We start from the raw sequence: 114826 nt of genomic DNA, 5'->3' as shown, positions 1-114826 counted from the left end.
CAGCGTGCCTATCAGCGACGGTCGCAGCGCGCAGCGCAGCTCGGGGTCGAACAGGTGCAGACCCGCGGGCGCACGACGGGTGCCGGACGTGTCCGCACCCGGATCCCGTTCGTCGCCACCATCATCGGGCTCCTGGGCGTGGGCATGGCCGTGACGCTGTTGCTGACCACCCGGGCGACCGAAGACTCCTACGAGCTCAGCGCGGCGCGGTCCCTCAACGAGGAGCTCGCCCAGAAGCGGGCGGTGCTCCAGCGCGACGTCGCCACGGCCGAGTCGGCTCCCGCGCTCGCGGTCGCCGCGGCGGAACTGGGGATGATCCCCACCGGGCAGGTCGCGCGGATCGTCGTCGCTCCGGACGGTTCGGTGCAGGTGGTGGGCGATCCGGTTCCGGCCCAGGGTGCCCCGCCGGTCCCGCTGGATCCGCCCGCCCGAGAGGACGCCCGCGTCCAGACCCCGCTGGCCGGCAGCGCCGGGGCGGAGACCCCGCGGCCGCTCGGTGACGTGAGCGAGGAACCCCGGCCGCGCACCGACACCGAGGGCACGCGTCGGGCCGCGCCATCGGCCGACGGCCGCCCGGTGGGCGAGGAACCGGCACCGGCTCCCGTGCCGGTACCCGCGGCGGAAGCTCCCGCGGCCGCCACGCCGGATGTCGAGGGTGCCGCACCTGTACCGCCCGCGGCAGGACAATCGGTACCCGTGAGCGAACTGCCGCAATCCGAAGCGCCCCGTGAAGCGGCGCCCGAAGCACCAGTCCAGGCCGTGCCGACGGAACCCGAGGGCGGGCCTCGGTGAACAACCGCTCCACCCCTCGGCGTGCACCGCAGCGACGTTCCACCCCGGCGACGCGCGGCGGCCGCGCTCGAATGCCCGCGCCGCGCGATCGCAAGCAGCGCGACCGGACGAGTTTCGCGTTCCGCAACAAGTGGGGCCGGATCGGCATGTTCGGCATTCTGGGCGTAGCCGTCGCCCAGTTGTTGTCCGTGCAGCTCGTCCAGGCCCCCACACTGTCCGCCGAAGCCGCCAGCCAGCGCACCACCCGACTCGTCGAACCCGCGACCCGCGGCACCATCGCCGATCGCAACGGGGAACCGCTCGCGTACACCATGGAAGCGAAGGCGCTGACCTTCCAACCCGTGCGGGTGCGCAAGGAACTCGAGGAGGAACGCGCGAAGGACCCGTCCCGGCCCGAGGTCTCCGAATATCTCGAGGGCATCGCGTCGGCGGTCCACGAGGCGCTCGGCGCCGCGGCGCCGGAGAAGGACGTGCTCGAGATGCTCGAGAGCGACGAGACCTTCGTCTACCTCGCCCGCGGCGTCGATCCGGGGGTCGCGGCGGAGATCGTCGACGAGTACGACAAGGTCGGCACCGAGCGTCAGGACATCCGTCTGTATCCGGGCGGATCGCTCGCCGCCAATCTCGTCGGCGCGACCGGCTGGGACGGACACGGCCTGATCGGGCTCGAAGCGTCGATGGACGCCGTGCTGGCGGGTACCGACGGTTCGTCCACCTACGACCGTGGATCCGACGGCGCCGTCATCCCGGGCAGCTGGCGCGACCGTCAGCCCGCCGTCGACGGTTCCTCCGTCGAGCTCACGATCGACAACGACCTGCAGTACCACGTGCAGCAGGAGGTCCAGCGCGCGAAGGACCTGTCCGGGGCGAAGAACGCCTCCGCTGTGGTGCTCGACGCGCACACCGGCGAAGTGCTCGCCATGTCGAACGACAGCACCTTCGACCCGTCGATCGGTGTCGCGAACAACCCGCCCGACGCCGAACAGGGCAACCTCGCGGTCAGTTCGCCGTTCGAACCCGGGTCCGTGAACAAGATCATCACCGCGGCCGCGGCGATCGAGGACGGTCTGACCCGCCCCGACGAGGTCCTGCAGGTCCCCGGCACGATCACCATGGCCGGCGCGACCGTCAAGGACGCCTGGGATCACGGGGTCGTGCCGTATACCACGACGGGTGTGTTCGGGAAGTCGTCGAACGTCGGCACGCTCATGCTCGCCGAGCGGATCGGTGAGGACCGCTTCGCCGAGATGCTGCGACTGTTCGGTCTCGGCCAGCGCACCGATGTCGGCCTGCCCGGCGAATCCGCGGGTCTGCTGCCCAGCCGTGAGCAGTGGTCGGGTGGCACCTTCGCGAACCTGCCCATCGGCCAGGGTCTGTCGATGACCCTGCTGCAGATGACCGCGATCTACCAGACCATCGCGAACGACGGGGAACGTGTCCCGCCGCGGGTCGTGCGCGCGACCATCGCGCCGGACGGCACGCGCACCGAGACGCCCCGTCCCGATCCGGTGCGGGTGGTGAGCCCGCAGACCGCCGCGACGGTGCGCGACATGTTCCGTTCCGTCGTCCAGTCCGATACCGGCAACCAGCAGGGCACCGGTGCGGGCGCCGCCATCGAGGGCTATCAGATCTCGGGCAAGACGGGTACCGCCCAGCAGATCGACCAGAACTGCAAGTGTTACTCGAACTCCGACTACTGGATCACCTTCGCCGGCATCGCTCCGTCCGACGATCCGCGCTATGTCGTGGGCATCATGCTCGACGCCCCGACCCGCAGCTCCGACGGCAGCGGGGGCCAATCGGCCGCGCCGCTGTTCCGCAACATCGCGTCGTGGTTGCTGCAGCGCGACGGCGTGCCGCTGTCGGCCGAACCGGAGAGCAAGTTGATCCTCCAGGTCGACTGACGAGGTGACCGTGGCGCCTCGGTAGGCTGACAGGTCGGTAACGTGACACGACGGTCGTCGCCGAGAGCGGATCGGGAACGAACCCGGAAACATCCGTCGGAGTGCCTGCAGACGAGCTGCAGCGAAGCGAGAGGAAACTGGTGCCTGTGCCATCGAGTCCGGATCCGGCTCCTCCGGAGGAGGGGCGGAGACCCGAGCACCCACCGATGACGCAGATCTCGGTTCTCGCCGACGCCATCGGGGCGCGCGTCGAGATCGTCAATGCAGCCGCCGGAGAGGATGCGGCCCGCGCGGCCGCGATCACCGGCATCGACCTGCGCGCCCAGGGCATCCGCCCCGGCGACGTCTTCGCCGCGCTGCCCGGCGCGCGCGCCCACGGCGCCTCCTACGCGGGCACCGCGCTCGAACGCGGAGCGGTCGCCGTGCTGACCGACGAGGCCGGTCGCGACCTCGTCGCCGAGGCCACCTCCGATTCGGTCGCGGTCCTCGTCCATCCCGAACCGCGTGTCGCGCTGGGGGCGGCGTCGGCCACCGTCTACGGACACCCCTCCCGGAGCATGCAGGTCATCGGCATCACGGGCACGTCCGGTAAGACCACGACGTCCTATCTCGTCGAGGCAGGCCTCGTCGCGGCCGGACGCGTCGTCGGTCTCGTCGGGACCGTGGAGACCCGGATCGAAGGCATTCGCGTGCCGAGCACCCTCACGACACCCGAGGCGCCGCAGCTGCACGCCCTGTTCGCCGTCATGCGCGAACGCGGTGTCGACACGGTCGTGATGGAGGTTTCCAGCCATGCCCTCGCGCTCGGTCGCGTGGACGCCACCGAGTTCGCCGTCGGCGGGTTCACCAACCTGTCCCAGGACCATCTCGACTTCCACAAGGACCTCGACGACTACTTCGGCGCGAAGGCCCGGCTGTTCGCCGAGGACTCGCCGGTCCGGGCCCGCCGCGCGGTGGTGTGCACCGACGACGTGTGGGGACGTCGCATGGCCGAGGTCGCGCGCGCGGGCCGCGACGACGCGACCGCAGTCCGCACGGTCACCACAGGTGGCGACGGTGACGCTGCCGGCGCCGCGGCCGATTGGACGGTCACCGACGAGGTCCCCGAAGAGACGGGAGTGCAGCAGTTCACCCTGACCGGTCCGGACGGGATCGCCCGCCGCGCCACCGTCGGCCTGCCGGGCCGCTACAACGTCACCAACGCCGCTCTCGCTGTAGCGCTTTGCGCCGAGGTGGGCGCCGACATCGACGCCGCGATCCGCGGTATCGCCGATGTCGCGGTGCCCGGCCGGGTCGAACGGGTCGAGCGCGGTCAGGACTTCCTCGCCGTCGTCGACTACGCCCACAAGCCCGCGGCGCTCGAAGCGGTCATCGGAACCCTGCGCGCCGCGACCGAGGGACGCATCGCCGTCGTCGTCGGTGCGGGCGGCGACCGCGACCGGACGAAGCGGCCGATCATGGGCGAGGTCGCGGCGCGGGCCGCCGATCTGGTGGTCGTGACCGACGACAACCCACGAACCGAGAGCCCCGCCGCCATCCGCGCGGCCGTCCTCGACGGTGCACACTCCGTCCCGGCGGCCGAACGCGGCGAGATCCTCGAGATCGGCGATCGCGCCGCGGCGATCGACGCCGCGGTCGCGTGGGCCCGCCCGGGCGACGTCGTCCTCGTCGCCGGCAAGGGCCACGAGACGGGGCAGGAGATCGACGGAGTGAAGCACCCCTTCGACGACCGCGAGGTCCTCGGCGCAGCTCTCGACAAGTACCGGACCGCAGGACCCGACGGTGACCATCCGCCTGCTGCGGGCGGTTCGCATCACGGAGGCAAGGCATGATCCCGATGACACTGGCTCGGATCGCGGAGGTCGTCGGGGGCACCCTGCACGACGTCGACGATCCGTCCGCCGAGGTGACCGGTTCCGTCGAGTTCGACTCGCGACGGATCGGTCCCGGTGGCCTGTTCCTGGCGTTGCCCGGTGCGCGCTCGGACGGCCACGATCACGCCGCGGCCGCCGTCGCCGCCGGTGCGGTGGCGGTCCTGGCCGCACGGCCGGTGGGTGTGCCCGCGATCGTCGTGCCGCCGATTCTGCCGACCGAGACCAACGCCCTCGCGCTCGAACACGACAGCGACGGATCCGGCGCGGCCGTGCTCGCCGGCCTCGCGAAGCTCGCCCGCACCGTGGTGGACACGCTCACCGGCGCCGGCCTCACCGTCGTCGGTGTCACCGGTTCGGCGGGCAAGACGTCCACGAAGGACATGATCGCCGCCGTGCTCGCGCCGCTCGGTGAGGTCGTCGCCCCGCCCGGATCGTTCAACAACGAACTCGGCCACCCGTGGACCGCCCTGCGCGCCACCGCATCCACTCGCTTCCTCGTCCTCGAGAAGTCGGCACGCGGCCCCGGGCACATCGCGGCCCTGGCCCGCATCGCCCCGCCGCGGATCGGCGTCGTGCTCAACGTCGGTACCGCACACCTCGGCGAGTTCGGCTCGCAGGAGGTCATCGCCGAGACGAAGGGCGAACTCGTCGAGGCGCTGCCCAGCGCCGCCGAGGGGGGAGTGGCGATCCTCAACGCCGACGACACCCTCGTGTCGAAGATGGCGACCCGCACCACCGGTCGTGTGGTGACCGTCGGGACCGGGTCCGGTGCCGCCTATCGCGCCGAGGACATCCACCTCGACGACCAGGCGCGTGCCTCCTTCACCGCCGTCGTCCCCGGCGCCGACGGACAGGAGCGGCGCGTGCCCGTGCGGCTCGCCGTGCACGGCGAACACCAGATCGGCAACGCTTTGTCGGCGATCGCCGTCGCCGTGGAGTGCGGTGCGACGGTCGAGCAGGCCGCCGAGGCGCTCGCGACGGCGGGTCCCGTCTCGGCGCACCGCATGGCGGTGCAGACCCGATCCGACGGGGTGACCGTCATCGACGACGCCTACAACGCCAATCCCGATTCCATGCGCGCAGCCGTGAAGGCCCTGGTCACCATGGCGCGGTCCGGTCCGGATCGCCGGCGCACCTTCGCGGTGCTGGGGGAGATGGCCGAGCTCGGGGACGACGCCGTCGTCGCCCACGACGCCATCGGACGCCTCGCCGTGCGCCTCGACGTCACCCGCATCATCGCCGTCGGTGCCACGCGGCCGGTCCGGGGTCTGTTCCAGGGCGCCGTGATGGAAGGATCGTGGGGTGAGGAAGCGAGCCACGTACCCGATGCCGACGCCGCGATCGCGTTGTTGCGCGACGAACTGCAACCGGGCGACATCGTGCTCGTGAAGGCATCGCAGTCCGTGGGACTGTGGACCGTCGCCGAGGCCGTCCTCGCGGACGACCCCGGTGCCGGAGACAACGACGCTGCTGTGGGGACGGAGGACGCCCGGTGAGACAGATCCTGTTCGCGGCGGGCATCGCGCTCGCAGTCTCGATCCTGCTCACCCCCCTCCTGATCAAGATGTTCTCCCGGCAGGGCTTCGGGCAGGAGATCCGGGTCGAGGGCCCGCAGAGCCACCAGTCCAAGCGCGGCACCCCCACCATGGGCGGCGTCGCGATCCTCGCCGGTCTGTGGGCCGGTTACTGGGGGTCGCATCTCATCGGTACGGGATACGACGCGGAAGGTCCCACGGCCTCGGGTCTGCTCGTGCTCGGCCTGACGACGGCGCTCGGCGGCGTCGGCTTCCTCGACGACTTCATCAAGATTCGCAAGCAGCGCAATCTCGGTCTGAACAAGACGGCCAAGCTGGTCGGCCAGCTGGTCGTCGCGGTGGGCTTCGGCATCCTCGCGCTGCAGTTCCGCAATGCGGACGGTCTCACCCCGGCCAGCACCGATCTGTCCTACGTGCGCGATATCGCCACGGTCTCGATGGGCTCGATCGTGTTCATCCTGTTCGTCTATCTGCTGGTCAGCGCATGGTCGAACGCGGTGAACCTCACCGACGGTCTCGACGGTCTCGCTGCGGGTTCGATGGCGCTGGTGCTCGGCGCCTACGTCATCATCACCTTCTGGCAGTACCGCAACGCGTGCGCCGTGGAGCCGACCGCCGGGTGCTACGACGTCCGTGATCCGCTCGATCTCGCGTTGCTGTGCGCCGCCGGCGCCGCCGCCTGCATCGGCTTCCTGTGGTGGAACGCCGCACCGGCCAAGATCTTCATGGGCGACACGGGCTCGCTCGCCCTCGGCGGCATGCTGGCCGGTCTGTCCATCACGACCCGCACCGAGCTGCTCATGGTGGTCATCGGCGCGCTGTTCGTCGCGGAGGCCGCCTCGGTGGTCATCCAGGTCGCGGTCTTCCGGTCCAGCCGCAGGCGGGTGTTCCGGATGGCACCTTTCCACCATCACTTCGAACTCGGCGGATGGGCCGAGACCACGGTGATCATCCGGTTCTGGTTGCTCGCCGCCATCGCCTCGGCGATCGGTCTGGCCCTCTTCTACAGCGAATACCTCGCGGCGATCGGGGACTGACCGTGAACGACGAACTCGAACGGCTCAGAGGACGGGCGGTGCTCGTCGCCGGGGCAGGGGTGTCCGGCCGCGCGACGATCGAACCCCTTACCGATCTCGGCGCCCACGTCACCGTCACCGACCGCAACGAGCGGGCACTGGCCGAGTGCGCGGCGCTCGGCGCCCGGACGGTCGACCTCGACAGTCTCGTCGACGACCCCGCTGCGCTGCGCGAGTTCGCCCTGGTGGTCACGAGTCCCGGATTCCCGCCCGACGCCCCGCTGCTCTCGCGCGCGGCCGGCGCGGCGATCCCCATCTGGGGCGACATCGAACTGTCCTGGCGCATCGACCGCGCCGAGGTCTACGGACCGGCCCGTCGGTGGCTGGCCGTCACCGGGACGAACGGCAAGACCACTACGACCATGATGCTGCACGCGATCCTCGAGGCCTCCGGCCTCGGCAGCGTCGCGTGCGGCAACATCGGTCTTCCCGTGCTCGACGCCCTGCGCCGCGACGAACCGCGGGCCGACGTACTCGCCGTCGAGTTGTCGTCCTTCCAGCTGCACTGGGCGCCCTCGGTTCGGCCCGAGGCCGGCGTCGTGCTCAACATCGCCGAGGACCATCTCGACTGGCACGGCGGCATCGAGAACTACATCGAGGCCAAACTCGGTGCGCTCACCGGCGCCGTCGGGGTCATCGGTCTCGACGACCCGATCGCCGGTGGTCTCGGCGACCGGTCCCGTGCCGTGGTCACCGTGGGCTTCACCCTGGGCTATCCCCAGGAAGGCGAACTCGGGATCAGCGGCGAACTGCTCGTCGACCGGGCGTTCGCCGATTCCGCCGTGCTCGCCCGGGTGGACGACGTGACGCCGCCCGGCCCCGCCGGACTGTCCGACGCACTCGCGGCCGCAGCCCTCGCCCGGGCCATCGACGTGCCCGCCTCGGCGGTGCACGACGGCCTGCGACGGCACCGCGTCGGTCCGCACCGCGCCGCGCCGGTCGGGCAGGTCGACGGCGTCGAGTACATCGACGATTCGAAGGCGACCAATCCGCACGCGGCCCGTAGTTCGCTGCTCGCCCGCGACCGCGTGGTGTGGATCGCCGGTGGTCTGCTCAAGGGCGCCCGCGTGGACGACCTGGTCGCCGAGGTTGCGCCGCGACTGTCCGGAGCCGTGCTGCTCGGCCGCGACGCCGGCGACATCGCCGACGCGCTGGCGCGACACGCCCCGCAGGTCCCGGTCGTCGTCGTGGACACGGGCGACGATGAAGCGATGACCGATGCGACGAGCGAGACCGACACGTCTTCGGTGAGGAGGGCCGTGGCACGGGGCGCCGACGGTCCTGCCGCGATGCGCGTGGTGGTCCGGGAGGCGGCCGCACTCGCCTCGCCGGGGGAGACGGTGCTGCTCGCCCCGGCCGCGGCATCGCTCGACATGTTCGCCGATTACGCGGAGCGCGGCCGGAGTTTCGCGTCCGCGGTCGAGGAACTCCGCGGGGGCGGGACGCAACCGTGACCCCTCGGGCAGGAGCGACCCGAGCAGGGGCGAACACCGACGAGCCGGTGGTCGGAGTACGCGGCCGGTTCGGGGCCTGGATGGCGCGACCGCTCGCGTCCTTCCATCTCGTGGTGACGATCGCCGTCCTGCTCACCGTGCTCGGCCTCGTCATGGTGCTGTCGTCGTCGAGCGTCGGCGCGGTGGCCGCGGCGGGATCGGCCTACGGATTGTTCACCTCCCAGGCGATCTTCGCCGTCCTGGGCATGGTGATCTTCTACATCGCGCTGCAGATCCCGGTCCGGGTGATGCGACGCTTCGCCTTCCCGGCGTTCGCGTTCTCGGTCGTGCTGCTCGTGCTCGTGCTCATACCGGGCATCGGTACGGTCTCGCAGGGCACCCGGGGGTGGTTCGTCATCGCCGGTATCTCGTTGCAGCCGGCGGAGATCGCCAAGATCACCCTTGCCGTGTGGGGTGCGCACCTGCTCGCCTCCCGGCGTGGGGAGAACTCGACGCTGCGCGAGATGCTCGTCCCGCTCGTCCCGGCCGCCCTGCTCGTGACCGGCCTGATCGTGCTCCAGCCCGACCTCGGCACCACCGTCTCGATCGTGATCATCGTGATCGCCCTGTTGTGGTTCGCGGGACTGCCGCTCAAGGTGTTCCTCGGGATCGTCGGCACGGCCGCCACACTCGCGGTGATCCTGGCCTTGACGGCCGGCTATCGCTCGCAGCGTGTGCGGGCCTTCTTCAACCCCGGCGACGACCCGCAGGGTGCCGGTTACCAGGCGCGACAGGCGAAGTTCTCCCTCGCGGACGGCGGCCTGTGGGGTCGCGGGCTCGGTCAGAGCCGCGCGAAGTGGAGTTATCTGCCCAACGCCCACAACGACTTCATCTTCGCGATCATCGGTGAGGAACTGGGCTTCCTCGGTGGAGTGGCCGTCATCGGCCTGTTCGGTCTGTTCGCCTATGTCGGACTGCGGATCGCGATGCGCTCGGCCGACCCCTTCCTGCGCCTGTTCACTGCGACGGCGACGACGTGGATCATCGGCCAGGCCTTCATCAACATCGGCTACGTCGTGGGACTGCTGCCCGTGACCGGCCTGCAGTTGCCGCTCGTGTCGGCCGGTGGTACCTCGACGGCCACCACCCTGCTGATGTTCGGCCTGATCGCCAACGCAGCCAGACACGAACCCGAGGCCATCGCCGCGCTGCACGCGGGTCAGGACGGCCGGTTCGCGCGGCTGCTGCGCCTGCGCAAGCCGGAGGCCTACCGGGCCGGTCGCTCCTCGGCGGCGCGTACGGTCGCAGCACGACAGCCGCGAGCGCGGGCCGCGGCGCCCGAGCGCAGTGCCCGCCCCGCGTCGAAAGGTGGGGGATCGCGCAAGCGGCAGTCCCCCGCACCGAACGAGCGGCAACGGGGAGCCGCGACGGACCGCCGGACATCGGCAGGCCGGACTGAACCCCGGGAGGGGACCGGCCGGGCCCGGCGTGCACAACCTGCACGCGAACCGGCTCGCGGCCGGCAGCAGACGAACCGCACGACACGCGGATCGAACGGACGAAGCGGAGAGAGAGGGAACCGTAGGTGAGTGGGGAGAGGCCGGCACTGTCGGTGGTGGTGGCCGGAGGCGGCACGGCCGGTCATATCGAACCGGCACTCGCGGTGGCCGACGCCGTTCGCGCACTCGTGCCTGACGCGCGGATCACCGCGATCGGCACCGAACGGGGACTCGAGACGACGCTGGTGCCGCGCCGCGGATATCCCCTCGAACTCATCCCGCCGGTGCCGCTGCCCCGCAAGCCGACGGTGGACCTGCTGAGACTTCCCGGCCGGGTGGTCTCGTCGGTGCGCCGTACCAGGCAGATCCTCGACGAGGTCGGCGCCGACGTCGTCGTCGGTTTCGGCGGGTACGTCGCGTTGCCCGCCTATCTCGCGGCCGGAGCCGGTCCGCTGCGTCGACGCCGGCGCATCCCGGTCGTCGTCCACGAGGCCAATGCCAGTGCGGGCATCGCCAATCGCATCGGTGCCCTGCGGGCCGAGCGCGTGCTCGCCGCCGTCCCGCGCTCGGGAATCGTCCGGCGCGGTGACGCGCAGATCGTGGGGATCCCGGTCCGCTCGTCGATCACCGGTCTCGACCGCGCCGGGCTGCGCGCGGAGGCACGCCGGCACTTCGGTCTGCCCGACGACGTACCCGTGCTGCTCGTCTTCGGTGGGTCGCAGGGTGCACGCTCGCTGAACGAGGCCGTGTCCGGCGCGTCCTCGGCACTCGCGGAGGCCGGCATCGCGGTGCTGCACGCGCACGGACCGAAGAACACCGTGGACATCCCCGCCCATGTCGGTCACGCCCGCGCCCCGTACGTCACCGTGCCCTATCTCGAACGGATGGACCTCGCGTACTCCGCCGCCGATGCGGTGGTCTGCCGGTCCGGGGCCATGACGGTCGCGGAGGTCTCGGCGGTGGGTCTGCCCGCCGTGTACGTGCCGCTCCCGCACGGGAATGGTGAACAGGAGCTCAACGCCCGCCCCGTCGTCGAGGCCGGCGGTGGCAGGATCGTCGCCGACGGCGACCTGACTTCGGACTATGTCGCCACGGAAGTGGTGTCGCTGCTCGGCGACGAGCGGAGACTCGTGGAGATGGGGCGCAGCGCCGCGGCCGCTGGTCACCGCAGCGCCGCAGACGAGATGGCGCGCATAGTGCTCGAGGTTGCCGGAGTGGAACCGAACAGGAGTGAACGATGAGTGCGCAGTTACCCGCCGAACTCGAGCGGGTGCACATGGTCGGTATCGGCGGTGCCGGGATGTCGGGCATCGCCCGGATCCTGCTCGCCCGTGGGGGACAGGTATCGGGTTCCGACGCGAAGGAGAGCCGCGGTGTGCTCGCGCTGCGGGCCCGCGGCGCGCAGGTCCGCATCGGCCACGCCGCCGAGGCTCTCGACCTGCTGGAGGGTGGTCCTACCGCCCTGGTCACAACGTTCGCGGCTATCCCGAAGGACAATCCCGAACTGGTCGCCGCCCGCGAGCGGGGCATCCCGATCCTGTTGCGACCCGCGGTCCTCGCCTCGCTGATGCGAGGGAACCGCACCTTCCTGGTCTCCGGCACCCACGGCAAGACCTCCACGACGTCGATGCTCGTCGTCGCGCTGCAGCACTGCGGCCTCGATCCGTCCTTCGCGGTGGGCGGTGAACTCAACGAATCCGGGACCAACGCCCACCACGGCAGCGGGGACGTCTTCGTCGCCGAAGCCGACGAGAGCGACGGCTCGCTGCTGCAGTACGACCCGAACACCGTGATCGTCACGAACATCGAGGCCGATCACCTCGACTACTTCGGCACGCCGGAGGCGTACACGGCGGTCTTCGACGAGTTCGTCGCCCGCATCGCCCCCGGCGGCCTGCTCGTCGTCTGCCTCGACGACCCCGGCTCGGCGGCCCTCGCCGAGCGCGTCGTCGCCCTCGGCCGCGACGACCTGCGGGTGCAGGGTTACGGCACCGCCGACGTCATCGGCACCGTGGGCGACCACCGCGGCGTTCCCGTCGGGGTGCGGCTGCTCGGCTGGGAGGCCAAGGATGTCGGCGGCGTCGCCGAGTTCCACCTCGCGGGTGAGGATTCGCCGCGCACCGTGCGACTGTCCGTCCCCGGCCGGCACATGGCGCTCAATGCTCTCGCCGCGCTGCTCGCCGCGCTCGAAGCCGGAGCGCAGGTCGACGAGGCGATGGAAGGCCTCGCCGGTTTCGGTGGTGTGCACCGGCGGTTCCAGTACACCGGCCGCGAACACGGTGTGCGGGTGTTCGACGACTACGCCCACCATCCCACCGAGGTCCGCGCGGTCCTTGCGGCCGCGGCCGAACTCGTGGCGGGAGAGCCGCTGCGCTACACCGAGACGGGCACCGAACGGCCCCGCGTGATCGTCGTCTTCCAGCCGCATCTCTACTCGCGCACCGAGGCGTTCGCCACCGAGTTCGGGCAGGCTCTCGACCTCGCCGACGAGGTCGTGGTGCTCGACGTCTACGGCGCCCGGGAGGAACCGATCCCGGGTGTGAGCGGTGCGCTGGTCGCGCGGGCGGTGAGCAAGCCTGTGCACTACCAGCCGAATCTGTCCGCGGTGCCGCGGCAGGTCGCGCGTCTGACCCGGCCGGGTGATGTCGTGATCACGATGGGTGCCGGTGACGTCACGATGCTGGGCCGGCAGATCCTCGACGCGCTCCACAGCAAACCGGGTCGCTTCCGTCCGGCCGGGGCGGCTCCCGAGCCCGGCGGATTCCGCGCACCCGGCGGTTCCGGACCGGGACCGATCAGCTCGTGACGCCCGCCGCCGTCTCGTCGCGCCGCCGTCGCGGACGACCGTCACGCGAACCGCGTGAGCCCGATGAAGCCCGCGAACGCAGCACTGCCCGCCGCCCGTCCGGGCGGTCGGTGCGCCTGCGGACGGTACTGCTAGGGGCGGCTGTCGTCGCGGTGTTCCTCGGCGCCATCGCGGTGGCGTGGCTGTCGCCGTTGCTGTCCGTGCGGGTGATCGAGGTGGACGGGATCGAGGTCGTCACCTACGACGAGGTGGTCGACGCGCTCGCGGTCGCCGAGGGCACGCCGCTGCTCCGGGTCGACACGGCCGCGGCGGCCCAGCGGGTCGCGACGATTCCGCGTGCGGCGTCGGCCCGGGTCCAGCGGGTCTATCCCTCCACCGTCCGGGTGACAGTGACCGAGCGCGAGGCGATGGTCTTCTTCGACGCCCCCGACGGCACCCACTCTGTCGACATCGAGGGAGTGGACTTCGCGGTCGAGCCGCCTCCGATGTTCACTCCCCGTCTCGTCACTCCGACGCCGGGCACCGGCGATCCCGCGACCCGCGCCGCCGTGGAGGTGCTCGACAAGTTACCGCCCGACCTGCGCGTGCAGGTGGAGACGGTCGAAGCGCCCTCCCCGTCCGACATCTCGATCGTCCTCACCGACGGGCGTGTCGTGGTGTGGGGTGGAACCGATCGTTCCGAGCGGAAGGCGGCGGTCGTCGGCCCGCTGCTGACACAGCCGGGGGAGCGATTCGACGTGGCGAGTCCCGACCTGCCGACGGTGAGGTGAGGGATCGACGAAATTCGTCCGGCGTGTCCGGCGCGTCTACTGGCTAATCTCGGTACCCGTGCCATAGCGTTTCGGACAGTCGCGTTACTTGACATAACCTTCAAGCTGTGGTTGAGGGTTTGTCGGGGCAGCGCGCTGCGGAGCCGTCCGCCCGACCGGCGGACGTGACCGACATCGAGTCAGACCCAGACCCAGCACCACCCGGACACCATGCACCACCCGGAACTTCAGGAAGGCGAGAGCACATGACGCCCCCGCACAACTACCTCGCCGTAATCAAGGTCGTCGGTATCGGCGGTGGCGGCGTGAACGCGGTCAACCGCATGATCGAGCAGGGACTCAAGGGAGTCGAGTTCATTGCCGTCAACACCGACGCGCAAGCCCTGCTCATGTCGGATGCCGACGTCAAGCTCGACGTCGGCCGCGAACTGACCCGCGGACTCGGCGCCGGCGCAGACCCGGAGGTCGGCCGCAAGGCCGCCGAGGATCACAAGGACGAGATCGAAGAAGTACTCAAGGGCGCCGACATGGTCTTCGTGACCGCAGGCGAGGGTGGTGGAACCGGTACCGGCGGCGCTCCCGTCGTCGCGAGCATCGCCCGCAAGCTCGGCGCGCTCACCGTCGGTGTCGTCACGCGTCCGTTCTCGTTCGAGGGCAAGCGCCGCGGCAGTCAGGCCGACACCGGCATCCAGACGCTGCGCGAGTCCTGCGACACGCTCATCGTCATCCCCAACGACCGGCTCCTCCAGCTCGGCGACGCCGCCGTCAGTCTCATGGACGCCTTCCGCTCCGCCGACGAGGTGCTCCTCAATGGTGTCCAGGGCATCACCGACCTCATCACCACACCGGGTCTGATCAACGTCGACTTCGCCGACGTGAAGGGCGTCATGTCGGGTGCCGGCTCCGCGTTGATGGGCATCGGCTCGTCGCGCGGCGAGGGGCGTGCGATCAAGGCCGCGGAGGCCGCTATCAACTCGCCGCTGCTCGAGGCGTCGATGGAAGGCGCGCGCGGCGTGCTGCTGTCGATCGCCGGCGGATCCGATCTCGGCCTGTTCGAGATCAACGAGGCTGCCTCGCTCGTGCAGGAGGCCGCGCACATCGACGCCAACATCATCTTCGGCACGGTCATCGACGACTCGCTCGGCGACGAGGTCCGCGTGACCGTCATCGCCGCGGGCTTCGAGGGCGGAACGCCTGCCCGCCGTCCCGTCGAGGTCGGCCAGCAGCAGCAGGGGCAGGCGCAACAGCAGCCTCCGCAGCAGCAGCAGCAGCCGGCCGGTCGGCCCGGTGCAATCGGCGTCGCGCGCGCCGGCGAACTCGGCCGTCCCGAGCGCGAGACCGTCGAAACCACCCCCGTGCGCGAGCAGCCCCCCGTCGGCAGCCAGCCGCCGGCCGGAGGCGGCAACGCACCCCGCAGCGTGGACATCGACGACGACGGTGACGACGACGTCGACGTGCCGATCTTCATGCGCCGTTGACGGCTCCGCACCGCCTGCTGCGCGCCCGCCGGGTCGTGACCACACGAGCCGGCGGGGTGTCCGCAGCTCCGTACGACAGTTTCAACCTCGCCGATCACGTCGGTGACGACCCGGCCGCAGTCGCTGCCAACCGGCGGCGGCTCGCGTCCGTCATCGGGTTGCCGCCCGAGCGGTTCGTCTGGATGGAACAGATCCACAGCCGCAACGTCACCGTGGTCGACGCGCCGGTGTCCGAACCCGTTCCCGCCACCGATGCGCTCGTCACCCGCGAGACCGGGCTCGCGCTCGTGACCCTCAGCGCCGACTGCGTGTCGATCCTGCTGTCCGACGAGGTGGCCGGGGTGGTCGCCGCGGTGCACGCCGGCCGGGTGGGGGCGCGCATCGGGATCCTCCCGCGCGTGCTCGACGTCATGGTCGATCTCGGCGCCCGCCCCGATCGCATCGGTGCGCTGCTCGGACCGGCCGCGAGTGGCCGGCAGTACGAGGTGCCCGCGGCGATGAGGGCCGATGTCGAGGCACACCTGCCCGGCAGCGCGACCCGCACGAACCGCGGTACTCCCGGACTCGACCTGCGTGCCGGACTGCGCCGCCAGCTCGCCGATCACGGCGTGACCGCCGTGGTGGAGGATCCGCGCTGCACGATCGAGGACACCTCGCTGTTCAGCCACCGGCGTTCGGCACCCACGGGGCGGTTCGCCTCGGTCGTCTGGCTCGAGGAGGCCGGCGAGGAGGGAACGGCGTGAGCCCCCCCACCTCCGAGGAGCGGCGCGACGAACTCGCCGGACGTCTCGCCGCCGTACGCGAGCGGCTCGACGCCGCGGCGCGCGCCGCCGGACGCGATCCGTCGGACGTCGCGTTGCTGACTGTCACCAAGTTCTTTCCCGCCTCCGACGCCGTGCTCCTCCACGAGCTGGGATGCGAACGCTTCGGCGAGTCCCGCGAGCAGGAGGCGAGCGCGAAGATCGCCGTGTTCCGGGAGAGCGTCGACGCGCCGGTCGAGTGGCACATGATCGGTCGGGTGCAGCGCAACAAGGCCCGTGCCGTCGCCCGTTGGGCGCACACGGTGCACTCGGTCGACAGTCTCCGTCTCGTGCAGGCCTTCGAGAAGGGGGCGCGGGCCGCCCTCGACACCGGCGAACGCACCGTACCGCTGCGGGCACTGCTGCAGGTCAGCCTCGACGGCGACCGGGAGCGCGGCGGCGTGGTCGCCGAGGATCTTCCCGCCCTCGCCGAGGCGGTCGCCGCGTCCGAGGTCCTCGAACTCGGAGGCTTGATGGGAGTGCCGCCGCTCGGGTGGGAGCCCGAGCGGGCATTCGAGCAGCTTCACGCCATGCATGCACGGTTGCTGCAGGACCACCCGGCGGCGGTGGAGCTGTCCGCGGGCATGTCGGGTGACCTCGAGCACGCGGTTCGATGGGGTTCGACGTGCGTGCGTGTCGGAACGGCGGTCTTGGGGTATCGACCGTTAGCCTGAATGACATCCGCCGCGCGAGGGAAAGGCGATCGATGAGCACACTCCACAAGTTCAAGGCGTACTTCGGGATGGTGCCGCTCGAGGATTACGAGGACGAGTACCTCGACGATCCGGCGAGTGGCCGCCGCGACCGTGATCGCGACTACGGCGAGGCCACTTATGGCGGCTACGCGCCGTCGCATCGCGACGAGTACGCCCCGTCGCACCGCGAGGAACCGGTTCGCGAGTTCGAGCACGACGAGTTCGACCGGTACGAGCCGGCACCGCGTCCGCGGGTCGAACCCATCACCGCTCGCAGTCCCCGTCCGGCGCCCACCCCGGCCCGCGCGGTTCCCAGCCGTGCACCACTGACGGCGGAGAGCCGGCTCGAGCGCGCCGAGCCCCGGCGTGGTGCGCTCTTCGACGAGGGAGGTCCGTTGTCCAAGATCACCACGTTGCGCCCCCGCGACTACAGCGAGGCGCGCACGATCGGTGAGCGTTTCCGCGACGGAACGCCGGTCATCATGGACCTCGTCGAGATGAGCAACGCCGACGCCAAGCGACTCGTCGACTTCGCGGCCGGGCTCGCCTTCGCGCTGCGCGGTTCGTTCGACAAGGTGGCCACGAAGGTCTTCCTGCTCTCGCCCGCCGACATCGACGTCTCCGCCGAGGAACGGCGGCGTATCGCCGAGACCGGCTTCTACAACCAGCAGTAGTCGACGCGCGCTGCGCGGGCGTGCACCCGGCACGTCCGTCGCGGCATGCCCGTCGCCGTCCCTCGAGCGTTCCGACACGCCCGGCCATGATGCAGATCACTGCAGGCCGGGCGTTTCGGTTTTGATCGACCCGTCATCGTCGGGCATTGTGGGCAGGTGGCCGTTTTCGAGGTGCTGTGGTTCCTGCTGTTCATCTTCTGGCTTCTGCTGATCGGACGGATCATCGTCGAGTTCATCAGAACCTTCGCGCGGGAGTGGAAGCCGTCCGGCTTCGTGGTCGTCGTTCTCGAGGCGATCTTCACGGTCACGGATCCGCCGGTGAAGCTGCTGCGGAGACTGATTCCGCCGCTCAATCTCGGTGGTGTACGGCTCGATCTGTCCATCATGGTCTTGCTGTTCATCGTGTATTTCCTCATGGCATTCCTGCCCAGGGGCGGCGCAGCATGATGCCTGCGTCGGACGTCGGGTCGAGCCGTCCCGGAGCTGCCGTGTGCCACAATGGAGTGCCATATACAGTGGGTTTTGATACGCGTAACGCACTGTCGATTACTCAGAACGCCTGCTTGACCGCTTACTCGACGCGTGAAGGGATCCTTCCATGCCGCTGACACCAGCTGATGTGCACAATGTCGCGTTCAGCAAGCCTCCGATCGGGAAGCGTGGTTACAACGAGGACGAGGTCGACGCCTTCCTCGATCTCGTCGAGCAGGAGTTGACGAACCTCATCGAGGAGAACGCCGACCTGCGTCAGCGGGTCGCCGAACTCGACCAGGAGCTTGCCGAAGCCAAGAAGGCGCCGCGCAGCGCGTCGTCGTCCGCGCCGGCGGCCCCGTCCAAACCCGAACCCGCGCGTGTCGTCGAGACACCCAAGCCGGAACCCGCCCCGGCGCCGGCTCCGGCACCCGTCCCGGTCGCCGCTGCGCCGTCGAGCGGCGACGCGAGCATGCAGGCCGCCAAGGTCCTCGGGCTCGCGCAGGAGATGGCCGACCGCCTCACAGGCGACGCCAAGGCCGAGGCCGAGGAGCTCGTGCGCAACGCTCGGACCAACTCCGAGCAGCTCGTCTCCGACGCCCGCACCCGCAGCGAGGCGATGATCGCCGACGCGCGGCAGAAGTCCGACGCGATGCTCGCCGATGCCCGCACCCGTTCGGAGACCCAGCTGCGTCAGGCCAAGGAGAAGGCCGACGCGCTGCAGGCGGACGCGGAGAAGAAGCACACCGAGATCATGGCCACGATCAACCAGCAGCGTTCGGTGCTGGAGGAGCGCATCGAGCGGCTCAAGACGTTCGAGCGTGAATACCGGGTGCGCCTGAAGTCCTATCTGGAGTCGCAGCTCGAAGAGCTCGAGCAGCGCGGTTCCGCCGTTCCGGTGGACGGTGGACAGGAAGTGTTCAACCAGTCCAACTCGTCGTCGTCGTTCGGATCGTCGTCCTTCGCGAAGGGCAACAGCTGACCGACGGTCTCTCCGGCTGGTGCTGTACGGCCTGGTGCTGTACCTCGGTAGAGGAGGAGCGTCGTGCTCGTCGTCACGCTGGTACTCGCAGCTGTCGGATTCGGTCTTCTCGTGATCGCGTTGATGACCGGTTCGGTGCTCTGGGCATGGGGTTGTATCGCGGTGTGCGTCGTGGGAGCGGTGCTCCTGCTGGCGAGCACGCTCGGCGGACGGAGTTCGGCCGAAGGTGAGTGGGCCGATCCCCGTTCCGTCGGGCAGGCCGGAGCCTCGGGCGGACGTCCCGGTCGGCGTGCATCGCGCCGGCGTCGCGGCGACCGGAATTCTTCGGATCGCTGAAGCGTCCTACAATATGCATCACCGAGCGTGAAGCTCGATCCCGCGATCGCGGGCGGCGTCGATCCGGCCATCACCGGGGAGCCTCCGGAAGAACGGCGACCTTGCCGGTCGCCCAGTAGAACCGGACGGGTGGGCCCGTCACAGCCCGAACGAGTGGCCGTCCCCCGGGACGAGCAAGCGGGGTGGTACCGCGGTGGCCGTGCACGCGCACGGCGATCGTCCCCGTGCCGAGACGTATCCAGGCACGGAGGAGCCACGCTGTGACCGAGAACCACGCTGCACCGGATCCCACCGCAGCAACCGCCGGCAGTACTGCCGGATATCCGCGCGTCGACTACGACCTGCCGCGCGATTCGGGTGTCGACTTCCCGGCGCTCGAAGAATGTGTGCTCGCACAATGGGCCTCCGACGGCACCTTCGAGGCCTCGCTGCGCAACCGCGACGGCGCCGACGAGTTCGTCTTCTACGACGGCCCGCCCTTCGCGAACGGACTCCCGCACTACGGGCACCTGCTCACCGGCTACGTCAAGGACGTCGTCCCGCGTTTCCAGACCATGCTCGGCAAGAAGGTCGACCGTCGCTTCGGCTGGGACTGCCACGGCCTGCCCGCCGAGCTCGAGGCGGAGAAGCAGCTCGGCATCAAGGACAAGTCCGAGATCGACTCGATGGGCGTGGCCGAGTTCAACGCCTACTGCAAGCAGTCGGTGCTGCGCTATACCGGTGAGTGGCGCGACTACGTCACCCGCCAGGCACGCTGGGTCGACTTCGACAACGACTACAAGACCCTCGACCTCGACTTCATGGAGTCGGTCATGTGGGCGTTCAAGTCGCTGTACGAGAAGGGCCTGATCTACCAGGGCTTCCGCGTGCTGCCCTACAGTTGGTACGAGCAGACGCCGCTGTCGAACCAGGAGACCCGTCTCGACGACGCCTACAAGATGCGTCAGGACCCGGCGGTCACCGTCGACATGGTGCTGCGCGCCCCCGGCTCCGAACTCGACGGCGCGTGCGCGCTCATCTGGACCACCACGCCGTGGACCCTGCCGTCCAACCTCGCGATCGCGGTGCACCCCGAGATCGAGTATGTCGCCGTGCGCGGGGCCGACGACAAGACCTACCTGCTCGCGCAGGATCGTCTCGGCCACTACGCCCGCGAACTCGGCGAGGAGCCCGAGGTGCTCGGCCGTTACCGCGGCACCGACCTCGTCGGTCTCGCCTACGAGCCGCCCTTCGACTTCTTCACCGGCCGCGAGAACGCCCACCGGGTGATCGCCGCCGACTACGTCACCACCGAGTCCGGCACCGGAATCGTCCACCTCGCACCGGCTTTCGGTGAAGAGGACATGGAGTACTGCCAGCGCAACGGCATCGAGCTCGTCCAGCCGCTCGATCCGGGCGGCAAGTTCACCTCGATGGTGCCGCCGTACGAGGGTCTGCAGGTCTTCGACGCCAACCCGGCCATCATCAAGGACCTCAAGGCCGCCGGAAAGCTTGTGCGGCACGAGACCATCGAGCACTCCTACCCGCACTCGTGGCGGTCGGGTCAGCCGTTGATCTACATGGCGGTGCCGTCGTGGTTCGTCGCCGTCACCCGTTTCCGCGACCGCATGGTCGAGCTCAACCAGCAGATCACGTGGGTGCCCGAGCACATCCGCGACGGTCAGTTCGGCAAGTGGCTCGAAGGTGCCCGCGACTGGAACATCAGCCGTAACCGCTACTGGGGCAGCCCGATCCCGGTATGGATCTCGGACGACCCGGAGTACCCGCGTGTCGACGTCTACGGTTCGCTCGACGAACTCGAACGCGACTTCGGCGTGCGGCCCACCGACCTGCACCGGCCGATGATCGACGAACTCACCCGGCCGAATCCCGACGACCCGACCGGGAAGTCGACCATGCGTCGCGTCCCCGAGGTCCTCGACTGCTGGTTCGAGTCCGGCTCGATGCCGTTCGCCCAGGTGCACTATCCCTTCGAGAACCGCGACTGGTTCGACACGCACTACCCGGGCGACTTCATCGTCGAGTACAACGGCCAGACCCGCGGCTGGTTCTACACGCTTCACGTCCTGGCCACCGCGTTGTTCGACCGTCCCGCCTTCAAATGCGTTGCCGCCCACGGCATCGTTCTCGGCGATGACGGCCTCAAGATGAGCAAGTCGAAGGGCAACTATCCCGACGTCAACGAGGTCTTCGCCCGCGACGGTTCCGACGCGATGCGCTGGTTCCTCATGTCCTCGCCGATCCTGCGCGGCGGCAACCTCGTCGTCACCGAACAGGGTATTCGCGAGGGCGTGCGGCAGGCGCTGCTGCCGCTGTGGAACGCGTGGAGCTTCCTCCAGCTGTACGCGTCGAAGCCGGGCACCTGGCGGACCGATTCGACAAACGTGCTCGACCGGTACATCCTCGCCAAGCTCGCGCAGACCCGCGACGTCATCACCGAGGCACTCGAGACCGTAGACATCGCCGGGGCGTGCGACGAGCTGCGCACCTTCTGCGACGCGCTGACCAACTGGTACGTGCGCCGCTCGCGGAACCGGTTCTGGGACGAGGACACCGACGCGATCGACACCCTCCACACGGTGCTCGAGGTCGTCACGCGCCTGGCCGCGCCGCTGCTGCCGATGGCGTCCGAGGTGATCTGGCGGGGTCTGACCGGTGGTCGGTCGGTGCACCTGGCGGACTGGCCGGCGGCCGACGACCTGCCCTCGGATCCCGCGCTCGTCGCGGCGATGGACGAGGTGCGCGGGGTGTGCTCGACCGTGCTGTCGCTGCGCAAGGCCCAGAAGCTGCGCGTGCGGCTGCCGCTGCCCGAGGTGACGGTGGCGACGCCTGGTTCGTCGCATCTCGATCCGTTCGTCGATCTCATCAAGGACGAGGTCAACGTCAAGCGGGTCGTGACCACCGACGACGTCGAGGCCCACGGCCGGTTCGAGGTGGTCGTCAACGCGCGTGCCGCCGGTCCGCGTCTCGGCAAGGACGTGCAGACGGTCATCAAGGCCGTCAAGGCGGGAGACTGGACGCAGGCGGAGGACGGCACGGTCACCGCGGCCGGCATCGCCCTGCTGCCCGAGGAGTACACCAGCCGTCTGGTCGCGGCCGAGCCGGAATCCACCGCCGCGCTGCCGGGTGGCAACGGCCTGGTGGTCCTCGACACGGCCGTCACCGAGGAACTCGAGGCCGAGGGCTGGGCCAAGGACCGCATCCGCGAGTTCCAGGACGCGCGCCGCAACCTCGGCCTGGAGGTCTCCGACCGCATCTCGGTGCGGTTCGAGGTTCCCGCCGAACGCGCCGAATGGGCTGCCCGCCACCGGGATCTGATCGCCGGCGAGATCCTCGCCACGACCTTCGAACTCGGTGCCCCCGAGGGCGAGGCGATCGAACTCGGCGAGGGAACCCGCGCGTCCATCGTCAAGGCGTGACCGGGCCGGTGCTTCCGGGAGGATCGAGCGTCCTTCCGGAAGCACCGGTCTGCGGCCTCCCGCCGGACGTGTGGGTGCGGCGCACTAGTCTCGACACGTGCCCGCTTCCGTGAGTCGGCGCTGGGTGTTGCACCTGGATCTCGACGCGTTCTTCGCGTCCGCCGAGCAGTTGACCCGGCCGACCCTGCGGGGCCGGCCGGTCCTCGTCGGTGGGCTCGGTGCCCGCGGGGTGGTGGCCGGCGCGAGCTACGAGGCTCGCGTCTACGGTGCGCGCTCGGCCATGCCGATGAGCCGGGCACGGCGCCTCGTCGGACCGGCGGCGGTCGTGCTGCCTCCGCGCGGAATCCTGTACCGCGAACTGAGCGGACTCGTCTTCGACACCCTGCGCGCCCGGATCCCCATTCTCGAGACCCTCTCGCTCGACGAGGCGTTCGCCGAGCCTCTCGAACTGGCCGGCGCCGACGCCGACGAGGTCGAACGCTTCTGTGCGGAGCTACGCGAACACGTCAGGGAGAAGACGGGTCTCGTCGCCTCCATCGGAGCAGGATCGGGTAAGCAGATCGCGAAGATCGGGTCCGGTCTCGCGAAACCGGACGGGCTGCTCGTCGTCCGGCCCGAAGGCGAGCTTCCGTTGCTGCACAGCCTGCCGGTGCGCAAGCTGTGGGGGATCGGTCCGGTGGCCGAGGACCGGTTGCGGCGACTCGGTATCGAGACCATCGGCGATCTCGCGGCGCTGCCCGTCGCCGAGGCCGCGTCGATCCTCGGCGGCACCATCGGACCGGGATTGCACCGGCTGGCCAACGGATTCGACGACCGGCCCGTCGCCGAACGCGCCGAGGCGAAACAGGTCAGCGCCGAGACCACCTTTCCCACGGACATCGTCGCGATGCCCGGACTGCGGCGGGCGATCGCCGCGTCCGCGACCGCCGCGCACACACGCCTGCGCAAGGACGGGCGTGCCGCCCGCACGGTGGTGCTCAAGCTGCGCAAGGCCGACATGTCGGTGCTCACCCGGTCGTCGACCCTGCCCTACGCCACCGAGGACGTGCAGGTGCTCACCGCCGCCGCCCAGCGCCTCGCGCTCGATCCCCTCGAGATCGGCCCCGTCCGGCTCGTCGGGGTGGGTTATGCGGGTCTGTCCGCGATCGCGCAGGACACCCTGTTCCCCGAACTCGACCGGACGACGACCGAGGAGATCGGACCGGCCGAGGAGGACGACGAGGAGCGCGTCGTGGCGAGCGGGCCGGCCACCCGGTGGACGCCGGGCGCCGACGTCTGCCATCCCGAATTCGGGCACGGATGGGTGCAGGGCGCGGGCCACGGCGTGGTCACCGTCCGCTTCGAGACACGCAGCACGGGTCCGGGACCAGCGCGGACGCTCGACGAGGACGATCCCGACCTCACCGTCGCCGACCCGCTCGCGAGCCTGAACTGAAACATGTTCCCGGCGCCCTCATGGTCTTCTTACTACCGCCGGGTACTCTTGCGGGCGATCCGCTGCCGGATGACCGAGCACGACGAACACATCGTGCACGACCGAACGAGAAGGACGAGAAGTTGAAGCTTCGCAAGATCACCGTCGCCACCGTGGCGCTCGCCGCCGCCCTCACGATGTCCGCCTGCAGCTCGGACGACGGCGGTAGCTCCTCCGAGACGACCGCGAAGACCAGCACGACCACGACCGCCGCGGCTCCGGCCGTCGACTACCCGCCGGTGCCCACCGTCGAGGAGCTCAACGCCGACCTCGCGCGCGCCTTCGACCTGAGCGTCCCGGCCGCCGAGAAGACCGACCTGGTTCAGGGTGCCGAGGAGGATCCCGAGCTGATCAACATGGTCGCCCAGGCGGCCAACGACGCCGGTGTGCAGGTCAACGTCGTCGACGTGACCGACAACGAGAACGGCACGATCACCGCCGGTGTCGAGATGGCGCTCGCGGGCAGCGACCAGCCGTCCTTCGGCACGGTCGACTTCGTCGCCGAGGACGACACCTGGAAGGTGTCGAAGGACTACGCGTGCTCCATCGTCATCAACATGGCGCAGCTGCAGTCCCCGGCCTGCGTGTGATGTAGTACTCGTCCCGAACGAACCGACGGCCGGCGCGGATCATCCGCGCCGGCCGTCGGTGTTCGTCCGTCTCCCGGACTACTGATCCGAGGTGTTCCAGCCCACCCGGTCGACCTGCGACTGCGACAGGCGCGTTCCGCCGTCCGGCTCGACGTAGGTCTGATCGCCGCGCACCGTCAGTTCCCCGCCGACGGGCAGGGGGAGCGACGCGTCGATCGTCATCGACCCCTCACCGGCCATCGTGTACTGCTCGATGTCGAGACGGCCCTGCCCGTTCGGCAGCACCCAGGTGGACTCGCGCGGTGTCTGTTCAACCTTCACGTCGACCGTGATGCGGTCGTCCTCCCGCTCGACGAGCGTCGCCGTCCCGACCTGGTCGAGGGTGATGCCCGCGCTCATCACCTGCTGGTGGATCTCCCACACCGCGCCCACCCCGACGGCTTCCTCCGGGAACGAGACGATGCGATAGACGGCCTGGTAGAAGGCCTGCTCGATCGCCGACCGTGCGATATTCGCCGCATCGGGAGTGGGCTCGAGGCGCAGCGCACTGATCGCGCCGGTGGGGCCGATCGTCAGTCCGGCTCCGGAACCCTCGGCATCGGACAGTGCCGATCCGAGCGTCTCGTCCGGCGACGTCGCCGATCCGACGGTGATGTCGACCACGGTGCTCGGGTCCTCGTCGGAGACCGCCCGCTCGACCGTCGCCGAGAGCGGAAGGGTCAGCTCGGGAGTGGAGAAGTCCTGCTGCGGGTCGTCGCCGACGCGCTGGAAGACCTCGGACCGGGTGGTGAGGACGACGCCCTGCTGCACCCCGGCCTCCGGTACGAGCCGCACCACCGATCGGGGTTCGGCACCGGGGTCGAGCACTGTCGTGGTCACCGCCGACACCGGCACCGTCACCTCCGTCGATGTCGCCGCCGTGACGGCGGGCGCGCCGTCCGAAGGACCACCGCAACCGGCGACGAGAGCGGAGAGGGACAGCACAGCCGCGAGGGCACACGGCCCCGAGCGGGGGAATCTGGACAGCGCAGGCACGCCACCCAGGGTAGCCACGACGGGAGGGGGAACCGCCGCGGTCGTCCGGTAGGGGATGATGGAGCGGTGACGAACGAAGCTTCCCGACCCGACCGCGACGCGGAGACGCCGGTTCCCGGTCGTGCCGACGAGCCGTCCCCCTCCGTCGGCCGCCGCATGCTGCGGCCGCTGCTGCTCGTGGCGCTCGTCGTCTACGTCGCGGATCTGGTGACGAAGGTGCTCGCCGTCCACTACATCGACCCAGCCGATCCGATCTCGATCGTCGGCGACACGGTCACCCTGACACTCGTCCGCAATCCCGGTGCCGCGTTCTCCATGGCCACGGGCATGACCTGGTTGCTCACGCTGGTCGCGATCGCCGTCGTCGTCGGCGTCGTGAAGATCGGCCGGACCCTGAGATCGAGGTGGTGGGCGCTCGGCCTCGCCCTCGTCCTCGGGGGAGCGCTCGGCAATCTCACCGACCGTCTGTTCCGCTCGCCCGGACCGCTGCAGGGCCACGTCGTCGACTTCGTGTCGGTCGGATGGTGGCCGGTGTTCAACGTCGCCGACTCGGCCATCGTGTGCGGAGCGATCCTGCTCGTGGCCCTGACCGTCTTCGGCGTCGAACCCGACGGCGGTGCCTCGAAGGGCCGGGACGCAGCGCCGGGTGCGGACGAAACGAGAAAGGAATCACACCAGTGAGGGAAACCCGCGCGATGCCCGTACCCGACGGGCTCGACGGGATGCGTGTCGATGCAGGCCTCGCGCGCCTGCTCGGTCTGTCCCGGACCGTGGTCGCCACGCTCACCGAGGAGGGCGCCGTCGTGGTCGACGGCGCTGCGGTGGGCAAGTCCGACCGACTGTCCGCAGGCTCCTGGCTCGAGGTGGAACTGCCCGAGCCGCCCCGCCCCCTGACCATCGAGGCCCAGCCCGTCGAGGGCATGGAGATCCTCTACGCCGACGACGACATCGTCGCGGTCGACAAGCCCGTGGGTGTCGCCGCCCACGCGAGCGTCGGCTGGACCGGACCGACTGTGATCGGCGGCCTCGCCGCCGCCGGCTACCGGATCTCCACGTCCGGCGCCCACGAACGCCAGGGCATCGTGCACCGGCTCGACGTGGGCACCTCCGGCGTCATGGTGGTCGCGACGTCCGAACGCGCCTACACCGTCCTCAAGCGCGCCTTCAAGGAACGCACGGTCGACAAGCGGTACCACGCGCTCGTCCAGGGGCATCCCGACCCGAGCAGCGGCACCATCGACGCACCGATCGGCCGCCACCGCAGCAGCGACTGGAAGTTCACGGTCACCGCCGACGGCAAACCCAGCGTGACGCACTACGACACGATCGAGGCGTTCCAGGCCGCGAGCCTGCTCGACATCCATCTCGAGACCGGTCGGACCCATCAGATCCGGGTGCACTTCTCGGCACTGCGTCACCCCTGCTGCGGCGACCTCACCTACGGAGCCGACCCACGTCTCGCGGCGCGTCTCGGTCTCGAACGGCAGTGGCTGCACGCGTGCACCCTCGGGTTCTCGCACCCGACGCGCGGGCACTGGGTCGAGATCACCAGCAAGTACCCGCCGGATCTCGAACACGCGCTCGCCGTGTTGCGCAACGCCTGACCGATGGGACGCGTCCTGCCCTGGGCGGCGGTCGTCGTTCTCGTCGTCGCCGTGCTCGTCGCCGGGTGGACCTCACCGCCGCGGCCGGCCCCGGTCGGCAGCGACACCCTCGGTCCCGACAACGGGGAAGCGGTCGCCGACTATCTGACACGGGCCGCGGACAGCCTGACCGAGGCCGAAGCGGACGGAGACCTCGAGCACTGGGGACTGGTGTCGTTCACCGACGCCGTCGGCATCGACCGGGTCGTCGAACTCACCGACGAGGTGCGCGTGGCGCAGGTGCTGTTCCGTGTGCCGATCGACCGCGTCCAGACACCACTGGTGCCGGTCGCGGTGCCGGAGAACCCGGAGGCGGTACGTCGTGCCCCCTCGGTCGCCGCGGGCCGGCTGAGCCTGGTGGAGTTCGGGACCGAACGCGCCGCGCGGGTCGGGGCGGTCTCCGCGCAGCGGCTCGCCGACGGCTGCGACTGCGTCGTCGCGGCGGTGCTCCGTGGCACTCCCTCACAGTTCCGGGCCGTCGCCGACGCCCCGGACGTGCGGGCCGTGGAGGTCCTGCCCGCAGACGCGATCGCGGGACGCTTCGCGGTGACCCCGCTGCTGCCCACCCACGTCGAAACGGTCGTGCCCGGCCCGGACGACGGGGAGGTGTGACGGTGCGGTGGATCCCGTCTCGGAACGACAGTGTCTCGGAACGACAGCGCACCGGCGGAGCCGTAGGGTGAGCCGGTGAGCGACTCGGAGGATCGGAACGACTCGGGGCAGCGGAACATCGTGCGCACCGGGGTGCTGTGCGGTCTGGGTGCCTATGGATTGTGGGGACTGTTCCCCGCCTACTTCGGTCTGCTCGAACCCGCCGGCGCCGTCGAGATCCTCGCGCACCGCGTGCTGTGGACCCTCGTGCTCATGCTGATCGTACTGGGCGTCATGGGACGCCTCCGCACCCTGCGCGGCCTGTCGGCCCGCACCTGGGGCCTGGTCGCCGCGGCGTCCACCGCGATCGCGGTCAACTGGGGCGTCTACATCTACGGCGTCGTCTCGGGCCGGGTCGTGGAGACCGCACTCGGCTACTTCATCAACCCGCTCGTCAGCGTGGTGTTCGGTGTCCTGTTCTTCCGGGAACGATTGCGGCCGGCGCAGATCGCGGCGCTGGTGCTCGCGGTGTGCGCGGTGGTGGTCATCACCGTCGACTACGGCAGACCGCCGATCATCGCCCTGACCCTGGCGCTGTCCTTCGCGTCCTACGGGGTGATCAAGAAGATCGTGCCGCTCGATCCGCGCACGTCCCTGACAGGGGAGGGGATCGTCGCGGCCCCGTTCGCGCTCGGGTACGTGATCTTCCTCGCGGTGACCGGCACCGGCACCTTCCTCGGGCACGGCGTGGATCACACGGCCCTGCTCGTATCGGCGGGGCCGGTGACCGCAGTGCCGCTGCTGCTCTTCGGCGCGGCCGCACAACGGGTCCCGCTCGCGACACTCGGCATGCTGCAGTACCTCACGCCGAGCCTGCAGATGACGTGGGGTGTGGTGGTGCTCGGGGAGGACATGCCCGCCTCGCGGTGGATCGGTTTCGTCCTGATCTGGATCGCCCTGGCGGTGTACAGCACGGACGCGCTCGTGCGGGCCCGTCGTCAGCGTGCCGTGGTCACTGCGGAGCCTCGCGCGGCTTAGACTCGTCTCTGCCCACAGACATCCCGGGAGAGGCACGCGTGGCTGACTCGTTCGTTCATCTGCACACCCACACCGAGTACTCGATGCTCGACGGTGCCGCGAAGGTCGGACCGTTGTTCAAGGAGGCCGAACGGCTGGGGATGCCGGCCGTGGGCATGACCGACCACGGAAACATGTACGGCGCCAGCGAGTTCTACAACGTCGCCAAGAAGTTCGGCATCAAGCCGATCATCGGCATCGAGGCGTACGTCGCGCCGGAGTCGCGCTTCTCCACCAAGCGTGTGCAGTGGGGTGATCCCGGCCAGAAGTCCGACGACGTCTCCGGCTCGGGTGCCTACACCCACATGACGATGGTCGCCGAGAACTCGACGGGCCTGCGGAACCTGTTCAAGCTGTCCTCCCTCGCATCGATCGAGGGTCAGCTCGGCAAGTGGGCCCGTATGGACGAAGAGCTCATCGCCCACCATCACGAGGGCATCATCGCCACGACCGGCTGCCCGTCGGGCGAGATCCAGACGCGCCTGCGCCTCGGCCACGAGCGCGAAGCGCTCGAAGCCGCCGCGAAGTGGCAGGAGATCTGGGGCAAGGACAACTTCTTCCTCGAGCTGATGGACCACGGCCTGTCCATCGAGCGTCGTGTGCGCGAGGGTCTGATCGAGATCGGCCGCAAGCTCGACATCCCGCCGCTGGTGACCAACGACTGCCACTACGTCACCAAGGATGCGGCCGCGAACCACGAGGCGCTGCTCTGCATCCAGACCGGTAAGACCCTCTCCGATCCCACCCGGTTCAAGTTCGACGGCGACGGCTATTACCTCAAGTCGGCGCAGGAGATGCGCGAGCAGTGGGACCGCGAAGTGCCGGGTGCGTGCGACAACACGCTGCTCATCGCCGAGCGGGTGCAGTCCTACGAGGACGTGTGGACCCACCGCGACCGGATGCCGATCTTCCCGGTGCCGGAAGGGGAGACGCAGGCGAGCTGGTTGCACAAGGAGGTCATGCGCGGTCTCGATCGTCGCTTCCCCGCCGGCCCGCCCCGCGAGTACGTCGAGCGCGCCGAGTACGAGATCAGCGTCATCAACCAGATGGGCTTCCCTGCTTACTTCCTCGTCGTCGGCGACCTCATCAACCACGCCCGCGAGGTCGGCATCCGCGTCGGCCCCGGCCGTGGTTCGGCCGCCGGTTCGCTCGTCGCCTACGCGATGGGCATCACCAACATCGACCCGATCCCGCACGGTCTGCTGTTCGAGCGGTTCCTCAACCCCGAGCGCGTGTCGATGCCCGATATCGATATCGACTTCGACGATCGCCGCCGCGGTGAGATGGTGCGCTACGCCACCGAGCGGTGGGGCAACGACAAGGTCGCCCAGGTCATCACGTTCGGCACCATCAAGACGAAGGCCGCGATCAAGGACTCCGCGCGAGTCCAGTTCGGCCAGCCCGGATTCGCGATCGCCGACCAGATCACCAAGGCCCTGCCTCCGCCGATCATGGCGAAGGACATCCCGGTCTCGGGTATCACCGACCCGAGCCACGAGCGGTACAAGGAAGCCGCCGAGGTCCGCCAGCTGATCGAGTCCAACCCGGACATCAAGAAGATCTACGACACCGCGCTCGGTCTCGAGGGCCTGATCCGCAACGCCGGCGTCCACGCCTGCGCGGTGATCATGTCGTCCGAGCCGCTCATGGACGCGATCCCGCTGTGGAAGCGCGCGCAGGACGGCGCGATCATCACCGGCTGGGACTATCCGTCCTGCGAGGCCATCGGCCTGCTGAAGATGGACTTCCTCGGTCTGCGCAACCTCACCGTCATCGGCGACGCGATCGAGAACATCAAGGTCAACCGCGGGATCGATCTCGACCTCGACACCCTCCCGCTGGAGGATCCGGCGACCTACGAACTGCTCGCGCGCGGCGACACGCTCGGCGTGTTCCAGCTCGACGGCAGCGCCATGCGCGACCTGCTGCGCCGCATGCAGCCCACCGGCTTCGAGGACATCGTCGCCGTGCTCGCGCTGTACCGCCCCGGTCCGATGGGCATGAACGCGCACAACGACTACGCCGACCGCAAGAACGGGCGGCAAGAGGTCAAGCCGATCCATCCCGAGCTCGAGGAGCCGCTGAAGGAGATCCTCGCCGACACCTACGGCCTGATCGTCTACCAGGAGCAGATCATGCAGATCGCTCAGAAGGTGGCCGGTTACTCGCTCGGACAGGCAGACCTGCTGCGTCGCGCGATGGGTAAGAAGAAGAAGGAGATCCTCGACGAGGCCTACGACGGCTTCGCGCAGGGCATGAAGGACAACGGCTTCTCGCAGGCGGCGATCACCGCGCTGTGGGACACCGTTCTGCCCTTCGCCGGTTACGCGTTCAACAAGTCGCACGCCGCCGGCTACGGCCTGGTCTCGTTCTGGACCGCCTACCTCAAGGCGAACTACCCGGCCGAGTACATGGCCGGTCTGCTCACCTCCGTCGGCGACGACAAGGACAAGGCCGCGGTCTATCTGTCCGACTGCCGCAAGATGGGCATCACGGTGCTGCCGCCGGACGTCAACGAGTCGCACACCAACTTCATGTCGGTGGGTGAGGACATCCGGTTCGGGCTCGGCGCCGTCCGCAACGTCGGCACGAACGTGGTCGCCTCGATCATCAAGGGGCGGGAGGAGAAGGGCCGCTACACCGACTTCTCCGACTATCTCAACAAGATCGACACCGTCGCGTGTTCGAAGAAGGTCACCGAATCCCTCATCAAGGCAGGTGCATTCGACTCGCTCGGACACCCGCGCAAGGGATTGATGCTCGTCCACGCCGACGCGATCGACGCGGTGATGAGCACGAAGAAGGCCGAGGCCATCGGCCAGTTCGACCTGTTCGGCGGCGACGACGCCGACGAGTCCGTCGCCGCGGTGTTCAACGTCCGCATCCCCGAGGAGGAATGGGACACCAAGCACCGCCTCGCCCTCGAACGGGAGATGCTCGGCCTGTACGTCTCCGGGCACCCGCTCAATGGCGTCGAGCACGTCCTCGCGTCCCAGGCCGACACCCAGATCCCCGCGATCCTCGAAGGCGCGCTCAAGGACGGCAGCCAGGTCACCGTCGGCGGCATCCTCGCCTCGGTGAACCGGCGCATCAACAAGAACGGTCTCGCCTGGGCGTCCGCGCAGCTCGAGGACCTCACCGGTGGCATCGAGGTGCTGTTCTTCCCGCAGTCCTACGCCGTCTACGGCATGGACGTCGTGGAGGACTCGGTGGTGCTGGTCAAGGCCCGGGTGTCGATCCGTGACGACCGGATCTCCCTGATCGCCAACGATCTCGCCGTCCCCGACCTGTCGCAGATCGGGGTCGCGAAGCCGGTCTCGGTGTCGATGCCCACCCGGTTGTGCACCCCCGACAAGGTCGGTGCCCTCAAGAATGTGCTCACGCGCCATCCCGGTTCGTCCGACGTGCACGTGCGGCTCATCACCGGCAGCAAGGTCACCGTCCTCAAGCTCGACGACAGCCTGCGGGTCGAAGCGTCGTCGGCGCTCATGGGCGACCTCAAGGCCCTGCTCGGGCCGGGCTGCCTGGCCACCTAGCGGTCCGCCGCGCGGCGCGAGCCCTTCGGTGAGCGCCGCGCGGCAAGCCGGGGTCGGCCGGTGCGTCTAGGAACGGAGTGCGTGCTGCTGGATCCTGCGGACCCACCACACGACGACGGTGACCGCAGCGGCACCGATGACGGCGCTCTGGGCGCTGGTGGTGACGACGAGGACCACGAGCAGGGTCAGGAGACCGGCCGCGAGTGCTTCGAGCTTGTACAGGGGCCAGATCGTGCCGGCGATGTCCACACCGTCGGTGCGCTCACGGTGTATCCGGGGGTCGAGCACGGACATCGCGGTGCACCTCCTGTAGGCCGAGCGACTGTAGGCCGGGCGGAATTCTTTCTTCAGGATAGGCGCAGGGAAGAGTTCGGGCCACCGAACTCGACGATCGGGCGGCGACTGCTACAACGATTGTGTTGACTGGTCGGTATGCCACTGCACGGAGAATACGAACCGAGTCCCGTCGAATGGAGCGCCAAGCAGGTCGAGGAGTACGAGTCGTCGGGCGGAACCCGCGGCACCACCCTCCAGGGTCGACCGGTCATCATCCTGACCACGGTCGGCGCCAAGTCCGGCAAGCTCCGCAAGATCCCTCTCATGCGGGTCGAGCACGAGGGTAGGTACGCCGCTGTCGCCTCGCTCGGCGGTGCACCGAAGCATCCCGTTTGGTACCACAACATCGTCGCGAACCCGCACGTCGAGGTCAGGGACCGCACCGAGGTGTGGGACATGACCGCCCGCGAGGTCCACGGCGAGGAGAAGGCGCAGTGGTGGGAACGTGCCGTCGAGGCGTTCCCGCCCTACGCGGAGTACCAGGAGAAGACCGACCGCGAGATCCCCGTCTTCGTTCTCGAACCGGTCGAAGGCCCGTAGACCGAGCACGCTCGGACGGACTGTGCTGCTACCCCCTCGATGCGGATCCCGCCGTGGTGGTCGAATCGGGGGAGTGGCAGCATTGACGGGTGACCTCCACTTCGCGAACAGCAGAACCGATGACTCTGACCGCCGTGCCCTGCGCGGCCGACATCGATGCGGCTGCCGAGCGAATTTCGGAGGCGGTCGACCCAACGCCGCTCGAGCGCAGCCCTCGACTCTCGGCGCTCGTAGGCGCCAACGTCTACCTCAAGCGGGAGGACCTCACCCGGGTGCGGTCCTTCAAGCTCCGTGGGGCGTACAACGCCATGGCGCAGCTCGACGCAGCCGAGCGCGCCGCGGGCGTCGTCACGGCCAGCGCCGGTAATCACGCGCAGGGTGTCGCCTACGCGTGCCGGGTGATGGGAATCCAGGGCCGGATCTACGTGCCCACCCGCACTCCCAAGCAGAAGCGCGATCGGATCCGTGTCCACGGCGGCGACAGCGTCGAACTCATCGGTGTCGGCGACACCTTCGACGCCGCGGCCGCAGCGGCAGCCGACGATGCGATCCGCACCGGTGCGACGATGATCCCGCCCTTCGACGACGCCCGCACCGCTGCCGGGCAGGGCACCATCGCGCGCGAGGTCCTCGAACAGCTCGACGGCGATCTCGACGTCGTGCTCGTCCCCGTGGGCGGGGGCGGCCTCATCGCCGGTGTCGCCGCCTATCTGCGCGAGCGGTCCCCACGCACGTCGATCGTCGGCGTCGAGCCGGCGGGTGCAGCGTCGATGACCGCCGCGCTGGTCGCGAGCGGTCCCGTCACGCTGCCGGAGGTCGAGCCGTTCGTCGACGGCGCTGCGGTCAAGCGGATCGGCGACGTCCCCTACGCCGTGGTCTCCGAACTCGGTGCCGAGGTCGTGTCCCATTCGAGCCTGCCGCTCGTGGCTACGCTGCGCCGGGAGGGGCTCGGCCGGGCCCCGTTCGGGATGACCCAGATCGACGAGGGTGCGCTGTGCACCACGATGCTCGATCTGTACCAGAACGAGGGCATCATCGCCGAGCCCGCCGGCGCCCTGTCGGTCGCTGCCCTCGAGTCGATCTCGGTGCAGCCCGGAGCGAACGTGGTGTGCCTGGTGTCGGGCGGCAACAATGACGTCTCACGCTACGGCGAGATCATCGAGCGGTCGCTCGTCCACCGCGGGCTCAAACACTATTTCCTCGTGGACTTCCCCCAGGAGCCCGGCGCACTGCGGCGGTTCCTGGACGAAGTCCTCGGACCGGACGACGACATCACCCTGTTCGAGTACGTCAAGCGCAACAACCGGGAGACCGGCGCTGCCCTCGTCGGTATCGAACTGGGTGCCGCGGAAGACCTTTCGGCTCTGCTCAATCGCATGGACGCGTCGCCGATCGACGCGCAGCGACTCGAGCCGGGGTCGCCGGCCTACCGTTATCTGACGTAACCGGGTGGCCCGGTCACGTCACGGTTGGTGTGCGGTCACCAGCGATTGCACACCAGCCATGGGCCCCACCAATAGCAGTCGGGCCGCCAGTAGTGGTTCCGGTGATGGTCGCGGTCGTACTTCTTGTCGTGATGGTTGTAGTTCTTGTCGTGATCGTGGTGGTCGTACTTTCCGTGGTCGTCGTGTCCTCCGCTGACATTCACGATCCCGGGTGCTGTGTCGACGGTGGGGGTCGCCGATGCGACTCCGACGGGAGCGAGGACGAGGGCGGTGCTGAGGAATACACTCGCCAGAATCTTCTTGGGTTGCATGGTGATTCACCTCGAGAATTCGACGGTACTTGAGACGGTACTCGCCCACTCGTGGCATAATCAACGACTTTTTTCGCCTGACGAACGTTATCGGCGGGGCATCTCGGGAGCCTCCAGGATCGCGAAGGACCAGCCCGGGATCAACACTGCGGACTCGGTACGGTTGACCACCGGTTCGTCCCACCAGAGCAGTGGTTTCCCGCCGACCGGCACGGTGACGGGGTCGGGTCCGAGATTGCACGCCACGCGCAGCGCCCCGCGGTGCACGACGAGCCATTTCTCGTCCTCGTCGTACGTCACGTGCACGTGCTCGAGCCAGGGATCGGTGAGCTCGGCCCGATCCCGCCGGAGCGCAATGAGTGCGCGATAACACTCCAGCAACCGGGCGTGCCCGCCCTCGTCGCGTTCGTCCCAGCGCAGCTTCGAGCCGATGAAGGTCTCCGGAGCCTGCGGGTCGGGTACGTCGGCGGCGTCCCAGCCGTGTTCGGCGAACTCGCGCCGGCGACCCTCGACGACCGCCGCGGCGAGTTCCGGTTCGGGATGCGACGTGAAGTACCGGAAGGGTGTGCTCGCACCCCACTCCTCGCCCATGAACAACATCGGCGTGAACGGGGACGTGAGCACGAGCGCCGCCTTGACGGCCAGCTGACCGGGCTCGAGATAGGCACCCGGCCGGTCGCCGAGCGCCCGGTTGCCGACCTGATCGTGCGTGCAGGTGTAGGCGACCAGACCGCTCGCCGGCGTGCGCCGGGTGTCGAGCGGGCGCCCGTGGACCCGGCCGCGGAAGCTCGAATACGTCCCGGCGTGAAAGAAGCCGTGCCCGAGCGTGTACGCGAGGCAGTCCAGCGAACCGAAGTCGCCGTAGTAGCCCTGCCGTTCACCGGACACCGCCGCGTGGATCGCGTGGTGGACGTCGTCGGCCCACTGCGCGTGCAGTCCGTATCCACCGCCGGGCCGGGGAGTGATCAGCTTCGGATCGTTGAGGTCCGATTCGGCGATCAACGACAGGGGGCGGCCGAGATGGGCGGACAGGCGGAACGTCTCGACCGACAGTTCCTCGAGGAGGTGTGTGGCGGTGTGGTCGATCAGCGCGTGCACGGCGTCGAGCCGGAGGGCGTCGATGTGGAAGTCGCGGAACCAGCGCAGCGCATTGTCGAGGATGTACCGGCGCACCTCCCCGGATCCGGGACCGTCGAGGTTGATGTTGTCGCCCCAGATTCCCGGGGCCGCGGAGAGATAGGGACCGAAGCGGCCCAGATAGTTCCCCGACGGACCGAGATGGTTGTAGACGACGTCGAGTGCTACCGCCAGTCCGCGCGCGTGGGCGGCGTCGACGAAACGCTGCAGGGCATCGGGGCCACCGTAGGGTTCGTGCACCGCGTACCAGAGCACGCCGTCGTAGCCCCATCCGTGGGTGCCGTTGAACGCGTTGAGCGGCATGAGTTCGACGAACTCGACACCGAGGTCCACGAGTTCGTCGAGACGGTCGATCGCCGAGTCGAGTGTGCCCTCGGGGGTGAAGGTCCCCACGTGCATCTCGTAGACGATGCTTCCTGTCAGTTGCCGGCCGGTCCAGCCGTGGTCGGTCCACTTCGTCTCGTCGAGCACGTGGAGCTGCGACGGCTCGTGCACGCCCTCCGGCTGCCGCGGAGATCGCGGGTCGGGAAGGACCGTCCCGGTGTCGTCGTCGAGCACGAAACCGTATCGGGTGTCGGGAGCGACGCCGACGGTGGTGCGCCACCAGCCGTCGTCGCCGCGTTGCATGTCGTGGAACCGTCCGTCGGCGAACAGTCGGACGGACGACGGGATCGGAGCCCAGACCTCGAAGGTGTGCACTCGACCAGCATGCCGTGTCGGAGGCGTCGGTGCAGGGGATGGCGCCACCGGCGTACCACCCTGCCGCGCGTCAATTTTGTTGCAGCTGCAATGCACTCGATACTGGGGGAGTGAACCCGAATCCCGAGCGAGCCCGCCGACGGTACACCTCGCCGTTGCGGGAGGAAGCGGCCCGCCGAACCCGCGAGACGATCCGCGACGCCGCGGCGCGGCTGTTCGTTCGCGACGGCTACGTCAGCACCACCGTCAAGAACATCGCGGACGAAGCGGGTGTGGCGGTGCGGACGGTGTTCACCGCCTTCCCCGGCGGCAAGGCGGAGATCTTCCGCGAGGCGCTCGATCACGCGGTGGCCGGCGACGGCGATCCGCGCGCGAGCGAGGCGACAGATCCGGAACCGTCCCATGCCGGCGGCGTGGTCTCGCACGTCGACCTCGTGGTCGAGCAGGTGGTCCGCTACGGCACCGCGATGCTCGAACGCGCGGGCGGGCTGCTCATGACCTCCGTGGAATCATCGGGGGCGGACCCCGACATGCGTCGTTTCGCCGCGGACGACGCGAAGGCGACGGCCGAGAACGCCCGCACCCTCGCGGAAGGACTCGAACATGCCGGCTGGCTGCGCGAGGACGTCACCGTCGAGCACGCGGCCGATGTCCTGTTCACCCTGAGTTCCCCACAGGTGCACGCGCTGCTGAGGCGAGACCGCGGATGGGACGTCGACCAGTACCGTCAGTGGCTCTCGGGAACGCTGCGCGCGACGCTGTTGCGACGAACGGCGCCGTGACGGAGTCGGTTCAGTCGTCGCCGCAGTCGTCGAGGTAGAGCCACTCGCCGTCCTCCCGCACGAACCGGCTGTGCTCGCGCATCGAGTCGGGCACCCCGTCCGCCGTCCAGTGCGCGCGGAAGTCCACCGTGCCGGTCGTATGCAGGAATCCGCCTCCGGTGATGTGCAGGACCTCGAGCCCGGTCCAGCGCTGACCGGGGTCGAACTCGATCGAGCGCGGACGTGTGGACGGGTGCCAGGTGCGCAGCAGGTGCGCCGCGTCGCGCGTCGCGAATGCCGTGTACCGCGAACGCATCAGCCGTTCGGCGGTGGGCGCGCTCGCACCGGCCAGCAGCGGCCCGCAGCATTCGGACAGGGGAACGCCGCGACCGCACGGGCACGGGGAATCCGGGCGGGTGTCGGTGCTGCGGTCGGCTCTGCTCATGGCCACAGTCTCCCCCGATGGGCTCGATCGCCCGGCCTCGGGGCGGTCAGAGCGGGAGCGGACGATGCCGGGCGTGAATGATGTTCTCGGACCGCGCGCTCCGGAGCGCTCCGTGATGCAGAATGCCGGACATGAATGCGCAGCGCTATGTCGGGGTCGTGGGGCCGGGTGAAGCCACGCCCGAACAGCGACGCCTCGCCCGCCAGGTCGGGGGACTCCTCGCCGGACGCCGGGCCGTCGTGGTCACCGGCGGTCTCGGTGGGGTGATGGCGGCAGCCTGCCGTGGCGCTGTGGAAGCCGGTGGGACGACCCTCGGCCTGCTGCCCGGAGACGACCGTGCCGAGGGCAATCCCTATCTGACGGTGGCCGTTCCCACGGGCCTCGGAGAGATGCGCAACGCGCTGCTCGTGCGCAGCAGCGACGCGTTGATCGCGGTGGGTGGAAGCTGGGGCACCATGAGCGAGATCGCGCTCGCGGTCCGCATCGGTGTTCCGGTCATCGCGATCGGCGGTTGGCGGATGCCCGCCGCCGGAGTGCTCGATGTCGAATCGCCCGCCGAGGCCGTCGAGTGCCTGCACGCACTGTTGTGGCGCAAGGACCCGATGTGAGCCGACCGTGACGACGCAGTAAGCACGACGCAGTAGGCACGACACCGTAGACGCGACGATGCCCGCCGATCCGGATCGGCGGGCATCGTCTGTTGTGGACTCCTGTGGAGCAGGAATCTACGAGCCGGAGTTGGTGAGCTCGTAACGGCGGCGGTACTCCTCCTTGGACGTCTCGCTGATGTCGACGTCGGTGGCGCGGGCGCGCAGGGCGCCGACGGTAACCTCCTCACGCGGGATGTGCTCGAAGGGATCCCAGTCGAAGAACCTCGCGGCGTTGGCGAAGGTGATCTTGTCGATCTCCTCGTCGGTGCACTCGCACGCGTCGAGTTCCTCCTCGAGCATCTCGGGGGAGTTCGGCCACGTCGAGTCGGAGTGCGGGTAGTCGCATTCCCACGCGATGGTGTCGACGCCGAGCCGGTGACGGTTGTTCAGTCCGCTCGGTTCAGTGATGTAGCAGGCGAGGAAGTTCTTGCGCCACACGTCCGTCGGGCTCATGCCGGCCGGCAGGAAGCTGGTGCCGGTCCGGGACTGGTTGACGACGTGGTCGTCGATGCTGATCATCACCATGTCTTCGGCCTTCATCGAAACCTCTCCCTGACTGCGCAAAGTCCTGCCGGCGACGGCGCTCGCGATGAGAACTAGATCTTCCGTGCTCGAGAACGTAAACCAAGGACCTTCGACCGTGAGAATGTAATTCTCTATTTCGTGATCGACTACGCCGAGGGGTGATTGCATGTCCGGCCCGACGGGTGTGCCGGGGTGGTTCGGCAATCGAAAATGACAAGAATGCTTGACATGGAATGACAAGCATAGTTTACTTTTGGTGTGACCGACACACCGAGGAGCAACCGGGTCCGCGAATTCCGCAAGAAAGCGGGACTCACCCAGGCCGCGCTCGGCGACGCGGTCGGCGTCAGCAGACAGAGCATCGTCTCGACGGAGAAGGGTGACTACGCGCCCAGCGTGTACCTCGCCCTGCGTCTCGCCCTCACACTCGACAGCACGGTCGAGGAACTGTTCCCGCTCACCACCTAGGAGCCCTCATGACGGTCTTCGTGAAAACCGCGCGCTTCATCGGCGATCTGGACGACGAATTCTACCGCGACGAACGTCAGCGAGACGTCTGGAACGAAGCATCGGCGGTGGGATTCCAGTTGTCCCTGTGGATCGCGCTGGTGGCGGCGGCGCTGCTCCCGTGGCTCGCCGGCCGGCCCGGGGCGTGGACGGCACTGGGCATCCTCGTGGCCTGGTTCGTCGTGTCGATCGTGACCCAGTTGTACGCGCGGCAACGCGACGTCGACCTGTACGCCACCGCGAAACTGTGGCGACCCCGCAGTGCCGCCGCCGCCGCGCTCTATCTCGTCGGCGTCGCCGGCATCTTCCTCCGCCTGCGTTACGAGAGCCATCCTTTCGAGAACGACGCCGCGACCTGGACGGGGCGGGTCGTCGGCGCGGCGGTCGTCATCGTCCTCGCAGGACTGGTTCTCGCCTGGAGTCGGCGACGCACCCAGCGCCGGCTCGACGCGGAGGAAGCGCTCGACGCGCTCGAGGACTAACGCGCGCGGACGAGTGCTGCGACCGGCTGGGAGTCGAGCAGATCGGCCACCCGCACCCGACCGGTGAAGGAGCGTCCGGTCAAGGCATCCGACCAATCGCCGTCCGGCAGGTCGACGGTCGTGTCCTTCCACCCCGAACGCGACAGCGCCACGGTGCGGCGGGAAGCCACCGCGAGGACATCGAGGTCGTCCGACGCCGGACCGCGGCCGAACGCGAGCAGGTGCTCGGCGGCCGGGCCGGTGGCGAGGACCGGAACGTACGCGCCACCGACGAAGCTCGCCGGTCGTTCGCGGCGCAACCGGAGCGCGGTGCGCACGATCGTGAACTTCGCCGGCGCCGAATCAGGGGCGTCGAGCAGCCGCCGTCGGACGTCGAACTCCACCGGCCGCCGGTTGTCCGGATCGACGAGCGAGTCGTCCCACAGTTCGGTGCCCTGATAGACGTCGGGGACGCCGGGGCCGAGCAGTTGCAACAGTTTCTGGCCGCACGAGACGGCCGCGACGTGCGGTTCGACCTCGGTCACGAAAGCGGTGAGCTCACCCGCGACCGGTCCGTCGATCACCGCGTCCAGCCAGCTGCCCACCGCGGTCTCGAATTCCTCGTCGACCTCGGTCCACGTGGTGCGGGTTCCGTTCTCGCGCAGCGCCTTCTGCGCGTAGGCATGTACCCGTTCACGCAGTTCGTCGGTCACCACTCCGTCGAGCGGCCAGACTCCGAACAGGGTCTGCCACAGGAACAGTCCGATCGCCGGATCCGGTGCGGGCGCACGGTCGTTCCACGACCCGAGCCGCCGCGACCACTCGTCGGCGACCTGCGAGAGCACACCGATCCGCGCCCGGACGTCCTCGCTGCGTTTGGTGTCGTGGGTCGACAGGGTGGTCATCGCCCGCGGCCAGTGCCGTGCCCGCTGGGTCCACGCGAGGTGGAACTCGGCCGGGGTGGCCGAGAAACGGCCGGGTTGCCCGCCCACCTCCTGCAGCGAGATCAGCCGCGCCGCCCGATAGAACAGGCAGTCCTCGACCGCCTTGGCCGTCGCGGCACCGCACACCTGGCCGAAGCGGGACGCGGCCTCACCGCCGAGGGCCATCGCCCGGGCGAACACCGCGAGCGCAGGATCGAGCGCGGGTTGCGTCCGCGCGAGGTCGCCGACGATGCGCGGCACCAGGGTCGCGAGCGGCGCGTAGTCGGCGCGGTAGACGGGAAGCTGTGCGGCGACTGCCATCACGGCCTCGCGCAGCGCCGCGTCGTCGCAGCCGGTGTCGCCGGTCTCGCGTCGGATCGCCCGCACGAGGCGGCGCACCTCCGGCGCGAGCCCGCTGCCGAGCACCGATCGTTTGAGGTCGTGTTCGCGGGCGTGCAGCCACGGCGCGTCGCCTTCGGCGCCGGTGAACCTGCGCGACAGGGCGTTCAGCTCCGACTCGCCGGACGGATCGACGAACACCGTCGACAGTTCGCCGAGTGCGTCGTAGCCGGTGGTGCCGTCCACCGGCAGCGTCGCATCCAGCGGTTCGGCATCGCCGAGGATCTTCTCGATCACGAGCCACCGCTCGGGGCCGATCACCTCGCGCAAGCGCGCGAGATAACCGGACGGATCGGCGAGACCGTCCGGATGGTCGACGCGAATCCCGTCGACCAGATCGTCGGCGATCCACGACGCGACCTGCTCGTGCGTCGCGTCGAACACCGCAGGATCCTCCACCCGCACCGCGGCGAGATCGTCGACGGTGAAGAAGCGGCGGTATCCGATCAACCCCGAGTTCCACGCCACGAGCCGGTAGGCCTGCCGCGCGTGGACCTCCTCACCGGTGCCCTCGTCGGTCCCGGGAGCGATCGGGAATCGCTTGTCGTAGTAGGCGAGCATCGGCTCGTCGCCGGAGCGGTCGACGGTCAGCTCCTGCACCGCGTCGTCCGATCCGAGCACCGGCAGAGCGATCCGACCGTCCACACCGTTGTCACCAGCGAGGTCGAGATCGAAGAACGACGCGTAGCGCGATCCGGAGCCGTGCTTCAGGACGTCCCACCACCACGCGTTCTGACGTGGGTCGGCCACCCCGACATGGTTGGGGACGATGTCGACGACCAGCCCCATGCCCCGTGCGCGTGCCTCCCGCGACAACCGTTCCAGACCCTCGCGTCCCCCGAGCGACTCGGAGACCGTGCCGGGATCGACCACGTCGTATCCGTGGGTGGACCCGATCGTCGCGCTGAGGACGGGGGAGAGGTAGACGTGCGAGACACCCAGGGCGTCGAGGTAGTCGAGCAGGGCGACGGCGTCGGCGAAGGTGCACTCGTCGCCGCGCATCTGGAGTCGGTAGGTGGACAACACCGGCGCAGTATTCCCCGCGCCGGCGCCGTTCACACCTGCCGACTCCGTACCGCCGGGGGTCACCGGGTCTTCCGGAGCACCAGAACCGAGCGCGCCTGCACCCGGACCGGCTTACCGGCGACGACCGTCTCCTCGCGCAGACCGTCGGGAACGTCGGTGTCGAGCGCGACCGTCCATTCCTCGGCGTGCGGGCCGTCGGGGGTGACGAACTCGATCGGTTCGTGATGGGCGTTGAAGCACATCAGGAACGAGTCGTCGACGACGCGCTGCCCCCGCTGATCGGGTTCGGGGATGCCCTCGCCGTTGAGGAAGACCGCGAGCGACTTGCCGAAACCGCTGTCCCAGTCCTCGGGCATCATCTCGTCGCCGGCCGGTGTGAGCCACGCGATGTCGCGGGACTGATCACCGCTGCGGATGGGTCGGCCCTCGAAGAACCTGCGACGCCGGAAGACAGGGTGGTCGGTGCGCAGCGCGATCACGTTGCGGGTGAACGCGACCAGGTCGGCGTTGGACTCGGCGAGCGACCAGTCCACCCACGAGAGTTCGTTGTCCTGGCAGTACACGTTGTTGTTGCCCTGCTGGGTGCGACCGAACTCATCGCCGTGGGCGAGCATCGGCGTGCCCTGCGACAGGATCAGCGTCGCGAGCATGTTGCGCTGCTGGCGCCCGCGCAGCGCGAGGACCTCGGGATCGTCCGTGGGGCCTTCCACACCGCAGTTCCACGACCGGTTGTGCGACTCACCGTCGCGATTGCCCTCGCCGTTGGCATCATTGTGTTTCTCGTTGTACGACACCAGATCCGCAAGGGTGAACCCGTCGTGGGCGGTGACGAAGTTGACCGACGCGCCGGGACGGCGGCCGGTGTCCTCGTACAGATCCGACGAGCCGGTCAGGCGCGACGCGAACTCGCCGAGGGTGGCCGGTTCGCCGCGCCAGTAGTCGCGGACCGTGTCGCGGTACTTGCCGTTCCACTCCGTCCACTGACCGGGGAAGTTGCCCACCTGGTAACCGCCCTCACCGATATCCCACGGCTCGGCGATGAGCTTGACCTGCGAGACCACCGGATCCTGCTGGACGAGATCGAAGAAGGCCGACAGCCGGTCGACGTCGTGCAGCTCGCGCGCCAGGGTCGACGCGAGATCGAACCGGAAGCCGTCGACGTGCATCTCGGTCACCCAGTAGCGCAGCGAGTCCATGATCAGCTGCAGGGTGTGCGGGTGACGGGCGTTGAGGCTGTTGCCCGTTCCCGTGTAGTCCATGTAGTAGGCCTTGTCGTCGTCGACGAGGCGGTAGTAGGCGGCGTTGTCGATGCCGCGGAAGCAGATGGTGGGACCGAGATGGTTCCCCTCGGCGGTGTGGTTGTAGACCACGTCGAGGATCACCTCGATGCCCGCCTCGTGGAAGGCCCGCACCATCGCCTTGAACTCGGCGACCACGGCGCTCGGCTTGGTCGACGACGAGTACTCGGCGTGCGGCGCGAAGAACCCGAAGGTGTTGTACCCCCAGTAGTTCCGCAGCCCCTGGTCGAGCAGCACCTGGTCGTGCATGAACTGGTGCACGGGCATCAGTTCGATCGCGGTGACGCCGAGATCGAGGAGATGGTCGATGATCGCCGGGTGCGCGAGACCGGCGTAGGTGCCCCGCATGTGTTCGGGGACGTCCGGATGCGTGGCCGTCATGCCTTTGACGTGGGCCTCGTAGATGACCGTCTCGTTGTAGGGGCGGCGGGGATGACGATCCGTCGCCCAATCGAAGAACGGGTTGATCACCACGGTCGTCATGGTGTGGCCCAGCGAATCCAGGCCGGGAAGCTCTGCGGCGGCGTCGGAGGTCTGCCCCGTCGCGATCGCCTCGGGCTCGGCGTCGTCGGTGGACACGGCGTCGCCGGTGTCGGTGTCCTCGGTGTCCTCGGTGTCGGTGTCCTCGGTGTCGTCCGTGCTCTCGTCCGAGGCGCTGTCGGCCACGGGCTCGGCACCGGGCAGCGGGTACGAGAACAGCGACGGGTCGCCGTCGAACGACCCGTCGAACGCCTTCCCGTACGGGTCGAGGAGCAGCTTGCTCGGATCGCACCGGTGACCGTTCTCCGGATCGAACGGACCGTGCACGCGGTAGCCGTAACGCTGGCCGGGGGAGACCGTCGGAAGGTAGGCGTGCCAGACGTAACCGTCCACCTCCTCGAGCGGGATGCGGGTCTCGGTCCCGTCACGGGAGATCAGGCACAGCTCGACCTTCTCGGCGATCTCGGAGAACAGTGCAAAGTTCGTGCCCGCCCCGTCGTAGGTCGCGCCGAGGGGATAGGGGGATCCCGGCCACACTTCCAGGGGCTCGGGCATCTCGTCGCTGGCGCTCGCTTCGGTGGTCTCCATGCCCGCCAACAGTAGTCTTCCGGCGGTCCCGGCACCGGGTGAGCGCGTCACCACCAGCCGGTGGCGGGACCGAGTTGTCGGCCGAGCTCGGGCGTCAGCGTCCGGACGTAGGTCGTGGTGAGGTGGTTCTCGTCACGATAGATGAGGATGTTTCCCTCCACCGCCCGGCACAGATCCTGCCGGCAGAACTTGTCGGACAGGTCGAGCAGCGACACGGTGGGCAGGTGCGCGGATGCGGCGACGGCCGGGTCGATCGGGTCCAGCGCCTCCTCGCGCGGCACCCCGCACGTCTCCGCGGTGCCGCCCCCCGCAAGGCAGTCGGCGGCCCGATAGGCGAGATCGCCGCGGAACAGCCACGGGTTGTCGCGGATCGCCACCACCGGGATGCCGTAGTCGGCGAGCGTCTCCCACAGATCGACGTACCAGAACGGAACGAAGTCGCCCGGCCCTTCGCCCTGGTCCTTGGTGCGCGTCGACGTGGTGAACACGTAGTCGGGCGGATCCGCGCGCAGTTCGGCGAGCACGGCGGTCGACCATGTGTCGCACTCGACCGTCGGGGACTCCTCGACGAGCGGGGCGAGGGGATCGGAGAGCGGGCACCCGACCTTGAGATAGGTGTCGAGGCGGAAACCGTGTTCGATGCCGAGCGCGTCGAGCGCGGCGAGCCAGTGCTCCGAGTGCGACCCCCCGACGATCACCATGCGGCGGGTCGCGAGCGGGTCGCCGTAGGTACAGGTCAACGGTGCGCGATTGGTGTGCTGGGCGATGCAGTTGTCGAGCGTCGCGGGAGGCAGGTCGCGATGGGCGACGAGCAGCGGCGGTTGCACCGGTTGCGGCTCGGTGGAGACGGCGGGATCGAACACCGCAGCGCCGGGGTACAGCTCCGTCGGCAGGGCGGCGACGCCCTCGAGGGCCTCCGTCGAACGGTCGACGTGGGTGTGCCAGAGGTTCGCGGCCCCGACGAGGGTGACGGCCAGGACCGTCACGAGACCCACGAGCGCGGTGCGGGACGGCCGAGGGGGTTCGACGCGGCGGATGGGGTCCTCGAACCACCGGGTCGACGCCTCGGCGAGCAGCAGCGACAGGGCGATCACGATGAGCCCGCCCACCAGGCCGACCGACGGGTGCCCGAGCACGATCAGGTAACCGATGAGGATCGGCCAGTGCCACAGGTACAGCGCGTAGGCGATCGCCCCGAGGCGCACCATGGGCGCGGATGCCAGCAGTCGCGCCGACGGCGTGTCGTGCTCGGAGTCGGAGCCGGAGCCGGAGCGGATACCCGCGACGACGAGCGCCATGGCCGCACCGACGGGGACGAGCGCCCACGGCCCGGGGAAGAGGGAGTTGCCGTCGAGGACGAAGCCGCACGCGAGCAGCACCGCGAGTCCGAGCGCACCGAGCACGATCCGCAGCGCGCGCGGAACCCGCAGCCACGGCGACAGGCACATCAGCAGTCCGCCGAGAGTCAGCTCCCAGGCACGGGCGGCGCTGTCGTAGTACATCCACGACTGCGGCCGGTCGGCGAGCACCGCGTACGCCAGCGACGCCGCGGTGAGGGCGGCCAGCAGCACCGTCAGGGGCAGGCGGACAGGCACCGACATCCGCCGCAACAGCCACGCGAAGCCGAACACCACCACGAGCGCCGCGATGTAGAACTGGCCCTGCACGGCGATCGACCACAGGTGCTGGAGCGGGCTGACCATCGGATCCGCGGCCAGATAGTCGCTCGCCGTGCGGGCGAGATACCAGTTCTGGAAGAACAGCAGCGACGCCCCGGTCTGGTCGGCCACCTCGAGCCACTGCGTGAACGGCCGCAGCACCACCGTGGCGGCCGCGACAGCGGTGAGCACAACGACGAGCGGAGGCAGCAGACGCCGGCCGATCCGCCGCAGGACGGGACGCGGATCGAGCGGGGCCGAGGAGTCGGCGGTCCTCAGGAGCGTGCCCACGAAGAAGAAGCCGGAGAGCGCCAGGAAGACGTCGACACCACCGGAGACGCGACCGAACCAGACGTGGAAGATCACCACGAGCGCGATCGCGAGACCGCGCAATCCGTCGATGTCGGCACGACGCGCGGGGCGCCTGCCTGCTGTCCGCGCGCCACTCTCGAGTTCCGGTCCCGAGGTGTGGACGGACATGTGACGGATACCCCCGGTGTCTTACGTGTGCGGCTGTGCTGCGAACCGGGCGACGAACGCACCGGCCGATTGCCGTGAGCGTCGTTCACGGCAACTCGGGCAGACTACGCGGCTGCGGGCGGCGACCTCCAACCGCCTACAGTTTGGGCGTGGGCAACTCTCCTCTCCCGGTCGAGCGGATCCGCACCCTCGACGCTCGGCACCTCTGGCACCCCTACGGCGCGTTTCCGGCGACCACCGAATCGTTGGTGGTCGACCGTGCCCACGGTACCCGGATCGTCCTCGCCGACGGTCGTGAGCTGGTCGACGGCATGAGTTCGTGGTGGGCCGCGGTGCACGGATACGGGCATCCCGTGCTCGACGCGGCCGTCCGCGATCAGCTCGACCGGATGAGCCACGTGATGTTCGGCGGCCTCACCCACGAGCCCGCCGCGCGGCTCGCGGAACTGCTCGTCGACATCACCCCCGCCGGTCTCGACACCGTCTTCCTCGCCGACTCGGGCTCGGTGTCGGTGGAGGTGGCCGTGAAGATGGCGGTGCAGTACCAGCGTGCCGTCGGCAGGCCGGGACGGCGTCGCCTGCTCACCTGGCGCGGCGGCTACCACGGCGACACCTTCGCCCCGATGAGCGTGTGCGATCCGGAGGGCGGCATGCACGCACTGTGGACCGACATGCTCGCGCGGCAGGTCTTCACCCCCGCCCCACCGGCCCGTTTCGATCCCGACTACGTCGCGCACTTCGAGGCGATCCTGCTCGAGCACGTCGACGAGCTCGCCGCGATCGTGGTCGAACCGGTCGTCCAGGGCGCCGGCGGCATGCGCTTCCACGACCCGCGGTATCTGCGCGAGCTGCGCAGGATGTGCGACGAGCACGGACTGGTACTGATCTTCGACGAGATCGCGACCGGTTTCGGGCGCACAGGCGAACTCTTCGCCGCCGACCACGCGCAAGTGAGCCCGGACGTGATGTGCGTGGGTAAGGCACTCACCGGCGGATACATGACCCTCGCGGCGACATTGTGCACGCGGGCCGTCGCCGAAGCGATCAGCGCGGGGGAGGGTGGCGGTGTGATGCACGGCCCGACCTTCATGGGCAACCCGCTCGCGTGCGCCGTCGCCGTCGCGGCGGTCGAACTGCTGCTCTCCCGCGACTGGCGGGCCGAGGTGGCGGCGGTGAACGCGGGACTGACGGAGGGACTCGCGCCGGCACGCGAGTTGCCGGGGGTCGCGGACGTCCGCGTCCTCGGAGGCATCGGCGTGATCGAACTCACCGATCCGGTGGACATGCGCGCGACGACCGACGCCGCCGTGGCGGCCGGGGTCTGGCTGCGGCCGTTCCGCAATCTCGTCTACGCGATGCCGCCCTACATCTGCTCGGCCGACGATCTCGCGGCGATCACCTCGGGGATGATCGCCGCCGTCGGCGCGAACGCCCGGTGACCGAAGGGGTCAGCGGACGGCGGTGAGGAACTCCGCGATCGCGCCGGTCCACGAGATGGACGGAGAAGCGGTCCTCCAGGACGGAGGCCACGCGCGACCATTCGTCCCCGGTCGCGATGCTGCTGTGCACGACGACGAGACCCGGACCCTGCCCGAGCTTGCGGAATCCGATCGTCGTTCCGTCCCGGGATTCGATGTGGACGACCACCTCCCATGCCGTTCGTCGGGGTCTGCCGAACCGTCCGAGCCTACGACCCGAGCAGACCGACGTGACGACTTGAACGGTGTTCAAGTATGGTCACCGCTCATGACCGCACATCCCGCCCTGGCGTGGCTCGACGACACCGCAGCGGCGCGACGCGCAGCGGGCCTGCACCGCGACCCCGTCGTCCGAACCCCCGGCTCGACCGTCGTCGACCTCGCCTCCAACGACTATCTCGGCCTGACCCGCCATTCCGAGGTCCTCGCGGGAGCGACCGCTGCCCTGCGGCGATGGGGAGCCGGCGCCACCGGATCGCGGCTGGTCACCGGCACCACCGCCGAACACGAACTCCTCGAACGCGAACTCGCCGACTTCGTCGGGGCCGACAGCGGCCTGGTGTTCTCGAGCGGATACGCCGCGAACCTCGGTGCCGTCGCCGCCCTCGGTGGCAAGGACGCACTGATCGTCTCCGACGCCGGTGGTCACGCCTCGCTCGTCGATGCGTGCCGGCTGTCCCGCTCGAGGATCGTCGTCACCCCGCACAACGACGTCGACGCGGTCGCGCACGCCCTCGCGACCCGCACCGAGGCCCGCGCGCTCGTCCTGACCGACTCGGTGTTCAGCACCGACGGCGACCTCGCGCCGCTGCGGGAACTGCATCGCGTCTGCCGAGCGCACGGCGCGTTGCTCCTCGTCGACGAGGCCCACGGGGTAGGAGTCCGCGGCGCGGGGGGCCGCGGACTCGTCCACGAAGTGGGCCTCGCCGGCGAGCCCGATGTGGTCGTCACCGCGACGCTGTCGAAATCCCTTGCCTCCCAGGGCGGAGCCGTCCTCGCCGACGGGCGTGTGCGGGAACATCTCGTGGACACCGCGCGCACCTTCATCTTCGACACCGGACTCGCCCCGGCCGCCGTCGGTGCCGCCCGGGGTGCGCTGAAGGTGCTGCGCGCCGAACCCGCACGTGCCGCTGCCGTGCTCGAGCAGGCCGGGTGCTTGGCTCGTCTCACGGGCGTCGAGGCGCCGCCGTCCGCCGTGGTGTCGGTGATCCTCGGCGACCCGCGCGTCGCCGCCGACGCCGCGGCGCGGTGCCGCGACCGCGGCGTGCACGTCGGCTGCTTCCGGCCGCCCTCGGTTCCGGCCGGTACCTCGCGGCTGCGCCTGACGGCACGCGCGAACCTCACCGACGACGAACGCGCCCTCGTCGACGAGGTGCTCACTGACGTCCTCGCGGGAGCCCGGGCGTGAGCATCCTCGTCGTCACCGGCACGTCGACCGATGTGGGCAAGACCGTCGCGACCGCGGCACTCGCCGCGAACGCCGTGGCCGCGGGACTGCGGGTCGCGGTGTGCAAACCCGCCCAGACGGGCGTGACGGACGACGGGCCGGGCGACCTGCAGGAGATCCGGCGACTGGCCGGGGACCGTGTCTGGCTCGTCGAACTCGCGCGGTATCCCGATCCGCTCGCACCGGATACCGCCGCGCGGCGCAGCGGACGCCCGATGCTCACCCTCGAGGAGATCGTCGACACCGTCCGGATTCTCGACACCGAGTACGACCTCACCCTGGTCGAGGGGGCGGGAGGTCTGCTCGTCCGGCTCGGCGCGGGCGGTTTCACCCTCGCCGACGTCGCGGCCGCGCTCGGAGCGCCGGCGGTGATCGTCGCCGCCGCGGGACTGGGCACGCTCAACCACACCGCGCTCACCGTGGCCGCGCTCCGCTCGGCGGGGATCGAATGTCCGGGGGTCATCGTCGGATCCTGGCCTGCTGCACCGGATCTGGCGGAGCAGTGCAATCTCGACGACCTCCCCGACGTCACCGGCGTCCCAATCGTGGGCAGGATCCCGGCCGGCAGCGGCGCTCTCGACGCCCGCGTCTTCGCCACCCGTGCCTCTCGGTGGTCGGATCTGCCGCTCCCGACGAAACGGCGTGCGGGCGGATCTTCCGCTGTACTGTGATGGATGCCACATTGCAACTGGCCTGTTCCCATCGTGTCGGCCGGCGCGACATGCCGATACCCGCTACGGAAGGGACATGTCGACCGCTCGGCCCGGAGGTACGGATGTCCATCAGCGAATTGCAGGAACTTCAGCGCACCGCCGCCCACCTGCGCCAATGCCTCGGATCCCTACGATCGCGCTACGGGGACGCAGCCCCGGTGAAGAGGCTGTCGAACGACGTCGAACGTCTCGACATCGACATACGCGACTTCGCCGAACATCCTCCGCGCGAGGTCGTCAACAGCCTCGGTCAACGCATCCCGATTCCCGATACGCCGTACGACGACTCGTTGTTCCGCGGAACGGATACGGACGACGAAGGTCTCGGCGGGCTGCACGGCTCGCGGTGAGCACCTCCGAGGCGACGCCGGCGGCGCGCGGTGAGCCGGCCACCGGCGTCCGATCCGAGGGCCGCGCACGGATCACCGCGCGGACGCTGCGGACCGACCGCTGGTGGCAGACACCCGCACTCACCGTCCTCGGTCTCGGTGTGTTCGTGGTGTACGCGACGATCCGTTCGTTCGTGCGCAGCGCCTACTACGTCGAGGACTACCACTACCTCACGCCGTTCTATTCGCCGTGCGTGAGCGCGTCCTGCGTGGACGGCGCCCGCCATTTCGGCACGTGGGTCGGCGAACTCCCGATGTGGATCCCGCTCGCCTTCCTGTCGTTGCCGTTCCTCCTCGGCTTCCGGCTGACCTGCTACTACTACCGCAGGGCCTACTACCGATCGTTCTGGTTGTCGCCGCCCGCGTGTGCGGTCGCCGAACCGCACCGGCACTACACCGGGGAGACGCGGTTCCCGCTGATCCTGCAGAACTCGCACCGCTACTTCTTCTACGCCGGCTTCGTGGTGTCGCTGATCAACACCTACGACGTCGTCCTGTCCTTCCGCGGTCCGAGCGGGTTCGGCATCGGACTCGGCAACCTGATCCTGCTGATCAACGTCGTGCTGCTCTGGGGCTACACGTTGTCATGCCACTCTTGCCGGCACGTCACCGGAGGCCGGCTGCGGCACTTCTCGAAACACCCCGTGCGCTACCGGATCTGGACGTTCGTCTCGAAACTCAACACCAGGCACATGCAGTTCGCGTGGATCACGCTGGGAACCCTGATCCTCACGGACTTCTACATCATGCTCGTGGCGAGCGACACCATCGCCGATCTGCGGTTCATCGGCTGACGCGCACGGCACGACACCGGCCGCACCGAAGGAGGGGGAACACGGATGGTGGATGTCGAACGGCACAAGGTCGACGTCGTCGTGATCGGAGCAGGCGGCGCCGGGCTACGCGCGGTGATCGAGGCGCGGCAACGCGGCTTCTCCGTCGCCGTGGTGTGCAAGTCGCTGTTCGGCAAGGCCCACACCGTGATGGCCGAGGGCGGATGTGCCGCCGCGATGGGCAATGCCAACCCCCGCGACTCCTGGCAGGTGCACTTCCAGGACACGATGCGCGGCGGCAAGTTCCTCAACAACTGGCGGATGGCCGAACTGCACGCCCGCGAGGCCCCCGACCGCGTGTGGGAGCTGGAGACCTACGGAGCGCTGTTCGACCGCACCCCCGACGGACGGATCAGCCAGCGCAACTTCGGCGGCCACACCTATCCGCGACTCGCCCACGTCGGCGACCGCACCGGACTCGAACTCATCCGCACGATGCAGCAGAAGATCGTGTCGCTGCAGCAGGAGGACCACGCCGAGCACGGCGACTACGAGGCCCGGGTGCGGGTCTTCGCCGAATGCACCATCACCGAACTGCTGAAGGACGACGAGGGACGCATCGCCGGTGCGTTCGGATACTGGCGCGAGACCGGGCGTTTCGTGTTGTTCGAGGCGCCCGCGGTCGTCATCGCCACCGGTGGTATCGGCAAGTCGTGGAAGGTCACGTCGAACTCGTGGGAGTACACGGGCGACGGTCACGCCCTCGCCCTGCGTGCCGGCGCCACCCTGATCAACATGGAGTTCGTCCAGTTCCACCCGACAGGGATGATCTGGCCGCCGAGCGTGAAGGGCATCCTCGTCACCGAGGGTGTGCGAGGCGACGGCGGAGTGCTGAAGAACTCCGAGGGGGAGCGGTTCATGTTCTCCTATATCCCGCCGGTGTTCAAAGGCCAGTACGCGGAGACAGAGGAGGAGGCCGACCGCTGGTACGAGGACCAGGAGAACAATCGCCGCACGCCCGACCTGCTCCCGCGCGACGAGGTCGCCCGCGCCATCAACTCCGAGGTCAAGGACGGCCGGGGGACTCCGCACGGCGGAGTCTTCCTCGACATCGCCTCGCGGATGCCGGCCGACGAGATCATGCGCCGCCTGCCGTCGATGCATCACCAGTTCAAGGAACTCGCCGACGTCGACATCACCGCCGAGGCCATGGAGGTCGGCCCGACCTGCCACTACGTGATGGGCGGCATCGAGGTCGACCCCGACACCGCCGCTGCGGCAGTCCCGGGGCTGTTCGCCGCCGGGGAATGTTCCGGTGGCATGCACGGATCGAACCGGCTGGGCGGGAATTCGCTGTCCGATCTGCTGGTCTTCGGTCGCCGGGCAGGTCTCGGCGCCGCAGACTACGTGCAGAGCCTCACCTCGCGGCCGATCGTCGGCGACGCCGACATCGACGCCGCCGCCCGTGCGGCGCTCTCGCCCTTCGATCCGGCCGACACCGATCGCGCCGAGAACCCGTACACCCTGCACACCGACCTGCAGCAGGTCATGCAGGATCTCGTGGGCATCATCCGGCGCGCGGACGAGATCGAACGTGCCCTGCGCGAACTCGACACCCTGCGCACACGGATCCGCAACGTCGCGGTGGAGGGCCACCGCCAGTTCAACCCGGGCTGGCATCTCGCCCTGGACCTGCGGAACATGCTCCTCGTGTGCGAGTGCGTCGCGCGGGCCGCGTTGCAGCGCACCGAGAGCCGCGGGGGACATACCCGCGACGACCACCCGTCGATGGACTCCGAATGGCGTCGCACTCTGCTCGCCTGTCGTCTGGACGGCGGCGACCCGTTCGTCCCCGACGTGACGGTCACCGCCGAACGGCAGCAACCGATGCGTCCCGACCTGCTGGAGCTGTTCGACATCGACGAACTCGGGAAGTACTACACCGACGAGGAACTCGCGGATCATCCCGGACGGAGGGGTTGAGATGGGACACCAGGCGGCGTTCAGGATCTGGCGGGGCGACGCCGACGGCGGGGAACTGCGGGACTACACCGTCGAGGTCAACGAAGGGGAGGTCGTCCTCGACATCCTGCACCGTCTGCAGGCCACCCAGGCACCGGATCTCGCCGTGCGCTGGAACTGCAAGGCGGGCAAGTGCGGATCGTGTTCGGCGGAAGTCGACGGTCGCCCGCGCCTGACGTGCATGACCCGCATGTCGCTGTTCGATCCCGACGCGACGATCACCGTGACCCCGATGCGCACCTTCCCGATCATCCGAGATCTCGTCACCGATGTCTCGTTCAACTACCGCAAGGCACGCGAGATACCGGCTTTCGCGCCGCCTCCTGATCTGGCGCCGGGGGAGTACCGGATGCAGCAGGTCGACGTGCAGCGCTCCCAGGAGTTCCGCAAGTGCATCGAATGCTATCTGTGCCAGAACGTCTGCCATGTGGTGCGCGACCACGAGGAGAACAAGGAGGTCTTCGCCGGTCCCCGCTATCTCATGCGCATCGCGGAACTCGAGATGCACCCGCTCGACGTCGCCGACCGGCGCGACGTCGCGCAGGACGAGCACGGCCTGGGTATGTGCAACATCACCAAGTGCTGCACCGAGGTGTGCCCGGAGAACATCCACATCACCGACAACGCGCTGATCCCGATGAAGGAACGCGTCGCCGGCCGCCGCTACGACCCGATCGTGTGGCTCGGCAACAAGCTGTTCCGGCGCTGAGCAGGGAGCAGGGACCGGGCCGGACGCAGGGACCGGCTCAGTTCACGCGTTCGGCGACCAGCGGAACCAGTTCGTCGAGCGCGAACGGCACCGACAGCACCGAGTTCGTCGAGAACGCCGCGGAGATGTCGGAATCGCTGTCGAGCACGAGGAACCGGCCGTCGCGCACCGCCGGGATCTGCTGGAAGACCGGATTGTCGGTCACCTCGGCGGCCGGCACGTAGATCGGCAGCACGATCAGCAGGTCGGAGTCGAGCATGCCCAGGTTCTCGTCGGAGACGGTGATGAAGAAATCGTCCGTCGCCGCGGCCTGCACCTGCGGATTGTTCACGAAGCCGAGCTCGGTCATGAAGTCGACGCGCGAGTCGCCGACGACGTAGGCGCCCCACCCCTCCGACGTGTAGGAGGCGACGGTGACGGTCTTGCCCGCGAACTCGGGATTGTCGGCGGCGGCCTGCGCGAAATCCGCGTCGATCTGCGACAGCAGTTCGGCACCCTTGTCCGGGACACCGAGCGCCGCTGCCACGGTGGCCACCTGGTCGTCGAGCGACGTGAGGTAGGCGTCGCTGCCTTCCGGGCCGCCGACGGTCGGGGCGATCCCCGACAGCGTCTCGTAGCGGGCCGGCTCACCGGAACTCTTGGTGTCGAGGATCAGATCGGGCTCCTGCGCCGCGAGCATCTCGAAGGACGGCTCGATCGTGCCGATGAGCTCCGGCGGCGAGTCGTACAGCCCCTGCGCCCACGGCCCCACGCCGTCGCCGCCGAAGGCGAGCCAGTCACTCGCCGCCACCGGCTGAACGCCGAGTGCCAGTGCAGTTTCGGCGTCGCCCCAGCCCAGAGCCGCGACGCGTTCGGGGGCGGACTCGATGGTGCCCTCCCCGAACTTCGTGTCGACCGTGACGGGGAAGGCGCCGTCGGCCGGTGCCGAACCGGAGTCGGACTCCGTGTCGGACGATCCGCACGCGGTCAGCACGATCGCGGTGGCCGTGAACAGAGCGGCGGAACGGAGCAACGCAGCGGATCGGCGTGTCATGACGGGCCTCGAGTCTGTCGAACAACAAGTGAGGCGATCCTAACCCGGCGGGGTGACCGAAGGTGAAAACCCGCCGGAAACCGCGCAGGGCAGCCGCTCGAGCGCGCACTATGTGTCCGTGACCCGACCTGACGACGGTCGGCCGGCACGGGCGAAACCGGTGCTGGCCTCCTTGATCCTCGTCGCCGCCGTGGCGAATTCGAACCTCGCCGTCGCGAACGTGGCACTGCCCGACATCGGGAAGGCGTTCGACGCGAGCCAGACCCAGCTCAACCTCGTCGCAGTCGGCTATTCCGTCGGTCTCGCCGCGTCCGTGCTCTACCTCGGTGCCGTCGGCGACCGTTACGGACGCAAGACGATGCTGCTGCTCGGCATGGCGTTGTCGGTTCCCGCCTCGGCGGTCGCCGGGTTCGCGCCGAGCACCGAGGTGCTGTTCGCGGCGCGGGTGCTCGGCGGTCTCTCCGCCGGTCTGGCGTTCCCCACCACCTTGGCCCTGATCACTGCACTGTGGTCGGGCGCAGCCCGCACGCGCGCGATCGCGTTGTGGTCGTCGATCGGTGGTGGCCTGACCGCGCTCGGCCCGCTCGTCGCCGGCACCCTGCTCGAACAGTTCTTCTGGGGTTCGGTTTTCCTGGTGACGATTCCGCTCGCGCTGATCGCTTTCGCCCTGACCTGGATATTCGTGCCCAGTCACGTCAACGAATCGACCGATCCGGTCGATCATCTCGGCGGTGTGGTCTCGATCGTGTTGGTCGGCTCGCTCGTCCTCGGCATCAACTTCGTGCCCGTCGACGGGATGGAGACCATCGCGGTGTCCGCTCTCGTGATCGCTCTCGTCGCGGTGATCCTCTTCGTCATGCGCCAGCTGCGAGCGGCGAACCCCCTGTTCGACCTGCGGGTCGCCCGGCGTCGCGTGTTCTGGGTCGCGGCCGTCGCGGGCATCATCGTGTTCGGCACCCTGATGGGCACGATGTACATCAGTCAGCAGTACCTGCAGAACGTGCTCGGCTACTCGACTCTCGCAGCTGGATCGGCGGCGCTGCCCGCCGCTTTCGTGATGGTGCTGGTGGCGCCGCAGTCGGCGAAACTCGTCGGGTCGCGCGGCTCCCGTTTCACGCTGCTGTCCGGTTACGTGGCGATCGTGGCCGGACTCGTCGTCGCACTGATGCTCTGGGACGAGGACGCGCATTACTGGGTGATCGCCCTCGGATACATGTGTCTCGGAGCCGGTGTCGGTCTCGCCGGTACCCCGGCCTCGCATTCGCTCACCGGCTCGGTGCCGGTCGCCCGTGCCGGGATGGCCTCCGGCACGGCCGATCTGCAACGCGATCTCGGTGGCGCGATCGTCCAGTCGATCCTCGGCGCCCTGCTCACCGCCGGATACTCGGCCTCCCTCGCCGCGACGATCGCGGCGAGTCCTCAGGCCACGGCCGTCGACGAGCAGACCGAGACCGCACTGGAGAAGTCGTTCGCGGGTGCCGTCGGGATCGCCGAGCACTATCCGCAGTACGCGCAGCAGATCATCGAGGCCGCGCGGTCGGCCTTCCTCGACGGCGACACCCGCGCCTACACGGCCGCGATCGCGATCGTGCTGGTCGGAGCGGCGCTGGTGGCCCTTGCGTTCCCCTCACGCTCGGCCGAGATCGCGCTGCTCGAACGGTACGCCGAGGAGGACGGTGACGCGGCGGTCGACTCGTCGGAAAAACCGGCCCACTGAACCCGGATCCTCACGCAGTTCGGGTCGGTCAGGCGGTCAGAACGACTGCGACCAGCGTCCGACGTCACCCCGCTCGAGCGCGACGGCGAGCAGTTCCGGGAAACGGTCGGGCGTGCACGCGAAGGCAGGAACTCCGAGTTCGGCGAGTGCCGCCGCGTTGTCGCGGTCGAAGGACGGCGCCCCGTCGTCGGACAGAGCCAGCAACACCACGACCTGCACACCCGCGGCGAGCATCTCCCGGATGCGCGAGAGCATCTCGGCGCGGATGCCGCCCTCGTACAGATCCGAGATGAGCACGAACAGCGAATCGGCCGGGCGCGTGATCAGCGACCTGCTGTAGGCGATCGCCCGATTGATGTCGGTGCCGCCGCCGAGCTGGGTGCCGAACAGCACGTCCACCGGGTCGGCGAGCTTGTCGGTCAGGTCCACCACCGCGGTGTCGAAGACGACCAACGAGGTGCGCAGTGCCCGCATCGACGCCAGGACCGCCGCGAACACCGACGCGTACACCACGCTCGACGCCATCGACCCGGACTGGTCCACCGCGAGCACCACGTCGCGTTTCACCGCCTGGGAGCGGCGCCCGTAGCCCACCAGCTTCTCGGGCACCACCGTGCGATGCTCCGGCAGGTAGTGGGCCAGGTTCGCGCGGATCGTGCGATCCCAGTCGATGTCGCGGAGTTTCGGGTTCGACGTCCGCGACGACCGGTCGAGCGCACCCGTGACGGCGGCACGGGTGTGCTGCGCGATGCGAGCCTCGATCTCGCGCACGACCTTCTCGACGACCGTCCGTGCCGTCGCCTTGGTGGTCTCCGGCATCACGCGGTTCAGGCTCAGCAACGTGCCCACGAGATGCACGTCCGGTTCGACGGCTTCGAGCATCTCGGGTTCGAGGAGCAGCCGGGTCAACCCGAGCCGATCCACCGCGTCGCGCTGCATCACCTGGACGACGGATGTCGGGAAGTAGGTGCGGATGTCGCCGAGCCAGCGCGCCACCCGGGGCGCGGACGCGCCGAGACCTGCGGTGCGCGGTGCGGTGCCGTCGCCGGGCGCGGTGTCGTACAGCGCGGCGAGCGCGGCGTCCATGGCGCTGTCGTCGGCCGAGGACAGGGAGCCCGTCGAGTCCTCGGCGGCCTCGCCGAGTGCGAGCCGCCAGCGGCGCAAACGTTCGGTGTCTCCGGATTCGGTTGTCATGCCGACACTCCCAGGATCGACGCGGTGGCGGTCAGGGCGATCCGGCCGCGATCCACGGCGGGCGGTGCCTCCGTGCGGCGGGTGCGTTCGCCCCGCACCGTCTGCCCGAGCAGGCGTCGCTCACCGAAGGCGAACGACCCGAAGGTGCGCCGGAGGACGGGCAGGACGTCGACGAAATCGTCGTCGGTGAGACCGCTGATCCACTCGTCGACGAGATCGAACAGTGCGCTGTCGTGGACGAGCAGGAGTCCGCCCCCGCCGAGGAACCCGTCGATCCAGCGCGCCTTCGCGGGTGCCGATGACCCCACCGACAACGCTCGCGCGACCCGCACGGACGCCTCGTACTCGCCGAGTCGGCCGGTGTCGCGCAGCATCCGGGTGGTGCGGCCGACGAGCAGACCGTCGATGTCGTCACGCTCGCTCACCGACGTCAGTGTGTCGAGCCATCGGACGGTCGCGGTCGGGTCCTCACGCAGCGCGAGAGCGAGATGCACGTCGTCGATCGCGGTGCGCAGTGCATCGGCGGCGTCGTGGTCGAGACCGGTGACCGCCGCCGGGAGACCGGCGCACACACGCGCGAGCAGGGCGTCGCAGACATGTTCCAGGGAGGACAGATCGGTGCCCCGCACATCGCCGTAACGGACGGTGCGCACGAGGGTCGGCAGGGCGCTCATCAGGTGCAGCACATCGTGATCGAGTGCAGCCGCCGCGTCGATCGCCGTCACCAGCGACGGGATCGTGGTCCGCAGGTCGGCGAGCAACGCCCGTTCGAGCAGTTCGGTGAGGTCGGCGAGCGCGATCCCGGAACGAGTGGCACGGTCGGCCACTGTGGCGCCCGCTGCGGATTCCACCGTCGTGCCCCACCGCGACGCCTCGACGATCGCCACCGACAACTCCGGTTCCCACCGCAGCGTCCAGGTCTCGCGGAAGGTGCCGGTCGAGCGCACCTCGCTCTCCGCCGGTCTACCCCAGTCGATACCGAGCAGCGCCAGGCGGTGCAGCAGTCGCGACCGGGCGACGTCGATCTCCCGGCGCAGGTCCAGATCGAGATGCCTGGCTTCGGCGGACCGCTTGAGACGCAACGACTTCGCATTCCGCTGCAGGTCGGTGTCGAGCGGGACGGTGGGGGTGTCCTCGGAGACGGAACCGAGTGCCTCACCGACGACGAGCCGGCGGGAGACGAGACCGAGCAGGACGTCGTCGCCGTCGCACAGCACCGACCGCGTCGCCTCGACGACCTCGTCGAGTCCGGCCACCGCGCGACCGCGCAACGCCGCGAGCGTGTCGGCGAGACGTGTCGCCTCGATGATGTGGGCGCTCGAGACGGGTAGATCCTCCTCGCGCAGGACACGGGCCACGCGGGTGAACCAGCGTGCGGTCGTGTCCGCGGGCTGTGTGAACAGGTGGTGGTACCAGCCGGGTGAGGTGATGCCGGCGCCGTAGCCCGACGACAGCGACAACCGGGAGTGGCTCCACGGCACCCACGTGAGGGTGGTCTTGACCTTGGGCATGCCCTTGAGCAGGCGCGCGTCGGGCGCTGCCGGTCCGAGCCGGCCGGTCAGTGCGGGTGCGTGCATCGCTCCGCACACCACGGCGATCGCGCGGGCCCCGGCCTTGACCGTCGCGCGCAGCACCTGCCGCATGTGCGCCTCGCGTCGCGCGGTGTGGTCGTCGATCCCGACGTCCTCGCGCAGCGCGCGCATCGCGTCCGTGATCTCGTCGAAGGCCTGTGCGGTGCCGTGCTCTACCACCGCGTCCCACCACTGCTCGAAGTCGGAGTATCCGCCGGCGCGGGCGAGTATGCCGAGCAGGTTGTCGGTCGCGCGGTCGCCGACCTCGCGCTCCGCGCCGAGCGACATCGACGCCGGAAGGTCGCAGAACCGCACGTCGGCATCGTGCAGGTACGCCCAGCGCAGGGCCTGCCATTCGGGGGAGAAGGCCGCGAACGGCCAGAACGCCGCCCGCGCCGGTTCGTCGCGTGCGTAGGCCAGCAATGCCACCGGCGGCACCATGTCGTCGGCCACGGTGAGCGGGAGCACCGGATCGGCGTCCGACGGACCCTCGATGAGGACGGTGTCGGGTTCGAACTCCGCGAGTGCCTGCAGGACCGCACGCGCCGAACCCGGCCCGTGGTGCCGGATCCCGAAGACCCGGATCTCCGCGGGCGCATCCGCGCGGTCGAAGAGAGCGTCGGTCACCCGGTGATCTCCCGGCACGCCCGGTAGAAGTCGGTCCAGTCGCCGCGTTCTCGGACGACGGCCTCGAGATATTCGTTCCAGACCACCCGATCGGAGACAGGGTCCTTGACCACCGACCCCAGGATTCCGGCCGCAACGTCGGAGGGCCGAAGCACCCCGTCACCGAAGTGCGCCGACAACGCCAGGCCGCCCGTGACCACCGAGATCGCCTCGGCGGTGGACAGCGTGCCCGACGGGGACTTCAGCTTGGTCCGGCCGTCGGTGGTGACGCCGCTGCGCAACTCCCGGAACACCGTGACGACGCGGCGGATCTCCTCCGCGGCCGCAGGCACGGTGGGAAGTTCGAGTGCGGTGCCGAGCTGTTCGACGCGGCGGGTGACGATCGAGACCTCGTCCTCCTCGCTCGCCGGCAACGGCAACACGACGGTGTTGAACCGTCGACGCAGCGCGGACGACAGGTCGTTGACCCCGCGGTCGCGGTCGTTGGCGGTGGCGATGACGTTGAACCCCTTCGTCGCCTGCACCTCGATGCCGAGTTCGGGGACGGGAAGCGTCTTCTCCGACAGGACGGTGATCAGCGCATCCTGCACGTCAGCGGGGATGCGCGTGAGTTCCTCGATCCGTGCCACGGCGCCGTCGCGCATCGCGGTCATGACCGGGGAGGCGACCAGCGCGTCGGCGCTCGGCCCTTCGGCGAGCAACCGCGCGTAGTTCCAGCCGTACCGCACCGACTCCTCGGTCGTACCCGCCGTTCCCTGCACGAGCCGGGTCGACGAACCGCTGATCGCGGCGGCGAGATGCTCCGACACCCAGGTCTTCGCGGTACCCGGCACACCGAGCAGCAACAGTGCCCGGTCGGTCGCCAGGGTCGCCACGGCAACCTCGATCAACCGGCGCGGACCGACGTACTTCGGGGTGATCACGGTGCCGTCGGGCAGTTCGCCGCCGAGCAGATAGGTCACCACCGCCCACGGGGAGAGTTGCCACGACGGCGGGCGCAGCCGGTCGTCGAGTCGCGCGAGCGCCGCGAGTTCGTGCGCGTACTGCTGCTCGGCGTGTGGGCGCAGCAGGTCGGTGCCGGACCCGGCGGTCTCGGACGTGCCCGTCTCGGGCATCGCGGCCTCGTCGGTGCCGACAACTGCAGGGGTCGACTCGAAGTCGGTCAACTCAGCTCCTCGTGGATCGTCTTGCGGAGGGTCAGGGTGTCGGCTGCGCTCGCGAACAGGTGCAGGCGACCGAGATCGTCGGTGCGGTTCGCGGCGTCGGCCAGCAGATCGGCCAGCTCGAACGGTGCCCGGTGGGCGAGCAGCGTCAGGACGTCGCTCACCAGACGGGTGGTCGTCAGCTTCGTGTACAGCGCGGTGAGCACCTTCTCGGCGACATCGCGCGGCCACGGCGCCGGGAGCGCGGCGAGCAACGCGTCGTCGAGAACCGCGGGCGGCGACGCCTCGCGCAGGTGCGTGAGCAGGATGTCGCGAGGTACGACCCGGGCGACCGATGTGTCGCCGGTGCCGTCGCGTCGCAGCAACGCCGCGGCCCATCCGCTGTCGCGTTGCCGGACCGCCGCGCGGCCCCACGCGTCCGTCAGTGCCGTGCGGAGGGCGTCGTCGACGTCGAACTCCGGCAGCACCCCGTCTCCGACGTGCTCGCGCCACACCGACAGCGGAGCGGCCGCGACTGCCGCCACCAGCAGATCGCGGGCCGGACCGTCGGAGAGACCGTCGCGGAGTGCGCTCTCGTCCGGCCGTTCGGGGACGGCGAGGGTGACGGTCGAGCCGTCGACGAGCAGCCATTGCCGCACTCGTTCGGCCATGCGTCGCGCGAACGCGGAGTCGGGGAGGCGGGGAAGAAGGTCGAGCGCGACGGCGCGAACCTTGCGGCTACGGTCGTCGAGGGCGCGCTCGAGCAGGTCTTCGTCGTGCGGGCCGAGACCGACCGCGAGCAGGGCGACGAGCTCGGCCCGCTGGGCGGCGGTCTGCGCACCCCATGACGCCGCGAGCGTGGCTGTCGCCGCGGCCGGATCGTGCGCGCGGAGCACCTCGAACCATCGGCGTCGCCGGGCGGGCGGACCGACGTGCCAGGGCGTGTCGTCGAGCGGGTCGGGTGGCAGCAGATCGGCCCATTCCGGGTGGCGCGCGGCCACCCAGCGCCCGCGGGCGCCGGTGAGAGCGATCAGCCGGTCGCGGTGCACCGCGTCGGTGGTCGCGACGATCAGCAGGTCGACCACGATGTCGTGCGACGCGCGGAGCCGGGCCGCCACCTCGAACCATTCGTCGAGTAGCGGGGAGCGGACGGCGAGCAGCGCGCGCAGGCGTTCGGCAGCCGCGCCGGGCAGGACGGGACGGTCGTCGTCCGGGGCCGGCGACGGCAGCTCGCGGATCACCGGCACGGTCGCGGCGGTGAGGAAGGTCGCCTCCAAGGCGGCAGCGGCGAGCAGTGTCGCGGCGGGGTCTCCGGCGAGTTCGCCCGCGGCACCGGCCGTGTGCAGCGCGCCGAACTCCGGAGCGGAGCGTGCCGTTCCGAGAAGTGCTGCGGCCGTCAGCGATTCGGGCAAGGCGGTCACCAGGTCATCACCTGTCCTCCGGTGAACAGTGAGACGGGAGTGAGAGCGGTTCCGTCCCAGTCGCCGCAGACCGTCACGGGACGGCCTCCCGCGACGGCGTGCAGCCGCCAGCGGCTGTCGTCGTCACCGGCCAGCGGCAGCGCCCGTCCGGACGGGTCGACGACGTACCAGCCGTCCTCGCTGTCGGTGGGAGTGACCGCGTCGAGCAGGACGGGCCAGGTGCGCAACCACGGATCTGCTCCGCGCATGCGGGCGTACTCGTCCAGTGCAGCGTCGAGTCCGGTGGCGGGCAGGGTCGTGAACGGCTCCGTCTCCCCGTGCTGCCGGCCGAGTACGGCTCGCAGTGGGGCCGCGCCGGGGTAGAAGTGCAGATCGGCGTCGACCAGCGAACCGGGGAAGGGGAGGGGCGTGGCGAAACGCGCTGTGCCGTGAGCGAAGTCGAGCAGGATCGCCCAGCGTCCGCTCGACCTCCCCCGAAGCCACGTCTTGCGGGCGAACATCCGGCTCTCCTCGGTGACGCGCACGGCGAGGACCTGCCAGCGGTCGCGCACAGCCGTTTCGGCGCGGACCTCCTCGCTGCGGGTGCCGAAACCGAGATGGGTCTGCAGCGCACGCAGGAGCGGCCTCGGCAGCTCGTCGCGCTGCCGGTACGCCACGGCCATGAGGTGCAGGCGCGCATACTCTTCGAGCAGACTGGCGGGCCAATCGGTTTCGTCGTTCACGACGGCGGCCAGAGCGCGCAGTGCCGACGCCGCGCCGGGAGCCTGGGCATCCACCATGCGGGCAGCGATCGCCTCGTAGATGTCGTAGCCGTGATCCACCGCCCCGAGGCCGTGCCGGATGCGGTCGGTGAGCCAGCGGTCGAGGTCGTCGAGTCCTGCCGCGACCCGCTCGGCGCGACGCCGGGCGGTCGCAGGGTCGGGCGCCTTGACCGGCTCGTCCGCCGGGGCGGGAAGTGTGGTGGACGCGATGCGGGCGGCGAGCCATCCGGTCACGAAGTCGGGCGCCTGCGCGGCCGGCACGGCACCCTCGGACCAGCGCACGAGCAGTGACAGGGCGTGCTTGCAGGGCAGCTTCCGGCTCGGGCACGTGCACGTGTAGGCGGGAGCGCTCGGGTCGATCGCCGTGCGGTACGGCGTGGTGCCGCGTCCGCGGCACAGTCCCCACAGGGCGGTGGTGTCGTGGCCGGTCTCGAGCCATGCGGAGGCGACGCCGCGCGCAGCCGTCATCGAGGACGGATCGGGCGCGACGGCGTTGATCTGCTGGAGGGTCCAGGGGGCGGTCACGAGCGTCGAAGGTAGGAGACGGGTCCGACAGGAACGGCGGGATCAGGATGTCGCACGGGTCTCCAGACGTGCGCGGATGCCGTCGACGAACAACCGCAGACCGAATTCGAACCGGACGGCGGGGTCGCCGTCGAGCAGGTCGTCGTCGGCCTCGGCCGGCTGTTCGGTCGCGACATCGGGGGAGAGAGGTGCGCGCGTGAGCGCACCGAGTTGCTCGAGTTGCGCGCGGGACTGCTCGTCGACGGTGTGGCCGAGCACGTAGTGCAGCAGCGCGTAGCCGGTCAGTTCGGCGTACGCCCGGGACAGACCCGCGCGTTCGGCGGTGGCCACGAAGGCGTCGCGGGCCCGGGAAGTGGTCAGCCGGGAGGCGTAGCTCGAGGCGACGAGTTCGGCGCCGTCGCGATGGGCGAGCAGCGCGGCGCGGAAACGGTGCGCCAGCTCGGAGAGGGCGTCGTCCCAGGCATCGCTCGCGGGCGGCTCGTCGACACCATCGAGGATGCGGTCCGCCATGGCGCCGAGCAGGGTCTGCTTGTTCGGGAAGTGCCAGTACAACGCGCCGGGCTGGACGCCGAGCGACGACGCGAGCTTGCGCATCGTCAGGTCGCCGAGTCCGTACTCGTCGAGGATCGCCATGGCGCCGTCGAGGACGTCGCCGCGTCGCAACTGCACTGCTCTTCTGCTCCCGCTTCTCCTGCTGCCCGCGGCGGTACAGCGCCACCGGGGATCCGACCGAAGGATTCGTGCCTTTGACACTATCGGACGCTTCGCCCTAACCTGAACGCTGTTCAATTGAACGATGTTCAAGTTCTCGCCACCCCAGGAGACGGCAGTGACCCAGGCGCCCGCCCGCACCGACATCCTCGACATCGCTCGCGACCAGGTGCTCCGTCGCGGCATCGGTTTCGACCGCGACCAGACCCTCGAGGTCCTGCAGCTGCCGGACGATCGCATCGACGACCTGCTGGCGGTCGCCCACGACGTGCGCATGGCGTGGTGCGGACCGGAGGTGGAGGTCGAGGGGATCATCAGCCTCAAGACCGGTGGCTGCCCCGAGGACTGCCATTTCTGCTCGCAGTCCGGCCTGTTCGCCTCCCCGGTGCGGGCCGCCCGGCTCGACATCCCGTCGCTCGTCGAGGCCGCGAAGCAGACCGCCAAGACCGGGGCGACCGAGTTCTGCATCGTCGCGGCCGTGCGCGGACCCGACGAACGCCTCCTCGCGCAGGTCGCGGCCGGTATCGAGGCGATCCGCAACGAGGTCGACATCCAGATCGCGTGCTCGCTCGGCATGCTCACCCAGGAACAGGTCGACCGACTCGTCGCGATGGGTGTGCACCGCTACAACCACAACCTCGAGACCGCCCGCTCGCACTTCCCGAATGTCGTCACCACCCACACCTGGGAGGAGCGCTTCGAGACGCTGCGCATGGTCCGCGAGGCGGGTATGGAGGTGTGCTGCGGAGGCATCCTCGGAATGGGTGAAACCGTCGAGCAGCGAGCCGAATTCGCAGCCGACCTCGCGGCGCTCGAACCCGACGAGGTACCGCTGAACTTCCTCAATCCGCGCCCCGGCACCCCTTTCGGGGATCTCGAGGTGCTGCCCGCCACCGAGGCGCTCAAGGCGGTGGCGGCCTTCCGATTGGCGTTGCCGCGCACCATCCTCCGGTTCGCCGGTGGCCGCGAGATCACGCTCGGCGACCTCGGCGCGCAGAAGGGGATCCTCGGCGGGATCAACGCCGTCATCGTCGGCAACTACCTCACCACGCTCGGCCGACCGGCAGAGACCGACCTCGATCTGCTCGGCGAACTCAAGATGCCGATCAAGGCCCTCGGCGAGACGATCTGATGTTCGATCCGTTCACCGGCGAAGCGATCGTCGACGGGACGATCCGAACCCGTTCCACAGCAGTGCAACTCGGGCTCGAACCGCCGCGCTTCTGCGCGCAGTGCGGTCGCCGGATGATCGTCCAGATCGCGCCGGACGGGTGGTGGGCACGGTGCTCGCGCCACGGGACCGTCGACTCGGTGATGAGCGAACAACGCTGACCTACCGTGGCGCGTCTCGGATCGTGCCGGGCCGACTGTGCGACCGATTCGCGAAAGTTACGGCGACCGAACGATGTAGCTTCGTGTGCATACTGAATACTCGACTGCTGCCGTTACGCAACGACCGAGCACAGCTGCGGGCGATGATCGGCGACGACGCGGCCGCCTACGCCGCCGGGACGGCAGATCCACTCGTGCGCCGGTACGCGCACCTGCCCGAACCGGCGTATACGGAAGCGTCCGTCGCAGCGTTGATAGACGGCGAGATTCGGCACGGGCTGGAGCGCGGAGATCTGGCCGTACTGACGATCGCCGATCCGGAGACCGATCGCTTTGCCGGCAGCCTGGTGTTGTTCGACATCGCCGACGAGGAGGCAGAAGTCGGATTCTGGTTGCATCCGCACGGTCGTGGGAAAGGGCTCGCTGCCGATGCACTCGAACTTGCGGCCGAGTTCGCGCGGCGCAGCGGATTACTTCGCCTGACCGCGCGCACCCTCCCCGAGAACGAAGCATCACAGCGCGTGCTCGAGCGGTGTGGTTACATCCGCGGTGACCGAACCCGGACCGTCACTCCGTCGGGGGCGGAAGCCCTCGCCGTGCACTACTCACGGGATCTCGGATGATGCGTGTTGTCGCTGTCTCCCGGGCGGGGCGAGCACGCGGGCCTCTGCGAGGCTCGGAACGCTACGGGAGCTCACGTTCTTCGGCAGGATAGGTCACGATCCCGTCGGAACCCACCGACGGCGTCGCGCCCCACTGTCCCAGTTCGTGCTGTCGCGGCTTCGCGTTGTTGACGAGATGCACGACGGTCCATCCCCGTGCGGCGAGGGTGTTCGCGATCAACAGTCGGTGACAGCGCCACGGCATCGGCTCGCCGCACATGATCGCGACGTGCCGATGCTCGGCCAGTTCGGTAAGGCGCTCCAATCCGGCCTCGAAGTCGTCGGTGAGGGTGTAATCGGCGTAGTTCTTGAAACTCGCGTTCTTCCAGCCCGCGTTGACGGCCGGATCGATGCCCTTCTGCTTCGGCCGCCTGCCGCCGAGTTCGGTGAGGTGCAGATAGCCGATCCCGGCGCTGTCGAGCCAGGAGGGCATCTCGTCGGCGTCGAACTGTGGGCTGCGGCGCGAACCGGGCATCTTCCGTACGTCGACGACGAGTTCGATGTCGGCCGAGGTCAGCGTGTCGAGCAGGACGGACTGCGGACACGTCCAGTGGCCGATGGTCCACAGGACGCGGGTGTCGGCACTCATGCCTCCATCGTGCCATCACGCGTGCGCCAGCCGGCGGCGCAGTTCCCCGGCGCCGTCGCCCTCCAATCGGGACAACCCCGCGCGACGGCCCGAGAGCAGCAGCAGGATCGCGGAGATCGGTCCCCGCACCTCGGGTCCGGAACCGGAGGACCACTCGGCATCGGTTGCGGTGAGACGGAATCCGTCGAGCGGGAGGTCGGCGAAGACACGGGCCTTCCCGGTGCCGCGGGTGGACCACAACCGAGTGGCGCCCGCTGTTGCGGCGTCCGGCGGCATCGGCAGGTCGCGCTGCAGGGGTATCGCGATGTCCTGGCCGTGGACGAGCAGATCGACCATCGTCTCGAGCGGGGTGATGCCCACATTGTGCCGGCGGGAGCCGATCATTCCCCGGAGATCGGCGATCAACTCGGCCGTCGGCTGTCGGGCGCGGTGCCGGGAGGACTCACGGATGATCGTGTTCACGCCACCGGGATGACGCAGCGCCATCCGAACGAGGTCGACCACGGTGAGCTGCTGTAGCGTGAGGTGGGCCGCGACGTCGCGCACGGTCCAGCCCTCGCACAGCGACGGCCGGCTCCACTCGTCGTCGGTCAGTTGCTCCAGCAGATCGGCGGTGCGTACGCGCTGCTCGTCGATCGCGTTCCAGATGTCGTCGACGTTCATGGGATCACCCGACCTGTGCTCCGCCCGACACACGATCCACCCATTCTAGATCGCGGATCGTGCCCCACCCGAGGATTCCGGTGCCGGTACGGCGTCCTCCGCGGCACGGCTCACCGACTCCCACTCGAGCCAGGTGGCAATCTTCTCCCGGGTGGCGGCCACGGCCGCATCCAGGACGGCGCTGCCCAGGACGATGCGTCGCGGCGGTCGGTCGGCATCGACGACCTCGAGCAGTGCCCGCGCGGCCAGGGCGGGGTGGCTGTCGATGCTCGTGGACGCGCTCTGCTTTTCGATCTCGGCTCGCAGCGAGTCGTAGTCCGATCGCGGAGCGCTCACCGTCATGGTGGTATAGAGGTCGGTCCAGTAGCCGCCCGGCTCGACGATCGTGACGTCGATGCCGAAATGCGCGGCCTCGAGAGCCAGGGCTTCACTGAGTCCTTCGAGGGCGAACTTGCTCGCGCTGTACAGCCCTGTGCCGGGCCCGCTCAGTACGCCCCCGATGCTCGAGATCTGCACGAGATGCCCGCGCCCTCGGCTCCGGAAGGCCGCCATGGCGGCCTGGCTGACCCACATCGCTCCGAAGAAGTTCGTCTCGAACTGTGCACGCGCCTGCTCCTCGGTGAACTCCTCGACGAATCCGTAGGCCATGGTGCCCGCGTTGTCGACGACGATGTCGAGGCCTCCGAAATGCTCGCGGGCGGTGTCGAAAGCGGCGAACACCGCCGTGCGGTCGGTGACGTCGGCCGGGAGTCGGAGGAGACGTTCCGGATCCCGGGGGAGATCGGCCGATTCGATCGATCGGGAGACGGCCACGACGTTGTCGCCTCTCGACAGCGCCGCACGGGCGAACTCCCTGCCCAGGCCGCGGCTCGCGCCGGTGATCAACCAGGTGCGGGGACGGACGCCGGGGGTGGTGGGGGACGCGGTCGTCGGTTGGGCCTTCAATGCATATCTCCTGAGTGAGACGAGACGGTCCGTCTCGTTCATTCGAGGATGACCCTCCGAAGGGCGCCTGTCAAGACGCAACGTCTCGTCTCGATGAGATATCGTCGTCCCATGCCCCCACGCCCCGAAACCGGACACTCCCGGCGGAACCCCGCCTCGCGGAAAGCGATCCTCGATGCCGCTTTCGGCCTGGTCGCCGAGGTCGGCTACTCGAAACTCGGTATCGAGGCGATCGCCGCCCGGGCCGGCGTGGGAAAGCAGACGATCTATCGCTGGTGGCCGTCGAAGGGAGCCGTGCTCCTCGACGCGTATCTGGCACACACGCAGGGCGATGCCGGAGACGAGGCCGCGCTGCCCGACACCGGCGACCTCCGCGCGGACCTCGTCGCGGTGCTGCAGGCCACCGTGGCGGAGCTGCGTGATCCGACGTTCGCCGTCCCCCTGCGAGCGTTGACCGTGGCGGTACTCGAAGACCCCGAACTCGCAGCGGAATACGAACACCGCCTCGACGCGCCGATGCGGGAGATGAAGAAGGCCAGGCTCCGGGCCGCGCAGAGTGCGGGGCAACTGCCGGACGACCTCGATCTCGATGTCGCCGTGGACATGTTGTTCGCGCCTGTCGCTCAGAAGTGGTCGACCGCCGGCGAGCCCCCGTCGGACGGCTATGTCCGCACACTGGTCGAGACCGTTCTCTCCGGCCTGACGCGCTCGGCCGAGGGCGACCGGTCCGCCGATCTGTAACGTACGACTCCTCTTGTCCGACACACACGTCGGAATCACATGACGATCAGGGGAGGGGCAGCATGGGTTCGGTCGATGTTCTGGAATGGATCCGCGAAGGTTATCTGGCGGGCGACCCGCTGCGCTCGGCGCTGTTCGTCGGGTCGGCCTTCCTGGCGATGCCGCTGCAGTTGCTCGAGGTCATCATGGGACGGCCTTTCTGATCTCCTCCGGGAGGTTCACACCGGCGGTCGCAGGGCGGCGAATTCGTCCGTCACGCGCAGCCTGGAATCGGTGAAGCGGTAGAGCGCCGGGGGGCGACCTCCCGCTTTGCCGGACGGTGCGGTGTTGCCGGTGCGGGTGAGCACGTTCCGGCGCGCCAGCACCCGTTGGAGATTGGTGGCATCCACCTCGTAACCCAATGCAGCGCAATAGATGTCGCGCAGCGTGGACATCGAGAACTCCGCCGGTGCGAGGCCGAATGCGATGTTCGTGTACGACAGCTTCGCGGCAAGGCGCGCATGGGCGTTCGCCACCATCACCCCGTGGTCGAAGGACATCGCGGGAAGGTCCGAGACCGGATGCCAGGCCGTATCGGACGGCAGCTGGGGATCCGAGGTGAGGGGGATCAGACCGAGATAGGTCGACGCGATCGTGCGCGGTCCCGGCACCCGATCCGGGTCGGAGAAGACCGACAGCTGTTCGAGGTGCGCGACCTTGCGGACGTCGACCTTCTCCGCCAGTTGCCGCCTCGCCGACGTCGTGAGGTCCTCGTCGTTGCGTAGTTGGCCGCCGGGGAGCGACCACGTGCCGACCTGCGGATCGAGGGCCCGCTGCCACAGCAGCACCCCGAGTTCGGGCTCCTCGCGGAGGGCTCCCGAGGCGTCCGGGAAGCGGCGAACCTGGAACACGGCGATGAGCACTTCGTGGCGGGTGTTACCATGTGTCATGTTTTCGATCCTAAGTCGAAAACCTCGAATACGGCAATTCCGGTAGAACCCGCCGGGATGACACCCTCGAAGGAGCTAGGCCATGACCACGACCGAGTGGGCGGGAGCCGCCACCATCGTCGACGGCCCCGGCGGATACACGGGCGTCGAGGCGACGCCGGAGTGGGCCGAGGAGGTCCGCCGGTTGGCCCGTGAGCGCAACGCCACGCTGCTCGCGCACAACTACCAGCTTCCCGCGATCCAGGACGTCGCCGACCACGTCGGCGACTCGCTCGCGCTCTCGCGTATCGCCGCCGAGGCCGAGGAGGACACCATCGTCTTCTGCGGCGTGCACTTCATGGCCGAGACCGCGAAGATCCTCAGCCCGAACAAGACGGTGCTCATCCCCGACGAGCGCGCCGGCTGCTCGCTCGCCGACTCGATCACCGCCGACCAGCTGCGCGAGTGGAAGGCCGACCACCCCGACGCCGTGGTGGTCTCGTACGTCAACACCACCGCCGAGGTCAAAGGCCTGACCGACATCTGCTGCACGTCCTCGAACGCCGTCGACGTCGTCGCGTCCATCGACCCCGACCGCGAGGTGCTGTTCCTGCCCGACCAGTTCCTCGGCGCCCATGTCAAGCGCGTCACCGGTCGCGAGAACATGCACATCTGGGCCGGGGAGTGCCACGTGCACGCCGGCATCAACGGCGACGAGCTCGCCGCGCAGGCCAAGGCGCACCCCGACGCCGACCTGTTCGTCCACCCCGAGTGCGGTTGCGCCACCTCGGCGCTGTATCTCGCCGGGGAGGGCTTCGTGCCCGACGACAAGGTCAGAATCCTGTCCACCGGCGGGATGATCGACGCCGCCCGGGAGACCGGCGCGAAGCAGGTCCTCGTCGCCACCGAGGTCGGCATGCTGCACCAGCTCCGCAAGGCCGCGCCCGGCATCGACTTCCAGGCGGTCAACGACCGGGCGTCGTGCCCCTACATGAAGATGATCACGCCCGCCGCGCTGCTGCGCTGCCTGCAGGAGGGACGCGACGAGGTCCACGTCGCAGCCGACGTCGCCGAGCGGGCCCGCCTGTCGGTGCAGCGCATGATCGCCATCGGCAACCCGGGCAGCGGCGAGTGACCACCGCCATCACGGTCGCGTGGGAGGACCACGCCGACCTGGTGGTCGTCGGGGGTGGCGTCGCCGGTCTCACGGCCGCGCGCGCCGCCTCCCGGCGCGGCGCGCGGGTGCTCACGGTGAGCAAAGGGGGCCCCACCGACACGGCCACCCAGTACGCCCAGGGCGGTATCGCCGTGGTGGCGCCGGTGGGCGACAGCGTCGACGCCCACGTCGCCGACACCCTCGCGGCGGGCGGGGGACTGTGCGACGAGGACGCGGTGCGCTCGATCGTCACCGCCGGCCCCGATGCCGTCACCGCTCTGCGCGATCTCGGCGCGGTGTTCGACACCGCCGGAGACGGCGACATCGCCCGCACCCGCGAGGGTGGGCACAGCACCCGCCGCATCATTCACGCCGGTGGCGACGCGACCGGCGCCGAAGTTCAGCGCGCCCTCGGCGAGGCGGGCTTGCCCGTCCTGTTCGGCGCCGCTGCCGCCCGGGTCCTCACCGACGCGCGGGGTGTCACCGGACTGCTCGTCCTCGACGAGCGCGGGTACGGCGTCGTCCACGCCCCGGCCGTGTTGCTCGCGACCGGTGGCCTCGGGCAGCTGTACGCGTGCAGCACGAATCCGCCCGGCGCCACCGCCGACGGCATCGCGCTGGCCCTGGCCGCCGGCGCCGGTGTCGCCGACCTCGAATTCGTCCAGTTCCACCCGACCGTGCTGTTCGCGGAAGGGGGCACCGGACGTCGGCCGCTCATCAGCGAAGCGGTGCGCGGTGAGGGAGCGCGACTGGTCGACTCCCGCGGCCGATCGATCACCGAGGGTGTGCACCCGCTCGGCGACCTCGCACCCCGCGACGTCGTCTCACGGGCCATCGCCGAGCGTCTCACCGCGCTCGGCGAGGGCCACGTCTACCTCGACGCCCGTCACCTCGACGGCTTCGCCACACGTTTTCCGACCATCACGGCGATGTGCGCCGACGCCGGTCTCGATCCGGCCCGGGATCTGCTGCCGGTCGCTCCCGCCGCCCACTATTCGTGCGGCGGTGTCGTCACCGATGTGCACGGCCGCACCCGCATCCCCGGTCTGTACGCGGCCGGTGAGGTGGCACGCACCGGCCTGCACGGCGCGAACCGGCTCGCCTCCAACAGCCTTCTCGAAGGGCTCGTCCTCGGCGAGCGCGCCGGGGTGGCCGCAGCGATCGAACGGACCGGAACGCGTGTCGAGACCGACGGCATTCCCGTCGTCGCCCCGACCGTCTGCGATCGTGCGGTGCTGCAGCAACTCATGACCCGGCACGCGCTGGTCGTGCGCGACGCCGACGGATTGTCCGCTGCCGCAGTCGAACTCGACGGCGCGAGCGTCGCCACGGCGTGTGCCGACGCGGAGCGGCTCGAGGACGCGGCGCTCACCGTCACCGCGCGGGCCCTGCTGCTCGCGGCGCAGCGCCGCACCGAATCGCGGGGATGCCACACCCGCAGCGATCATCCGGACTCCGACCCGGCGCAGGCTCGCAGCCTCGAACTGCGTATCGACGATGACGGCGAGTTGTCCTTCACCACACCGGAACTGACAGGAGTCAACTGAGATGACCACAGCGCTGCCCGACGGACTCGACCTCGCCGAGACCCGCGAGCTGGTCCGGAAGGCGCTCGACGAGGACCTGCGCTACGGACCGGACGTCACCACCGACGCCACCGTGCCCGCCGACGCTGTCGCCACCGCCTCGGTGGTCGCGCGGCAGGCCGGCACCCTCGCCGGTCTGGACGTCGGTCTGCTCGTCCTCGACGAGGTCATCGGTGCCGATCATTACGGCGTGCTCGATCGCAGGTCCGACGGCGAGCGCGTGCTGCCCGGGGATTCGGTCCTGACCGTCGAGGCGCCGACCCGCGGCCTGCTCACCGCCGAGCGCACGATGCTCAATCTCCTGTGTCACCTGTCGGGCATCGCGACGGCGACCTCGCACTGGGTCGATGCGGTGACGGGCACCGAGGCGAAGATCCGCGACAGCCGCAAGACACTGCCGGGAATGCGCGCGCTGCAGAAGTACGCGGTGCGGAGGGGTGGCGGCGTCAACCACCGCATGGGGCTCGGCGACGAGGCGCTGATCAAGGACAACCATGTCGCGGCGGCCGGTTCGGTGGTCGCGGCGCTGCGAGCCGTCCGCGAGCATGCCCCCGACATCGCGTGCGAGGTGGAGGTCGACACCCTCGAACAGTTCGACGAGGTGCTCGCCGAGAACGTCGAGTTGATCCTGCTCGACAACTTCCCGCTGTGGCAGACGCAGATCGCGGTGCAGCGGCGCAACACCCACGCGCCGCAGACACGACTCGAATCCTCCGGCGGCCTGTCCCTCGACGTCGCCGCGGACTACGCGCGCACGGGCGTCGACTTCCTCGCGGTGGGTGCGCTCACCCACTCTGTGACCGTCCTGGACTTCGGCCTCGACATGTGAGCGTGCAGGTCGCAGGTCGCGGCACGGATGAATCGGATGCGCCACCGGAACATCCGTCGGTGAGACGGTCCCCGCACGTGCGCTTTCTGGGGTAGAACTGACAGCACATCGACGTGCCGGTACCGGTCACGTAGGGGCGGTGCTCCGGTTGTCGCCGGTGCCGGGTGGGGGAGGAAGACAGAACACGATGCGGTTACCGATGTCACCGACCGACTCGATGTTCCTGCTCGGCGAGTCGCGCGACCACCCGATGCATGTCGGCGGTCTCCTGCTGTTCCAGCCGCCGGAGGGCAAGGACGCGAGTGACCTGAAGTCGATGTTCGCCGAGGCGCTCGCCCGGGAGGAACCCGCCGGGCCGCTGTGGCGCAAGCGGCCCACCCGCTCGCTGTTCACCCTCGGGCAATGGGCCTGGGAGGACGATCCGCGTTTCTCGATCGACTACCACGTCCGGTTCAACGCGCTGCCGTCCCCGGGCACGATGGACGATCTGTGGGAACTCGTCTCCCGTCTGCACGCCTCGCTGCTCGACCGCACGCGCCCACTGTGGGAGATGCATCTGATCGAAGGGCTGGCAGACGGTCGCTACGCCCTGTACGTGAAGATCCACCACGCGCTCGCCGACGGGGTGGGGGCCATGCGTCTGATGCGCCGCGCGCTCAGCACCGACCCGGAACGCACCGACATGCCGGCGCCGTGGGCGGTCGACGACGCCCGGTCGCCGAGCCGCTCGGCGATGGGCACCGCGATCGGGTTCCCCGGTGCGGTCGTCCGTGCGGCGACCGGCGTGGTGAACGACGCGGTGAACATGGTGTCCGAGGCGATGGCGCTGGTCCCGGCCCTCGTCGGCACCGTCGACCGGGCACTGCACAATCGCGGGGGTTCGTTGTCGCTGGGCGCTCCGAACACCATCCTCAACCGTCAGATCTCCGGATCGCGCAGGTTCGCGGCCCGGTCGTGGCCGATCGAACGCCTGCGCATGGTGGCCAAGGCGGCCGACGCGACACTCAACGACGTCGTCCTGGAACTGTCGGGTGGGGCTCTACGGGCGTTCCTCACCGAACACGATGCGCTGCCGGACGATTCGCTGGTTGCCATGGTTCCGGTGTCGTTGCGCCAGAGCACGAACTCGTCGGGCAACGAGATCGGCATCCTCATGTGCACGCTCGGCACGCAGTGCGCCGACCCGGTGGAACGGCTTGCGCGCGTGCGGGGTTCGATGATCGAGGGCAAGCATGCGATGAATTCGATGTCGAAGCTCGGTCGTCTCGCGACGAGCGCGGTGGGCGTGGCACCCCTTGCGGTGGGGGTGCTCACCGGTAACCGGGCGCTCCCACGGCCGCCGTTCAACGTGATCGTCTCGAACGTGCCGGGACCCGATTCGCCGCTGTACTGGAACGGTGCGCGCGTCGACGCGTTGTATCCGCTGTCGGTGCCCGTCGACGGACAGGCGCTGAACATCACGTGCACGAGTACCGACGACGAGATCGCCTTCGGGCTGACGGCGTGCGGCCGCACGGTGCCGGACCTTGCCCGGCTGCTCGATCACCTCGACGACGAACTCGGCGCCCTGGAATCCGCTCTCGGAGTCCGGGTGGAGGTCGACGACGAGGGGAGCGGGGAGGGAGACGCCGGGAACGACTGACCGTGCCGTTTCGAGAATCGGCGCGCCGCATCGCCGAACGGCCCGGGATGAGTCAGGACGTCGCCGCCACACGGCGGGCGTGCGGCGTCCACACTTCGGTGAGGGTGCGGCGGCCGATGAACAGCCCGATGTGACCGGCGTCGGCGACGGTGCTGGTGATCCTCTGCGGCGGGGTCGATACGTACTCCGCGAGCGTGGTGACCTGCCGGGGAGTCGCGATCGGGTCGGCGGAGCCGGCGATCAGATGGACCGGGCAGTCGACGGCCGCGAGATCGACGACGCGTCCTTCGGCCTTCAGGCTGCCGGCGACGAGTTCGTTGCCCACGAACAGGTGGCGCATTATCCACGCGCGGAAGGCCGAAGGGATCTCCTGCTTCCACGTGAACCAGTGCCGTTCGGCCTCCCAGCGCGCCACTTCGTCGGGATCGTGGAGCAGGGCGAGCAGCGTCATCGCTCGTTCGATCTCACCGATCGGATCGGTGGTCGGCACTCCGACGGTCCGAGCCGCCCCGTACCAGAAGTCGATCGTTGTGGCCGCGGCACCGTGGGGCGCGCGGGCCAGCACCGACAACGCCGGCTGGTCGACGTGGAAGTCGATGGGTGCTCCCGCCACGGTCAGCGAGTGCACGCGCTCGGGATGCAACGCCGCGTAGACCGTGCCGAGCCACCCGCCCTGACTGTCGCCGATCAGGTTCACCCGGCCACCGAGATGGTCGACGGCCTCGGCGACGACCGCCAGGTGCTCGTCGATCGAGCAGCCGTCCGTCGCGAGGGTCGCGGGCGCCCAGTCGAGACAGTGCAGGCGGGTCAGGCCACCGGCTCGGAGGGCTTCGACCTGACTGCGGTCGGCGGAATGGTCGACGATGCACGAATGGGTGCCCGCCTGCGGCGGCAACAGCAGCGTCGGGATCTCGTCGCGTGCGGGGTCGGAGGTGCTGCAATCACGCAGGCCTCCGAGGGGCCACCGGCGCACGACCGGCCAGTCCGTGGTCCAGCGCGGCGGCGTGGCCGATGTCAGGGCGCGGCTGTACCGGTTCGCGTCGGAGACCAACGTGCACGGTGTGGCGCCGCGTCGTACGAGGCCGGCGAGATAGCCGCTCCAGCCGGCGATCGCCGCGGTCCCGAGACGAAACGGGGCCGCGGCGATCCGGGCGGGTGTCAGGGACAGCATGCACTGCACCGGAGAACGTCCGCTGATGCGGTGTTCGGTATCGACTGCATCGAGGAGTCGACGATTACTTCAGCAGGTCGCGAGCGGTGCTCGTGACGGTGGTGGTGAGCTCGCGAGCGAAGGAGACCTGCGCCTTGGCGAGATCGGCGACCCACTCGACGGGGGTGGCGTCGGCGACCTTCTCCTGCAGATCCAGGAGGCTCGAGACGGCCTTCTCGTAGGTGTCGACGCCGAGGTTTCCGCTCTGCTTCGCGGCGTCGACGAACTTCGCGTTGAACTCCTGGAAGCGCTCGGTGGCCTCGTCGACGGTCTTGGTGAACTCGGTCGCGGCCTTGTCGGCAACCGCAGCGGCCGTCGAGGTGAGCTTCTCGGCCGACTGCTGGGCCGTTGCGGTGGCCTCGGCGGCGGCCTTCGTGGCGGCTTCCGTCGCCTTGGCAGCGGCATCGGTGGCCTTGGCGTTGGCGGCGGTGGTCTTGGTCGGTGCGGTCATGATGTGTACCTTCCGTGGGCGCTCGTGACAGGAGCGGGGCTTCCCCTGTGGGGGTGCGCTCGGATCAGCGCTGTTAGCAGGTTAGCAATATGATAGCTAACGCGCAACGTCACTCGAAGACATAGGTTCCCGGGGCATCGCACCGCGGCGGATGCTGCGCGCTGCCCATCGCCGGGGGAGCGACCAGCTCACCGGCGCGCTTCGTCGACCATGCGGTCCAGTCCTCCCACCACGACCCGGCGGTGCGAGTGGCCTTTTCCGACCACGCCTTCGGGTCCTCGGGTAGCGTCGGCAGCTTCTCGCCGTCGGGCGCGCCGACGGCCTCGAACCAGGCCTTCGGGTTGGGGGGATTGACCGCGCCGGCCACATGGCCGCCGCTGGTCAGGACGTACCGGACCGACCCGCCGAGCAGGCCCGTGGCCTTATACGATGACGTCCACGGCACGATGTGGTCGTTGATCGCGCCCACCACATAGGTGTCGCACGTGATGTCCGACAGGTCGAGGACCTCGCCGTCGAGCTCGTACACGCCGCGCGCGAGCTCGTTGCGGCCGTACAGCGACCGCAGGTAGTGCGAGTGCATCTTCGCCGGCATGCGGGTGCTGTCCTCGTTCCACGCGAGGATGTCGAAGGCGGCGGGCTTCTCGCCCTTCATCCACCGCGACACCCAGTAGTTGAAGATCAGATCGCGCGCGCGGATCATGTCGAAGCTGCCGGCCATCTCGTTGCCGGAGAGGAAGCCCTGCTTGCTCATCCGGAACTCGACGCGGTCGAGTGTGGCCGGGTCGGTCAGCAGTGCCAGCTCGCCGACCTCGCTGTAGTCCAGGAGTGTGTTGAGCATCGTGAACGCGCTGATCCGCTTGTCGCCCAGCCTGCCCATGCGGGCCGCGGCCATCGCCGCCATCGCGCCGCCCAGGCAGATCGACAGCACCTCGATACGCGAGGATCCGGTGATCTCCTCGACGGCGTCGAGAGCCGCGGCGACACCCTGCCGGTAGTAGTCGTCCATCGTGATCTCGTGCATCGACTCGTCCGGGTTGCGGTACGAGATCGCGAACACGGTGCGGTTGTGCTGCACGGCCCACTCGATGAGGCTGCGCTGCGGCGCGAGATCGAGGATGTAGTACTTGTTGATCCACGGTGGCGCCGCCAGGATCGGGATCTCGTGCACCTCACCGGTCTGGGGGGCGTACTGGATGACCTCGATGAGGTCGTTGCGGAAGACGACCTTGCCGGGGGTCGCGGCCATGTTCTCGCCGAGGGTGAACGCCTCGCGGTCGACCTTGAGCGGCAGGCCCTTCCGGTGCACGACATCCTCGATGGCGTACTTCGCGCCGCGGAACAGGCTTGCGCCACCGGTGTCGAGCGCGCGCACGAGCACACCCGGGTTGATGAGGAAGTTCGAGGGGGCGAGTGCGTCGAACATCAAGTTCGCGAACTGGCGGGCCTTGCCGTCCTGCACGGGATCGCCCGAGCCGGCGTCGGCGAGATCCTCGACGTACTCGCGGGTGGCGAGATAGCTCTGCAGCAGCGAGAAGTAGGCCGGGTTCTCCTTCCAGGCGGCATCGGAGAACCGGCGGTCCTTCGAATCCAGCGGCATCGGGGGCTGCGGATCGGCGGCGTTCCACACGCGTGTCGCCGCTGCCGGGATGTTCGCCAGGCGGGTGGCGTACTCCGTGGTCGCGCCGGCCACGGCCCGCGGATTCTTCACTGCACGGCCGGCGACGGATGCGACGGCCGGTCCCCACCCGATCGGGTCGAGGGAGGAGGTGAGCTTCTTCTGCAGATGGTTGAGCACCGAGCAACTCCAGAACTGGGTGAATGGTCCGGAGCCGATGGTGACGTCGCCGAGAAAGGTGCGCATCTTACCCCCAGGTACGTGCTACCTGCATGTTCGTCGATGAGGCGACGAAATCGGGCTGACCTCGGACGCTAGGTGGCGCACGAACGCACTCGGTACCGATTGTGAGAATGCTCACTTCTCGTCGGGTTCGCGTCCTCCACCACGCCGACGGCGCGCGACGGTGACCTCGCGGAACGCCTCGTACATCTCCTCGAGCGAACGCCGTTGGGGATTGGTCAGGTCGGGATCCTCGCGGATCGCCCGCAGGACCGCGGACTCCGCTCCGTCGTCGGCCTGCGCGTGGGTCGCGAGGGTGTCCGCTGACAGGTGCAACTGTTCGGCGATCGCTTGCAGCACACGCTCGCTCGGCGCCCGCAGGTTCCGCTCGATCTGCGACAGGTACGGATTCGAAATGCCCACCATCGCCGCGAGTTGACGCATGGGCAGTTCTGCGAGCTCACGCTGGCGGCGGATCAATTCGCCCAACGTGCTCGGGCGCGACTCGTCCTCGTCCATGCCGTCAGCATAAGCACGGTGATCCGTGTCGAGAGCATCCTCACGCGGGCGCGACTTCGAACGTCACCACTCGATGCGAGATAGTAGAAGGTGACCCCTGTTCGACGAGAGAGGACACCTCATGCTTGCCCGCACCGACCTGCGCGGTCGTACTCCCACCACTGCGGAGCTCAGGGGCGCACTGCCCCGCGGCGGAGTGGATGTGGACGCGGTGCTCCATCAGGTCCGTCCCGTCGTCGACGACATACGCGATCGCGGCGCCGAGGCCGCGCTCGACTACTGCGAGAAGTTCGACGGGGTCCGCCCCGCCTCGGTACGTGTTCCCGCCGCGGAACTCGGCCGCGCGCTGGCCGAACTCGCCCCCGCCGTCCGTGCCGCTCTCGAGGAGGCCATCGCGCGCACGCGCGTCGTGCACGCGGCCCAGCGCCGCACCGACGTCACCACCGAGGTCGTCCCCGGCGGTACCGTCACCGAACGCTGGGTGCCGGTCGAACGCGTCGGCCTCTACGTGCCGGGTGGCAACGCGGTCTACCCGTCGTCGGTCGTGATGAACGTCGTGCCGGCGCAGGCCGCCGGCGTCGAATCGCTCGTCATCGCCTCGCCGCCGCAGAAGAACTTCGGCGGACTGCCGCACCCGACGATCCTCGCCGCCGCGGCCCTGCTCGGCGTCGAGGAGGTGTGGGCCGTCGGCGGCGCACAGGGTGTCGCACTACTGTCCTACGGCGGCACCGACACCGACGGCGCCGAACTCGCCCCGGTCGACATGATCACCGGCCCCGGCAACATCTACGTCACCGCCGCCAAGCGGCTGTGCCGCGCGGTCGTCGGCATCGACGCCGAGGCCGGTCCCACCGAGATCGCGATCCTCGCCGACCACACCGCCGACGCGGTGCACGTCGCCGCCGACCTGATCAGTCAGGCCGAGCACGACGTCATGGCCGCCTCGGTGCTCGTCACCACCAGCACCGACCTCGCCGACGCCGTCGATACCGCGCTCGCCGCGCAGCTCGAGCTCACCGAGCACCGCGAGCGCGTCACCACCGCGCTGTCCGGCAGCCAGTCCGGCATCGTCCTCGTCGACGACATCGAGCAGGGCCTGAAGGTCGTCAACGCCTACGCCGCCGAGCACCTCGAGATCCAGACCGAGAACGCCTCCGAGGTCGCCGCGCGTGTCCGGTCGGCGGGCGCGATCTTCGTCGGGCCGTGGGCGCCGGTCTCCCTCGGCGACTACTGCGCCGGATCGAACCACGTGCTGCCCACCGCCGGCTGCGCCCGGCACTCGTCGGGCCTGAGCGTGCAGACCTTCCTGCGCGGCATCCACGTCGTCGAGTACACCGAGGCGGCCCTGAAGGACGTCTCCGGTCACGTCATCACCCTCGCGAACGCCGAGGACCTGCCCGCCCACGGTGAAGCCGTCCGTCTGCGATTCGAGGCGCTGAAGTGACCCAGATCCCCGGCTCCCGCATCACCCTCGCCGACCTGCCGTTGCGCGAGAATCTGCGCGGCAAGTCGCCCTACGGTGCACCGCAGCTGACGGTGCCCGTCCAGCTCAACACCAACGAGAACCCGCACCCGCCCACGCAGGCGCTCGTCGACGACGTCGCCGAGGCCGTGCGTGAGGCGGCGACGCAGCTGCACCGCTATCCCGACCGCGACGCGGTCTCGCTGCGCACCGACCTCGCCGCTTATCTGACGAAGGCGTCCGGTGTTCCCCTCGGCGTCGAGAACGTCTGGGCCGCGAACGGTTCCAACGAGATCCTGCAGCAGCTCCTGCAGGCCTTCGGTGGCCCCGGGCGCACGTCGATGGGCTTCGTGCCGTCGTACTCGATGCACCCGATCATCGCCGACGGCACCCAGACCGAGTGGCTGTCCACCTACCGGCGCGACGACTTCACCCTCGACGTCGAGGCGTCCGCCGCGGCCGTGCGGGAGCGGCGGCCCGACGTCGTCTTCGTCACCAGCCCCAACAACCCGACGGGACACAGCATCCCGCTCGACCAGTTGCGGGTGATCCTCGACGCCGCCCCCGGCATCGTGATCGTCGACGAGGCGTACGTCGAGTTCTCCTCGCAGCCGAGCGCTCTGTCGCTGATCGACGAGTACCCGACGAAGATCGTCGTCTCGCGGACGATGAGCAAGGCGTTCGCCTTCGCCGGCGGACGGCTCGGTTATCTCGCCGCCGCCCCCGCGGTGATCGAGGCGCTGCTGCTCGTGCGCCTGCCCTACCACCTGTCGGTCGTCACCCAGGCCGCCGCGCGTGCGGCCCTGCGGCACGCCGACGAAACTCTCGCGTCGGTTGCGGAACTGGCCGCCCAGCGCGACCGCGTCGCCGCCGAACTCGCCCGGTTCGGCTACGACGTGATTCCCTCCGACGCCAACTTCATCCTCTTCGGCCACTTCGCGGACGCCCCTGCCACCTGGCAGCGGTATCTCGACGAGGGTGTGCTCATCCGCGACGTCGGGATCCCCGGCTACCTGCGCACCACGATCGGCCTGACCCACGAGAACGACGAGTTGCTGCGAGTGAGCGAGAAGCTCGCGGCCACGGAAATCGAGGAAACCCGATGAGCGACCGCATCGCGCGCGTCGAACGCACCACCAAGGAATCGAGCATCACCGTCGAGATCGACCTCGACGGCACCGGTCGCACCGAGATCTCCACGGGGATCCCGTTCTACGACCACATGCTCACCGCGCTCGGCCAGCACGGTTCGTTCGACCTCACCGTGCAGGCGCAGGGCGACATCGAGATCGAGGCCCACCACACCGTCGAGGACACCGCCATCGTCCTCGGCCAGGCCTTCGGTCAGGCCCTCGGCGACAAGCGTGGCATCCGGCGCTTCGGCGACTGCTTCATCCCGATGGACGAGACCCTCGCACACGCGTCGGTCGACGTCTCCGGCCGTCCCTACTGCGTGTTCACCGGTGAGCCCGACTACATGGTGCACTCGGTGATCGGGGGATATCCGGGCGTGCCCTACTCGACGGTGATCAACCGGCACGTGTTCGAGTCGTTCGCCTTCCACGCCCGCATCGCACTGCACGTGCGGGTGCTCTACGGCCGCGACCCGCACCACATCACCGAGGCCGAGTTCAAAGCGGTCGCCCGCGCGCTGCGTGAGGCCGTCGAACCCGACCCGCGGGTGACCGGCATCCCGTCGACGAAGGGCAGTCTCTGACATATGGATGTCGTCCTCACCTACCTGTGCTTCATCGTGGCCGGATTCGCCGCGGGCGGAACGTGGTCGATGTGGAAGGCGCGCAACACGTTGTTCGCGGGTGTGCTGCTGGCTCTGACCGTGCTGGCAGTCGCCGCGGGCGTCTTCCGGCTGCTCTGACGTGGCGGAACAACAAGGACTGTTCACCGTTCGTGGTCTGATCCCGGCGTGGTCGACGTCCGCGGCGGCCTTCGGCGGCTTCTCGTTGCTGCTGCCGGTCGTGCCATGGGCGATCGCCGAGGCCGGCGGCAGCGACACGCTCGCCGGGTCGGTGACGGCGGTGTTCATGTTCACCACCGTCCTCACCCAGCTCGCGATGCCGCGACTGCTGCGCGCGTTCGGTCACCGCGCGACGCTCGCGGCCGGCTGCCTGTTCCTCGGGCCGCCGTCGCTGCTGTTCCTCGTATCGATGGCTCCGGCGGCGGTGCTCGGCATCTCCGCGCTGCGCGGTATCGGTTTCGGCATGATCACCGTGGCGGCGGCCGCCCTCGTCGGCGAACTCGCGCCGCCGCGATTGCTCGGCCGGGCCACCGGCATGCTCGGCATCGCCATCGCCGCGTCCCAGACGATCGGCCTGCCCGCCGGCCTGGCGATCGCCGAGCGGTTCTCCACCACGCCGGTGTTCGTGCTCGGCGCGATCATCTCGTCCGCCGGTCTGCTCGCCGCGATCCGTCTGCCGCGGCTGACCGCGAAACAATCCCGGACGGCGCGACGGGTGCCTCCGGTCGTGCTGTTGTTCCCGCTGGTCGCGGTGGGCGCGGGTGCGATCGCCTACGGCGGTCTCACCTCGCTGTTGCGCATCGCGGTCGCCGGTCTGCCCGTCGCGGCGGCATTGGCCGTGCTCAGCGCGTCCTCGCTGATCGGGCGGTACGCGGCCGGTTCCGTCGCGGACCGGATCGGCGCCGGCAAATTGCTGCCGGTCGGTCTCGGGCTCGCGGGCCTGGCGATGATTCCCTTCGCGCTCGTCGCCGACGACCGAGGGGGAGCGGTGCTGCTGATCGTCGCCGCGATCGCCTTCGGCTTCGGCTTCGGTGTCGTGCAGAACGAGGCGCTGCTCGTCGCGTTCCGTCGCGCCGGCGCGGGCAACACCGGGTCGGCGAGCGCCGCCTGGAACATCGGCTTCGACGCCGGCACCGGCGCCGGTTCGTTCGCCCTCGGCGCGGTGGCCGCCGCGGCCGGATACCCGGCGGCCTTCGCCGCCGCCGCGGTCCTGGTCCCGGCGCTGCCGTTGCTGGCCCGACTGGCCGGGCCGTCGGAACGTCCCCGTCCCACCACATAGAATCGACATCATGAGCGCAACCACGGTCGCCGTCCTCGACTACGGCTCGGGCAATCTCCACTCCGCCACGCGGGCGGTCGCCCGTACCGGCGTGCACGTGGAGGTCACCGCCGACCCGAAGATCGCGCTCGCCGCCGACGGACTCGTCGTCCCCGGCGTCGGCGCCTTCGACGCGTGCATGAGGGGCCTGCGCAGCGTCGGCGGAGACAAGATCATCGGCACCCGCCTCGCCGGTGGACGCCCGGTGCTCGGCATCTGCGTCGGCATGCAGATCCTGTTCGAACGCGGCGTCGAGCACGGCATCGAGACCGAGGGCTGCGGGGAGTGGCCGGGCACGGTCGAGCGTCTGGACGCGCCGGTGCTGCCGCATATGGGCTGGAACACCGTCGAGGCCCCCGCCGATTCGGTGCTCTTCGCCGGCATGGACGCCGACACCCGGTTCTATTTCGTCCACACCTACGCCGCCCGCACGTGGGAACTGGATGCTCCCGAGCGCCTCGCCCCGCCGAAGGTGACCTGGGCCGAACACGGCAGCCGGTTCGTCGCCGCCGTGGAGAACGGTCCGCTGTCGGCCACCCAGTTCCACCCGGAGAAGTCCGGCGACGCCGGCGCGCAGCTGCTGCAGAACTGGGTCGACTCGTTGTGACCGACCCGCGGCGCGGCCGGTCGAGCGGAGACTTCTCCTTCGGCCGTCACGCCCTGATGTCCGTCGGCACGGCGACCGTCGTGCTGCTCGTCACCGCGATCGTCGTCGTGGCGGTCCGTCCCACGCCGGTCGTCGGGCTGGTCGTCGCACTCGTCGGCATCGTGGCGGCCGTCGTGGCGATGGGTGTCGTGTCGACGCGGTCGGCCCGCCGCGCCTTCGGTCCCGCCGAGGACGACCGCCCCGGAAGCTGACGCGCCGAACCGGATTTCGCCCGGCGTGTTGCGGTAGCGAACCCCGGTCGGGCGCGCGAGGAGCTTCGTAACGCAGCTGTGCGGAACTCGAAATCGATCTGCCGCGCCCAGATTCACCTCGCGCCGTCCTCGGAGGGGACGACGGCGTCCTGCGCCGCCGCGCGCAGACGATCGGCGAACACCGCGCAGGCCCGGACGATCTCCGGGTCCGCGCGCATCCGGACGTCGGCGTCGAGGGTGGCGAGCGCGAGGACGAGCCACTGCCACGACTCGACCGCGAGGTGCACCTCGGTCCGGTCGTCACCCGTCGGCCGGATCTCGGCGTCTTGGTACTTCAGCGCGTCGGCGACGTGCGTGGCCGAGGCCGCCACGTCCAGGTGCACCGGTGTCCGCCCCTGCCGGAGTCCTTGCCGCAGGTATTCCGTGGCGGACCCGGCGGGAAGTCGGCGGGGTGCGAACCGTCGGCCGGTGCGGAGCAGGTCGCGCACACGATCGAGGCGGAAGACCCGCCAGTCCTCGCGATCGACGTCCCATCCGAGGAGGTACCACCGCAGCAGGTGGTGGACCTGCCGGTACGGCTCGACCCTGCGCGAGGTCGGCGAGCCCTGCGCGTCGACGTAGTCGAAGGTGAGCGTGTCACACCGTGCGATCGCCTCCGCCACGGAGCCGAGCAGCTCCGCCGACACGCTGGGCGCCTGCAGCGCACTCGTCTCCACCGCGCTGCGGACGGCCGCGACCCGCGGGCGCAGCCGCGCGGGCAGGAACTGGTCGAGCTTGCCGTAGGCGCGGGTGGCAGCGTCGTCGAGTCCGCCTTCGGCCGGCCCGGTCGCGGCGAGAGCGCCGAGCCCCAGAAGCACCGCGACGGCCTCGTCGTCGTCGAGCACCAGCGGCGGCATCGAACGTCCCGACGCGAGACGGTAGAAACCGCCGGGCCCGGAGCGGGTTTCGACGGGATATCCGTAGCCGCGCAGCCGGTCGACGTCGCGGCGGAGCGTCCGGCGGCTCACCTGCAGCCGCCGGGCCAGCTCGTCCCCGCCGATCGCGCGTCCGGTCTGCAGGATCGACAACAACGCGAGCATCCGCTCGGTGACGTCCGCCATGCCGTCATCCTCCCACCGGTTGCGGTCAGGATCCGGCCGCAACCGGTCGTAGCGTCGAATCCATGACCACCACCGTCACGACCACCGAGGCGGCAGTGCGAGGCCGCGCCATCACGATCCGTCGCGTCCGCACCCACAACCTGGCCGACGTCGATCTGACCGTTCCGCGCAACCGGCTCGTGGTGATCGTCGGGGTGTCCGGCTCCGGGAAGTCGTCGCTCGTCTTCGACACGATCGCCGCGGAGGCCGGCTACCAGCTCAACGAGACGTACCCGCCGTTCACGCGCAATCGGTTGCCGAAGTGGACACGACCCGACGTCGACCACATCGACGGTCTGACGCCGGTGATCGTCGTCGACCAGCGCCGCCTCGGCGGCAACGCCCGCTCGACGGTCGGCACCATCACCGACACCTGGACCTATCTGCGGCTGCTGTATTCCCGTGTGGGCACACCCGTCCTCGGGGAGTCGAACCGCTTCTCGTTCAACGACCCCACCGGGATGTGCCCGACCTGCTCCGGGCTCGGCGAGATCGTCGTCAGTGCCGTCGAGCGGTTCCTCGATCTCGACAGGTCCCTCGCCGAGGGCGCGATCCTGGTGCCCGGCTTCGGCAACGGTGGGTACTGGTACTCCCAGTACGCCGACATCGGTTCCTTCGACGCGGACACACCCCTGCGCGAGTGGAAGCCCGCCGAGCGGGAGGCACTGCTCTACGGCGGCGAGGCCGCAGCGGCGCTGGGCCACAAACCGCCGGACGGATACGAGGGCGTCGTCGAGAGGTTCGAGCGCATCCACCTGCACACCTCCGACAACCTCTCCGAACGCAAACAGGACGTCATCCGACGTTTCACCCGCGCCGAGACGTGCCCGGACTGCGCCGGAGAACGGCTGAACGCGGCCGCGCGGGCGGTCACCCTTCGCGGCCGCACGATCGGGGAGCTGTCCCGCCTCGAGATCATCGAGCTGCTCGAATTCGTGCGCACGATCGACGACTCGCGCGCCGCACCTGTGGTGTCCGCACTGGTGGGCCGTCTCGAGGCGATGGTGACGATCGGCCTCGGCTATCTCGCGCTCGCCCGGGCGACCACCACGCTCTCGGGCGGCGAATCGCAACGGATCAAGTTGGTCCGGCACCTCGGGTCGAGCCTGACGGAGATGACCTATGTCGTCGACGAACCGACGGTCGGTCTGCATCCCGCCGACGTGGAGACGATGATCGACCTCCTTGAACGGCTCCGCGACAGCGGCAACACCGTCCTCGTCGTCGAACACGACCCGAGCGTGATGGCCCGGGCCGACCAGGTGATCGAGATCGGTCCCGGTGCGGGCTCGTCCGGTGGTCGCCTCGTCTTCCAGGGCACTTTCGACCGGCTCCGAACGGCCGACACTCCCACCGGCCGATCGCTGCGGCGCGACATCGGCCGCGGTCACCCCGCCCGCGAGGCGACCGGTCGTCTCACGATCGCCGATGCGTGTCGCAACAACCTCCGCGACCTGACGGTGCGGATCCCCACCGGCGTGCTCACCGTATTCACCGGGGTCGCTGGTTCGGGAAAGTCCAGTCTCGCAGCCGAACTCGTCGATCAGTACGACGCCACGGTGATCGACCAGCGGCCGGTGAGCACCAATCGCCGCTCCACCCCGATCACCTACGCCGGCATCGCACCCACCCTGCGGCGGATGTTCGCCGAACACAACGGTGTGCCGGCGAGCCTGTTCAGCGCGAACTCGGCGGGTGCGTGCCCGACCTGCACGGGGGCCGGTGTCGTGTACATCGACCTCGCCTTCATGGACGGACGCGAGGTCGTCTGCGACACCTGCCACGGCCGCCGGTTCACCGCCGAGGTGCTCGGGCACACCGTGAACGGCCTGTCGATCGCCGATGTCGACGACCTCACCGTCGGTCGCGCCATCGAGGAACTGCCGCACGCGGAGATCGCGCACCGACTGAGTGCGCTCGCCGGGGTGGGCCTCGACTACCTCCGCCTCGGACAGTCGCTCGACACGCTCTCCGGTGGCGAGTGTCAACGGGTGAAGATCGCCAAGGAACTCGGACGAGCGAAGACGCCGACCCTCTACGTCCTCGACGAGCCGACCACCGGCCTGCACGCCGAGGACGTCGGCACCCTCCTGTGCGTCTTCGACGACCTCGTCGACCGAGGGCACACCGTCGTCGTCATCGAACACCACCTCGACGTGATCCGGCACGCCGACCACATCGTCGACCTCGGGCCGGGACCTGGACGGCACGGCGGAACCGTGCTGTACGAGGGGTCCGTCGACGAGTACACCGGCCGTCCGACCCCGACCTGCCGGGCCCTCGACGCAGCACGGTCGGCATGACGCACGGCGCTTTCCCGGCGCCCCGGCCACGCGTTTGGCGATGTCACAGGTACAGGCACTAATGTGTACGCAGTGAGCCTGGTCCTTTTGCCCGCAGTCGACGTCGTCAACGGTGAAGCAGTTCGCCTCGTTCAGGGAGAGGCGGGCAGCGAGACCGGCTACGGTTCGCCCCGCGACGCCGCCCTCGAATGGCAGAACGCCGGCGCCGAATGGGTGCACATGGTCGACCTCGACGCGGCGTTCGGTCGCGGCGACAACCGCGCCCTCCTCGCCGAGGTCATCGGCGAACTCGACGTGAAGGTCGAGCTGTCGGGCGGCATCCGCGACGACGAGACCCTCGCCGCCGCCCTCGCGACCGGCTGCGCCCGCGTCAACCTCGGCACCGCCGCGATCGAGAATCCCGAGTGGTGCTCGCGCGTCATCGGCGAGTTCGGCGACCGCATCGCCGTGGGCCTCGACGTCAAGCTCCTCGACGGCCAGTGGCGGCTGCGCGGCCGCGGCTGGGTCTCCGACGGCGGCGACCTGTGGGAGGTGCTCGAACGCCTCGAACGCGACGGCTGCTCGCGCTACGTCGTCACCGACGTCACCAAGGACGGCACCCTCTCCGGCCCCAATCTCGACCTGCTCCGCGAGGTGTGCGCGGCCACCGAATCGCCGGTCGTCGCCTCCGGTGGCGTCTCGACCGTCGACGACCTGCGTGCCATCGCGACGCTCGTCGACGAGGGTGTCGAAGGTGCCATCATCGGAAAGGCGCTGTACGCGGGCCGATTCACGCTGACCGAGGCGCTCGACGCCGTCTCGCGCTGACCCATGGCCGATCCCGCAGACCTGAACCGGCTGCTCGCCGTCGCGAGCGGTGTACTCGACGAGGTCGCGGAACGATTCGTCGCCGGGCACGGTGCGCCGCGTTCCGTCGACAAGGGGCCGAACGACTTCGCGACCGACCTCGATCTCGAACTCGAGCGGCGGATCTCCGGTGCCCTCGCCGAGCGCACCGGTATCCCCGTGCACGGTGAGGAGTTCGGCGGCCCGTCCGCGGGGGAGGGCACCGTCTGGTTGCTCGACCCGATCGACGGCACCATCAACTACTCCGCCGGGCTGCCGATGGCCGGGATCCTCCTCGCTCTCGTCGAGGACGGCGAACCGGTCCTCGGCCTCACGTGGCTGCCGCTGACGAATCAGCGCTTCGCGGGAATCGCCGACGGGCCGCTGCTCGTGAACGGCGAGCCCACCGAACCGCTGCAACCGGCGCGGCTCGAGGACGTGATGATCGCGGTCGGCAGTTTCGACATCGACAGTCGCGGTCGGGTGCCCGGCACCCGGCGTCTCGCCGTCATCACCGAGCTGAGCCGGCGCGTCGCCCGGCTGCGGATGCACGGCTCCACCGGTGCCGACCTCGCGTTCACCGCGGGAGGCGCGATCGGCGGTGCCGTCGTGTTCGGCCACCACCCCTGGGACAACGCCGCTGGTGTCGCACTCGTGCGGGCCGCCGGTGGCATCGCCACCGACTTCGCGGGCCGGCCCTGGCGGATCGGGTCCGGATCGGTGGTCGCTGCAGCGCCCGGAGTGCACGGCGAGATACTGAAGATTGTGCAGTCGGCGACGGAACGGTCCGTGGCCGAGCAGTCGGGTTCCGAAGGAGATCGAACATGACACTGGCCGTGCGGGTCATCCCGTGCCTCGACGTGGACGCGGGGCGGGTGGTCAAGGGTGTCAACTTCGAGAACCTGCGCGATGCGGGTGACCCGGTCGAACTCGCCGCGCTCTACAACGAGCAGGGTGCCGACGAACTGACCTTCCTCGACGTCACCGCGTCGAGCGGCGACCGCGGCACCATGCTCGACGTCGTCACGCGCACCGCCGAGCAGGTGTTCATCCCGCTCACGGTCGGAGGCGGCGTCCGCACCGTCGAGGACGTCGACCGGCTGCTGCGTGCCGGCGCCGACAAGGTCTCGGTCAACACCGCGGCCATCGCCCGGCCCGAGGTGCTGCGCGAGATGTCCGAGCGCTTCGGCTCGCAGTGCATCGTGCTGTCGGTCGACGCGCGCACCGTGCCCGCCGGTCAGGAACCGACGCCGAGCGGCTGGGAGGTCACCACGCACGGCGGCCGCCGCGGTACGGGGATCGACGCGGTCGAGTGGGCCCGGCGCGGCGAGGAACTCGGCGTCGGCGAGATCCTGCTCAACTCGATGGACGCCGACGGCACGAAGAACGGATTCGACCTGAAGATGATCGAGGCCGTGCGCGGGGCCGTGCACGTGCCCGTCATCGCCTCCGGGGGCGCCGGAGCCGTCGAGCATTTCGCGCCCGCCGTGCAGGCCGGTGCCGACGCGGTGCTCGCCGCGAGCGTCTTCCACTTCCGGGAGCTGACGATCGGCGAGGTCAAGGACGCGATGCGTGCGGAAGGGATCACGGTTCGATGAGCAGCGACATCCTGAATCCGGCGATCGCCGCCCGGCTGAAGCGCAACGACGACGGTCTGTTCGCCGCCGTCGTGCAGGAGCGGGCCACCGGCGCCGTGCTGATGATGGCGTGGATGGACGACGAGGCGCTCGCCCGCACCCTCGCGACCCGCAAGGCCACCTACTACTCGCGGTCGCGGCAGCAGTACTGGGTCAAGGGCGAGACGTCCGGGCACACCCAGTACGTGCACGAGGTGCGTCTCGACTGCGACGGCGACACGGTGCTGCTCGTCGTCGACCAGGTCGGCGCCGCCTGCCACACCGGCACGCACACCTGCTTCGATACCGACGTCCTACTCGAGGCACCGCAGATCGCCGAGTAGCCGGTCGCCGAACTCCACCGGCAGGTCGTGCGGGCGCAGACGGAGTGCCCTGAGGCCGCGGTGCGCATCGTCGGTTTCTCGCAGGGCGCCGCTGTGGCCGGTGACGTCCTCGCCGACCTCGCGCACGCCTCCGACCGACCGGCCGATCTCTCCGGTCTGCTCATCGCCGATCCGCGGACGTCCGGGACCGGCGCGGAGGTCGTGGTGCCCGCCGCCCTGCCCGGTATCTCGCCGAGCGGGGCGCGAGCGGGCTTCGGGGACGTTCCGGTGGCCACCGTGTGCGCCGCCGGCGACGCCGTGTGCGACATGGTCGATCCGCTGTCGGATCCCACGGGCGCCGCGGGCCGCATCGAGGGCTATTGCGCTCTGCGCCAGCACTATTCGACGCCGGTGGTCGACGGTGTCCCGTTCGTCGATGCGATGGTTGCGCTCGTCGAGCATCCGCGGACGACGGAGGTCCGGATCGTACCGTGACGGACACGGCGCAGGACCGATCAGCGGGTCGTGCGACGGGCTGCAACAATGCCCGCATGCCTCTCATCCAGATCAGCCAGACGCCGGGCCTGTCCGACGAGCAGAAGGCCGAGGTGATCTCCGCAGTGACCCGCGCGTACGCCGAGGCCTCGGGCAAGAATCCGTCGTCGGTGTGGGTGACGATCACCGAGGTGCCCCGCGAGAACTGGGGCGTGGGCGGAACTCCGCTCGGCTGAACCGACTCGGTCCACCCGAGTCCGTCCTCGCGTACCCGTTTCTTATCCGATGAGACTAGTGTTCTCTGTATTGAGAGTGCTGTCTTCTGACGACGGGGTGAAGGGGCGTGCGGTCGCGACATCGAGCCCCGATGCGGACGAACTCTTCTGTGCCGCAAAGGCCTACATCGGGCAGTACGGCAGCGAGTTGGTGCAGGACTGCATCCGGATCCACGACGGGATCGGCGTGACCTACGAACACGCGCGGGAGGGTCGTCGAGCGGCGGCTCAGGCCTTGCCGATACCGCCGGCGATACCTTCGTCGATCTGCTCGACCAGGGCGGAGCCCAGGCGCGCGAGCGCGCGGACCTGGTTGTCGTCGAGGCCGTCGAACACGAGCCTGCGCACCGCCTTCACGTGGCTCGGTGCCGCTTCGACTACTGTGTCGTAGCCGGCATCGGTGAGCACTGCGTACGAACCGCGACTGCCCGGAACCGGTTCGCGTCGCACCCAGCCGCGCTTCTCGAGGCGGGTGACGACGTGCGAGAGCCGCGACAGCGACGCGTTGGCCTCGGCGGCGAGGGCGTTGAGACGGAGCCTGCGCTCGGGGTGCTCGGAGAGCAGCGCGAGGACGAAGTACTCGAAGTGCGTCATGTCGGAGTCGCGCTGCATCTGGGTGTCGAGCGCGGCCGGCAGTCGCGTGACGACGGAGACGAGCGCCCGCCAGGCGTTCTGCTGCGCCGGATCGAGCCACTGCGGGTCCTCGTTGCTCATGCCTGCTCCTCGCTCGTTCGGTTTCGCTGTCGCACCCGGTCGGGGAATGGGAATGGCCGCGCGACGGGTTCTCCTCTATGATACTTGAAGCTTCAACTTGAGGGGATGTCATGACCATCGATTCCGCGACCACGCCCGCCCTGTTCCTCAGTCACGGCGCCCCGCCGCTCGTCGACAGCGAACTGTGGGTCTCGCAGCTGCAGCGTTGGGCGGCCGACCTGCCGCGACCCACAGCGATCCTCGTGGTCTCGGCGCACTGGGAATCCGCTCCGCTGACCATCGGGTCGACGATCACCGGCACCCCGCTCGTGTACGACTTCGGCGGCTTCCCGCGCCGCTTCTACGAGGTGACCTACACCAGCCCCGGCGCGCCCGAACTGGCCCGGCAGGTCGCGGCACTGATGCCCGACGACGAACCGGTGGTGCAGCAGCCGAACCGAGGACTCGACCACGGTGCCTACGTACCGCTGACCGTCATGTACCCGGACGCCGACATCCCGGTGCTGCAGATCTCCCTGCCCACCCTCGACCCGGAACGGCTGTTGCACCTCGGCGCCCGGCTGCGTCCGCTGCGTGAGCAGGGCGTACTCATCATCGGGTCCGGGTTCACCACGCACGGTCTGCCCTTCCTGCGCGACCCGCGTCCCGAGGCCGCCGCGCCGGGCTGGTCGTCGGAGTTCGACCACTGGACCGCCGAGCAACTCGCGCGCGGCGACGTCGACGCTCTGCTGGACTTCCGGCACCGCGCACCGGGCATGCCCTACGCGCATCCGTCGGTCGAGCACTTCGCTCCGCTGTTCGTCACCCTCGGTGCCTCCGACGCCCCCGGCCACGGCATCGACCAGGTCGTCGACGGCTTCTGGATGGGCCTGGCCAAGCGCTCGTTCCAGGTCGCCTGACGGCGGCTGCAGAGCCGGACGAGGTCCCTGGGATGATGGGGCGCATGTCCGGCGAGCCCACCACCATTCCCGCAGCCACCACCGACTCCTCGGGTGGCGGCCGTTCCGATTCGACGACCACCCGCGAGCAGTTCCGCCAGCTGGCCGCCGAGCACCGCGTGGTCCCGGTGACCCGCAAGGTGCTCGCGGACGCGGAGACCCCGCTGTCGGCCTACCGCAAGCTCGCGGCCGACCGCCCCGGAACCTTCCTGCTCGAGTCGGCGGAGAACGGCCGGTCGTGGTCGCGGTGGTCGTTCATCGGCGCCGGGAGCCCGGCCGCGCTGACCGTCGTCGATGGCGACGCTGCCTGGTACGGCAACGTCCCGGCCGGCGCGCCCACGGGTGGCAACCCCGTCGACGTCCTCGGCGAGACCCTCCAGTTGCTCCACACCGACCGCATCCACGGACTGCCGCCCCTGACCAGCGGCATGGTCGGTTATCTCGGCTACGACGTCGTCCGCCATCTCGAGAAGCTGCCGACGCTCGCCGAGGACGATCTGCAGATCCCCGAAATGGTGATGCTGCTGGCCACCGACCTCGCGGCCGTCGACCACCACGAGGGCATGATCTGGCTCATCGCCAACGCCGTGAACTGGGACGGCTCCGACGAGCGCGTCGACGAAGCCTACGACGACGCCGTCGCCCGCCTCGACCGGATGACCGCGGCCCTCGCCGCGCCCGCATCGGCCACCGTCGCGATCTACTCGCGGCCCGAACCCGACTACCGCCGCCAGCGCACCACCGAGTCGTTCTGCACGGACGTCCGCAAACTGATCGGCGACATCGAGGCCGGTGAGGCCTTCCAGGTGGTGCTCTCGCAGCGCTTCGAGATCGACTGCGACGCAGAGCCGATCGACGTCTACCGGATGCTCCGCGCGTCCAACCCCAGCCCGTACATGTTTCTGCTCCACATCCCCGGCCCGGACGGTGAGACGGCCTTCTCGATCGTCGGATCGAGCCCGGAGGCGCTCGTGACGGTTTCGGACGGGGTGGCCACCACTCATCCCATCGCAGGGACCCGGTGGCGCGGCGCGAACGAGGAGGAGGACATCCTGCTCGAGAAGGACCTCGTCCACGACGAGAAGGAGAACGCCGAGCACCTCATGCTCGTCGATCTCGGCCGCAACGACCTCGGCCGGGTGTGCACGCCGGGCACCGTCGAGGTGCACGACTACCGCCACATCGAGCGGTACAGCCACGTGATGCACCTCGTCTCCACGGTCACCGGGCGACTCGCGGAGGGCAAACACGCCCTCGACGCCGTCACGGCGTGTTTCCCCGCCGGGACCCTGTCGGGGGCGCCGAAGGTGCGCGCGATGGAACTGATCGAGGAACTCGAACCCACCCGCCGCGGCATCTACGGCGGCATCGTCGGCTATCTCGATTTCGCGGGCGACGCCGACACCGCCATCGCGATCCGCTCCGCGCTCGTCAAGGACGGCGTCGCCTACGTGCAGGCGGGTGCCGGCATCGTCGCCGACTCCGATCCGGAGGCCGAGGACACCGAGGCCCGCAACAAGGCCATGTCCGCCCTCGCCGCAGTGGCCGCCGCGTCCACCCTCACCACCTACGGCGGTGACGCACGGTGACCGCGGAGACGCCGGACGCCGGCCCCACCACCGGACGCCGGCGCCGGCCGACCGTCATCGCCGCCCTGCTGCTCGGGGTCGGTGCGGCCCTGCTCTGGGCGTCGAGCCGGATGACGTGGGTCACCGCGGTCTCGTCCGACGGACTCGGGATCGACCGCGTCGACGACCTCGAGGGTGGCCGCTGGGCGGCGGCACTGACCCCGCTCGCTCTCGTGCTGCTCGCGGCGGTCGCCGCCGTCTTCGCGGTGCGCGGACTCGCGCTGCGTCTCGTCTCGCTCGTGGTCGCGGCCGTCGCCGTCGCCGCCGCGATCCCCGCCGTCCGGTTGCTCACCGGCGACGCAGACCCCGAGACCGCGGCCGGTGTGGCCGCGCTGCCCGACCGCGCGACCGTGACCGCCGTCGAGACCTATCCGTTGCCCGCCGTCCTTGCGATCGTCGGCGCCGTCGCGGCCCTCGCCGCGGCGGTGACGCTGTGGCGCACCCCGCGCGAGGCGGCCGGACTGTCGTCGAAGTACGACGCCCCGGCAGCACGTCGCGAGGCGGCCGCCCGGCGCGCCGAGAACGATGAACCCCTGTCCGAACGCGGTCTGTGGGACGCACTGGACGCAGGTGAGGATCCCACCGACGACGGTGGCGAGGGTGATACGGGCACCCGCCGGTGACCGCTGTAAACCACTTCACTACTCTTCTAGACAGATCCGATGAGCTTGATCACATCGGGATTGAGCAGGGTGGGAAAGGACTCGAGCCACGATGACAGTTCTCGATTCGATTCTCGAAGGAGTGCGAGCAGACGTCGCCGCCCGTGAGGCGGCCCTCGATCTCGCGTCCGTCAAGGCTGCCGCCGCAGCCGCGCCCCCACCGATCGACGCCAAGGCCGCGCTGCGCGAACCGGGCATCGCGGTCATCGCCGAAGTGAAGCGTGCCAGCCCCTCGAAGGGTGCTCTCGCCGACATCGCCGATCCCGCCGAACTCGCAGCAGCGTACGAGTCCGGAGGCGCTCGCGCCATCAGCGTTCTCACCGAGGAACGCCGATTCCACGGCAGCCTCGCCGACCTCGACGCCGTCCGTCGCGCTGTCCGTATTCCCGTACTGCGCAAGGATTTCGTGGTCGGTCCCTACCAGATCCACGAGGCGCGGGCACACGGCGCCGACATCGTGCTCCTCATCGTCGCGGCCCTCGAGCAGACCGTCCTGACGGCGCTGATCGACCGCGTCGAGTCGCTCGGCATGACCGCGCTGGTCGAGGCGCACACCGAGGAGGAGGCCGACCGTGCCCTCGAGGCCGGCGCCACCGTCATCGGCATCAACGCCCGCAACCTCAAGACCCTCGAGGTCGACAAGACGACCTTCTCGCGCATCGCGCCGGGCCTGCCCAGCAACGTGCTCAAGATCGCCGAATCCGGTGTCCGCGGCCCGGCCGATCTGCTCGCGTACGCGGGTGCCGGCGCCGACGCGGTGCTCGTCGGAGAGGGACTGGTGACCAGTGGGGATCCGCGCCAGGCAGTCGCCGAACTGGTGACGGTGGGCACGCATCCGTCGTGCCCCAAGCCCGCACGCTGACCGTCCCGGCCGGTCCGGACCCCCACGTGATCCGCATCGCGTGGTGGGGCAGACTGGACGCGTGACTGCAGACGATTCCGCACTTTCCGCCAAAGGCCGAGGGCTTCCCTCGATGAGCGAAGCCCTCGCCACTCCGACCGCGCACGAACCCGACGTCCGCGGCCATTTCGGAGTCTTCGGTGGCCGCTATGTGCCTGAGGCGCTCATGGCGGTGATCGAGGAGGTCACCGCTGCCTACGAGAAGGAACGCGTCGATCCGGGCTTCCTCGCGGAACTCGACCGCCTGCAGCGCGACTACACCGGCCGCCCGTCCCCGGTCTACGAGGCCACCCGCCTGAGCGAACACGCCGGCGGAGCGCGCATCTTCCTCAAGCGCGAGGATCTCAACCACACCGGCTCGCACAAGATCAACAACGTGCTCGGGCAGGTGCTGCTCGCCAAGCGCATGGGCAAGACCCGCGTGATCGCCGAGACCGGCGCCGGCCAGCACGGCGTCGCCACCGCCACCGCATGCGCGCTGCTCGGTCTCGAATGCCGCGTCTACATGGGCGAGGTCGACACCGAACGGCAGGCCCTCAACGTCGCGCGCATGCGTCTGCTCGGCTCCGAGGTCATCGCCGCCAAGACCGGCTCGCGCACCCTCAAGGACGCGATCAACGAGGCGATGCGCGACTGGGTCACCAACGCCGACAACACCTACTACTGCTTCGGCACCGCCGCCGGCCCGCACCCCTTCCCGGCGATGGTCCGCGACTTCCAGCGCATCATCGGCCTCGAGGCCCGCGCACAGATCCGCGAACTCACCGGTCGCCTGCCCGACGCCGTCGTCGCCTGCGTCGGCGGCGGATCGAACGCGATCGGCATCTTCCACCCGTTCATCGACGACCCGTCCGTCAAGCTCGTCGGCTGCGAGGCCGGGGGGGACGGGGTGGAGACCGGACGGCACGCCGCCACCATCGGCGGCGGCACTCACGGTGCCCTGCACGGCGCGTTCTCGTACCTGTTGCAGAACGAGGACGGCCAGACCATCGAATCGCATTCGATCTCCGCCGGTCTCGACTATCCCGGCGTCGGCCCCGAACACGCCTGGCTCGCCGACACCGGCCGGGCCGAGTACCGCGCCGTCACCGACAGTGAGGCCATGGAGGCCTTCGCGTTGCTGTGCCGCACCGAGGGCATCATCCCCGCTATCGAGTCGGCCCACGCCGTCGCCGGTGCCGTCGAGCTCGGCCCCGAACTCGGCAAGGGCGCCATCGTCCTGGTCAACCTCTCCGGCCGCGGGGACAAGGACGTCGACACCGCCGCCAAGTGGTTCGGTTACCTGCCGACCGACGAGTCCGCCGACCGGACCGGCCCCGAAGGAGCAGCCCAGTGAGCGCCCCGCACGAACGCCTGACCGAGATCTTCGCGACCTGCCGCGCCGAGAACCGCGCCGCACTGGTCGGTTACCTGCCGGTCGGCTATCCCACCGTCGAGCGCTCCGTCGAGGCGATGAAGACGCTCGTCGAGGGCGGCTGCGATCTCATCGAGGTCGGCATCCCCTACAGCGACCCGGTCATGGACGGCACCACCATCCAGAACGCGGCGTTCGAAGCGATCGCCAACGGCGTCCGGGTCCGCGACGTCTTCCCGGCCGTCGAGGCGATCACCGCCGCCGGCGGCGCCGCGGTCGTGATGACCTACTGGAACCTCGTGCTCAAGTACGGCGTCGAGAACTTCGCGCGCGACCTCGCGGCCGCGGGTGGACTCGGCATCATCACGCCCGACCTCGTCCCGGACGAGGCGGAAGAATGGATCGCCGCGGCCGACAAGTACGGACTCGGCAGGATCTTCCTGGTCGCACCGTCGTCGACCAACGAGCGCCTCGCGACCACCCTCGACAAGTGCCGTGGCTTCGTCTACGCCACCTCGACCATGGGTGTCACCGGCGCCCGCGACAGCGTCGACAACCGCGCGCCGGAGATCGTCGCCCGGGTGCGCACGCACTCCGACATCCCGGTCGGTGTCGGTCTCGGTGTGCGCAACGGTGCCCAGGCCGCGGAGATCGCGGGCTACGCCGACGGCGTGATCGTCGGTTCGGCGCTGGTCTCCGCCGTCGCCGAAGGGCCCGACGCGTTGCTCGCACTGACTCGGGATCTCGCGAAGGGCGTTCGCTCCGCTAACGTGCACTCGTGACATCCACTGCGTCTGTTCTGGCCTATCTGCCGAGTCCGCCGCAGGGCGTCTGGTATCTCGGACCGTTCGCCCTCCGTGCCTACGCCCTGTGCATCATCGTCGGGATCGTCGTGGCGATCTGGTGGGGCGACCGCCGCTGGGTCGCGCGCGGCGGACAGGCCGGCACCGTCCTCGACATCGCCGTGTGGGCGGTGCCCTTCGGCCTGATCGGTGGGCGGCTCTACCACGTCGCCACCGACTGGCAGAAGTACTTCGGAGACGGCAACGACCCGGTCGACGCCCTGAAGATCTGGGAGGGTGGCCTCGGCATCTGGGGTGCGGTCGCCTTCGGTGCGCTCGGTGCGTGGATCGGGTGCCGTCGGCGGGGGATCCCGCTGCCGGCCTTCGGGGACGCTCTCGCCCCGGCGATCCTGCTGGCGCAGGCCATCGGACGCCTCGGCAACTGGTTCAACCAGGAACTCTACGGTCGCGAGACCACGGTGGCGTGGGGACTCGAGATCTACGAACGGCGCAACGACGCAGGGCAGGTCGCGCCAGGATTGGTCGACGGCGTGTCCACCGGCGAGGTGGCCTTCGTCGTGCACCCGACCTTCCTCTACGAGCTGCTGTGGAACCTCGCCGTCGTGCTGCTGCTGGTGTTCGTCGACCGGAAGTTCACGATCGGTCACGGACGCCTGTTCGCCCTCTACGTGGCCGGGTACTGCGCGGGCCGGTTCTGGATCGAGCTGATGCGCACCGACGCGGCGACCCAGATCGCCGGTATCCGGATCAACTCGTTCACCTCGGGCATCGTATTCGTGCTCGCGGTCGCCTACTTCGTCCTCGCCCGCAAGGGCCGCGAGGACCCCGCGTCGCTGAACCCCGCCGCCGCGGGCGCCGGGGGAGAGCCGGCCGCGCAGGGCGAGGGCGGGGCGGGCGCCGAGTCGGACAGCTCGTCGTCCGCCGCCGGTAGAGTCGACGAAGCGACGTCCGGAGACAGCAAAGGGGATCACTCGTGACCACACAGGACCCGGGAACTTCGGGAGCATCCGATTCGGAGCCTGCCAAGCCGGAGCCCGACAAGACGGAGCCTGCCCAGCCCGACCTGACGAAGCGGAGCGAGTCCGCCTCCGGCGCCGACACGCCGGAGCGGTCCTCGGAGAGCGAGCACACCCCGCCGCCCGATCTCGGACGCGCGTTCGACTACGACGCCACCGCGCAGGCCTCGTTGTCCGCTCAACCGCCCACACTCGACTCCCTCGGTGGCGCCACCGGCACTCCGGGACCGGGATGGGACACCTACTCGGGTGTCGGCAACGGACCGGGCTGGGGGACCACGCCCAGCTACCCGCCGCCGGCCGAGCACGAGTCCGACTATCCGTCCCCGGGCGACTACCCCTACGGCGAGCATCAGGGCCGGCCCGAGACCGGCACCGGACCGGTCTACGGGACACCCGACCCGCACTACCCGATCGGGTCCCCGCAGCAGGACCCGTCGCAGGGCCGGTACACCGGTCCGCAGGGAACGCAGCAGCCGGGTTACGGTCCGCCTCCGCAGGGCGGGCAGGGTTACGGTCCGCCTCCGCAGGGCGGGCAGGGTTACGGTCCGCCTCCGCAGAGCGGACAGGGATACGGTCCGCCGCCCGGCTACGGGGTGATGCCCGCCTACGGCTACCCCGACCCGTCGAACCCGTACGGTCACGACGCCGCAGCGCCCTTCGGACGCGATCCCTACACCGGCGAGCCGTACTCCGACAAGAGCAAGGTCACCGCAGGTGTGCTGGGGATCCTGCTCGGCGCCTTCGGTGCCGGACGCTTCTACCTCGACCAGCCGGGCACGGCGGTCGCGCAGATCGCCGTCACCTGGCTCACCTGCGGTATCGGGGGCATCTGGCCGCTGATCGACGGCATCCTCATGCTCACCGGCAAGGTCCGCGACAAGAACGGACGCCAGCTCCGTCCGTGACATCCCGACGTCTCCGTCGCCTGTGACATCCCGACGTCTCCGTCCCATCGGCACCCCGGCGACACGCACCGGGGTGCTGGGATGGAGGGTCGCAGGCTCGGAGGCTAGGCTCGAAGCGTGACCCGACGCACCAAGATCGTTTGCACTATGGGGCCGGCCACCGCCGACCCCGATGTCCTGCGGAATCTCGTCGACGCCGGAATGGACGTCGCCCGCCTGAATTTCAGCCACGGTGAACACGCCGACCACGAGGGCCACTACAACCGGGTCCGCGCTGCGTCGGAGGCCTCCGGGCACGCCGTCGGTATCCTCGCCGATCTCCAGGGGCCGAAGATCCGGCTCGGACGATTCGCCGAGGACCGCACCGTGTGGGAACACGGTGAAGTGGTCCGCATCACCGTCGACGACGTGGTCGGAGACCACGACCGCGTCTCGACCACCTACAAGGAACTCGCCCAGGACGCCGTCGCCGGCGACCGGTTGCTCGTCGACGACGGCAAGGTCGGTCTCGTCGTCGAGGCGGTCGAGGGCAACGACGTCGTCTGCCGCGTCATCGAGGGCGGACCCGTCAGCAACAACAAGGGTGTCTCCCTGCCGGGGATGAACGTCTCCGTTCCGGCCATGTCGGAGAAGGACATCGAGGATCTCGAGTTCGCACTGCGCCTCGGTGTCGACTTCATCGCCCTGTCGTTCGTGCGGTCGCCGGCCGACGTCGAACTCGTTCACGAGGTCATGGACCGCGTCGGGCGGCACGTGCCGGTGATCGCCAAGCTCGAGAAGCCCGAGGCCGTCGAGAATCTCGAGGCCGTGGTCCTCGCCTTCGACGCGGTCATGGTGGCGCGCGGCGACCTCGGCGTCGAACTTCCGCTCGAGCAAGTACCGCTCGTGCAGAAGCGCGCGATCCAGATAGCACGTGAGAACGCCAAGCCCGTCATCGTCGCGACGCAGATGCTCGAATCGATGATCGAGAACTCGCGTCCCACTCGCGCCGAGGCCTCCGACGTGGCCAACGCCGTGCTCGACGGCACCGACGCCGTGATGCTCTCGGGTGAGACCTCCGTCGGCAAGTTCCCCGTCGAAACGGTCCGCACGATGGCGCGCATTATTGCCGCCGTCGAGTCGGATTCGACGGAAGTGCCTGCGCTGACGCACGTTCCGCGCACCAAGCGCGGTGTCATCTCGTACGCCGCCCGCGACATCGGCGAGCGTCTCGACGCCAAGGCGCTCGTCGCGTTCACCCAGTCGGGCGACACCGTGCGACGACTCGCGCGGTTGCACACCCCGCTGCCGCTGCTCGCGTTCACGCCCGTCCCGCACATCCGCAACCAGCTGGCGCTGACGTGGGGCACCGAGACCTTCTCGGTCGAGCCGGTCGACACCACCGACCAGATGGTCGAACAGGTCGACGCGGCGTTGCTGTCGCTGGGCCGGTACCAGCGCGGCGACCTCGTGGTGATCGTCGCCGGAGCGCCTCCGGGACGCTCGGGTTCGACCAACCTCATCCACGTGCACCGGTTGGGTGAGAAAGACACCCGGTGACACTGTCGGACACAACGGATCTCGACGTTCTCCTCGGCCTCCTCGATCTGGAGCAGGTCGAGGAGAACGTCTTCCGTGGTGGTCATCCCGAGCAGGTCGGCAGCCGCACCTTCGGCGGTCAGCTCGTCGCGCAGGCGCTCATTGCGGCCGGACGCACCGTGGGTGATCGTCCTGTGCACGCGATCAACGCCCATTTCATCCGGGGCGGCGACGTCAAGCGGCCCATCGACTACCACGTCGTCACCCACCGGGACGGCCGCGACTTCGCGAACCGGATGGTCACCGCCTACCAGGACGACCAGGAACTGTTCGTCATGCTCGCCGCCTTCCAGCGGTGGGGCAAAGGCCTCGAACACTCGGTGACCGTTCCCGATGTTCCCCTGCCCGAAGCGCTTCCGCCGATCGGCGAACGCCTGCGCGGCTTCGAGGAGCAGTTGCCGCATTTCGTCGGCGCGCTCAAGCCGATCGACATGCGGTACGCCAACGACCCCGCCTGGGTGTTGCGGGGAACGGGGGAGAAGCTCGGCCACAACCGCGTGTGGATGCGCGCCGACGGGCAACTGCCCGACGATCCGCTGCTCCACGTCGCCACGCTGGCCTACGCGTCCGACACGACCGTCCTCGATTCGATCCTCACCACGCACGGCCTGTCGTGGGGACTCGACCGGATCGTGGCGGCGACGGTCAACCATTCGATCTGGTTCCACCGTCCGCTCCGCTTCGACGAATGGCACCTGTACGCCACGGAATCCCCGGTAGCGGCCGGTTCCCGTGGTATGGCAACGGGACGCTACTTCACCATCGAGGGCGAACTCGTCGCGACCGTCGTGCAGGAAGGGCTCATCCGTCACTTCCCGCCGCGTCGTCCGTCGGGGAGCTGATCGGCCGATCGGTCGAGGGCGGCCGACAGCGCGCGCATGCCCTCCACGATCCGCGCCAGGTTCTCGGATCCGGTCTCCTCGCACAGTGCCCGCGCGGCGTCGGCGTGAGCGGGGCCGATGGCACGGATCGCGTCGCGACCGGCCGGTGTCATCGCGACGAGCTTGGCGCGACGGTGCGCCGGATTGGGCCGGTACTCCGCCAGGCCCTTGTCGACGAGGAGATCGGCGATGCGCTGCACGCTCTGCCGGGTGATGCCCATCTCGCGGGCGATCGCGGACACCGGCAGCGGAGCGGAGGAGACCGCGCCGAGGACCTGCCACCAGGCCGCGGTCAGGCCCACCGGACGCGCCAGGGTCTCGGCCAGCGCGAAAAACTGGCCGTTGAGCCGGAAGGCCGTCAGTGCGGCCGCGCTGAGCAGTTCGGCCTCCGCCGGGTGCTGCTCGGCCGCGTTCTGCTCCGTCACGAGCCGGAGGACATGAGCTCGTAGTAGCCGCGCGGGTCGCGCTCGCCGTAGAGGGCGTACCAGGCGTCGAGGACGCGCGGTTCGTACATGTCGAGCCGGGTGAAGATCGCGCGGGCGAAGTCGACCGGGGCGATGCCGCTCGCGGTGATGAGATCGCCGTCCGTGACCGCGGGTTCGTCCCGGTACAGATCGGCGCCACCGTATCCGACGCTCTGCAGGAATTCTGGAGCGTTGCTCGTGTGCGGCCGCTCGTCGAGCAGGCCGGCAGCCGCGAGCGCTCCGGTCGCGCCACAGATCGCGGCCACCGGAACGCCGGCGTCGAGGAATTGCCGGGTCTTGTCGACGAACGGGGCGTAGGCGTCGGTCGGCCAGATGTCGTTGCCCGCGAGGATCAGCATCGCGCTGTCCTCCGGCGTGATGTCTGCGAGCACGGCGTCGGGAAGGATGCGGAGTCCGCCCTTGGTCGTGACCGGTTCCGTCGTGGCTCCGACGGTACGGACGCGGTACCGGCCGGGGCTGCGCTGCCATTCGGGATCTGCGATATGTGGCGTGACGTATCCGATCTCCCAGTCCGCCAGGGTGTCGTACACGGCGACGTGAACTGTTTCGGTCATGACAGTATGCTGACAAAACGACAGCCTACTGTCAATGATGTCGCACTGCCGGTCGAGGATGATTTGCCGGGTGGTCCAGGCGGCGATTAGCCTTGATCAGGACCACGTCGTGGCGCCACTGTCGTCGAAGGTCGCACGCGACCTCATCGGAGGAGAACATGGGCAACACTCACGCGCAGACTGTGAGCACACGCGCTCGAAGCGCCGTGGCTCCTGCGTGTTGTCGTTGCCGCTGATCACCCCTGTCGGGGCTGCTCGCACTGTTCTCACGATTCCCCTGGGTCCGCTGTGACCGACGATCCGGCGGTGACCGGGATTTCCTCGCATCCGATGCGGTTCGAAAGGCACATCATGTCCGATTCGACAGTATTGCCCGTCATCGATCTGTCCGATCTCGACGGCGACGACACCACACGCAACGCCCTGCTCGATCGCCTCCGGGAGGCCACCCACGAGATCGGGTTCTTCCATCTCGCCGGTCACGGGATAGAGCCCGCGCTCGCCGACGGGCTCGTTGCGGCAGCACGCGAATTCTTCGCCCTCCCCGAGGCGGGCAAGCTCGCGATCGAGAACATCCGCTCGCCCCACTTCCGCGGCTACACCCGTGTCGGTGGCGAACGCACCCAGGGCTATGTCGACTGGCGCGAACAACTCGACATCGGCCCGGAACGCGATGCCGTCGCCGAGGTCGACCCCGACCGCCCCTGGGAGGTGCTGCACGGCCCCAATCTGTGGCCCGAGCAGGTCCCCCGACTACGCGAACTGGCCCTGCGGTGGATCGACGAGGCCGGCAACGTCGGACGCCGACTGCTCGGTGCATGGGCCGAATCCCTCGGTGCCCCCGCCGATCACTTCGAGGACGCCTTCGCCGATCCCGACCCGCTGCTGAAGATCGCGCGGTATCCCGGGCACGACCGCTCTGTCACCGATCAAGGGGTCGGCAGCCACAAGGATGTCGGCGCGCTGACGTTGCTGTATCCCGAACCCGGCAGCACCGGCTTCCAGGTCGAACGCGACGGACGTTGGGTCGACATCGACCCGCTCCCAGGGCATTTCATCGTCAACATCGGAGAACTTCTCGAGGTCGCCACCGGCGGTTACCTCCAGGCGACCGTCCATCGTGTGCTGCCGCCCCCGGCGGGCACCGACCGCGTGTCGCTGCCCTTCTTCCTCAATCCCGGCCTCGACCGCGAACTCCCGGCGGTGGAGTTGCCCGCAGATCTGGCCGCGGCCGCCCGCGGCGTCGGCCCCGACGCACACGGCGGCACGCTGCACGCCGTCTACGGCCTCAACGCACTCAAGTCCCGCCTGCGGGCACATCCGAACGTGGCGGAGCGTTTTCACGCGGATCTCCTCGCCCGCTTCGCCGCACCCCGATAATCGATCTGTCCGTCCCCGTATTTCCAACGTCCCCGCATTCCCAACGGAAGGTATCCACCCGATGTCACTGCGTCGTATCGTCGTCGCGTCCGCCGCGCTCACCCTCGCTGCGGGTCTCGCGGCCTGCTCGTCGTCCGAAGGTGACGACACCACCCTCCGGATCTCGGCGTCGTCCACCCCGCACGTCGAGATCCTCGACCAGATCGTGAGCACCGGGGCGCTGGGCGACTACAAGCTCGACATCGTCGAGATCACCGGGGAGGTCGATCCCAACGAACTGCTCGAGGCCGGTGACGTCGACGCGAACTTCTTCCAGCACGAGCCCTACCTGGCGGACTGGCAGAAGCAGAAGGGTATCGACGACCTCGTCGCCGTCGCCGACGTGCACCTCGAGCCCATCGGCCTCTACTCGAACAAGATCGCCTCGCTCGACGAGCTGAAGGACGGCGACACTGTCGCCGTGCCGCGCGACACCACCAACTACGCCCGCGCGCTGTACCTGCTCGAATCGGCCGGTCTGCTCGAGATGGACGTGCCCTTCGAGGAGGCCGACCTGTCGGTGGTCACCGAATCGAACATCACCGCCAACCCGAAGAACCTGAACCTCGTCAGCATCGAGCGTCCGCAGCTCGCCCGTCAGCTCGACGACGCGCAGATCACCGCCGCCGTGATCAACTCCAATTACGCGCTCGAAGCCGGCCTGAACCCGGCCGAGGACGCCATCGTCACCGAAGAGGTCGAGAACAACCCCTTCTCCAACCTGCTCGTCGTGCGGGCCGAGAACGAGAACGACCCGGCAGTGACCGCGCTGGCCGAGGCCCTCGAGTCGCCCGAGACGGCTGCCTGGATCGAGGAGACCTACTCCGGCGCCGTGCTTCCGGTCCACTCGACGAACTGATGATCGTCGTCGAGAACCTCGTCAAGACCTTCCCCGGAGCCGGGCGCTCCGGGGAGGTCGCGGCGTTGCGAGGGGTGTCGCTCGAGATCCCCGACGGCGAGATCTACGGCATCGTCGGCCCGTCCGGATCCGGCAAGTCCACCCTTCTGCGTTGTCTGAACCTGCTCGAGCGGCCTACCTCGGGACGGATCCTGCTCGGCGGGGACGACCTGTCGACCCTGTCCGGCGCGGAACTGCGAGCGGCGCGTCGCCGGATCGGGACGGTCTTCCAGCAGTTCAACCTACTGCACTCGCGCACCGTGATCCGGAACGTCGAATTCCCGCTCGAAGTGGCGGGGATCGACAAGGAACAGCGCCGCAAGCGGGCGCTCGAGCTGCTCGATCTCGTCGGCCTGGCCGGCAAGGGGGAGAGCTATCCCTCGCAGCTGTCCGGTGGACAGCAGCAGCGCGTGGGCATCGCCCGCGCACTCGCCGTCGAACCCGAGGTACTGCTGTGCGACGAGGCCACGAGCGCCCTGGACCCGGACACCACCGATCAGGTCCTCGATCTCGTCGCCGAGGTGAACAGACGACTGGGCGTCACGGTCGTGGTGATCACCCACGAACTCGGGGTGCTGCGCCGGATCTGCAGCTCGGCAGCTCGGCTCGCCGCCGGGCAGGTGGTCGAGACGGGCCGGATCGTCGATCTCGTCGCCGATCCCGAGTCGGCGCTCGGGCATGCGCTCGTCCCGGTCGGCACCGACCCGTCGACGGGTTCGGGTGCCGACACGGCTCTGGTCACCGCGATCGGTGATGCCGCGCACGGACCGTGGCTCGCGGAGATGATCCGCGCGATCGACGCCGACATCGCTGTGGTCGGCGGCCGGGTCGAACAGGTCGGCAGCGTCACCGTGGGCCGGATGCGCCTTCGGTTCACGGCGGGTACCGATCGGGCACTCATCGAGGGGTTCGTGGCCGAACGCCCGTATCTGAGCCTGGCGTGGGGGACGGAAGCCGAATTGGAGGGACTCACGGAATGACGGTGCAGGCGCGATGAACAAACTGCAGTGGTACGACGCCTTCCCGGAGGTGTGGGAAGCCACCCTCGAGACGCTCTACATGGTTGCGGTGTCCTTCGTGCTCACCGTCGTCGGTGGTGTGCTGGTCGGAATCGTGTTGCAGTTGACGTCCCCGTCCGGACTGTGGCCGCGCAGGACGCTCAACACCGTCCTCGGCGTGATCGTCAACCTCTTCCGGTCGCTGCCCTTCCTCATCCTGCTGATCGCGCTGATCGGGTTCACCCGCTTCATCGTGGGTACCGCGATCGGGCCGACCGCGGCGATCGTGCCGTTGACCATCGGTGCCATCCCGTTCTTCGGCCGGATCGTCGAATCCGCTCTGCGGGAGGTGCCCCGGGGCCGGGTCGAGGCGGCTCAGGCGATGGGGGCCACCAACGGGCAGATCGTGCGCAAGGTGCTGCTGCCCGAAGCACTGTCCCCGCTGATCGCCGGTGCCACCCTCACCCTCGTGCTGCTGGTGGGCTATTCGGCCATGGCCGGTGTCATCGGTGGTGGCGGTCTCGGCGACTTCGCGATCGTCTACGGCTACCAGCGGTTCAACACGCCGGTGCTGTTGCTCGCGGTGGTCGTCCTCATCGTGATGGTGCAGATCATGCAGTCGATCGGTGATCTCATGGTCCGCAGGCTCGCGCACCGGCGGTGACGCCCGAGAGCCGGGCGCACCACCGGTGCGTCCGGCTCAGCGGTCGAGCTTCGCGATCGCCTCGTCGACGAGCGGGACGTAGCGGTCGATCGACCACGGCACGGTGAGCGGATTGATCATCGACGATCCCGTGACGAACGGCTGTTCCTCCGGCGCGACGAGCGAGCCGCGCGCGATCGCCGGAATTTGCTGGTAGACGGCCTGCGATTCGATCTCCGCGCGGTTCGCCGGGTCGGAATAGAACGTGAAGATCAGATCCGAGTCCTTCAGCAGTCCGGCGTTCTCGAGCCCGATGACCGCCGAGTCGGTGCCCTCGGTCTCCTCGAGCGTCTCCGCGACCGGGTCGACCGTCAGCCCGAGTCCGCGGACCATCGCCACGCGCTGCTCGTCGGGCATGAACACGCCCAGCGTGCTGGGGCCGGTGTTGTAGATATACGAGAACGTCACCCCGGCGTATTCGGGATGCTCCGCCGCGGTGCGTTCGAAGGTGTCGTCGATCCCCGTGATCAGATCCAGCGACTCGTCGTGCCTGCCGAGTGCGGTGCCGATGGTCTCGATCTGGTCCTGCCAGGTGATCGTCCAGGGCAGTTCGGGGTAGGCGACGGTCGGGGCGATCGCCGACAGCAGGTCGTACTGCTCCTGCGTGATGCCCGACCACGGCGCGAGGATGACGTCCGGGGCGAGTCGGGCGATCGCCTCGACGTCCACCTCGGCGCCACCGGTGAACTGCTCGGGCAGCGGCTCGCCGCGTTCGGTCAGTTCCTCGTGGATCCAGGGCAGATATCCGGTTTCGTCGCTGCCCCAGGGATATTCCTCCATCCCCCCTGGGGTGACACCCAGTGCGATCGCCGTCTCGGCCGAACCCATCCCGAGCGTGACGACCCTTTCGGGCTGCGCGTCGATCTCGGCGGTGCCCAGTGCGTGCTCGATCGCGACGGGTTCGAAGTCGCCCGTCGGAGAACCGTTCGAGTTGTCGCCACTGCCGGACGAGCAGGCGGTGAGTGCGACGGAGGCGGCGAGCGCGACTACCGCGCGTGACCCGAGGCGGCGCGGGGACAGAAATTTCATGGATACCTCTCACTGATCGGACCGGTTCGAGAGGTGAGCCTAACCTTCTGAATGGGATGACGGTTATCGGCAGATTTCCGGGCCGTCCGCAACTTCGTGATGTCCCACAAACAGATCACGAGACGGATGTCACATTTGATAGTATTCTGTTATCGAAACCGCTCACGTCCCGGGCGGGAAAGGGGACAGCCGCACTCGGCCACCGCGGGGGTTCGCTCATCACCGACGATTCGTCGACCGGGAACGATGAGTGGATGCGGGGGTACCGGATGCGTCGTTCCGGGGAGGAACGGAGATGCTCATGGTTGCATCCACGGATAAGAGGTCCGATTCGATGCCACGCTCGAACCGGCGGATTCTCGCGATCATCGCGCTCACGGGAATGCTCACGATCGGATTCCTGGCTGCGGTGTTCACCGCGTCGTATCTGATCGGTGCCGCATTCGCCATGCTCACCGGCGCATGCATCGTGCTGGCGCACCTGATGATCGCGCCCGCCTCGATCATCCACGACGACGAGACGGAGACGGCCGTCCGTCCCGAGATCCGCGAGCGGTGGCATCCGCTCGGTAGCGAATCCTGAGCTCGTCCCGGCCCGCCGACGTCGCGGCGCCGCCGCGACACGCGGGTTCCCCGGACGGGCGGGTGTGCTCGGTTAGCATCTTGCCCGTGACCGACTCGCTGCGCATCCTCGTCTACAGCGACGATGCGACCGTGCGGCAACAGGTTCGTGATGCCCTCGGTACCCGGCTGCACCCGGATCTGCCTCCACTCGACTACGTCGAGGTCGCGACACCGCCGGTCGTCGTCGAACGCATGCACGCCGGCGACATCGCCCTCGCCGTGCTCGACGGTGAGGCCGCCCCCGCGGGCGGCATGGGCCTCGCGAAACAACTCGAGGACGAACTCGACTCGTGCCCGCCGATCATCGTGTTGATCGCCCGGGCCGACGACGAATGGCTCGCCCGCTGGTCGGGCGCCGAGGTGGCGCTGCGTCATCCCGTCGACCCGATTCGGCTCGGCCGGCAGGTCCTCGCGCTGCTCACCCCTCGCTCCCGCCCCTCCTGACCCTTCCGACGCGCGACCGCCCGGCCGCGAACTCGTATGTGGGGCCGGAAAATCTACCCTCCTTCCCGTTGTCGAGCAGCCCGACACGCCGCCCCGAATCGAGGGCGTGAAATCGCGACAAGTCCGACGCGAACAGCACTAGTGTGTGCCGTGACTCACAACCCTGGGCCGGGACGGAACCGCCCGGTGCACGGCGGGGGTGGGTTCGCGGGCGACGAGCAGACCCGCGGCCGGATTCGCGCAAGCAACCGGAGGTCGCATGAACGCTTACGTACCGATCCTGGTACTCGGTGGCATCGCGCTTGCCTTCGCGGTCTTCTCCGTCGCGGTGGCGAGCCTCGCGGGCCCGAGCCGATACAACCGCGCCAAGCTCGATGCGTACGAGTGCGGCATCGACCCCACACCCCAGCCGGTGGGAGGTGGCCGCTTCCCGGTGAAGTACTACCTCACCGCGATGCTGTTCATCATCTTCGACATCGAGATCGTCTTCCTGTACCCGTGGGCGGTCCATTTCGACGCGCTCGGCGTCTTCGGTCTGGCGGCGATGGCGCTGTTCATGTTCAACGTCTTCGTCGCCTACGCCTACGAGTGGAAACGAGGAGGCCTGACATGGGACTGACGACCCGCGTGTACGACGGGATGTCCTGCCAGCGAAGGGGTTACGAGAGCGGACGACAAACGACCGGGCGTCCGGTCCGATTCCGGGGAAGGTGACGGGCGATGGGCATCGAGGAGAAGGTCCCCAGCGGTTTTCTGCTCAGCACCGTCGAGACCCTGGCCGGTTTCGCGCGCAAGGGCTCCTTGTGGCCGGCGTCCTTCGGGCTCGCGTGCTGCGCCATCGAGATGATGGCCACCGCCGGTGGCCGCTACGACATCGCCCGCTTCGGTATGGAGGCCTTCCGGGCCTCCCCGCGACAGGCCGACGTCATGATCGTCGCCGGCCGAGTCAGCCAGAAGATGGCTCCCGCCCTGCGCCGCGTCTACGACCAGATGGTCGAACCGAAGTGGGTGCTCGCGATGGGCGTGTGCGCCTCGTCGGGCGGCATGTTCAACAACTACGCGATCGTTCAGGGGGTCGACCACGTCGTCCCCGTCGACATCTACCTTCCGGGCTGCCCGCCCCGGCCCGAGATGCTCCTGCACGCCATCCTCATGCTGCACGAGAAGATCGCGCAGATGCCACTGGGTGTGAACCGGGCCGAGGCGATCCGCGCCGCCGAGGAAGCGGCCCTGGCCCAACGTCCCCTCATCGAACTGACGGTGCCGCCGCGATGACCGATCTCGAACGGACAGGATCCGACCACGACGACCGCGCCGACGAGGTGATCGCCGTCCGACGCGGCATGTTCGGGGTGCGTGGATCCGGTGACACCAGCGGCTACGGCCGCCTCGTGCGCCGGGTGACGCTGCCCGGCAGCACCGAGCGACCCTACGGCGGGTACCTCGACAACCTCGTCGACACGCTCGAGGACGTCCTCGACGAGCGATCCGGCGACACCGGCGTCGGCTATGCCCAGGCGGTCGAGAAGGTCGTCGCGCACCGCCACCAGCTGACCGTCTTCGTCCGCCGCGAACATCTGCCGCTCGTGGCCCGCACCCTGCGCGACCATGCGGACCTCCGCTTCGAGCTGTGCCTCGGGGTCAGCGGGGTGCATTACCCGCAGGAGACGGGCCGCGAACTGCACGCGGTGTATCCGCTCGTCTCGATCACCCACAACCGCCGGATACGGCTCGAGGTCGCGATCCCCGACAGCGACCCGTACGTCCCCTCGCTCTACCGCACCTACCCGACGAACGACTGGCACGAGCGCGAGACCTACGACTTCTTCGGAATCGTCTTCGACGGGCACCCCGCGCTCACCCGCATCGAGATGCCCGACGACTGGCACGGACATCCCCAACGCAAGGACTACCCTCTCGGCGGCATCCCGGTGGAATACAAGGGCGCCCGGATCCCGCCACCCGACGAACGGAGGGCGTACACGTGACGAGCGAACCCGCGACCGAGACCGTCTTCGACGCCGTCGGACGCGACTGGGACGGCATCACCGCTGCCGTACGCGACAGCGGCGAGGACCACATCGTCGTCAACATGGGCCCCCAGCACCCATCCACCCACGGAGTGTTGCGCCTGATCCTCGAGATCGACGGCGAGACCGTCACGGAGGCCCGATGTGGAATCGGCTATCTGCACACCGGAATCGAGAAAAACCTCGAATTCCGCAACTGGACGCAGGGCGTCACCTTCGTCACTCGCATGGACTACCTCGCCCCGTTCCACAACGAGACGGCCTACTGCCTCGGCGTCGAGAAGCTGCTCGGCATCGAGGATCTCGTCCCCGAACGCGCGCAGGTCGTGCGGGTGATGCTCATGGAACTCAACCGCATCTCCTCGCACCTGGTGGCGCTGGCCACCGGTGGCATGGAACTCGGCGCGACCACCCCGATGCTGTTCGGTTTCCGCGAACGCGAACTGATCCTCGACGTCTTCGAGACGATCACCGGACTGCGGATGAACCACTCCTACATCCGGCCCGGCGGACTGTCCCAGGACTTGCCCGACGAAGCCGTGCCGATGATCCGCGACCTGCTCGCCCTCCTACCCGGCCGGCTCGCCGATCTCGAAGCCCTGTTCACCGACAACCCCATCTTCATCTCACGCACCCGCGACATCGGCTGCCTCGACCTCACCGGTTGCATGGCCCTCGGGATCACCGGACCGATCCTACGGTCCACCGGACTGCCCTACGACCTGCGCCGCGCCGAACCCTACTGCGGCTACGAGACCTACGAGTTCGACGTCGTCACCGCAGAGGGATCCGACTGCTACGCGCGCTATCTCGTCCGGATCGGGGAGATGCACGAATCGTTGAAGATCGTCGAACAGTGCCTCGACCGGCTCCGCCCCGGACCGGTGATGGTCCAGGACGGCAAGATCGCCTGGCCGTCGGAACTGCAGCTCGGACCGGACGGACTCGGCAACTCGCCCGACCACATCCGGCACATCATGGGCGAGTCGATGGAGGGTCTGATCCACCACTTCAAGCTCGTCACCGAAGGCATACGTGTCCCGGCGGGACAGGTCTACATCGGCGTCGAATCGCCACGCGGCGAACTCGGCGTCCACATGGTCAGCGACGGCGGCACACGCCCGTACCGCGTGCATTACCGCGACCCGTCGTTCACGAATCTGCAGGCCGTCGCGGCGATGTGCGAGGGCGGCATGGTCTCCGACGTGATCGCTGCCGTCGCCAGCATCGACCCGGTGATGGGGGGAGTGGACCGATGAACACCGAATTCGTGCGGGCTGCGGGCGCGGAGACCACCGGCACCGCGGCCACGAGCGAGACGACCGCCGCCGTGCCGATGACCGAACCGGCCGGACGCGAACCCGTCCTCGTGCCGCTCGGGCCGCGACCCGACGAGGACACCTATCTCACCCCACCTGACGCAC

112 protein-coding genes (2 of these 112 only partly in view) are annotated in these 114826 nt (G+C 69.3%); 83 read left to right on the top strand and 29 right to left on the bottom strand.

The features are described 5' to 3' along the window. The 20 genes from RBB84_RS09710 to RBB84_RS09615 form a co-directional block, all read left to right on the top strand. Positions 1-792: the 3' portion of a hypothetical protein gene (locus tag RBB84_RS09710; protein ID WP_019289758.1), read on the top strand. The gene continues 57 nt to the left of window position 1, outside the view; the window shows 792 of its 849 coding nt (coding positions 58-849); the start codon falls outside the window, past its left edge; its stop codon occupies positions 790-792. A gap of 71 nt (positions 793-863) precedes the next feature. Then, on the top strand, positions 864-2696 hold the full coding sequence (locus RBB84_RS09705; protein ID WP_033097600.1) for a penicillin-binding protein 2: 1833 nt from the start codon (positions 864-866) through the stop codon (positions 2694-2696). 206 nt (positions 2697-2902) lie between these two features. Next, positions 2903-4528 carry a UDP-N-acetylmuramoyl-L-alanyl-D-glutamate--2,6-diaminopimelate ligase gene (locus RBB84_RS09700; protein WP_006554144.1) on the top strand — a complete coding sequence of 542 codons (1626 nt, stop codon included), beginning with the start codon at positions 2903-2905 and terminating at the stop codon, positions 4526-4528. Further along, positions 4525-6066 (top strand): UDP-N-acetylmuramoyl-tripeptide--D-alanyl-D-alanine ligase, encoded by a 1542-nt coding sequence (murF, locus tag RBB84_RS09695; protein ID WP_033097601.1) that lies wholly within the window; start codon positions 4525-4527, stop codon positions 6064-6066. Before RBB84_RS09700 ends, murF begins: the two co-directional genes overlap by 4 nt. Next, on the top strand, positions 6063-7142 hold the full coding sequence (gene mraY, locus RBB84_RS09690; protein WP_006554142.1) for a phospho-N-acetylmuramoyl-pentapeptide-transferase: 1080 nt from the start codon (positions 6063-6065) through the stop codon (positions 7140-7142). The genes murF and mraY overlap by 4 nt, the downstream gene beginning before the upstream one ends. Positions 7143-7144: 2 nt before the next feature. Further along, complete coding sequence (gene murD, locus RBB84_RS09685; protein ID WP_019289756.1) at positions 7145-8635, top strand: UDP-N-acetylmuramoyl-L-alanine--D-glutamate ligase; 1491 nt, start codon at positions 7145-7147, stop codon at positions 8633-8635. An 80-nt stretch (positions 8636-8715) separates the two neighbouring features. Beyond that, positions 8716-10203: a putative lipid II flippase FtsW gene (gene ftsW, locus RBB84_RS09680; RefSeq protein WP_050993496.1), complete on the top strand. Its 1488-nt coding sequence runs from the start codon at positions 8716-8718 to the stop codon at positions 10201-10203. Continuing rightward, complete coding sequence (gene murG, locus RBB84_RS09675; protein ID WP_033097602.1) at positions 10200-11354, top strand: undecaprenyldiphospho-muramoylpentapeptide beta-N-acetylglucosaminyltransferase; 1155 nt, start codon at positions 10200-10202, stop codon at positions 11352-11354. The genes ftsW and murG overlap by 4 nt, the downstream gene beginning before the upstream one ends. Further along, on the top strand, positions 11351-12919 hold the full coding sequence (murC, locus tag RBB84_RS09670) for a UDP-N-acetylmuramate--L-alanine ligase (protein ID WP_033097603.1): 1569 nt from the start codon (positions 11351-11353) through the stop codon (positions 12917-12919). Before murG ends, murC begins: the two co-directional genes overlap by 4 nt. Before the next feature lie 110 nt (positions 12920-13029). Beyond that, positions 13030-13689, top strand: coding sequence for an FtsQ-type POTRA domain-containing protein (locus tag RBB84_RS09665; RefSeq protein ID WP_033097684.1), 660 nt, complete (start codon positions 13030-13032; stop codon positions 13687-13689). A gap of 245 nt (positions 13690-13934) precedes the next feature. Further along, positions 13935-15167, top strand: a complete 1233-nt coding sequence (gene ftsZ, locus RBB84_RS09660) for a cell division protein FtsZ (protein WP_033097604.1) — start codon at positions 13935-13937, stop codon at positions 15165-15167. Beyond that, positions 15164-15910: a peptidoglycan editing factor PgeF gene (gene pgeF, locus RBB84_RS09655; RefSeq protein ID WP_033097605.1), complete on the top strand. Its 747-nt coding sequence runs from the start codon at positions 15164-15166 to the stop codon at positions 15908-15910. Before ftsZ ends, pgeF begins: the two co-directional genes overlap by 4 nt. Then, positions 15907-16641 carry a YggS family pyridoxal phosphate-dependent enzyme gene (locus RBB84_RS09650; protein WP_033097606.1) on the top strand — a complete coding sequence of 245 codons (735 nt, stop codon included), beginning with the start codon at positions 15907-15909 and terminating at the stop codon, positions 16639-16641. The genes pgeF and RBB84_RS09650 overlap by 4 nt, the downstream gene beginning before the upstream one ends. 32 nt (positions 16642-16673) lie before the next feature. Beyond that, positions 16674-17336 carry a cell division protein SepF gene (locus tag RBB84_RS09645; RefSeq protein ID WP_006554133.1) on the top strand — a complete coding sequence of 221 codons (663 nt, stop codon included), beginning with the start codon at positions 16674-16676 and terminating at the stop codon, positions 17334-17336. Between the two features lie 156 nt (positions 17337-17492). Then, the gene (locus tag RBB84_RS09640; RefSeq protein ID WP_006554132.1) at positions 17493-17783 is read left to right on the top strand and encodes a YggT family protein; all 291 of its coding nucleotides are present in this window, start codon (positions 17493-17495) and stop codon (positions 17781-17783) included. A 151-nt stretch (positions 17784-17934) separates the two neighbouring features. Next, positions 17935-18789 carry a DivIVA domain-containing protein gene (locus RBB84_RS09635; protein WP_006554131.1) on the top strand — a complete coding sequence of 285 codons (855 nt, stop codon included), beginning with the start codon at positions 17935-17937 and terminating at the stop codon, positions 18787-18789. A gap of 63 nt (positions 18790-18852) precedes the next feature. Continuing rightward, positions 18853-19125: a hypothetical protein gene (locus RBB84_RS09630; RefSeq protein WP_006554130.1), complete on the top strand. Its 273-nt coding sequence runs from the start codon at positions 18853-18855 to the stop codon at positions 19123-19125. A 260-nt stretch (positions 19126-19385) separates the two neighbouring features. Further along, positions 19386-22544, top strand: coding sequence for an isoleucine--tRNA ligase (ileS, locus tag RBB84_RS09625; protein ID WP_033097607.1), 3159 nt, complete (start codon positions 19386-19388; stop codon positions 22542-22544). Positions 22545-22668: 124 nt separating this feature from the next. Beyond that, positions 22669-23979: a DNA polymerase IV gene (locus RBB84_RS09620; protein ID WP_033097608.1), complete on the top strand. Its 1311-nt coding sequence runs from the start codon at positions 22669-22671 to the stop codon at positions 23977-23979. Positions 23980-24101: 122 nt separating this feature from the next. After that, positions 24102-24608: a hypothetical protein gene (locus tag RBB84_RS09615; protein WP_033097609.1), complete on the top strand. Its 507-nt coding sequence runs from the start codon at positions 24102-24104 to the stop codon at positions 24606-24608. A 78-nt stretch (positions 24609-24686) separates the two neighbouring features. On the opposite strand, the gene RBB84_RS09610 is transcribed toward RBB84_RS09615, so the two are convergent. Continuing rightward, positions 24687-25643: a hypothetical protein gene (locus RBB84_RS09610; RefSeq protein WP_033097610.1), complete on the bottom strand. Its 957-nt coding sequence runs from the start codon at positions 25641-25643 to the stop codon at positions 24687-24689. Positions 25644-25709: 66 nt separating this feature from the next. Here RBB84_RS09610 and lspA point away from each other — a divergent pair, with 66 nt between their 5' ends. From lspA to dnaE, 5 genes are all read left to right on the top strand, one after another. Further along, positions 25710-26324 carry a signal peptidase II gene (lspA, locus tag RBB84_RS09605; RefSeq protein WP_033097611.1) on the top strand — a complete coding sequence of 205 codons (615 nt, stop codon included), beginning with the start codon at positions 25710-25712 and terminating at the stop codon, positions 26322-26324. A 14-nt stretch (positions 26325-26338) separates the two neighbouring features. Further along, the gene (locus tag RBB84_RS09600; protein ID WP_174247134.1) at positions 26339-27247 is read left to right on the top strand and encodes an RluA family pseudouridine synthase; all 909 of its coding nucleotides are present in this window, start codon (positions 26339-26341) and stop codon (positions 27245-27247) included. Positions 27248-27250: 3 nt separating this feature from the next. Further along, positions 27251-27898 carry a hypothetical protein gene (locus RBB84_RS09595; RefSeq protein WP_033097612.1) on the top strand — a complete coding sequence of 216 codons (648 nt, stop codon included), beginning with the start codon at positions 27251-27253 and terminating at the stop codon, positions 27896-27898. 117 nt (positions 27899-28015) lie between these two features. Next, positions 28016-28915, top strand: coding sequence for an EamA family transporter RarD (gene rarD / locus RBB84_RS09590; RefSeq protein ID WP_033097685.1), 900 nt, complete (start codon positions 28016-28018; stop codon positions 28913-28915). Between the two features lie 38 nt (positions 28916-28953). Next, the gene (gene dnaE, locus RBB84_RS09585; RefSeq protein ID WP_019289741.1) at positions 28954-32490 is read left to right on the top strand and encodes a DNA polymerase III subunit alpha; all 3537 of its coding nucleotides are present in this window, start codon (positions 28954-28956) and stop codon (positions 32488-32490) included. A 66-nt stretch (positions 32491-32556) separates the two neighbouring features. On the opposite strand, the gene RBB84_RS09580 is transcribed toward dnaE, so the two are convergent. Continuing rightward, entirely contained in the window at positions 32557-32784 is a 228-nt protein-coding gene (locus tag RBB84_RS09580) for a hypothetical protein (protein ID WP_006554120.1), read from the bottom strand. A gap of 138 nt (positions 32785-32922) precedes the next feature. Here RBB84_RS09580 and RBB84_RS09575 point away from each other — a divergent pair, with 138 nt between their 5' ends. Together RBB84_RS09575 and ilvA are read left to right on the top strand one after the other, a co-directional pair. Then, on the top strand, positions 32923-33366 hold the full coding sequence (locus RBB84_RS09575; protein WP_006554119.1) for a nitroreductase family deazaflavin-dependent oxidoreductase: 444 nt from the start codon (positions 32923-32925) through the stop codon (positions 33364-33366). Positions 33367-33485: 119 nt separating this feature from the next. Beyond that, complete coding sequence (ilvA, locus tag RBB84_RS09570) at positions 33486-34811, top strand: threonine ammonia-lyase IlvA (protein ID WP_019289740.1); 1326 nt, start codon at positions 33486-33488, stop codon at positions 34809-34811. 35 nt (positions 34812-34846) lie between these two features. Here the strand turns inward: ilvA and RBB84_RS09565 are convergent, their stop codons facing one another. Next, on the bottom strand, positions 34847-35122 hold the full coding sequence (locus RBB84_RS09565; RefSeq protein WP_033097613.1) for a hypothetical protein: 276 nt from the start codon (positions 35120-35122) through the stop codon (positions 34847-34849). An 87-nt stretch (positions 35123-35209) separates the two neighbouring features. Further along, positions 35210-36958 (bottom strand): malto-oligosyltrehalose trehalohydrolase, encoded by a 1749-nt coding sequence (gene treZ, locus RBB84_RS09560; RefSeq protein ID WP_033097614.1) that lies wholly within the window; start codon positions 36956-36958, stop codon positions 35210-35212. Positions 36959-37068: 110 nt separating this feature from the next. On the opposite strand from treZ, the gene RBB84_RS09555 reads away from it, so the two are divergent. Beyond that, the gene (locus RBB84_RS09555) at positions 37069-37740 is read left to right on the top strand and encodes a TetR/AcrR family transcriptional regulator (RefSeq protein ID WP_006554115.1); all 672 of its coding nucleotides are present in this window, start codon (positions 37069-37071) and stop codon (positions 37738-37740) included. Positions 37741-37750: 10 nt separating this feature from the next. On the opposite strand, the gene RBB84_RS09550 is transcribed toward RBB84_RS09555, so the two are convergent. Then, complete coding sequence (locus tag RBB84_RS09550) at positions 37751-38164, bottom strand: YchJ family metal-binding protein (protein ID WP_033097615.1); 414 nt, start codon at positions 38162-38164, stop codon at positions 37751-37753. Positions 38165-38286: 122 nt separating this feature from the next. Between RBB84_RS09550 and RBB84_RS09545 the strand changes: the two genes are divergently transcribed. Then, a complete protein-coding gene (locus RBB84_RS09545; protein WP_006554113.1) occupies positions 38287-38772 on the top strand; it encodes a TIGR00725 family protein in 486 nt (161 codons plus the stop codon). Positions 38773-38889: 117 nt separating this feature from the next. Here RBB84_RS09545 and RBB84_RS09540 read toward each other — a convergent pair whose 3' ends face one another. Then, positions 38890-39354: a hypothetical protein gene (locus tag RBB84_RS09540; RefSeq protein WP_231911914.1), complete on the bottom strand. Its 465-nt coding sequence runs from the start codon at positions 39352-39354 to the stop codon at positions 38890-38892. A gap of 243 nt (positions 39355-39597) precedes the next feature. Here RBB84_RS09540 and RBB84_RS09535 point away from each other — a divergent pair, with 243 nt between their 5' ends. Together RBB84_RS09535 and RBB84_RS09530 are read left to right on the top strand one after the other, a co-directional pair. Beyond that, on the top strand, positions 39598-39807 hold the full coding sequence (locus RBB84_RS09535) for a helix-turn-helix transcriptional regulator (protein ID WP_006554111.1): 210 nt from the start codon (positions 39598-39600) through the stop codon (positions 39805-39807). 8 nt (positions 39808-39815) lie between these two features. Continuing rightward, positions 39816-40328: a hypothetical protein gene (locus RBB84_RS09530; RefSeq protein ID WP_033097617.1), complete on the top strand. Its 513-nt coding sequence runs from the start codon at positions 39816-39818 to the stop codon at positions 40326-40328. Here RBB84_RS09530 and treY read toward each other — a convergent pair. The 3 genes from treY to RBB84_RS09515 all read right to left on the bottom strand — a co-directional run bounded on the left by treY (position 40325) and on the right by RBB84_RS09515 (position 47159). Next, on the bottom strand, positions 40325-42631 hold the full coding sequence (gene treY / locus RBB84_RS09525; RefSeq protein ID WP_052040089.1) for a malto-oligosyltrehalose synthase: 2307 nt from the start codon (positions 42629-42631) through the stop codon (positions 40325-40327). The two genes, RBB84_RS09530 and treY, sit on opposite strands and share 4 nt — an antisense overlap. 83 nt (positions 42632-42714) lie before the next feature. Beyond that, on the bottom strand, positions 42715-45021 hold the full coding sequence (glgX, locus tag RBB84_RS09520) for a glycogen debranching protein GlgX (RefSeq protein WP_033097618.1): 2307 nt from the start codon (positions 45019-45021) through the stop codon (positions 42715-42717). A gap of 47 nt (positions 45022-45068) precedes the next feature. After that, the gene (locus RBB84_RS09515) at positions 45069-47159 is read right to left on the bottom strand and encodes an acyltransferase family protein (protein ID WP_033097619.1); all 2091 of its coding nucleotides are present in this window, start codon (positions 47157-47159) and stop codon (positions 45069-45071) included. Between the two features lie 149 nt (positions 47160-47308). Between RBB84_RS09515 and RBB84_RS09510 the strand changes: the two genes are divergently transcribed. From RBB84_RS09510 to RBB84_RS09480, 7 genes are all read left to right on the top strand, one after another. Continuing rightward, positions 47309-48598, top strand: a complete 1290-nt coding sequence (locus RBB84_RS09510; protein WP_024101244.1) for an adenosylmethionine--8-amino-7-oxononanoate transaminase — start codon at positions 47309-47311, stop codon at positions 48596-48598. Positions 48599-48905: 307 nt separating this feature from the next. Further along, complete coding sequence (locus RBB84_RS09505; RefSeq protein ID WP_033097622.1) at positions 48906-50045, top strand: 8-amino-7-oxononanoate synthase; 1140 nt, start codon at positions 48906-48908, stop codon at positions 50043-50045. Beyond that, entirely contained in the window at positions 50042-50755 is a 714-nt protein-coding gene (gene bioD, locus RBB84_RS09500) for a dethiobiotin synthase (protein ID WP_033097623.1), read from the top strand. The genes RBB84_RS09505 and bioD overlap by 4 nt, the downstream gene beginning before the upstream one ends. Before the next feature lie 104 nt (positions 50756-50859). Continuing rightward, positions 50860-51147 (top strand): hypothetical protein, encoded by a 288-nt coding sequence (locus RBB84_RS09495; protein WP_024101240.1) that lies wholly within the window; start codon positions 50860-50862, stop codon positions 51145-51147. Further along, entirely contained in the window at positions 51144-51980 is an 837-nt protein-coding gene (locus RBB84_RS09490) for a hypothetical protein (RefSeq protein WP_033097624.1), read from the top strand. The genes RBB84_RS09495 and RBB84_RS09490 overlap by 4 nt, the downstream gene beginning before the upstream one ends. Positions 51981-52025: 45 nt before the next feature. Further along, positions 52026-53942: a fumarate reductase/succinate dehydrogenase flavoprotein subunit gene (locus tag RBB84_RS09485; RefSeq protein ID WP_064255542.1), complete on the top strand. Its 1917-nt coding sequence runs from the start codon at positions 52026-52028 to the stop codon at positions 53940-53942. A 1-nt stretch (position 53943) separates the two neighbouring features. Beyond that, a complete protein-coding gene (locus RBB84_RS09480; protein WP_033097626.1) occupies positions 53944-54690 on the top strand; it encodes a succinate dehydrogenase/fumarate reductase iron-sulfur subunit in 747 nt (248 codons plus the stop codon). Between the two features lie 37 nt (positions 54691-54727). Here RBB84_RS09480 and RBB84_RS09475 read toward each other — a convergent pair whose 3' ends face one another. Continuing rightward, positions 54728-55723: an iron-siderophore ABC transporter substrate-binding protein gene (locus RBB84_RS09475; RefSeq protein ID WP_052040083.1), complete on the bottom strand. Its 996-nt coding sequence runs from the start codon at positions 55721-55723 to the stop codon at positions 54728-54730. Between the two features lie 118 nt (positions 55724-55841). Here RBB84_RS09475 and RBB84_RS09470 point away from each other — a divergent pair, with 118 nt between their 5' ends. After that, the gene (locus tag RBB84_RS09470) at positions 55842-57440 is read left to right on the top strand and encodes an MFS transporter (RefSeq protein WP_033097688.1); all 1599 of its coding nucleotides are present in this window, start codon (positions 55842-55844) and stop codon (positions 57438-57440) included. Positions 57441-57476: 36 nt separating this feature from the next. Here the strand turns inward: RBB84_RS09470 and RBB84_RS09465 are convergent, their stop codons facing one another. The 6 genes from RBB84_RS09465 to RBB84_RS09440 are packed head-to-tail and all read right to left on the bottom strand — an operon-like array spanning position 57477 to position 65350. Continuing rightward, positions 57477-58634 (bottom strand): VWA domain-containing protein, encoded by a 1158-nt coding sequence (locus RBB84_RS09465; protein ID WP_033097627.1) that lies wholly within the window; start codon positions 58632-58634, stop codon positions 57477-57479. Beyond that, entirely contained in the window at positions 58631-60832 is a 2202-nt protein-coding gene (locus RBB84_RS09460; RefSeq protein ID WP_033097628.1) for a DUF5682 family protein, read from the bottom strand. Before RBB84_RS09460 ends, RBB84_RS09465 begins: the two co-directional genes overlap by 4 nt. After that, positions 60829-61947, bottom strand: a complete 1119-nt coding sequence (locus tag RBB84_RS09455) for an AAA family ATPase (RefSeq protein WP_033097689.1) — start codon at positions 61945-61947, stop codon at positions 60829-60831. The genes RBB84_RS09460 and RBB84_RS09455 overlap by 4 nt, the downstream gene beginning before the upstream one ends. A 47-nt stretch (positions 61948-61994) precedes the next feature. Beyond that, entirely contained in the window at positions 61995-63395 is a 1401-nt protein-coding gene (locus RBB84_RS09450) for a DUF5691 domain-containing protein (RefSeq protein ID WP_033097629.1), read from the bottom strand. Continuing rightward, positions 63392-64681, bottom strand: coding sequence for an SWIM zinc finger family protein (locus tag RBB84_RS09445; RefSeq protein ID WP_033097630.1), 1290 nt, complete (start codon positions 64679-64681; stop codon positions 63392-63394). Before RBB84_RS09445 ends, RBB84_RS09450 begins: the two co-directional genes overlap by 4 nt. 42 nt (positions 64682-64723) lie before the next feature. Beyond that, positions 64724-65350 carry a TetR/AcrR family transcriptional regulator C-terminal domain-containing protein gene (locus RBB84_RS09440; protein WP_006554093.1) on the bottom strand — a complete coding sequence of 209 codons (627 nt, stop codon included), beginning with the start codon at positions 65348-65350 and terminating at the stop codon, positions 64724-64726. Positions 65351-65510: 160 nt separating this feature from the next. Between RBB84_RS09440 and bioB the strand changes: the two genes are divergently transcribed. From bioB to RBB84_RS09425, 3 genes are all read left to right on the top strand, one after another. Beyond that, a complete protein-coding gene (gene bioB / locus RBB84_RS09435) occupies positions 65511-66524 on the top strand; it encodes a biotin synthase BioB (protein ID WP_019289721.1) in 1014 nt (337 codons plus the stop codon). Then, positions 66524-66724 carry a hypothetical protein gene (locus tag RBB84_RS09430; protein WP_006554091.1) on the top strand — a complete coding sequence of 67 codons (201 nt, stop codon included), beginning with the start codon at positions 66524-66526 and terminating at the stop codon, positions 66722-66724. The genes bioB and RBB84_RS09430 overlap by 1 nt, the downstream gene beginning before the upstream one ends. 83 nt (positions 66725-66807) lie before the next feature. Further along, the gene (locus RBB84_RS09425; RefSeq protein WP_231911915.1) at positions 66808-67347 is read left to right on the top strand and encodes a GNAT family protein; all 540 of its coding nucleotides are present in this window, start codon (positions 66808-66810) and stop codon (positions 67345-67347) included. A gap of 61 nt (positions 67348-67408) precedes the next feature. Here RBB84_RS09425 and RBB84_RS09420 read toward each other — a convergent pair whose 3' ends face one another. Genes RBB84_RS09420 through RBB84_RS09410 form a run of 3 tightly spaced genes read right to left on the bottom strand, consistent with a single transcriptional unit; the run spans position 67409 to position 69625 of the window. Beyond that, positions 67409-67975 carry a DUF488 domain-containing protein gene (locus RBB84_RS09420; protein ID WP_006554089.1) on the bottom strand — a complete coding sequence of 189 codons (567 nt, stop codon included), beginning with the start codon at positions 67973-67975 and terminating at the stop codon, positions 67409-67411. Between the two features lie 15 nt (positions 67976-67990). After that, complete coding sequence (locus RBB84_RS09415; RefSeq protein WP_006554088.1) at positions 67991-68638, bottom strand: maleylpyruvate isomerase family mycothiol-dependent enzyme; 648 nt, start codon at positions 68636-68638, stop codon at positions 67991-67993. Between the two features lie 45 nt (positions 68639-68683). Next, complete coding sequence (locus RBB84_RS09410) at positions 68684-69625, bottom strand: SDR family NAD(P)-dependent oxidoreductase (RefSeq protein WP_257605825.1); 942 nt, start codon at positions 69623-69625, stop codon at positions 68684-68686. Between the two features lie 69 nt (positions 69626-69694). On the opposite strand from RBB84_RS09410, the gene RBB84_RS09405 reads away from it, so the two are divergent. Continuing rightward, a complete protein-coding gene (locus RBB84_RS09405) occupies positions 69695-70324 on the top strand; it encodes a TetR/AcrR family transcriptional regulator (protein ID WP_033097631.1) in 630 nt (209 codons plus the stop codon). A 62-nt stretch (positions 70325-70386) separates the two neighbouring features. Beyond that, positions 70387-70527: a hypothetical protein gene (locus RBB84_RS09400; RefSeq protein ID WP_197481773.1), complete on the top strand. Its 141-nt coding sequence runs from the start codon at positions 70387-70389 to the stop codon at positions 70525-70527. 15 nt (positions 70528-70542) lie between these two features. Here the strand turns inward: RBB84_RS09400 and RBB84_RS09395 are convergent, their stop codons facing one another. Continuing rightward, complete coding sequence (locus RBB84_RS09395) at positions 70543-71253, bottom strand: NUDIX domain-containing protein (protein WP_033097632.1); 711 nt, start codon at positions 71251-71253, stop codon at positions 70543-70545. An 82-nt stretch (positions 71254-71335) separates the two neighbouring features. Between RBB84_RS09395 and nadA the strand changes: the two genes are divergently transcribed. The 4 genes from nadA to RBB84_RS09375 all read left to right on the top strand — a co-directional run bounded on the left by nadA (position 71336) and on the right by RBB84_RS09375 (position 76445). After that, positions 71336-72367: a quinolinate synthase NadA gene (nadA, locus tag RBB84_RS09390; protein WP_019289717.1), complete on the top strand. Its 1032-nt coding sequence runs from the start codon at positions 71336-71338 to the stop codon at positions 72365-72367. Next, positions 72364-73935 carry an L-aspartate oxidase gene (locus tag RBB84_RS09385; protein WP_033097633.1) on the top strand — a complete coding sequence of 524 codons (1572 nt, stop codon included), beginning with the start codon at positions 72364-72366 and terminating at the stop codon, positions 73933-73935. The genes nadA and RBB84_RS09385 overlap by 4 nt, the downstream gene beginning before the upstream one ends. Position 73936: 1 nt before the next feature. Continuing rightward, positions 73937-74803 carry a carboxylating nicotinate-nucleotide diphosphorylase gene (gene nadC, locus RBB84_RS09380; protein ID WP_033097634.1) on the top strand — a complete coding sequence of 289 codons (867 nt, stop codon included), beginning with the start codon at positions 73937-73939 and terminating at the stop codon, positions 74801-74803. 199 nt (positions 74804-75002) lie between these two features. Next, positions 75003-76445 carry a wax ester/triacylglycerol synthase family O-acyltransferase gene (locus tag RBB84_RS09375; RefSeq protein ID WP_033097635.1) on the top strand — a complete coding sequence of 481 codons (1443 nt, stop codon included), beginning with the start codon at positions 75003-75005 and terminating at the stop codon, positions 76443-76445. 52 nt (positions 76446-76497) lie between these two features. Here the strand turns inward: RBB84_RS09375 and RBB84_RS09370 are convergent, their stop codons facing one another. The 4 genes from RBB84_RS09370 to RBB84_RS09355 all read right to left on the bottom strand — a co-directional run bounded on the left by RBB84_RS09370 (position 76498) and on the right by RBB84_RS09355 (position 80465). After that, positions 76498-77616 (bottom strand): alpha/beta fold hydrolase, encoded by a 1119-nt coding sequence (locus RBB84_RS09370; protein ID WP_033097636.1) that lies wholly within the window; start codon positions 77614-77616, stop codon positions 76498-76500. Positions 77617-77680: 64 nt separating this feature from the next. After that, positions 77681-78106, bottom strand: coding sequence for a hypothetical protein (locus RBB84_RS09365; RefSeq protein WP_059380999.1), 426 nt, complete (start codon positions 78104-78106; stop codon positions 77681-77683). Positions 78107-78215: 109 nt separating this feature from the next. Continuing rightward, a complete protein-coding gene (locus tag RBB84_RS09360) occupies positions 78216-79970 on the bottom strand; it encodes an alpha/beta fold hydrolase (protein WP_230826261.1) in 1755 nt (584 codons plus the stop codon). Positions 79971-80081: 111 nt separating this feature from the next. Beyond that, on the bottom strand, positions 80082-80465 hold the full coding sequence (locus RBB84_RS09355) for a helix-turn-helix transcriptional regulator (protein WP_006554077.1): 384 nt from the start codon (positions 80463-80465) through the stop codon (positions 80082-80084). Between the two features lie 121 nt (positions 80466-80586). Between RBB84_RS09355 and hisD the strand changes: the two genes are divergently transcribed. Genes hisD through RBB84_RS09320 form a run of 7 tightly spaced genes read left to right on the top strand, consistent with a single transcriptional unit; the run spans position 80587 to position 85859 of the window. Beyond that, complete coding sequence (gene hisD, locus RBB84_RS09350; RefSeq protein WP_006554076.1) at positions 80587-81909, top strand: histidinol dehydrogenase; 1323 nt, start codon at positions 80587-80589, stop codon at positions 81907-81909. Continuing rightward, entirely contained in the window at positions 81906-83033 is a 1128-nt protein-coding gene (locus tag RBB84_RS09345) for a histidinol-phosphate transaminase (RefSeq protein ID WP_033097638.1), read from the top strand. Before hisD ends, RBB84_RS09345 begins: the two co-directional genes overlap by 4 nt. Next, complete coding sequence (gene hisB / locus RBB84_RS09340) at positions 83030-83644, top strand: imidazoleglycerol-phosphate dehydratase HisB (protein WP_006554074.1); 615 nt, start codon at positions 83030-83032, stop codon at positions 83642-83644. The genes RBB84_RS09345 and hisB overlap by 4 nt, the downstream gene beginning before the upstream one ends. 3 nt (positions 83645-83647) lie before the next feature. Next, complete coding sequence (locus RBB84_RS09335) at positions 83648-83803, top strand: hypothetical protein (protein ID WP_169823833.1); 156 nt, start codon at positions 83648-83650, stop codon at positions 83801-83803. A gap of 1 nt (position 83804) precedes the next feature. Next, the gene (locus tag RBB84_RS09330) at positions 83805-84962 is read left to right on the top strand and encodes an MFS transporter (RefSeq protein WP_033097639.1); all 1158 of its coding nucleotides are present in this window, start codon (positions 83805-83807) and stop codon (positions 84960-84962) included. Between the two features lie 10 nt (positions 84963-84972). Then, a complete protein-coding gene (hisH, locus tag RBB84_RS09325; RefSeq protein ID WP_033097640.1) occupies positions 84973-85608 on the top strand; it encodes an imidazole glycerol phosphate synthase subunit HisH in 636 nt (211 codons plus the stop codon). Next, positions 85605-85859 (top strand): hypothetical protein, encoded by a 255-nt coding sequence (locus RBB84_RS09320; RefSeq protein WP_033097641.1) that lies wholly within the window; start codon positions 85605-85607, stop codon positions 85857-85859. Before hisH ends, RBB84_RS09320 begins: the two co-directional genes overlap by 4 nt. 113 nt (positions 85860-85972) lie before the next feature. Here the strand turns inward: RBB84_RS09320 and RBB84_RS09315 are convergent, their stop codons facing one another. Next, positions 85973-86959: a YafY family protein gene (locus RBB84_RS09315; protein ID WP_033097642.1), complete on the bottom strand. Its 987-nt coding sequence runs from the start codon at positions 86957-86959 to the stop codon at positions 85973-85975. A gap of 62 nt (positions 86960-87021) precedes the next feature. Between RBB84_RS09315 and RBB84_RS09310 the strand changes: the two genes are divergently transcribed. From RBB84_RS09310 to RBB84_RS09280, 7 genes are all read left to right on the top strand, one after another. Continuing rightward, positions 87022-89301, top strand: coding sequence for an excinuclease ABC subunit UvrA (locus RBB84_RS09310; RefSeq protein ID WP_052040084.1), 2280 nt, complete (start codon positions 87022-87024; stop codon positions 89299-89301). Positions 89302-89373: 72 nt separating this feature from the next. Next, a complete protein-coding gene (gene priA / locus RBB84_RS09305; RefSeq protein ID WP_006554069.1) occupies positions 89374-90108 on the top strand; it encodes a bifunctional 1-(5-phosphoribosyl)-5-((5-phosphoribosylamino)methylideneamino)imidazole-4-carboxamide isomerase/phosphoribosylanthranilate isomerase PriA in 735 nt (244 codons plus the stop codon). 3 nt (positions 90109-90111) lie between these two features. Further along, positions 90112-90954: an inositol monophosphatase gene (locus RBB84_RS09300; RefSeq protein ID WP_033097643.1), complete on the top strand. Its 843-nt coding sequence runs from the start codon at positions 90112-90114 to the stop codon at positions 90952-90954. After that, complete coding sequence (gene hisF / locus RBB84_RS09295; RefSeq protein WP_006554068.1) at positions 90951-91724, top strand: imidazole glycerol phosphate synthase subunit HisF; 774 nt, start codon at positions 90951-90953, stop codon at positions 91722-91724. The genes RBB84_RS09300 and hisF overlap by 4 nt, the downstream gene beginning before the upstream one ends. Continuing rightward, positions 91721-92086, top strand: coding sequence for a phosphoribosyl-AMP cyclohydrolase (gene hisI / locus RBB84_RS09290; protein WP_006554067.1), 366 nt, complete (start codon positions 91721-91723; stop codon positions 92084-92086). The genes hisF and hisI overlap by 4 nt, the downstream gene beginning before the upstream one ends. Before the next feature lie 27 nt (positions 92087-92113). Beyond that, the gene (locus RBB84_RS09285; protein WP_065996270.1) at positions 92114-92560 is read left to right on the top strand and encodes a cutinase family protein; all 447 of its coding nucleotides are present in this window, start codon (positions 92114-92116) and stop codon (positions 92558-92560) included. A gap of 56 nt (positions 92561-92616) precedes the next feature. Continuing rightward, positions 92617-92796, top strand: coding sequence for a 4-oxalocrotonate tautomerase family protein (locus RBB84_RS09280; RefSeq protein WP_016935788.1), 180 nt, complete (start codon positions 92617-92619; stop codon positions 92794-92796). A 267-nt stretch (positions 92797-93063) separates the two neighbouring features. On the opposite strand, the gene RBB84_RS09275 is transcribed toward RBB84_RS09280, so the two are convergent. Continuing rightward, positions 93064-93549 (bottom strand): MarR family transcriptional regulator, encoded by a 486-nt coding sequence (locus RBB84_RS09275; protein WP_006554065.1) that lies wholly within the window; start codon positions 93547-93549, stop codon positions 93064-93066. A 110-nt stretch (positions 93550-93659) separates the two neighbouring features. Between RBB84_RS09275 and RBB84_RS09270 the strand changes: the two genes are divergently transcribed. The 10 genes from RBB84_RS09270 (at position 93660) to RBB84_RS09225 (ending at position 104179) form a co-directional block, all read left to right on the top strand. Then, the gene (locus tag RBB84_RS09270; protein WP_006554064.1) at positions 93660-94448 is read left to right on the top strand and encodes a class III extradiol ring-cleavage dioxygenase; all 789 of its coding nucleotides are present in this window, start codon (positions 93660-93662) and stop codon (positions 94446-94448) included. Between the two features lie 44 nt (positions 94449-94492). Continuing rightward, entirely contained in the window at positions 94493-96076 is a 1584-nt protein-coding gene (locus RBB84_RS09265; protein WP_197481775.1) for an anthranilate synthase component I, read from the top strand. Next, positions 96073-96738: a TIGR02234 family membrane protein gene (locus RBB84_RS09260; protein WP_006554062.1), complete on the top strand. Its 666-nt coding sequence runs from the start codon at positions 96073-96075 to the stop codon at positions 96736-96738. Before RBB84_RS09265 ends, RBB84_RS09260 begins: the two co-directional genes overlap by 4 nt. 91 nt (positions 96739-96829) lie before the next feature. Further along, the gene (gene trpC, locus RBB84_RS09255) at positions 96830-97639 is read left to right on the top strand and encodes an indole-3-glycerol phosphate synthase TrpC (RefSeq protein ID WP_016696041.1); all 810 of its coding nucleotides are present in this window, start codon (positions 96830-96832) and stop codon (positions 97637-97639) included. 112 nt (positions 97640-97751) lie between these two features. Continuing rightward, entirely contained in the window at positions 97752-99014 is a 1263-nt protein-coding gene (gene trpB, locus RBB84_RS09250) for a tryptophan synthase subunit beta (RefSeq protein WP_006554060.1), read from the top strand. Next, positions 99011-99814 carry a tryptophan synthase subunit alpha gene (gene trpA, locus RBB84_RS09245; protein ID WP_006554059.1) on the top strand — a complete coding sequence of 268 codons (804 nt, stop codon included), beginning with the start codon at positions 99011-99013 and terminating at the stop codon, positions 99812-99814. The genes trpB and trpA overlap by 4 nt, the downstream gene beginning before the upstream one ends. Continuing rightward, positions 99811-100812: a prolipoprotein diacylglyceryl transferase gene (lgt, locus tag RBB84_RS09240; protein ID WP_033097645.1), complete on the top strand. Its 1002-nt coding sequence runs from the start codon at positions 99811-99813 to the stop codon at positions 100810-100812. The genes trpA and lgt overlap by 4 nt, the downstream gene beginning before the upstream one ends. After that, complete coding sequence (locus tag RBB84_RS09235) at positions 100809-101759, top strand: TM2 domain-containing protein (protein WP_033097646.1); 951 nt, start codon at positions 100809-100811, stop codon at positions 101757-101759. Before lgt ends, RBB84_RS09235 begins: the two co-directional genes overlap by 4 nt. A 117-nt stretch (positions 101760-101876) precedes the next feature. Then, positions 101877-103298 carry a pyruvate kinase gene (pyk, locus tag RBB84_RS09230; RefSeq protein WP_006554056.1) on the top strand — a complete coding sequence of 474 codons (1422 nt, stop codon included), beginning with the start codon at positions 101877-101879 and terminating at the stop codon, positions 103296-103298. Then, positions 103295-104179 (top strand): acyl-CoA thioesterase II, encoded by an 885-nt coding sequence (locus RBB84_RS09225; RefSeq protein ID WP_006554055.1) that lies wholly within the window; start codon positions 103295-103297, stop codon positions 104177-104179. The genes pyk and RBB84_RS09225 overlap by 4 nt, the downstream gene beginning before the upstream one ends. Here RBB84_RS09225 and RBB84_RS09220 read toward each other — a convergent pair. Both RBB84_RS09220 and RBB84_RS09215 read right to left on the bottom strand, forming a co-directional pair. Continuing rightward, entirely contained in the window at positions 104146-104643 is a 498-nt protein-coding gene (locus tag RBB84_RS09220) for a helix-turn-helix domain-containing protein (protein WP_024101204.1), read from the bottom strand. The two genes, RBB84_RS09225 and RBB84_RS09220, sit on opposite strands and share 34 nt — an antisense overlap. After that, positions 104640-105257 carry a DJ-1/PfpI family protein gene (locus RBB84_RS09215; RefSeq protein WP_019289699.1) on the bottom strand — a complete coding sequence of 206 codons (618 nt, stop codon included), beginning with the start codon at positions 105255-105257 and terminating at the stop codon, positions 104640-104642. The genes RBB84_RS09220 and RBB84_RS09215 overlap by 4 nt, the downstream gene beginning before the upstream one ends. A gap of 351 nt (positions 105258-105608) precedes the next feature. Here RBB84_RS09215 and RBB84_RS09210 point away from each other — a divergent pair, with 351 nt between their 5' ends. From RBB84_RS09210 to RBB84_RS09195, 4 genes are all read left to right on the top strand, one after another. After that, positions 105609-106637: a 2-oxoglutarate and iron-dependent oxygenase domain-containing protein gene (locus tag RBB84_RS09210; protein WP_033097695.1), complete on the top strand. Its 1029-nt coding sequence runs from the start codon at positions 105609-105611 to the stop codon at positions 106635-106637. Between the two features lie 61 nt (positions 106638-106698). Continuing rightward, positions 106699-107535, top strand: a complete 837-nt coding sequence (locus RBB84_RS09205; protein WP_033097647.1) for a MetQ/NlpA family ABC transporter substrate-binding protein — start codon at positions 106699-106701, stop codon at positions 107533-107535. Beyond that, positions 107535-108554 (top strand): methionine ABC transporter ATP-binding protein, encoded by a 1020-nt coding sequence (locus tag RBB84_RS09200; RefSeq protein WP_006554050.1) that lies wholly within the window; start codon positions 107535-107537, stop codon positions 108552-108554. The genes RBB84_RS09205 and RBB84_RS09200 overlap by 1 nt, the downstream gene beginning before the upstream one ends. 13 nt (positions 108555-108567) lie before the next feature. Further along, positions 108568-109236: a methionine ABC transporter permease gene (locus tag RBB84_RS09195; RefSeq protein ID WP_006554049.1), complete on the top strand. Its 669-nt coding sequence runs from the start codon at positions 108568-108570 to the stop codon at positions 109234-109236. A 36-nt stretch (positions 109237-109272) separates the two neighbouring features. Here RBB84_RS09195 and RBB84_RS09190 read toward each other — a convergent pair whose 3' ends face one another. Next, complete coding sequence (locus RBB84_RS09190; protein ID WP_033097648.1) at positions 109273-110304, bottom strand: iron-siderophore ABC transporter substrate-binding protein; 1032 nt, start codon at positions 110302-110304, stop codon at positions 109273-109275. A 334-nt stretch (positions 110305-110638) separates the two neighbouring features. Here RBB84_RS09190 and RBB84_RS09185 point away from each other — a divergent pair, with 334 nt between their 5' ends. From RBB84_RS09185 to nuoF, 7 genes are all read left to right on the top strand, one after another. Beyond that, positions 110639-110887 carry a hypothetical protein gene (locus RBB84_RS09185; protein WP_019289695.1) on the top strand — a complete coding sequence of 83 codons (249 nt, stop codon included), beginning with the start codon at positions 110639-110641 and terminating at the stop codon, positions 110885-110887. A gap of 80 nt (positions 110888-110967) precedes the next feature. Then, positions 110968-111372: a response regulator transcription factor gene (locus RBB84_RS09180; protein ID WP_080678464.1), complete on the top strand. Its 405-nt coding sequence runs from the start codon at positions 110968-110970 to the stop codon at positions 111370-111372. Positions 111373-111631: 259 nt separating this feature from the next. Next, the gene (locus tag RBB84_RS09175) at positions 111632-111991 is read left to right on the top strand and encodes an NADH-quinone oxidoreductase subunit A (protein ID WP_016935086.1); all 360 of its coding nucleotides are present in this window, start codon (positions 111632-111634) and stop codon (positions 111989-111991) included. A gap of 101 nt (positions 111992-112092) precedes the next feature. Continuing rightward, entirely contained in the window at positions 112093-112647 is a 555-nt protein-coding gene (locus RBB84_RS09170; protein WP_006554043.1) for an NADH-quinone oxidoreductase subunit B, read from the top strand. Continuing rightward, positions 112644-113360 carry an NADH-quinone oxidoreductase subunit C gene (locus tag RBB84_RS09165; RefSeq protein ID WP_019289692.1) on the top strand — a complete coding sequence of 239 codons (717 nt, stop codon included), beginning with the start codon at positions 112644-112646 and terminating at the stop codon, positions 113358-113360. The genes RBB84_RS09170 and RBB84_RS09165 overlap by 4 nt, the downstream gene beginning before the upstream one ends. Next, on the top strand, positions 113357-114661 hold the full coding sequence (locus RBB84_RS09160; RefSeq protein ID WP_006554041.1) for an NADH-quinone oxidoreductase subunit D: 1305 nt from the start codon (positions 113357-113359) through the stop codon (positions 114659-114661). The genes RBB84_RS09165 and RBB84_RS09160 overlap by 4 nt, the downstream gene beginning before the upstream one ends. Next, on the top strand, positions 114658-114826 hold the 5' portion of the coding sequence (gene nuoF / locus RBB84_RS09155; RefSeq protein WP_082920938.1) for an NADH-quinone oxidoreductase subunit NuoF. The gene runs 2018 nt beyond the window's last position; 169 of the gene's 2187 nt are visible here — the first part of the coding sequence; its start codon is at positions 114658-114660; the stop codon falls past the right edge of the window. Before RBB84_RS09160 ends, nuoF begins: the two co-directional genes overlap by 4 nt.

Origin of the sequence: Rhodococcus sp. D-6, assembly GCF_040256695.1 — a bacterium.
In the GTDB taxonomy this organism is placed as follows: domain Bacteria; phylum Actinomycetota; class Actinomycetes; order Mycobacteriales; family Mycobacteriaceae; genus Rhodococcus; species Rhodococcus pyridinivorans.
The sequence above is the reverse complement of the archived record's forward strand: the minus strand, read 5'-3'. Positions and strand labels throughout refer to the sequence as shown.

Coding starts and splice junctions, on each gene's coding strand:
- RBB84_RS09420 (WP_006554089.1), bottom strand. CDS start 67,975: ATGAGTGCCGACACCCGCGTCCTGTGGACCATCGGCCACTGGACGTGT.
- RBB84_RS09280 (WP_016935788.1), top strand. CDS start 92,617: ATGCCTCTCATCCAGATCAGCCAGACGCCGGGCCTGTCCGACGAGCAG.
- RBB84_RS09600 (WP_174247134.1), top strand. CDS start 26,339: ATGCCCGTACCCGACGGGCTCGACGGGATGCGTGTCGATGCAGGCCTC.
- RBB84_RS09365 (WP_059380999.1), bottom strand. CDS start 78,106: ATGACCGCACCGACCAAGACCACCGCCGCCAACGCCAAGGCCACCGAT.
- RBB84_RS09300 (WP_033097643.1), top strand. CDS start 90,112: ATGGCCGATCCCGCAGACCTGAACCGGCTGCTCGCCGTCGCGAGCGGT.
- murC (WP_033097603.1), top strand. CDS start 11,351: ATGAGTGCGCAGTTACCCGCCGAACTCGAGCGGGTGCACATGGTCGGT.
- nadC (WP_033097634.1), top strand. CDS start 73,937: ATGACCACAGCGCTGCCCGACGGACTCGACCTCGCCGAGACCCGCGAG.
- RBB84_RS09550 (WP_033097615.1), bottom strand. CDS start 38,164: ATGAGCAGAGCCGACCGCAGCACCGACACCCGCCCGGATTCCCCGTGC.
- RBB84_RS09190 (WP_033097648.1), bottom strand. CDS start 110,304: ATGAAATTTCTGTCCCCGCGCCGCCTCGGGTCACGCGCGGTAGTCGCG.
- RBB84_RS09485 (WP_064255542.1), top strand. CDS start 52,026: ATGGTGGATGTCGAACGGCACAAGGTCGACGTCGTCGTGATCGGAGCA.
- ftsZ (WP_033097604.1), top strand. CDS start 13,935: ATGACGCCCCCGCACAACTACCTCGCCGTAATCAAGGTCGTCGGTATC.
- RBB84_RS09495 (WP_024101240.1), top strand. CDS start 50,860: ATGTCCATCAGCGAATTGCAGGAACTTCAGCGCACCGCCGCCCACCTG.
- RBB84_RS09575 (WP_006554119.1), top strand. CDS start 32,923: ATGCCACTGCACGGAGAATACGAACCGAGTCCCGTCGAATGGAGCGCC.
- RBB84_RS09355 (WP_006554077.1), bottom strand. CDS start 80,465: ATGGACGAGGACGAGTCGCGCCCGAGCACGTTGGGCGAATTGATCCGC.
- RBB84_RS09200 (WP_006554050.1), top strand. CDS start 107,535: ATGATCGTCGTCGAGAACCTCGTCAAGACCTTCCCCGGAGCCGGGCGC.
- RBB84_RS09275 (WP_006554065.1), bottom strand. CDS start 93,549: ATGAGCAACGAGGACCCGCAGTGGCTCGATCCGGCGCAGCAGAACGCC.
- RBB84_RS09395 (WP_033097632.1), bottom strand. CDS start 71,253: ATGACACATGGTAACACCCGCCACGAAGTGCTCATCGCCGTGTTCCAG.
- RBB84_RS09215 (WP_019289699.1), bottom strand. CDS start 105,257: ATGACCGAAACAGTTCACGTCGCCGTGTACGACACCCTGGCGGACTGG.
- RBB84_RS09175 (WP_016935086.1), top strand. CDS start 111,632: ATGAACGCTTACGTACCGATCCTGGTACTCGGTGGCATCGCGCTTGCC.
- RBB84_RS09465 (WP_033097627.1), bottom strand. CDS start 58,634: ATGACAACCGAATCCGGAGACACCGAACGTTTGCGCCGCTGGCGGCTC.
- RBB84_RS09565 (WP_033097613.1), bottom strand. CDS start 35,122: ATGCAACCCAAGAAGATTCTGGCGAGTGTATTCCTCAGCACCGCCCTC.
- RBB84_RS09210 (WP_033097695.1), top strand. CDS start 105,609: ATGTCCGATTCGACAGTATTGCCCGTCATCGATCTGTCCGATCTCGAC.
- RBB84_RS09205 (WP_033097647.1), top strand. CDS start 106,699: ATGTCACTGCGTCGTATCGTCGTCGCGTCCGCCGCGCTCACCCTCGCT.
- RBB84_RS09265 (WP_197481775.1), top strand. CDS start 94,493: ATGTCCGGCGAGCCCACCACCATTCCCGCAGCCACCACCGACTCCTCG.
- ilvA (WP_019289740.1), top strand. CDS start 33,486: ATGACTCTGACCGCCGTGCCCTGCGCGGCCGACATCGATGCGGCTGCC.
- nadA (WP_019289717.1), top strand. CDS start 71,336: ATGACCACGACCGAGTGGGCGGGAGCCGCCACCATCGTCGACGGCCCC.
- RBB84_RS09310 (WP_052040084.1), top strand. CDS start 87,022: ATGACCACCACCGTCACGACCACCGAGGCGGCAGTGCGAGGCCGCGCC.
- hisH (WP_033097640.1), top strand. CDS start 84,973: ATGAGCGCAACCACGGTCGCCGTCCTCGACTACGGCTCGGGCAATCTC.
- RBB84_RS09415 (WP_006554088.1), bottom strand. CDS start 68,638: ATGAACGTCGACGACATCTGGAACGCGATCGACGAGCAGCGCGTACGC.
- RBB84_RS09360 (WP_230826261.1), bottom strand. CDS start 79,970: ATGCGCACCTTTCTCGGCGACGTCACCATCGGCTCCGGACCATTCACC.
- RBB84_RS09540 (WP_231911914.1), bottom strand. CDS start 39,354: ATGAAGGCCGAAGACATGGTGATGATCAGCATCGACGACCACGTCGTC.
- RBB84_RS09370 (WP_033097636.1), bottom strand. CDS start 77,616: ATGCTGTCCCTGACACCCGCCCGGATCGCCGCGGCCCCGTTTCGTCTC.
- RBB84_RS09185 (WP_019289695.1), top strand. CDS start 110,639: ATGCCACGCTCGAACCGGCGGATTCTCGCGATCATCGCGCTCACGGGA.
- trpB (WP_006554060.1), top strand. CDS start 97,752: ATGAGCGAAGCCCTCGCCACTCCGACCGCGCACGAACCCGACGTCCGC.
- RBB84_RS09505 (WP_033097622.1), top strand. CDS start 48,906: ATGACCGCACATCCCGCCCTGGCGTGGCTCGACGACACCGCAGCGGCG.
- RBB84_RS09315 (WP_033097642.1), bottom strand. CDS start 86,959: ATGGCGGACGTCACCGAGCGGATGCTCGCGTTGTTGTCGATCCTGCAG.
- hisB (WP_006554074.1), top strand. CDS start 83,030: ATGAGCGACCGCATCGCGCGCGTCGAACGCACCACCAAGGAATCGAGC.
- murF (WP_033097601.1), top strand. CDS start 4,525: ATGATCCCGATGACACTGGCTCGGATCGCGGAGGTCGTCGGGGGCACC.
- RBB84_RS09705 (WP_033097600.1), top strand. CDS start 864: ATGCCCGCGCCGCGCGATCGCAAGCAGCGCGACCGGACGAGTTTCGCG.
- hisF (WP_006554068.1), top strand. CDS start 90,951: ATGACACTGGCCGTGCGGGTCATCCCGTGCCTCGACGTGGACGCGGGG.
- hisI (WP_006554067.1), top strand. CDS start 91,721: ATGAGCAGCGACATCCTGAATCCGGCGATCGCCGCCCGGCTGAAGCGC.
- RBB84_RS09530 (WP_033097617.1), top strand. CDS start 39,816: ATGACGGTCTTCGTGAAAACCGCGCGCTTCATCGGCGATCTGGACGAC.
- ftsW (WP_050993496.1), top strand. CDS start 8,716: ATGGCGCGACCGCTCGCGTCCTTCCATCTCGTGGTGACGATCGCCGTC.
- RBB84_RS09700 (WP_006554144.1), top strand. CDS start 2,903: ATGACGCAGATCTCGGTTCTCGCCGACGCCATCGGGGCGCGCGTCGAG.
- RBB84_RS09545 (WP_006554113.1), top strand. CDS start 38,287: ATGCCGGACATGAATGCGCAGCGCTATGTCGGGGTCGTGGGGCCGGGT.
- RBB84_RS09375 (WP_033097635.1), top strand. CDS start 75,003: ATGTCACCGACCGACTCGATGTTCCTGCTCGGCGAGTCGCGCGACCAC.
- RBB84_RS09165 (WP_019289692.1), top strand. CDS start 112,644: ATGACCGATCTCGAACGGACAGGATCCGACCACGACGACCGCGCCGAC.
- RBB84_RS09405 (WP_033097631.1), top strand. CDS start 69,695: ATGCCCCCACGCCCCGAAACCGGACACTCCCGGCGGAACCCCGCCTCG.
- RBB84_RS09170 (WP_006554043.1), top strand. CDS start 112,093: ATGGGCATCGAGGAGAAGGTCCCCAGCGGTTTTCTGCTCAGCACCGTC.
- RBB84_RS09645 (WP_006554133.1), top strand. CDS start 16,674: ATGAGCACACTCCACAAGTTCAAGGCGTACTTCGGGATGGTGCCGCTC.
- RBB84_RS09335 (WP_169823833.1), top strand. CDS start 83,648: ATGGATGTCGTCCTCACCTACCTGTGCTTCATCGTGGCCGGATTCGCC.
- RBB84_RS09475 (WP_052040083.1), bottom strand. CDS start 55,723: ATGACACGCCGATCCGCTGCGTTGCTCCGTTCCGCCGCTCTGTTCACG.
- RBB84_RS09455 (WP_033097689.1), bottom strand. CDS start 61,947: ATGCCCGAGACGGGCACGTCCGAGACCGCCGGGTCCGGCACCGACCTG.
- RBB84_RS09410 (WP_257605825.1), bottom strand. CDS start 69,625: ATGAACGAGACGGACCGTCTCGTCTCACTCAGGAGATATGCATTGAAG.
- RBB84_RS09430 (WP_006554091.1), top strand. CDS start 66,524: ATGTTCGATCCGTTCACCGGCGAAGCGATCGTCGACGGGACGATCCGA.
- RBB84_RS09195 (WP_006554049.1), top strand. CDS start 108,568: ATGAACAAACTGCAGTGGTACGACGCCTTCCCGGAGGTGTGGGAAGCC.
- treY (WP_052040089.1), bottom strand. CDS start 42,631: ATGCGCGGCGACGAGTGCACCTTCGCCGACGCCGTCGCCCTGCTCGAC.
- RBB84_RS09595 (WP_033097612.1), top strand. CDS start 27,251: ATGGGACGCGTCCTGCCCTGGGCGGCGGTCGTCGTTCTCGTCGTCGCC.
- RBB84_RS09515 (WP_033097619.1), bottom strand. CDS start 47,159: ATGTCCGTCCACACCTCGGGACCGGAACTCGAGAGTGGCGCGCGGACA.
- RBB84_RS09400 (WP_197481773.1), top strand. CDS start 70,387: ATGGGTTCGGTCGATGTTCTGGAATGGATCCGCGAAGGTTATCTGGCG.
- RBB84_RS09270 (WP_006554064.1), top strand. CDS start 93,660: ATGACCATCGATTCCGCGACCACGCCCGCCCTGTTCCTCAGTCACGGC.
- RBB84_RS09580 (WP_006554120.1), bottom strand. CDS start 32,784: ATGTCCGTGCTCGACCCCCGGATACACCGTGAGCGCACCGACGGTGTG.
- glgX (WP_033097618.1), bottom strand. CDS start 45,021: ATGGAGACCACCGAAGCGAGCGCCAGCGACGAGATGCCCGAGCCCCTG.
- hisD (WP_006554076.1), top strand. CDS start 80,587: ATGCTTGCCCGCACCGACCTGCGCGGTCGTACTCCCACCACTGCGGAG.
- RBB84_RS09635 (WP_006554131.1), top strand. CDS start 17,935: ATGCCGCTGACACCAGCTGATGTGCACAATGTCGCGTTCAGCAAGCCT.
- RBB84_RS09480 (WP_033097626.1), top strand. CDS start 53,944: ATGGGACACCAGGCGGCGTTCAGGATCTGGCGGGGCGACGCCGACGGC.
- trpC (WP_016696041.1), top strand. CDS start 96,830: ATGACAGTTCTCGATTCGATTCTCGAAGGAGTGCGAGCAGACGTCGCC.